86 protein-coding genes and 1 riboswitch are annotated in these 99,936 nt (G+C 43.1%); of the genes, 36 read left to right on the top strand and 50 right to left on the bottom strand.

Annotated features, from left to right (window positions below; translation table 11 throughout):
* Positions 1–77: 77 nt before the first annotated feature.
* The 4 genes from GMES_RS13660 (at position 78) to GMES_RS13675 (ending at position 4,624) form a co-directional block, all read left to right on the top strand.
* Positions 78–1,385, top strand: coding sequence for a DEAD/DEAH box helicase (locus GMES_RS13660; RefSeq protein ID WP_006993302.1), 1,308 nt, complete (start codon positions 78–80; stop codon positions 1,383–1,385).
* Between the two features lie 132 nt (positions 1,386–1,517).
* A complete protein-coding gene (locus tag GMES_RS13665; protein WP_006993303.1) occupies positions 1,518–4,109 on the top strand; it encodes an intermembrane phospholipid transport YdbH family protein in 2,592 nt (863 codons plus the stop codon).
* Between the two features lie 2 nt (positions 4,110–4,111).
* Complete coding sequence (locus GMES_RS22285; RefSeq protein ID WP_011574942.1) at positions 4,112–4,285, top strand: YnbE family lipoprotein; 174 nt, start codon at positions 4,112–4,114, stop codon at positions 4,283–4,285.
* Positions 4,286–4,294: 9 nt separating this feature from the next.
* On the top strand, positions 4,295–4,624 hold the full coding sequence (locus tag GMES_RS13675; RefSeq protein WP_006993305.1) for a YdbL family probable chaperone protein: 330 nt from the start codon (positions 4,295–4,297) through the stop codon (positions 4,622–4,624).
* A 107-nt stretch (positions 4,625–4,731) separates the two neighbouring features.
* On the opposite strand, the gene GMES_RS13680 is transcribed toward GMES_RS13675, so the two are convergent.
* The 3 genes from GMES_RS13680 to GMES_RS13690 all read right to left on the bottom strand — a co-directional run bounded on the left by GMES_RS13680 (position 4,732) and on the right by GMES_RS13690 (position 8,252).
* Positions 4,732–5,496, bottom strand: coding sequence for an SDR family oxidoreductase (locus GMES_RS13680; protein WP_006993306.1), 765 nt, complete (start codon positions 5,494–5,496; stop codon positions 4,732–4,734).
* A gap of 27 nt (positions 5,497–5,523) precedes the next feature.
* On the bottom strand, positions 5,524–6,288 hold the full coding sequence (locus GMES_RS13685; protein ID WP_006993307.1) for an SDR family NAD(P)-dependent oxidoreductase: 765 nt from the start codon (positions 6,286–6,288) through the stop codon (positions 5,524–5,526).
* A gap of 158 nt (positions 6,289–6,446) precedes the next feature.
* Positions 6,447–8,252, bottom strand: coding sequence for an acyl-CoA dehydrogenase (locus GMES_RS13690; protein WP_033187365.1), 1,806 nt, complete (start codon positions 8,250–8,252; stop codon positions 6,447–6,449).
* Between the two features lie 225 nt (positions 8,253–8,477).
* Here GMES_RS13690 and GMES_RS13695 point away from each other — a divergent pair, with 225 nt between their 5' ends.
* Both GMES_RS13695 and GMES_RS13700 read left to right on the top strand, forming a co-directional pair.
* Positions 8,478–9,452, top strand: coding sequence for a GlxA family transcriptional regulator (locus GMES_RS13695; protein WP_006993309.1), 975 nt, complete (start codon positions 8,478–8,480; stop codon positions 9,450–9,452).
* Positions 9,453–10,056: 604 nt separating this feature from the next.
* Positions 10,057–10,365, top strand: a complete 309-nt coding sequence (locus GMES_RS13700) for an isoamylase early set domain-containing protein (RefSeq protein WP_006993310.1) — start codon at positions 10,057–10,059, stop codon at positions 10,363–10,365.
* A gap of 59 nt (positions 10,366–10,424) precedes the next feature.
* On the opposite strand, the gene GMES_RS13705 is transcribed toward GMES_RS13700, so the two are convergent.
* From GMES_RS13705 to GMES_RS13715, 3 genes are all read right to left on the bottom strand, one after another.
* Positions 10,425–12,383 carry a beta-galactosidase gene (locus tag GMES_RS13705; RefSeq protein ID WP_006993311.1) on the bottom strand — a complete coding sequence of 653 codons (1,959 nt, stop codon included), beginning with the start codon at positions 12,381–12,383 and terminating at the stop codon, positions 10,425–10,427.
* A gap of 343 nt (positions 12,384–12,726) precedes the next feature.
* Positions 12,727–13,653: an electron transfer flavoprotein subunit alpha/FixB family protein gene (locus tag GMES_RS13710; RefSeq protein WP_006993313.1), complete on the bottom strand. Its 927-nt coding sequence runs from the start codon at positions 13,651–13,653 to the stop codon at positions 12,727–12,729.
* On the bottom strand, positions 13,653–14,402 hold the full coding sequence (locus GMES_RS13715; RefSeq protein WP_033187364.1) for an electron transfer flavoprotein subunit beta/FixA family protein: 750 nt from the start codon (positions 14,400–14,402) through the stop codon (positions 13,653–13,655). Before GMES_RS13715 ends, GMES_RS13710 begins: the two co-directional genes overlap by 1 nt.
* A 443-nt stretch (positions 14,403–14,845) precedes the next feature.
* Between GMES_RS13715 and GMES_RS13720 the strand changes: the two genes are divergently transcribed.
* From GMES_RS13720 to fur, 6 genes are all read left to right on the top strand, one after another.
* Entirely contained in the window at positions 14,846–16,480 is a 1,635-nt protein-coding gene (locus tag GMES_RS13720; RefSeq protein ID WP_083879616.1) for an electron transfer flavoprotein-ubiquinone oxidoreductase, read from the top strand.
* Between the two features lie 181 nt (positions 16,481–16,661).
* On the top strand, positions 16,662–17,063 hold the full coding sequence (locus GMES_RS13725; protein WP_006993316.1) for an H-NS histone family protein: 402 nt from the start codon (positions 16,662–16,664) through the stop codon (positions 17,061–17,063).
* A 140-nt stretch (positions 17,064–17,203) separates the two neighbouring features.
* Complete coding sequence (locus tag GMES_RS13730) at positions 17,204–17,932, top strand: alpha/beta fold hydrolase (RefSeq protein WP_264368706.1); 729 nt, start codon at positions 17,204–17,206, stop codon at positions 17,930–17,932.
* A gap of 61 nt (positions 17,933–17,993) precedes the next feature.
* A complete protein-coding gene (locus GMES_RS13735) occupies positions 17,994–18,206 on the top strand; it encodes a DUF2788 domain-containing protein (RefSeq protein WP_006993318.1) in 213 nt (70 codons plus the stop codon).
* Positions 18,207–18,260: 54 nt separating this feature from the next.
* The gene (gene fldA, locus GMES_RS13740; protein WP_006993319.1) at positions 18,261–18,785 is read left to right on the top strand and encodes a flavodoxin FldA; all 525 of its coding nucleotides are present in this window, start codon (positions 18,261–18,263) and stop codon (positions 18,783–18,785) included.
* A 222-nt stretch (positions 18,786–19,007) separates the two neighbouring features.
* Positions 19,008–19,430, top strand: coding sequence for a ferric iron uptake transcriptional regulator (gene fur, locus GMES_RS13745; RefSeq protein ID WP_006993320.1), 423 nt, complete (start codon positions 19,008–19,010; stop codon positions 19,428–19,430).
* Positions 19,431–19,741: 311 nt separating this feature from the next.
* Here the strand turns inward: fur and modB are convergent, their stop codons facing one another.
* From modB to moaA, 8 genes are all read right to left on the bottom strand, one after another.
* Positions 19,742–20,434 carry a molybdate ABC transporter permease subunit gene (gene modB / locus GMES_RS13750; RefSeq protein WP_006993321.1) on the bottom strand — a complete coding sequence of 231 codons (693 nt, stop codon included), beginning with the start codon at positions 20,432–20,434 and terminating at the stop codon, positions 19,742–19,744.
* On the bottom strand, positions 20,424–21,218 hold the full coding sequence (gene modA, locus GMES_RS13755) for a molybdate ABC transporter substrate-binding protein (protein ID WP_226990303.1): 795 nt from the start codon (positions 21,216–21,218) through the stop codon (positions 20,424–20,426). Before modA ends, modB begins: the two co-directional genes overlap by 11 nt.
* Positions 21,211–21,675 carry a molybdopterin synthase catalytic subunit MoaE gene (moaE, locus tag GMES_RS13760; RefSeq protein ID WP_006993323.1) on the bottom strand — a complete coding sequence of 155 codons (465 nt, stop codon included), beginning with the start codon at positions 21,673–21,675 and terminating at the stop codon, positions 21,211–21,213. Before moaE ends, modA begins: the two co-directional genes overlap by 8 nt.
* Before the next feature lie 3 nt (positions 21,676–21,678).
* Complete coding sequence (gene moaD, locus GMES_RS13765; protein ID WP_006993324.1) at positions 21,679–21,924, bottom strand: molybdopterin converting factor subunit 1; 246 nt, start codon at positions 21,922–21,924, stop codon at positions 21,679–21,681.
* Positions 21,921–22,421, bottom strand: coding sequence for a cyclic pyranopterin monophosphate synthase MoaC (moaC, locus tag GMES_RS13770; RefSeq protein ID WP_006993325.1), 501 nt, complete (start codon positions 22,419–22,421; stop codon positions 21,921–21,923). The genes moaD and moaC overlap by 4 nt, the downstream gene beginning before the upstream one ends.
* A gap of 3 nt (positions 22,422–22,424) precedes the next feature.
* Positions 22,425–22,970 carry a molybdenum cofactor biosynthesis protein B gene (gene moaB / locus GMES_RS13775; protein WP_006993326.1) on the bottom strand — a complete coding sequence of 182 codons (546 nt, stop codon included), beginning with the start codon at positions 22,968–22,970 and terminating at the stop codon, positions 22,425–22,427.
* A gap of 114 nt (positions 22,971–23,084) precedes the next feature.
* Positions 23,085–23,753 (bottom strand): molybdenum cofactor guanylyltransferase, encoded by a 669-nt coding sequence (locus GMES_RS13780; protein WP_226990304.1) that lies wholly within the window; start codon positions 23,751–23,753, stop codon positions 23,085–23,087.
* Positions 23,754–23,796: 43 nt separating this feature from the next.
* On the bottom strand, positions 23,797–24,765 hold the full coding sequence (gene moaA, locus GMES_RS13785; RefSeq protein ID WP_006993328.1) for a GTP 3',8-cyclase MoaA: 969 nt from the start codon (positions 24,763–24,765) through the stop codon (positions 23,797–23,799).
* Positions 24,759–24,941: riboswitch (molybdenum cofactor riboswitch) on the bottom strand. It overlaps the preceding gene by 7 nt.
* A gap of 368 nt (positions 24,942–25,309) precedes the next feature.
* On the opposite strand from moaA, the gene GMES_RS13790 reads away from it, so the two are divergent.
* From GMES_RS13790 to GMES_RS13815, 6 genes are all read left to right on the top strand, one after another.
* Positions 25,310–26,200 (top strand): P-loop NTPase fold protein, encoded by an 891-nt coding sequence (locus GMES_RS13790; RefSeq protein ID WP_006993329.1) that lies wholly within the window; start codon positions 25,310–25,312, stop codon positions 26,198–26,200.
* Positions 26,193–27,017, top strand: a complete 825-nt coding sequence (locus tag GMES_RS13795) for an HAD-IIB family hydrolase (protein ID WP_006993330.1) — start codon at positions 26,193–26,195, stop codon at positions 27,015–27,017. Before GMES_RS13790 ends, GMES_RS13795 begins: the two co-directional genes overlap by 8 nt.
* Before the next feature lie 74 nt (positions 27,018–27,091).
* A complete protein-coding gene (locus GMES_RS13800; RefSeq protein WP_006993331.1) occupies positions 27,092–28,321 on the top strand; it encodes a glycosyltransferase family protein in 1,230 nt (409 codons plus the stop codon).
* Positions 28,322–28,346: 25 nt separating this feature from the next.
* On the top strand, positions 28,347–30,107 hold the full coding sequence (locus GMES_RS13805; RefSeq protein WP_226990305.1) for a sugar phosphorylase: 1,761 nt from the start codon (positions 28,347–28,349) through the stop codon (positions 30,105–30,107).
* 436 nt (positions 30,108–30,543) lie between these two features.
* Complete coding sequence (locus GMES_RS13810; RefSeq protein ID WP_006993333.1) at positions 30,544–30,750, top strand: EF-hand domain-containing protein; 207 nt, start codon at positions 30,544–30,546, stop codon at positions 30,748–30,750.
* Positions 30,751–30,879: 129 nt separating this feature from the next.
* On the top strand, positions 30,880–31,098 hold the full coding sequence (locus tag GMES_RS13815) for an EF-hand domain-containing protein (protein WP_006993334.1): 219 nt from the start codon (positions 30,880–30,882) through the stop codon (positions 31,096–31,098).
* A gap of 200 nt (positions 31,099–31,298) precedes the next feature.
* Here GMES_RS13815 and GMES_RS13820 read toward each other — a convergent pair whose 3' ends face one another.
* The gene (locus GMES_RS13820) at positions 31,299–32,282 is read right to left on the bottom strand and encodes an NAD(P)H-quinone oxidoreductase (protein WP_006993335.1); all 984 of its coding nucleotides are present in this window, start codon (positions 32,280–32,282) and stop codon (positions 31,299–31,301) included.
* Between the two features lie 99 nt (positions 32,283–32,381).
* Between GMES_RS13820 and GMES_RS13825 the strand changes: the two genes are divergently transcribed.
* Positions 32,382–33,569: a class I SAM-dependent rRNA methyltransferase gene (locus GMES_RS13825; RefSeq protein WP_006993336.1), complete on the top strand. Its 1,188-nt coding sequence runs from the start codon at positions 32,382–32,384 to the stop codon at positions 33,567–33,569.
* Positions 33,570–33,702: 133 nt separating this feature from the next.
* Here the strand turns inward: GMES_RS13825 and GMES_RS13830 are convergent, their stop codons facing one another.
* The 3 genes from GMES_RS13830 to GMES_RS13840 all read right to left on the bottom strand — a co-directional run bounded on the left by GMES_RS13830 (position 33,703) and on the right by GMES_RS13840 (position 38,562).
* A complete protein-coding gene (locus tag GMES_RS13830; RefSeq protein WP_006993337.1) occupies positions 33,703–34,005 on the bottom strand; it encodes a PilZ domain-containing protein in 303 nt (100 codons plus the stop codon).
* A gap of 115 nt (positions 34,006–34,120) precedes the next feature.
* Positions 34,121–38,044 carry an ATP-dependent RNA helicase HrpA gene (hrpA, locus tag GMES_RS13835; protein WP_006993338.1) on the bottom strand — a complete coding sequence of 1,308 codons (3,924 nt, stop codon included), beginning with the start codon at positions 38,042–38,044 and terminating at the stop codon, positions 34,121–34,123.
* 98 nt (positions 38,045–38,142) lie between these two features.
* The gene (locus GMES_RS13840) at positions 38,143–38,562 is read right to left on the bottom strand and encodes a CBS domain-containing protein (protein WP_006993339.1); all 420 of its coding nucleotides are present in this window, start codon (positions 38,560–38,562) and stop codon (positions 38,143–38,145) included.
* Positions 38,563–38,794: 232 nt separating this feature from the next.
* On the opposite strand from GMES_RS13840, the gene sbcB reads away from it, so the two are divergent.
* On the top strand, positions 38,795–40,225 hold the full coding sequence (gene sbcB, locus GMES_RS13845) for an exodeoxyribonuclease I (protein WP_006993340.1): 1,431 nt from the start codon (positions 38,795–38,797) through the stop codon (positions 40,223–40,225).
* A gap of 150 nt (positions 40,226–40,375) precedes the next feature.
* Positions 40,376–42,034, top strand: a complete 1,659-nt coding sequence (locus tag GMES_RS13850) for a flagellar assembly protein A (RefSeq protein WP_006993341.1) — start codon at positions 40,376–40,378, stop codon at positions 42,032–42,034.
* Positions 42,035–42,128: 94 nt separating this feature from the next.
* On the opposite strand, the gene GMES_RS13855 is transcribed toward GMES_RS13850, so the two are convergent.
* Positions 42,129–42,395, bottom strand: a complete 267-nt coding sequence (locus GMES_RS13855; RefSeq protein WP_006993342.1) for a hypothetical protein — start codon at positions 42,393–42,395, stop codon at positions 42,129–42,131.
* 121 nt (positions 42,396–42,516) lie between these two features.
* Positions 42,517–43,389 (bottom strand): NAD(P)-dependent oxidoreductase, encoded by an 873-nt coding sequence (locus GMES_RS13860; protein ID WP_006993343.1) that lies wholly within the window; start codon positions 43,387–43,389, stop codon positions 42,517–42,519.
* 76 nt (positions 43,390–43,465) lie between these two features.
* On the opposite strand from GMES_RS13860, the gene GMES_RS13865 reads away from it, so the two are divergent.
* Positions 43,466–43,951 carry a glutathione peroxidase gene (locus GMES_RS13865; protein WP_006993344.1) on the top strand — a complete coding sequence of 162 codons (486 nt, stop codon included), beginning with the start codon at positions 43,466–43,468 and terminating at the stop codon, positions 43,949–43,951.
* Positions 43,952–43,977: 26 nt separating this feature from the next.
* Here GMES_RS13865 and GMES_RS13870 read toward each other — a convergent pair whose 3' ends face one another.
* From GMES_RS13870 to GMES_RS13895, 6 genes are all read right to left on the bottom strand, one after another.
* Positions 43,978–44,736, bottom strand: a complete 759-nt coding sequence (locus GMES_RS13870; RefSeq protein WP_006993345.1) for a methyltransferase domain-containing protein — start codon at positions 44,734–44,736, stop codon at positions 43,978–43,980.
* A 37-nt stretch (positions 44,737–44,773) separates the two neighbouring features.
* Entirely contained in the window at positions 44,774–45,535 is a 762-nt protein-coding gene (locus GMES_RS13875; RefSeq protein ID WP_006993346.1) for a Nif3-like dinuclear metal center hexameric protein, read from the bottom strand.
* Between the two features lie 153 nt (positions 45,536–45,688).
* On the bottom strand, positions 45,689–47,134 hold the full coding sequence (locus tag GMES_RS13880) for a cryptochrome/photolyase family protein (RefSeq protein ID WP_006993347.1): 1,446 nt from the start codon (positions 47,132–47,134) through the stop codon (positions 45,689–45,691).
* 224 nt (positions 47,135–47,358) lie between these two features.
* Positions 47,359–49,968 carry a TonB-dependent receptor plug domain-containing protein gene (locus GMES_RS13885; protein WP_006993348.1) on the bottom strand — a complete coding sequence of 870 codons (2,610 nt, stop codon included), beginning with the start codon at positions 49,966–49,968 and terminating at the stop codon, positions 47,359–47,361.
* A gap of 364 nt (positions 49,969–50,332) precedes the next feature.
* Complete coding sequence (sohB, locus tag GMES_RS13890; protein WP_006993349.1) at positions 50,333–51,367, bottom strand: protease SohB; 1,035 nt, start codon at positions 51,365–51,367, stop codon at positions 50,333–50,335.
* A gap of 96 nt (positions 51,368–51,463) precedes the next feature.
* Positions 51,464–54,082, bottom strand: coding sequence for a VolA/Pla-1 family phospholipase (locus tag GMES_RS13895; protein WP_006993350.1), 2,619 nt, complete (start codon positions 54,080–54,082; stop codon positions 51,464–51,466).
* 258 nt (positions 54,083–54,340) lie between these two features.
* On the opposite strand from GMES_RS13895, the gene GMES_RS13900 reads away from it, so the two are divergent.
* Positions 54,341–55,084 (top strand): YciK family oxidoreductase, encoded by a 744-nt coding sequence (locus GMES_RS13900; protein WP_006993351.1) that lies wholly within the window; start codon positions 54,341–54,343, stop codon positions 55,082–55,084.
* 346 nt (positions 55,085–55,430) lie between these two features.
* Here GMES_RS13900 and glnS read toward each other — a convergent pair whose 3' ends face one another.
* Positions 55,431–57,107, bottom strand: a complete 1,677-nt coding sequence (glnS, locus tag GMES_RS13905; protein ID WP_006993352.1) for a glutamine--tRNA ligase — start codon at positions 57,105–57,107, stop codon at positions 55,431–55,433.
* Between the two features lie 286 nt (positions 57,108–57,393).
* On the opposite strand from glnS, the gene GMES_RS13910 reads away from it, so the two are divergent.
* A complete protein-coding gene (locus GMES_RS13910; protein WP_006993353.1) occupies positions 57,394–58,413 on the top strand; it encodes a LacI family DNA-binding transcriptional regulator in 1,020 nt (339 codons plus the stop codon).
* Between the two features lie 44 nt (positions 58,414–58,457).
* Here the strand turns inward: GMES_RS13910 and GMES_RS13915 are convergent, their stop codons facing one another.
* The 5 genes from GMES_RS13915 to GMES_RS13935 form a co-directional block, all read right to left on the bottom strand.
* Entirely contained in the window at positions 58,458–60,188 is a 1,731-nt protein-coding gene (locus GMES_RS13915) for an alpha-amylase family glycosyl hydrolase (protein WP_006993354.1), read from the bottom strand.
* Between the two features lie 22 nt (positions 60,189–60,210).
* Complete coding sequence (locus GMES_RS13920) at positions 60,211–61,719, bottom strand: MFS transporter (RefSeq protein WP_006993355.1); 1,509 nt, start codon at positions 61,717–61,719, stop codon at positions 60,211–60,213.
* A 352-nt stretch (positions 61,720–62,071) separates the two neighbouring features.
* The gene (locus GMES_RS13925; protein WP_006993356.1) at positions 62,072–63,160 is read right to left on the bottom strand and encodes a GGDEF domain-containing protein; all 1,089 of its coding nucleotides are present in this window, start codon (positions 63,158–63,160) and stop codon (positions 62,072–62,074) included.
* A 210-nt stretch (positions 63,161–63,370) separates the two neighbouring features.
* The gene (locus GMES_RS13930; RefSeq protein ID WP_006993357.1) at positions 63,371–63,817 is read right to left on the bottom strand and encodes an acyl-CoA thioesterase; all 447 of its coding nucleotides are present in this window, start codon (positions 63,815–63,817) and stop codon (positions 63,371–63,373) included.
* A gap of 205 nt (positions 63,818–64,022) precedes the next feature.
* Positions 64,023–64,793, bottom strand: coding sequence for a rhomboid family intramembrane serine protease (locus GMES_RS13935; RefSeq protein WP_033185316.1), 771 nt, complete (start codon positions 64,791–64,793; stop codon positions 64,023–64,025).
* 229 nt (positions 64,794–65,022) lie between these two features.
* On the opposite strand from GMES_RS13935, the gene GMES_RS13940 reads away from it, so the two are divergent.
* From GMES_RS13940 to GMES_RS22290, 4 genes are read left to right on the top strand one after another with little or no spacing between them, the layout of a single operon-like run.
* Positions 65,023–65,367: an ArsC family reductase gene (locus tag GMES_RS13940; RefSeq protein ID WP_006993359.1), complete on the top strand. Its 345-nt coding sequence runs from the start codon at positions 65,023–65,025 to the stop codon at positions 65,365–65,367.
* A complete protein-coding gene (gene dapE, locus GMES_RS13945) occupies positions 65,364–66,494 on the top strand; it encodes a succinyl-diaminopimelate desuccinylase (protein ID WP_006993360.1) in 1,131 nt (376 codons plus the stop codon). The genes GMES_RS13940 and dapE overlap by 4 nt, the downstream gene beginning before the upstream one ends.
* Positions 66,491–67,192, top strand: a complete 702-nt coding sequence (locus tag GMES_RS13950; protein WP_006993361.1) for a M15 family metallopeptidase — start codon at positions 66,491–66,493, stop codon at positions 67,190–67,192. The genes dapE and GMES_RS13950 overlap by 4 nt, the downstream gene beginning before the upstream one ends.
* Positions 67,189–67,350 carry a DUF2897 family protein gene (locus GMES_RS22290; RefSeq protein ID WP_006993362.1) on the top strand — a complete coding sequence of 54 codons (162 nt, stop codon included), beginning with the start codon at positions 67,189–67,191 and terminating at the stop codon, positions 67,348–67,350. The genes GMES_RS13950 and GMES_RS22290 overlap by 4 nt, the downstream gene beginning before the upstream one ends.
* Positions 67,351–67,458: 108 nt before the next feature.
* Here GMES_RS22290 and GMES_RS13955 read toward each other — a convergent pair whose 3' ends face one another.
* From GMES_RS13955 to GMES_RS14000, 10 genes are all read right to left on the bottom strand, one after another.
* Positions 67,459–67,785: a heavy metal-binding domain-containing protein gene (locus GMES_RS13955; RefSeq protein ID WP_006993363.1), complete on the bottom strand. Its 327-nt coding sequence runs from the start codon at positions 67,783–67,785 to the stop codon at positions 67,459–67,461.
* 112 nt (positions 67,786–67,897) lie between these two features.
* A complete protein-coding gene (gene astE, locus GMES_RS13960) occupies positions 67,898–68,950 on the bottom strand; it encodes a succinylglutamate desuccinylase (RefSeq protein ID WP_006993365.1) in 1,053 nt (350 codons plus the stop codon).
* A 104-nt stretch (positions 68,951–69,054) separates the two neighbouring features.
* The gene (locus GMES_RS13965; RefSeq protein WP_033185286.1) at positions 69,055–70,377 is read right to left on the bottom strand and encodes a putative bifunctional diguanylate cyclase/phosphodiesterase; all 1,323 of its coding nucleotides are present in this window, start codon (positions 70,375–70,377) and stop codon (positions 69,055–69,057) included.
* Between the two features lie 162 nt (positions 70,378–70,539).
* On the bottom strand, positions 70,540–73,035 hold the full coding sequence (locus GMES_RS13970) for a glycogen/starch/alpha-glucan phosphorylase (RefSeq protein WP_006993367.1): 2,496 nt from the start codon (positions 73,033–73,035) through the stop codon (positions 70,540–70,542).
* Positions 73,036–73,288: 253 nt separating this feature from the next.
* Positions 73,289–74,938: a phosphoglucomutase (alpha-D-glucose-1,6-bisphosphate-dependent) gene (gene pgm / locus GMES_RS13975; protein ID WP_006993368.1), complete on the bottom strand. Its 1,650-nt coding sequence runs from the start codon at positions 74,936–74,938 to the stop codon at positions 73,289–73,291.
* A gap of 13 nt (positions 74,939–74,951) precedes the next feature.
* Positions 74,952–75,476 (bottom strand): negative modulator of initiation of replication, encoded by a 525-nt coding sequence (locus GMES_RS13980; protein ID WP_006993369.1) that lies wholly within the window; start codon positions 75,474–75,476, stop codon positions 74,952–74,954.
* Between the two features lie 163 nt (positions 75,477–75,639).
* On the bottom strand, positions 75,640–76,710 hold the full coding sequence (rlmM, locus tag GMES_RS13985; RefSeq protein ID WP_006993370.1) for a 23S rRNA (cytidine(2498)-2'-O)-methyltransferase RlmM: 1,071 nt from the start codon (positions 76,708–76,710) through the stop codon (positions 75,640–75,642).
* Between the two features lie 3 nt (positions 76,711–76,713).
* Positions 76,714–77,085, bottom strand: coding sequence for a DUF423 domain-containing protein (locus tag GMES_RS13990; protein ID WP_006993371.1), 372 nt, complete (start codon positions 77,083–77,085; stop codon positions 76,714–76,716).
* A 100-nt stretch (positions 77,086–77,185) separates the two neighbouring features.
* Positions 77,186–77,809: an alpha/beta family hydrolase gene (locus tag GMES_RS13995; RefSeq protein WP_006993372.1), complete on the bottom strand. Its 624-nt coding sequence runs from the start codon at positions 77,807–77,809 to the stop codon at positions 77,186–77,188.
* Positions 77,793–78,704: a transcriptional regulator GcvA gene (locus GMES_RS14000; protein WP_006993373.1), complete on the bottom strand. Its 912-nt coding sequence runs from the start codon at positions 78,702–78,704 to the stop codon at positions 77,793–77,795. Before GMES_RS14000 ends, GMES_RS13995 begins: the two co-directional genes overlap by 17 nt.
* Positions 78,705–78,923: 219 nt before the next feature.
* Here GMES_RS14000 and GMES_RS14005 point away from each other — a divergent pair, with 219 nt between their 5' ends.
* Positions 78,924–79,208, top strand: a complete 285-nt coding sequence (locus GMES_RS14005) for a hypothetical protein (RefSeq protein ID WP_006993374.1) — start codon at positions 78,924–78,926, stop codon at positions 79,206–79,208.
* A gap of 140 nt (positions 79,209–79,348) precedes the next feature.
* Here GMES_RS14005 and kdsA read toward each other — a convergent pair whose 3' ends face one another.
* On the bottom strand, positions 79,349–80,200 hold the full coding sequence (gene kdsA, locus GMES_RS14010) for a 3-deoxy-8-phosphooctulonate synthase (RefSeq protein WP_006993375.1): 852 nt from the start codon (positions 80,198–80,200) through the stop codon (positions 79,349–79,351).
* 432 nt (positions 80,201–80,632) lie between these two features.
* On the opposite strand from kdsA, the gene miaB reads away from it, so the two are divergent.
* Genes miaB through lnt form a run of 5 tightly spaced genes read left to right on the top strand, consistent with a single transcriptional unit; the run spans position 80,633 to position 85,989 of the window.
* A complete protein-coding gene (gene miaB / locus GMES_RS14015; RefSeq protein WP_006993376.1) occupies positions 80,633–82,066 on the top strand; it encodes a tRNA (N6-isopentenyl adenosine(37)-C2)-methylthiotransferase MiaB in 1,434 nt (477 codons plus the stop codon).
* A 28-nt stretch (positions 82,067–82,094) separates the two neighbouring features.
* Positions 82,095–83,132: a PhoH family protein gene (locus GMES_RS14020; protein ID WP_006993377.1), complete on the top strand. Its 1,038-nt coding sequence runs from the start codon at positions 82,095–82,097 to the stop codon at positions 83,130–83,132.
* Positions 83,129–83,587, top strand: coding sequence for an rRNA maturation RNase YbeY (gene ybeY / locus GMES_RS14025; RefSeq protein WP_006993378.1), 459 nt, complete (start codon positions 83,129–83,131; stop codon positions 83,585–83,587). The genes GMES_RS14020 and ybeY overlap by 4 nt, the downstream gene beginning before the upstream one ends.
* A 33-nt stretch (positions 83,588–83,620) precedes the next feature.
* Positions 83,621–84,481, top strand: coding sequence for a CNNM family magnesium/cobalt transport protein CorC (corC, locus tag GMES_RS14030; protein ID WP_006993379.1), 861 nt, complete (start codon positions 83,621–83,623; stop codon positions 84,479–84,481).
* Between the two features lie 14 nt (positions 84,482–84,495).
* The gene (lnt, locus tag GMES_RS14035; RefSeq protein ID WP_006993380.1) at positions 84,496–85,989 is read left to right on the top strand and encodes an apolipoprotein N-acyltransferase; all 1,494 of its coding nucleotides are present in this window, start codon (positions 84,496–84,498) and stop codon (positions 85,987–85,989) included.
* Positions 85,990–86,096: 107 nt separating this feature from the next.
* Here lnt and GMES_RS14040 read toward each other — a convergent pair whose 3' ends face one another.
* The gene (locus GMES_RS14040; RefSeq protein ID WP_006993381.1) at positions 86,097–86,990 is read right to left on the bottom strand and encodes a DMT family transporter; all 894 of its coding nucleotides are present in this window, start codon (positions 86,988–86,990) and stop codon (positions 86,097–86,099) included.
* Positions 86,991–87,541: 551 nt separating this feature from the next.
* On the opposite strand from GMES_RS14040, the gene GMES_RS14045 reads away from it, so the two are divergent.
* Complete coding sequence (locus tag GMES_RS14045; protein ID WP_006993382.1) at positions 87,542–88,102, top strand: protease; 561 nt, start codon at positions 87,542–87,544, stop codon at positions 88,100–88,102.
* Between the two features lie 169 nt (positions 88,103–88,271).
* Here the strand turns inward: GMES_RS14045 and greA are convergent, their stop codons facing one another.
* The 6 genes from greA to putA form a co-directional block, all read right to left on the bottom strand.
* Positions 88,272–88,748: a transcription elongation factor GreA gene (greA, locus tag GMES_RS14050; RefSeq protein WP_006993383.1), complete on the bottom strand. Its 477-nt coding sequence runs from the start codon at positions 88,746–88,748 to the stop codon at positions 88,272–88,274.
* Positions 88,749–88,847: 99 nt separating this feature from the next.
* Positions 88,848–92,066: a carbamoyl-phosphate synthase large subunit gene (gene carB / locus GMES_RS14055; RefSeq protein WP_006993384.1), complete on the bottom strand. Its 3,219-nt coding sequence runs from the start codon at positions 92,064–92,066 to the stop codon at positions 88,848–88,850.
* A 38-nt stretch (positions 92,067–92,104) separates the two neighbouring features.
* On the bottom strand, positions 92,105–93,250 hold the full coding sequence (gene carA / locus GMES_RS14060) for a glutamine-hydrolyzing carbamoyl-phosphate synthase small subunit (RefSeq protein WP_006993385.1): 1,146 nt from the start codon (positions 93,248–93,250) through the stop codon (positions 92,105–92,107).
* A 290-nt stretch (positions 93,251–93,540) separates the two neighbouring features.
* Entirely contained in the window at positions 93,541–94,344 is an 804-nt protein-coding gene (gene dapB, locus GMES_RS14065; RefSeq protein ID WP_006993386.1) for a 4-hydroxy-tetrahydrodipicolinate reductase, read from the bottom strand.
* Between the two features lie 89 nt (positions 94,345–94,433).
* On the bottom strand, positions 94,434–94,907 hold the full coding sequence (locus GMES_RS14070; RefSeq protein WP_006993387.1) for an Lrp/AsnC ligand binding domain-containing protein: 474 nt from the start codon (positions 94,905–94,907) through the stop codon (positions 94,434–94,436).
* A gap of 176 nt (positions 94,908–95,083) precedes the next feature.
* Positions 95,084–98,866, bottom strand: coding sequence for a bifunctional proline dehydrogenase/L-glutamate gamma-semialdehyde dehydrogenase PutA (gene putA / locus GMES_RS14075; RefSeq protein ID WP_006993388.1), 3,783 nt, complete (start codon positions 98,864–98,866; stop codon positions 95,084–95,086).
* Positions 98,867–99,282: 416 nt separating this feature from the next.
* On the opposite strand from putA, the gene GMES_RS14080 reads away from it, so the two are divergent.
* Positions 99,283–99,936 (top strand): cytochrome b/b6 domain-containing protein (locus tag GMES_RS14080; RefSeq protein ID WP_039987477.1); only part of this gene is annotated, 654 nt, incomplete at its 3' end.

The following is a 99,936-nucleotide window of genomic DNA, read 5'->3' on the forward strand; positions in this document are numbered from 1 at the left end:
TATCCTCGCGCCCTCTCTATGATGCTTGAAAAAGCAGCATAGAATTTGACAATTAATTCACGACCAGCGAGTAAAATATGAGTTTTGCCGATTTAGGCTTATCCCCCGCAATTTTGTCTGCCGTTACGGCGAAAGGCTACACAGACCCATCTCCAATTCAAGCGCAAGCCATACCTGCCATATTAGAAGGCAAGGACATCATGGCAGCAGCACAAACCGGTACAGGTAAAACAGCGGGCTTTACTCTGCCTTTACTCGAATTGCTGAATCGTGGAACACATGCGCGTGGAAACCAAGCTCGCGCATTAGTGTTAACCCCTACTCGAGAACTTGCAGCCCAAGTGGCCGCAAGTGTGGTTGACTATGGTAAGGATCTGCCATTGCGCTCAGCTGTTGTTTTCGGTGGTGTTGGCATCAATCCGCAAATGATTAAATTGCGCAAAGGCGTCGATATTTTAGTGGCCACTCCGGGGCGCTTGCTTGACCTGTATAATCAGAATGCGGTTAGATTTGACGACTTAGAAATTTTGGTGCTGGATGAAGCGGATCGTATGCTAGATATGGGCTTTATTCACGACATCAAAAAAGTGTTGAAACTGCTTCCAACGAAACGTCAGAATTTGCTCTTTTCAGCCACCTTTTCAGATGATATACGTGCATTAGCCAAAGGACTTGTCAATAACCCGGTCGAAGTATCTGTTTCCCCGCCTAATACAACAGTAGAAGCCGTAGAACAGTTTGTGTGTCCCGTTGATAAAAATCAAAAGACACCTGCTTTGATTCGCATGATTAAAGACAATGATTGGCAGCAAGTGTTGGTATTTAGCCGCACTAAACATGGTGCAAATCGGATCGCCAAGCAGCTTGAAGCGCGTGGAATTACCTCCGCGGCTATTCACGGTAACAAAAGCCAAGGCGCACGCACAAAAGCGTTAGCTGAGTTCAAAAGCGGTAAAGTGCGCGCACTAGTGGCGACTGATATTGCCGCCCGTGGTTTAGATATCAGTCAATTACCCCAGGTAGTAAACTATGACCTACCGAATGTAGCAGAAGATTATGTTCACCGTATCGGCCGCACCGGTCGTGCCGGTGCGAGTGGCCAAGCTATTTCACTTGTGACTGCGGATGAGTTTCCTTTACTGGCTGATATTGAACGTTTTACTAAACAAATCATTCCACGCAAAGGTATTGAAGGGTTTGAGCCTGTTCATGCATTACCTGAATCAAGATTAGATTCGCGCCCCATTAAACCTAAAAAGCCTAAGAAACCTCGGGTACAACACCGAGATGGTCAACGTTCTGGTGATAATGCTCGTGGCCACCACTCTGGTAACCGCCGAGGTAATGGACCTAAAAATGCCAGCCCTCGCCGTTCAGCGTCTTAATCGTTAAATAAAGTATCTATCCCTCTGCGTTTTATCGTGTTTCGGGTAAAGCGCAGAAATTTTTCTTAGATTAATATCTGCATTTTTTGTTACTGTATCAGCCTTGATTCGCTTCTTGCTAGGCTGTTCTCAGTGGGTAAACTGTTTTCTCAAAAGCGCTACGCTATTTCGCTCCTTTCTTTTGTTATATTGTTCATCATTGCCGCTACAACATATTTATTCAGAAACGCAATTGGTATTTTTTTAATAGACCACTACGCTCGTGATCAACACGTATCTGTGAACTGCCTATCGTTTGATATTGATACACAATTGAACATCGAACTAAAAGAGGTGTGCTTACAAGCACCGGGGATAAGAGCTAAAATTGAGGACGCGCTATTCTCTTACCAAAAAAATGCACTTTATGCTTCATCGCTGATTGTTCATCACACTTTGAGCAAGAACACTGATAAAGCCTCATCTAGTATCGCCCCAATAGACATAACCAGCTGGAAACTACCGGTTAACTTACCTAAAGTAACCATTGATGAAGTAACGATTAACAGCGATGTACTAAGAGAGTCACTGAACTTTAGCCTTATTCAGCCAACACCCGATTCTTTGAAATTCGAAGGTGACATTCAGGCAACGCTTTCTTTAACAACGACTGATGATGGGAGTGAGCAAAGTGCTATTACGGCTGATATCAAATGGGTGCTATCTGAAGTAATCGGTTTCGTTAGCCTCAATGAATCTCAACTAGCGAGTCTTAACCCCTTGCTAAATCAAACTTCTTTTATGAATACTCAAATCATTACTAACCTAAGATTTGATGGTAACCAACTTTCCTCAAAACATAGTCTTAATACCTCTTTTCATTACAATCACAATTCATGTTCAATACAACCTAAAATCGATGGATTAGTGGTTGCCAATTTTTCGTTGTTAACACAACAACTCAGTTTAGATATTTCCGCTTTAGACACCCGTATTTTACTCGGTGACGACTGTCTGGCGCTGTTGCCTCAGGTGCCGATTGAGTTACCTAACGTGTTTTCACTCACATCACCAACACCTATGTTAGTCACACTCAATGGTGCAGTGATCCCTTCGTTGTCATTCACTGATGAAAACAAAGCATTAGCGCTAACGCTAATTGATTTGGGCATTTCGTTTCCAAAGGAAAAATCGCCCATTCATATTGAAACTAAGCTTGAGCTAGATGGGGAACTGAATTTAAACAAACCAGCTAAACCAAGTGAACGTTTAGCGAGGCAATCACCTCTATCGTCATTAACGCTCTCTCACAGTGGCTATGTAGAGGCAGATGGCCAAGATTGGTCAGTGAGTCAAATTGATGGGGTTATTAACGTACAAAATTTTACACAGGCAGGTTTAACCAACAAAACGTTATCGATGAACGCTAGCGGCTCTATATCTTCCCAGACGGGAATTACAATGCAATTAACAGTCGATGCAAATGGTTTACGTTATTTGAGTCCAGAGGATGCGAGTGTCCCTATCACGATAAAATCAGTTCAGGCCGCCCTCACCCTATCTGGAAAAAATATAAATGAAATTTCTGTGATATCGGATTCCACTTGGTCGCAAATCAAACGAGATACTGTATTAGTAAACAAACTATCAAATCGCCTTAAGGGTAATGTATCAAATTTTAATCATCTTCACTTTAGCGGCGACTCGACACTCAGTGGCATCGCAATTAATGTACCTGTGAAGCAATATTTAACGTTTTCAACCATTGATGTACGACATGACATTACCGCACAACGCACTTCAAGCACATTGAAAAGTCAGCATGATGTGTCAGTAGAAAAGTCCTTGCAGTTTACAGTCGGGCAATCTGGGCAGCAGATTAATCTTATGATGCACCAGCAATCTATAGACAGCCTGCAAGCAGTGGCTACTCGTTTTTTGCCCGAGCTCATATTGCAAGATGGCACATTGAATATTGATGCTCAGATGAAGTCAAATGGCCAAGATTTACTGGCATCTATTGAACTTGTAAATGCAGGAGTAAAATATGCAGACTTCAGTGCCAGCGGTATTGCAACCCACGCTAATGTATATTCTGATTCAGCGGGCCTTCAGCTTGATAACGCTAGGTTAACTATACTGAATGCAGATACAGGGGTGCCTATCAGTAATATTGCTTTGGCTTACTCAATTAAGAACAACAGTCTTAAAGTCGACAAAGCGACTGGCAATGTATTAGGTGGTAACTTCATTTTAAGCGGTTTCTGGCTGGATAATCGCAACCAAAACGCTCAACTCACCATGAACAATATTGACTTAGCCAAAATCGTTGAATTACAGCAACAAAGTGGTATTGATGTGACTGGCTCTGTTAGTGGGACATTGCCTTTGACAATAAAAGACGGCAAAGTGAATATCGATAAAGGTTTATTAAAAAGTGATAGTGCTGGTGCTCTTAAAATTGATGGCAACCCGGCATTTGATTCCATTGCCCAACAACAAACCGAGTTAAATTATTTAAAAGATCTAGAGTATGAAAAACTAAGCAGTAAAGTGAAATTGAATACCGACGGATTATTGTTTTTGGACTTTTCGATATTAGGAAAAAACCCGACACAAGAACAAGCAGTTAATTTTAATTACCACCATGAGGAAAATATTCTAACCTTGATGCGTTCCCTAAGATTGACTGATTCAGTACAGAATCAAATTGAACATAAAATTAAAAAAGGTGGTGAAGAGTGAAAATGTATTGGCTAATGGCGGCCTTGTTACCGCTGAGCGCTTGTACCCATAAAGTACAAGTAGAAACGAAGGAACCAATAACTATCAACATTAATGTAAAAATAGATCACGAAATACGCGTGAAAGTTGATAAAGAATTAGATGACTTATTCAGTGACGACAGCGAATTATTTTAAGGAATAAACATGAAAACGACCCTATTACCTACATTGCTAGCAGCATCGTCCTTACTCTTCGCCAGTATGAGCTTTGCAATAGAATTAGATGACGCTAAAGCACAAGGTTTCGTTGGCGAGCAAACAGATGGTTATCTTGGTGCAGTGGTGAGTAAACCTGACGTAATTGCTTTGATCAAAGAAGTAAATGACAAACGAAAGCAAAAGTACGCGCAATTAGCCAGTAAGAATAACCTTACCCTTGAGCAAGTTGAAAAGTTAGCTGCGAAGAAAGCCTATGAAAAAACCGACACTGGGCATTTTGTGTTGGTCAATGGTGCATGGGTTAAAAAACCGTAAAATTTAGATGTTATTGATTCATGACACAAAAGCCGCCAGTGTAATCGTTACGCTGACGGCTTTATTTCTATGTATGGCCAACCATGGGCAACACGCTTTTAATTAGGTTAGGCTAAATATCCTCCATCCACAGTGACTGTTGTGCCTGTCGTGTATGAAGAAGCATCAGATACCAGATACAATACGGTTCCAGCCATTTCGTCAGGCTGAGCTACACGACCTAATGGGATCGTCATCAACGCTTGTTTAAGAATCTTGTCATTGGATGTCAAAGCCGATGCGAACTTAGTTTCCGTTAAACCGGGCAGCAAAGCATTCACTCGAATGTTTAGCGAGCCGCACTCTTTTGCGAACGCCTTAGTCATGCTAATCACCGCAGCTTTCGTTACAGAGTAAATTCCCTGCATATTACCTGGAGAAATGCCATTGATAGATGCTGTGTTGAGGATAACCCCTCCACCCTGCTCTTTCATCATGTTTCCAGCGGCGATAGACATAAAGAAATAGCCTCTAATGTTTACATCTACCGTCTTTTCATACGCTGCTAAATCAGTGTCTAAAATATGTCCGAAATATGGATTTGCTGCAGCGTTGTTCACTAATATATCCAATTGGCCGAAGTCTTTTTTAATAGCGTCGAACGTCGCGTCTATTTGCGCCATTTCACCAACATGACATGCCATTGCAGTAGCTTTACCACCTGAATCACGAATGCTTTTAGCAACCGCTTCACAACCGTTTAACTTGCGGCTCGACACAATCACATGTGCGCCATAAGTGGCAAGTAATCTAGCAATGGACTCACCAATACCGCGGCTTGCACCAGTTACCAGTGCCACTTTACCCGTTAGATCAAATAATTCTGTTTTCATTTATTGTCCCTTAACATTAATAACATATTACGCAGTCATACCGCCGTCTAGGACGACGGTATGACCGGTCATAAAACTTGATTCCGCTGTACATAACCAGGCTATCGCCCCAGCCACTTCTTGTGGCTCTCCAAGGCGTTTCATTGGATTAGCCTTGAGGAGAGCTTTTTGCCCACGTTCATCTAATTTAGACAGAACATTTTCCACCATAGGTGTGCGAATGAAGCTGGGACAGACAGCATTAAAACGTATATTGTGTCTGGCGTATTCCACCGCCGCTGACTTGGTTAAACCAACCACTGCATGTTTCGCTGCGCTATACGCTGACAACGTGGGAGCGGCTCGAATACCAGCCACCGATGAGATATTGATCACATGGCCACCGCCATTTTGCATCATATGAGCCAGTGCTTGTTTCATGCAATACCAAACACCATTCACGTTCACCGCAATATTTTTGTGAAAGGTTGCATCGTCTATTTCCAGCATAAATTTAGGGTCATGATCGATGCCAGCATTGTTTATCAACACATCGATATTACCTAATTCATTAATAGCCGAATCAAAAAGTGCCGCCACGGATGCACTATCGCTGACATCTACTTTAACGAAACGCGCTTGACCGCCCTCATCATTGATACGTTGAGCGAGAGCAATACCATCGACTTCGTTTAGATCTGCCAGTGTGATACTGGCTCCTCGTTTACTTAGTAACAAAGCAGACTCAGCCCCGATCCCTGAGGCGCCACCTGTAACTAATATATGTTTTCCAGCAACACTGTTGTCACTCATTAGCTGTATTCCACCTTAATGCTCAAATTCGATTGTACCTCTGCCATTATTAACATTCGCAAGTCAGAAAAAGGGATAGGTATTTGTATCAGCCCTTTGTTAATTAATGGGCTCATACTTCATATTAAACTTTTTTACCTATCCCAAATTAATATGATTTAAAACCAATTTTCTTGCATCGCACTACAACTGTCACTCATGCTGCTTAACACTTTAAAATCCCGATCCGTAAGGGGTAATTCCCAATCAAGGAAATACTTCGCAGCTTGTAATTTACCGCGATAAAATGCTTCATCGTCTTGTGATACGACATTGTCGTTAAGCGCTTCTTCCGACGTAATTGCCTGCCTGATCCACATCCAACTCATCACTACTTGGCCAAATATCGTTAAGAAGCAACTCGCATTAGCGAGCAGTGCATTTTGGTTTTCACCTGCTAATTCTGCGCCTATCACCGGAATGAGTTTTTGCAGTTTTAATAAGTAAGGTTGAAGTTCAGCGATAAGCTGCTTGCTCACTGGGTGTTGAGCTTTAGCGAAGTCTTCGCCCATGACTTTTTGTAATTGCACTAAACCCGCGCCGTTTGCCTGCCACAATTTACGTGTCATCAGATCTAACGCTTGAATACCGTTAGTTCCCTCATGAATCGGGTTTAAACGGTTATCGCGCCAGCACTGCTCTACTGGATACTCCCGGGTATAGCCTGAGCCGCCAAGAATTTGAATTGCTAAATCATTGGCTTTCGGGCCGAATTCGCTGGGCCATGCCTTCACCACAGGGGTCAATAAATCAAGCAACTCAGCCGTTCTTTGTTTCGCCTCTGGTGTTTGTGCTGTATGCAGTTCGTCGACTAATCTGGCAGCATAAAAACACAATGACATAGCACCTTCGACATAAGACTTTTGCGCTAATAGCATGCGCTTTACATCACCATGTTGAATGATAGTGGCTGGTTTGTCGGTCGGTTTATTGTTGGGCGCAACACGTCCCTGGGTTCTTTCTTTAGCGTAACCCAACGAGTAACGATAACCTGAGTAGCCAAGCATAGCGGCGCCAAAACCGACACCAATACGCGCTTCATTCATCATCAAGAACATATACTTAAGGCCTTGATGCGCTTCACCCACTAGGTAGCCGTGACAATCGTCTTTTTCGCCGAACGATAAGACGGTAGAAGTAGTGCCTCGATACCCCATTTTATGAATAAGGCCTGCGAGTGAGACATCATTACGCTGTGCTGGCTCGCCGTTTTCATCGAGGCGAAATTTTGGCACTACAAAAAGTGAAATACCTTTAACACCTGCAGGAGCACCTTGAATTTTTGCCAGCACCAAATGCACAATATTGTCAGATAATTCATGATCACCCGCCGAAATGAACATCTTACTGCCCTTAATACGGTAAGTTCCGTCATCAGCAGGCTTTGCATTTGTAGTTATATCAGCAAGTGAAGAGCCAGCATGTGGCTCAGTTAACGCCATGGTGCCAGTAAACTCACCAGTGAGCATCCGTGGCATAAATTTGTCTTTAATACTCTGCTCAGCGAAGTTCTTAATCACGTTGGCTGCGGCAACCGTTAAAAAGGAGTAAGCTGTGCTGGAGGGGTTCGACGCAGTAAAGTAACTCGAACAAGCCATCATAATAGTTTCAGGCAGTTGCATGCCGCCATCATCAAAATCGAAACGCCCGGCAATTAACCCTGATTCCGCGTACGTATCAAACGCCTCTTTTACTTCAGGGATCATGTGAACTTTTTCACCATCAAAGGTCGGCTCATTGAGATCGGCTTTTCGGTTATGCGGCGCAAATTTTTCCCGTGCGATTTTCTCCGCGGTATCCATCACTGCATCAAACGTATCTTTGTTGTGTTCACTGAATCGCTCTTTGTCACATAATGACTCGGTATCGAGCAGTTCGTACAATTGAAATGCTAGTTCTTTACGACTGACTAATTCTTCACTCATTTTACCCACACCTTCTTTGATTAACGTGCCGCTCATGCCAAACATATAACTATCTGTTGATATGTTTCGACACTTAGAAAGGCAACATTCTTTAAACAGTGCCTAGCTTCGCAGATATAACTAAAGCGATTAATTGTCATATATGACATAATGATGGTCATATATGACAGATATAACGTTCCGTGATACGCGCTAAAAACATGGGTTTATAGAGGGGGCTAATTTGTGTACAAAGTGACTATTCTAGGATTCGACCAGGCCTATGCGAGTGCTATTACTGGGGTACTCGATATATTTGGTTTAGCAGGTATAACTTGGCAGCGCATGCAAGGATTACCCATTAAACCACTGTTTGATGTTCAAATTGCGTCGTTAAACCAAAGACACGTTAAGTGTATTAATCAGCTTGAATTGAACGCCCATGTGTCCATAGAAAGTGTAGATAAAACGGACCTTCTTCTTATTCCTACCATTGGTGGCGACCCCATTGAAGTCCTTAAAAACAATGTCGAACTGTTAGCCCATATAAGAAAACACTACTCCCTAGGAGCGGACATTGCCAGTAACTGCAGTGGCGCTTTTTTCTTAGCTCAAGCAGGAATACTCGATAAGCGCATGGCAACAACACATTGGGGCTACGCAGACTTATTCAGGCAGCTTTATCCCAACGTTAATTTGCACATCGATAGAATGATCACCGAGCAAGACAACATTTTTTGTTCCGGAGGGGGAATGGCGTGGTTTGATTTAGCACTTTTATTAATAGAGCGTTACGCTGGCCATGACATCGCGACCACAACAGCCAAGGCACACGTAATAGATTTATCTCGTGGGGACCAATCTGCTTATGCTTCTTTGCGCACTAAAAAGTACCATCAGGATGTAGAAATACTCGCCGTTCAACAGTGGCTCGAGGAGCATTTCGCGCAAAAAGTCGTAGTAGACACCTTGTGCGAAAAGGTAAATTTAACCTCTCGTACTTTTGTACGCCGCTTTAAACGCGCGACGGAACAATCTCCCCTAGCCTATTTGCAAGGTGTCAGAGTTGAAGCCGCAAAAAAACATTTAGAGGCATCCACTCATAGCGTGGAGCGCATTGTGAATCTCGTGGGCTACGATGATTTGAGCTCATTCACCCGACTGTTTAAAAAACACACTGGTTTATCTCCCAGTCAATATGGCAAAAAATTTAGACGCTGAGACTGTACATTTTTTCAACTGATAATTAACATAAGATGTGTCACGTCACGGAACTGAGCAAAGATGAACTAACTACCCTAAGTCATATTGAGCACAGTTTATGCTTAGTAATAAGTTAACTGACCGAGTGTAAATAATTATATTCGCCTGATTTGCCAAGTAATACGCTGTTAAATGAAATAATGTAATGGGAATCAGATAGTTACTAAGAGATAGTTACTAAGATAATGTTGCTCTTTGTCTTCCACACCACTGTCGGGGAAAAACAATAAAAACAAATGATATGCATCAATTTAGGGCAAGTTTTCTGCGATATGCTGGAGCAGCATATATTTAACATACACGTTTTAGTCTACAGAACATATTTTCATTGCGAGCTGAGTTTGCATGCCTAATGGCCGGAGTCAAAGCGCGTGTTGATAGGTGAAACGCTAACGCACTAATGTAAAAATGCGCGAGGAAGTTCAATAGTTTAGGCAATCTCTATGAAAGGTTAGGATTTCTAAAATTATTCCGTAGTTTTATTACAAATAATTATAAAAATACGGTTTATTGGTGTATAAATGCACAAAATCTGTTCTTTAATTACGTTTGAGAGGAAATTATGGCTTTTAAGAAACAATATTTAAAATCGAAACCTGTTTGTAAGGTCACATTTAAAATCAGCAAGGAAGAAGCTAAAGCAGCAGGTTCTGTCAGTATCGTGGGTGACTTCAACAACTGGGACAAAAAAGCACTTGTCATGAAGAAGCTCAAAAATGGCAGTTTCTCGGCCGCCATGGACCTACCCGTAGAGAAAGATTACCAGTTCCGTTATTTGTTAGACGGTAAAGCGTACGAGAATGACTGGCAGGCTGATGCTTATGCTATGTCTCCGATGTCTAACGAAGAAAACTCGGTTATTAAGCTTTAAACCGAGCATGGTGTTCTGCGTGGTAAATGCTTTGCAGAACACCAAATTTTACCGAAGACTTAGTTCAGTGTTGAAAAAGATACACCTGGGTAAGTTGTGCCCTCCCATTCGACATCGTGCAGATTAAAGTTCAGCACTAGGGTAATATCACCCCGTCGACTCAATCTCATGCCTTTGGGTAATGTGAAGGTTTCAATACCTACATCACCTAATGCCGCCTTTAAAATACTCTTTATTAAAGACCCTGACAAAGCACCAATAACGCTGACGTTACCTTTGTTGGTCACTGCCGCAACGCCTGCCATGGGCCCGTTTAAATAGGTGTGTGTGGCATTCGCACCAGTTAATTCATAGCTCTCACACCAAAGCTTTGCAGAGAATTCAGTGCTCGTTTCCGTTTGCTCAACTGATTGGGACAGAGTTGGGCGCAATGAATCAAAATTAGCTAATTTGATCCCTACTAAATCCTCTATTAATTGAAATTGTCCTTTATCTGCTACTCGGCCTGAATCATTACGAAATGCGGTACGCGGCCCAAATATGATAGGGCAATTCTTAGCACATTGAGTTAAATAAGATGCTATCTCTGGTGTCATGACAGTCAGCGCTGGCGCGACAACCAGAGCATACTCTTTGTCTGCAAGTTGCTCAGGATGAATAATGTCTACGTCTACTCCTAACTCGCGAAGAGCGCTGTAAAACATCATAAACTGATGCCAATAATTTAGATCTTTATTGTGCGGCTGAAGGTTGTAAGCCCACAGGCTGTTATAATCATGAAGCAAAGCAACTCGAGCGTTAACTTTCTCTAGTACAAACTGAGAAGTATCAAAGTCTTTAACTTCTTGATACCCCCGGTCAGCCCGTCCATCTTGTTGTAATAAACCCGAATGCATAATTTCTTGTGCCATATGGCTTGCGCGCCATCTAAAATAGGTCACTGAACTCGCACCATGGGCCCAAGCTTGGGCTGTCCAGAGCTGCACTGCGCCTTTAGCCGGTAATGGATTATACTGCGCCCAGTTTGCATGACCGCACTGTTGCTCCATTATCCAGAAATCCTTACCGCCTTTAATTCCGCGATATAGGTCATGATTAAAACTCACAAGATCAGGGTGACCAGTGCGGGCAAACTCCGACTTTGTTTGCTCACTTTCCCACGAGGCAAAAAACTCTAGCATGCCAATTGGGTAACTATCCCAAGCGACAAAATCCAAATTTTTCGCAACTTTATATAAATCGAATTCTTGAGCGAAAATGACAAAATTGTGAGTTAAAAAGCGATTGGGAGAAAGCGCTCTAAGTACATCGATTTGAACTTGTTGAAACTCTTCAATCATATCAGAGCAAAAACGTTGATAATCCAGCGCTTGAGACGGATTTGGTTGACGTACAGCAGTCAAATTAGGAGGACAAATTTGTTGCCACTGTGAGTAATCTTGGCTCCAAAAGGCACAACCCCATGCCTCATTCAATGTCTCTAGGGTTTCATATCGCGCTTCAAGCCATTTTGGAAAACGCTCAGCACTTGCGCCACCGTAGGACACAGCTGTCCCTTCGTGGCCAAGTTCATTGTCTGTTTGCCAACCAATCACATCTGCATGCTGGCCATACCGTTGAGCCATTAGGGTTGTAATACGTTTACATTCTTGGCGATAAATATCACTGGCATGGTCATAATGGCGACGTGAGCCAAACTTCATGGTTTGACCTTGCGCATCAACGGCCAGAATTTCCGGATACTTATGTATTAACCATGCGGGGGGGGTCGCAGTTGGCGTGCACATGACAATTTTCAGGCCCTGTGCAACATACGTAGCAATCGCATCATCAAGCCATTGCCAATCGTATATACCGTCACTGGGTTCAATTTTAGCCCACGAAAACTCGGCTAAACGAACATATTGCAAGCCCAGAGTCTTTTGTTGTTCTGCATGGGTTTTCCATTCACTAGCCGGAACATGTTCCGGGTAGTCGCACACCCCTAATGCAAGAACGTTATTTGATGTTGCGACCATAGTGTCGCCTCCAGTAATTTATTTGTATGATAAATATGATGCGAGGAAATTAACCATTTATCATACTTAACGCAAAGATTTTTTTGTGTTGTATCTTTGTTCGATGATTAATTGACCTGATACCTAAATGTTTAAGCATATTTAGGACAAATCCAAGTAATTAACAAATATATGCGTGAAAGCGAGCTTAGTATTGATTAATAAGAACGAAGTTTAGCGGTTGATCTAAGTATGTTGGATCGGAGCGACGTTAAGGAGGATGGATAGTAGGGATAAAAAGCAAGACGACACAGACAAAAATGCCGCTTATATAAAGCGGCATTCGAATGATAAAGAACTTAGGCTACAAAGCAGCTTCGAGTTCAGGAAGAACGTCAAATAAGTCCCCCACCAAACCGTAATCAGCTACCTGAAATATAGGTGCCTCTTCGTCTTTATTGATAGCAACGATGACTTTAGAGTCTTTCATCCCCGCTAAATGTTGAATTGCACCGGATATACCTACAGCGATATAAAGCTGGGGCGCGACAATTTTACCTGTTTGGCCAACCTGCATATCATTTGGTACAAACCCAGCGTCAACCGCAGCTCGTGATGCTCCCATAGCCGCACCAAGTTTATCTGCTATACCGTCGAGTAACTTAAAGTTATCACCATTTTGCATTCCGCGGCCACCAGAAATCACTACCTCAGCAGCTGTGAGCTCAGGACGCTCAGATTTGGTTAATTCAGCACTGACAAACGAAGATATGCTCGATGACTTTACCAAGTCTATTGCTTCTACCGGTGCTGAGTTATCCGTACCATTTGCATCAAATGTTGAAGTACGCACTGTCAGCACTTTAATGCTATCACTTGATTGCACAGTGGCGATGGCATTACCCGCATAGATAGGACGAACAAACGTATCGCTACTTTGTACGCCAATAACATCCGACAATTGGGCAACATCAAGTAACGCTGCAACACGAGGCATAAAGTTTTTGCCCGTTGTGGTCGCTGCGCAAACAATGTGGCTATAATCTTTACCTATTTCGGCAACCAACTCAGCGACGTTTTCTGCTAGTTGATGTTCATAAGCGGTGTTGTCTGCTACCAATACCTTGGTGACACCGTCTACTTTACTCGCTTGATTAGCGACGGCTGCACAGTCAGATCCAACAACCAAAAGGTGAAGGTCGTCTCCCATTTTGCTGGCAGCATTAGCAAGTTTGAGTGTTTCGGACTTCAATTGGCTGTTGTCGTGCTCAGCATAAATTAGAATTGCCATTAGATCACCTTCGCTTCGTTTTTCAATTTATCAACTAATTCAGCTACATCAGCCACTTTTACGCCACCAGAACGTTGTGCAGGTGGCTCTACTTTAAGCACCTTGACATTCGAGCCTAATTCAACGCCAAAATCGGCTGCTGCTTTTACTTCAAGGGGTTTACGCTTGGCTTTCATAATATTAGGCAAAGACGCATAGCGCGGTTCATTTAATCGTAAGTCAGTGGTCACAACCGCCGGTAAGCTTAGCTCTACAGTCTGTAAACCGCCGTCTATTTCGCGGGTTACTTTAACTTTACCTGCATCGATATTCACTTCTGACGCAAACGTGCCCTGAGGCATACCCGTTAGCGCAGCTAACATCTGGCCAGTTTGATTATTATCTGAGTCAATAGACTGTTTACCTAAAATAACTAAATCAGGGCTTTCGTCTTCAACTACTTTTTTAAGTAACTTAGCAATTTGTAGTGAATCCAAAGACTCATTGGTGTCAATCTGCAGACCGCGATCGGCGCCAAGCGCAAGAGCAGTTCTAATTTGCTCTTGGCAAGACTTATCACCGATGGAAACAACCACTATTTCAGTTGCGACACCTTTTTCTTTAAGTCTAACTGCTTCTTCAACCGCGATTTCACAAAATGGATTAATGGACATTTTGACGTTGGTTAAATCAACTGCACTGTGATCGGCTTTAACTCGCACTTTCACGTTGTAATCGATTGCGCGTTTTACCGGCACTAATATTTTCATTTTCACCTCATTTGACAGGCGTTTAAGCAACAAAAATGTAATTAACATTACATTTACGGAATACATTCAATTTACGTTCTGTTGACGTACACGTCAACCCGCCCCTTTGCAGAACAAATGATCTAAAGCAATATCTGCATCAATCAAAGGGCAATAAAGATGATTTGGCGAGCACTTAGATTGTAATATAGGCAGCTGCAAGATTGGTATAGAAGTAAAAGTGTCTCTGTGGCAATAAGTATTAGTAGCTCGGGACCTAAGCCGTAAGGCCGTATAAACGTGGCTTATAGAAAATATATATACAAATAAGTTGCGCTTTGTCGGCGCTATACGTAAAACATCTGCCAACTAAATTGTAAAATTTGTGTGACGAGTAAACACAAACGCATTTTTTTAATTAATACATATTTATAAAGAAGGAGATACTGGTGGAACGAGAATCGATGGAGTTTGATGTTGTGATAGTCGGTGCTGGTCCAGCTGGGCTCTCTACCGCATGTAGATTGATGCAATTGGCACAGGAAAAAGACCAAGAACTTATGGTCTGTGTCGTTGAAAAAGGCTCTGAAGTTGGCGCGCACATATTATCTGGTGCTGTATTCGAACCACGTGCGATGGATGAGTTATTTCCAGATTGGCAGTCAATGGGGGCACCTCTTACGACCCAAGTGAAAGAAGATCATATCTACTATCTACGTAGCGAGGAAAAGGCCACTAAATTACCCAATGCCATGACGCCGAAAACCATGCATAACAAAGGCAATTATATTGTTAGTATGGGGAACGTCACGCGCTGGTTAGCTGAGCAAGCAGAGTCTCTGGGTGTTGAAGTGTTTCCGGGATTCGCAGCAGCAGAAGTTATCTATAATGATGATGGCAGCGTTGGCGGTGTGCTGACCGGTGATATGGGCATAGGGCATAATGGTGAGCATAAAGATGGTTATATGCCTGGAATGGAACTACGTGCTAAATACACAGTGTTCGCAGAAGGCTGTCGTGGTCACCTAGGAAAAGAACTCATCGCGAAATTTGAACTGGATAAAGGAAAGTCTCCACAGCATTATGCTATTGGTTTTAAGGAAATTTGGGATATTGATCCAAGTAAACATCAAGAAGGCTTAGTTGTTCACAGTGCAGGTTGGCCGCTAACCGAAGCGTCAGGCGGTTCCTACTTATATCATGCAGAGAACAACCAAGTATTTGTCGGATTAATTGTTGACCTCAACTATAGCAATACGCACTTAAGCCCTTTCGATGAATTCCAGCGCATGAAACACCATCCTGTATTTAAGCAATATTTAGAAGGTGGCAAACGTGTGAGCTATGGCGCAAGGGCCATTGCTAAAGGTGGTTATAATTCATTACCTAAAATGACCTTGCCTGGCGCCATACTGGTTGGTTGTGATGCTGGAACATTGAACTTTGCAAAGATTAAAGGCAATCACACGGCAATGAAATCTGGCATGTTGGCGGCTGAAACATTAATTCACGCCTTAGGAGCTGAAGAAGCTGGCGGTAAGGATCTCGTGGATTACACTCAGCGTTTCGAGAACTCTTGGGTGTACGATGAGCTATTCAGATCGCGTAATTTTGGTGCTGCACTACATAAATTTGGCACTTTTGGCGGCGGTGCATATAACACCCTCGAGCAGAATATCTTTAATGGCAACATGTTCCTTAATTTATCTGACGATGATAAAGATCATGAGCAACTTAAGCAGGCCAAAGATTGCCAGAAAATAGACTATCCAAAATATGACGGTGTGCTGAGTTTTGATAAATTATCCTCTGTGTTTTTGTCAAACACCAATCATGAAGAGGATCAACCATGTCATCTTAAATTAAACGATAATGCTGTACCTATTACGGTTAATTTACCCTTATATGATGAACCCGCTCAGCGCTACTGTCCGGCAGGGGTATATGAAATAATAGATAATGATCAAGGTGAAAAGGCATTGCAGATTAATGCCCAGAACTGCGTGCATTGTAAAACCTGTGATATAAAAGACCCTACACAGAATATCCAATGGGTAGTACCAGAGGGCGCAGGTGGCCCTAATTATCCAAATATGTAATTAGTTTTTAATCATTCTAAAAGGCGAATTTTATTTCGCCTTTTTTATTTCAATTTTAAAAACATTCAAATATTTAAGTTTTAAAACTATGAAAAATCATAAATTCCGATAAACTAATTGCTAACTATCACGTAAAAATATATGTTCATACAAAATATACATTTAAATGAAAAGGGTAATTATGAGTGATTTTATTAGCATTTTGACTCATGGACGTCGATTACAAGGAGCGGTAAAGGAATTATCGGTAGAAGAATTAGAAACTGTCGCAGATAAACTTAATTCGATTATTGATAATCGTAAAGCGAAAGAATTAGAGCAACAAGAAGCGGCCAAAGAGAAAAACGAAAAGCTAAATGAGATCCTAGCGCAATTGGAAGCAGCAGGACTTGATGTCAATGATTTGCAAAAAGCTGAACCCGCAAAAAAATCAACTAAAGTGGGCAAAAAACGTCCAGTGAAATATATTTTAAAAGACAGCGCAGGGAATGAGCACAAGTGGACCGGTATTGGTCGTATGCCTAAAGTTTTCAAAGCTGAGCTTGATAGCGGTAAATCATTAGATTCTTATCTAATAGACTAAGTGAATAAGTGGTCATTGAATAATGGCCGCCTCCCCTCTCCTTTTCGCACTACCATTAACCTTATTGATTAATAGGGGTCACTATTTCTATTTTAAATATCAACTACAGAATCGACCATGGCGAAAAAAACCAGCCTTGGTTGATATTAATACATGGTCTATTCGGCAGTTTAGATAACCTCGCCATGTTGCGCCGTAAGTTAAACCAAGATTTTAATATTCTATCCATTGATTTACCGGATCATGGAAAGTCAGAGCACTCTGCGCGGTTTAGTTTTACTGATTACGCGGAATCTATTATTGCTCTTTTGGCTCAGCTAAACATTTCACGTGTAAATGTAGTGGCCCATTCTTTAGGTGGAAAAGTCGCTATGCAAATGGCGCTGACTCACCCAGAAATTGTTTCGACATTGACTGTGCTCGATATAGCACCCGTCGCCTATGAGCCAAGACACAGTAATGTGTTTAAATCTTTGCTAAACGTAAAGCTTGAAAGCATTCAAGACCGCAAAGATGCTGATAAAATGATGAGCGAATTCGTCAAAGAGTCGTCTGTTCGGCAGTTTTTATTAAAAAGTTTATACCAAGATACCGACACGCATCTTTGGCATTGGCGCTTTAACTTACCTCTGCTGTACAGAGACTACCCACTGTTATCGCAAGCGATCAGCAGTGACAGTCAATACCCCAAGCCCGTTTTATTTCTCAAAGGTGAACTGTCTGATTACTTAATCGCAGATTACACCAAGCAAACGACGGATTTATTTCCAAAGAGCCGCGTTAAAGTCATTTCAGGAGTAGGTCATTGGTTGCATGCTGAAAAACCAACAGAGTGCGCGAATCATATACTCACATTTTTACGAAATTAGTTTTTTTCAAGCCTGCCTCAATATGCTAAAGTAGCGCCGCAATGAAATGTAGCGAGTTCCCATGTTAAGCGAAAATTATGAACAAATTGAAGCCATCGCCTTAGACTTGGCGTTGGTTGGTTTATTCTTACTCATGGGCTTTGCGGTACATGATGTTTTGAAGAAGAATAACGTACCTATGATAGGTAGAGTTGTTGTTTATTTAGTCTTGTTTTTAGGTGCCGCAGGCTTTTTGTTTAAGGGCGTGGTGCAATTTTTCTGGCAAGCGAATTAATGGCTCTGGTGAATGACCAGACATGTATAACTAGATTTTGAGGTATTCAATACGATGGCGAGCGTAGGCCTATTTTTTGGTAGTGACACAGGTAACACTGAACATATTGCCAAGATGATTCAAAAAGAATTAGGCAAAGGCCTAATCGACGTACACGATATTGCCAAAAGCAGTAAAGAAGATATTGCCGAGTTTGATTTACTCATGTTTGGTATTCCTACTTGGTACTATGGCGAAGCACAATGCGATTGGGATGACTTCTTCCCGGAATTAGAAGAAATCGATTTCGCCGATAAACTTGTTGCAATTTTTGGTTGTGGCGACCAGGAGGACTACGCTGAGTACTTCTTAGACGCTATGGGCATGGTCAGAGATATCGTCGAAGCTAAAGGCGCGATTTTGATTGGTCAGTGGTCTACCGATGGATACGATTTTGAAGCATCAAAAGGCATGGCTGATGATGATCATTTCGTCGGGCTTGGTATTGATGAAGACAGACAACCTGAACTGACCGAAAGTCGTGTAAAGGCCTGGTGCAAACAAATACACGAAGAAATGTGTTTAGCTGAACTACAATAAATTCGCTAGTAACACCCTTCGTTATTAAAGGAGCGTGAGCTCCTTTTTTATGATTAAAAAATAAATCAAACGTATTTCTGGGTCAGTTTTCAATCTTAAATTACGTAAAACGCCCTTTAATTAAACTGTTGAATTCGTAAGCGATGATATGACTGGATAACCGACGCTATAATCGGTACAGTTTATGATTACATTGTTTACATCAAATGCTAAGTTGGATCTATGGACCAAAATAAAGAACTCAAAAAAGCGGGATTAAAAGTCACATTACCTCGTTTGAAAATCCTCGAAATACTACAAGATCCGAACAATCAACATATCAGTGCTGAAGATGTTTACAAGATCCTAATCGAACAAGACGAAGAAATCGGTTTAGCCACGGTATATCGTGTTTTAAACCAATTTGATGATGCTGGCATTCTAAACCGTCACCATTTTGAAGGCGGTAAATCTGTTTTTGAAATCAGTCATAAGAAACACCATGACCATCTCGTATGCTTGAATTGCGGTAAGGTCATTGAGTTCGAAGATGAAGTAATTGAGAAGCGTCAAGAAGAAGTTGCTAAACGCCATAAAATGACGCTTATTCATCACAGCCTTTACCTTTACGGTGAGTGTCAAGATGACTGTGGCAACGACGAGTAAATAGTCTTCACATAATTTACCCGTTGATACGCTAATTTAATATAGATGCGTAGAACATTGACCAAGATAGATACCACTCAAAAAGTATATTCTATCTTGGTTTTTTATCACTCGGTTTTCTTGTTTATTCGTTTTCTTCGCCGACAATACATAACATTACGCCGCTACACATATGCGTTTTAACTTGATGATTTGATTTGTGCTGGCGAGCAACTAACTAGTCCCTAGTATGAAAACTCTTCTAGCCATGTTGTACCTCACCCTTTGAGGTTGAATGAAGCACTGTGTCTGGTAACTAATTTATAGCGTTATCATAAAATTGTATATTTTCCCCTGCGCCTCATCATACTTAAAGACAACAACACCACAAAGGCAAAGCCAACCAACACTAAAGCCACATTATTCGCGGCCTCCATTTGATTCGTTTCAATTAAATCGTAAAGCAGGATAGATAAAACACGCGTTTCACTTTCTATATTACCGCCAATAAGCAGTACCACACCAAACTCACCAACCGTATGGGCGAACGCTAAAATGCAACCTGTGGTAATACCATGTTTGCTTAAAGGTAATATGATACGCCAGAACGTAATAGCTTTACTCGCCCCTAGGGTATGGCTGGCGTCTAATAGGTCGCGATCAACTTTTAAAAATGCGTCTCTTATTGGTTGCACCATAAACGGCAAACTATACACAATAGAGCCTAAAAGTAAGCCGTAAAAAGAGAAAACCAACGTTGTGTCAAATGCCGTGGCCCATGCGCCTCCTAGAAGATGTTGTGGAGAAAACAACACAAGAAGGTAAAAACCCAGCACAGTAGGCGGCAAAATTAACGGCAAAGTTACGCATGCTTCAATAATGGGTTTAATGCGGTTTTTTGATTGGCTTAACCACCATCCTAAAGGAATTGAAATAACCAGTAGTACCAAGGTCGTTGCACCCGCGAGCTTCAACGTTAGTAACGTGGCAAGCCATATCTCACCGCTTACAAAATTACTGAGCATCTGGCTTCACTCGCGGTATAGTTTGCATCTCACTACTTTGATAACCACTTTTTACTATTAGCCCCTGCCCTTTTGTACCGAGAATAAACTGGTACAGTGCGAGGGTCTCTTTTGTTTCTTGTTCGCTACGGCCCTTTTGTTTGATAACGGCCATTTGCTGATTTATCGGTGAGTAAAGGTGACTAGGCAATAACCAATATTCTTTGGCGTCACTTGTGATACTCAGTACTTGACTGAGCGCGACAAATCCGGCTTGTGCAGCTCCTGTTTGTATATAATGTGCCGTTTGGGCAACATTATTGCCCATCACTATCCTAGGCTTCAACTGCTCATATTTTTCGAGTTTTTGTAACGTTTGCTCAGCGGCTAGACCAAAAGGTGCAAGCTTAGGGTTCGCAATAGCAAGCCTACCCGTGAATGTATCTAATGAGCTAGCCGCAACATCTGATTGGCCCTTAATCCATAGTACAAGCTGACCTAGCGCATAATTTTTACGAGTATTTTTCTCCACTAACGATTTTTGCTCAAGTCGCCTCGGTCGCTCGCTATCAGCGGATAAAAATAGGTCAAAGGGCGCGCCTCTTTCTATTTGGGCGTATAAAACCCCAGTGGAAGCGCTCGAAATACTGACATGTGTATTTGGGTGCTCTAACATAAATTGTTCAACGAGCAACGTTAGGGTCGGCTTGAAATTCGCTGCAACAGCGACTTTTACATCCGCAACGGCGCTCATACTCATACAAGCTGTCATTATAAACACCAATACGCAGCTGAATTTACTCATCGCCAGTCCATCGCTGACGTGCAGTGGTATCACTGACATTTGCCTGAACCCATTTGTCCCCTAGCTCAGTTGATTCCTTTTTCCAAAAGGGAGCCTCTGTTTTCAAATAATCCATTATGAATTGTGCACCTTCAAAGGCAGCTTTACGGTGCATCGACGTCACACCCACGAAAACAATTTGGTCTCCCTGTGCCAAATGCCCAACGCGGTGGATAAGAATGATTTTACCAAGACCCCATCGAGCGCGAGCTTGCGCCACAATCTGCTGTAAACTGATTTGGGTCATCGCCGGATAGTGCTCTAAAAACAAGTCCCCCACCGCCAGCCCCTGATTGAAATCTCGCACTAAACCGCTAAAGGTCACTATAGCGCCATTGCTGAGACTGTCTTGTCTAAGGGCGTTGTAAAGTGCACTATGATCGAAATCTTCTGTTTGAACCGCTATGACATCACTCACTTTCTATCCCCCCGTTACAGGCGGAAAGAACGCAACTTCATCCCCATCAGTCAGTAATGTATTTTCATTACCAATAGTCTGGTTAACAGCAACCAAAGTAGAATCGGCAGATAAATACTCTGACCATTGAGGATGATATAACACCAAGGTTTTCTTCAGGTTAGCGACATCCTCCACTGACTGGGCGACCTCTATTGACCCCGTTTGCACTTGATCTTTTAATTGACCGAAAAAAAGAACCTTGATCATGATGTTACGACCTCTTTTCGTTGCCAATGCTCGCTTTTGCCCCCTTGCTTTTCGAGCACTTTAATTCCGTCGATGATCATTGAAGGGTCCACCGCTTTGCACATATCAAACAAGGTCAACGCAGCGACAGAGACCGCGGTAAGAGCTTCCATTTCCACCCCAGTTTGACCCGCTAGCTTGCACATAGCCGTAATTTCGATACCACTATTATCTTCTAGGGTTGTAAAGTCTATTTGCACTTTGGTTAGCATGAGCGGATGGCACAATGGAATTAAATCACTGCACTTTTTAGCCCCCTGAATGCCAGCGATACGCGCAACAGCAAAGACGTCTCCTTTCGCGTGTTGCTTGTTATAAATGAGAGACAATGTTTGTGGCGACATCAATACTTTGCCATGTGCATAAGCAACGCGCTGGGTCACTGACTTATCAGTGACATCTACCATGTTCGCTTCGCCTTTGTGATTAACGTGGGACAACATCTTATCTTGCGACATCACTTATCCCCGAGTTTCACAAGGTGCGGTATTAACGTCTTTCAAATGTACGATGAAATTGCAAGGCCGGTGAGTTGAGTTAAGTTGTTGCTGCAATATGCCGGTCCACGCGGTGCGACATGCACCAGTAGAGCCAGGCATGCAAAATATTGCTGTACCATTGGCCATGCCGCCTAAAGCGCGAGATTGCACTGTCGAGGTACCAATCTCCGTATAGGATATATGTCTGAACAATTCACCAAACCCTTCAATTTCTTTATCGAATAATACCGATATCGCTTCTGGTGTTGTATCCCGAGCCGTAAAGCCTGTCCCCCCCGTAACCAGTATTACTTGTACATCAGTCGAGGCGATCCAGTTAGATACTGTCGCTCTGAGCTGGTACTTATCATCTTTCACAATACGCTTATCGACTAAATTATGCCCCTCGGTTTCCAATGCACTCACTAAGTAAGCACCGGAGGTATCGGTATCTTCATCTCGCGTATCTGACACAGTCAGTACCGCTATATTGAGTGAGATAACATCTGAATTGTTCGTGTGTCCCATAAATATCCTAGATTTTCGGAGTACGTTTTTAGTAACGTACAAAATTGTTTAGAAGCGAGTAGTCCGCAACGATTAATACACCACTAATTCTCACTAAGCACTGAGTCACGATATTTAGCCCTTTATAAGACCTTGATTTAATTCAAGCCATTGCTCTGGCGAGTTAATATTATCAAACTCGTTTGGGGGGATATCAGCAGGTACAGCTATTGCGTTGGCTTGATTTTTCACAAACATATTAAACAAAGACAATGATTTATCTTCGCGCAATACACATTCTATATAGGTAAATAAGTTAGCTTTATATGGGATGAAAACAGGTAAATTAAACCCTGTAAAATGCACGATTGCATCACCTTGCGTAGCCTGAGATATCAACAATTTCAATGTGCTTGGAGTGATATTTGGCATATCAACCGGCAACACTAATAATCCACTGAACTGCTGCGTATCATCACCACTGCGTTCAGTATCTTGCCCAGTGTGTTGCTCAACGAGATAGCTCAGAGCTGCATGGATCCCGGCTAAAGGGCCACTGTCTGGGTAAATATCATGGATCTGCTCAGGCTTTTTGCCACTTACTAATACTGTCCCTACTCCGGCAGAGGTTAATAGACCTCGTGCGTGACTGAGTAAGGTTTGATTTGTGTCCGTAAGCCGCAGCAGGCTTTTATCTTGCCCCATGCGCGTTGACAAACCACCGGACAATACCAAGCCAATGACATTAAAGCTGTTGCTGTCCGGCAACATTGAAGGTGAAGAAATTTCGCGAATACCTGTCATCGTGTTGTCTTGATCAAAATACATGGAATGAGCGCATAAAGTGTTAGCCGCCTAACATCGCCAGGTGCTTAGTGGCGCCAGTATAACCATCATGCAGGAAGTGAGTGGATTTTTTATCTCCAAGAAGTGTAGTCAACTCTTCTTGTAAACGCTGGGTATCATCGTCAGTAATATACTCACGTATATCAAGCCCTTGCTCACTGAACAAACACAAGTGAAGTTTGCCCAAGGCCGAAATGCGCAGACGGTTACAGCTAGCACAGAAGTCTTTGCTGTAGGGCATGATAAGACCGATACGTCCTTTAAAATCAGGGTGAGAAAACTCTTGCGCTGGCCCGGCGGTTTTATCGCGAATAATTTGCTGCCATCCCTCACTGATAAGTTGCTCTTTGATGGGCAATCCAGAAGCGTGATTCTTATCAAAAAACAATTGATTATCGCCAGTTTGCATTAATTCTATAAAGCGCAATGTAATAGAGGTTGTTTTGATCCACTGTAAGAACGAGGATAACTCATGCTGATTAAAGTGGCGCATAAGCACAGCATTTACTTTAACTGTTACGCCAAGCTCTATGGCTCTATCAATTCCGCGCAGAATAACATCAAGTTTATCGTGGCCAGTAATAGACGCGAACATACGCGGATCTAAGCTGTCAATACTGACATTCATTTGCGTTAGACCGGCTTCTACCCAGCTATCGATATGATCTGGTAATTTATAACCATTAGTCGTGATCGCGACCTGCTTGATGCCCGGGGTGTTTGCGCAGGCACGAATGGCCTCTGGCAAATCTTTTCGCAGCGATGGCTCGCCACCCGTTATGCGAATTTTACTGGTGCCAAGTTTAGCAAAGGCACTTGCAATGCGTTTAATTTCAATCAGAGACAGGAAATCCCTGTCCGAATCGCACTGATACCCATCAGGTAAACAGTACTCACAACTAAAATTACATACATCAGTAATGGACAGCCGCAGGTAATGAAACCTACGACCAAATTTATCTTGCAACATATTCACTAACACCTTTCCAAATTGAAGTTGCCGGGCCTTATCGCCTTGACACTTACGGGGAGGCTGTTTGATTTCTCTTACAACCCTGGCGAAGGACGCATTTTTACGAATGCACTTCGCGGCCAACATACCTTGTCTTGTGATTTAGGTATGGAGGCTCGGAGTTAAACCACCTGTATATCTACCACATTATTTTCAAAACACTATTTTTACCACACTTAGGGCGCTTAAAGCTATTACCGCTGAGCTTAAGCAGCCTAAGAGTTGTGTATAAATATGTATATGACACGAGTTCCGCCGGCGCAAAGGCTAAGTTTTTTTAGCGAGTGAGTTTTTAGCACTATATCTATACCTCACTATATTAATGCAATAAATTCCCACCGCGTATTTCGTGTCTTAACATTAACAAGCACCACAAAATAACAGTCAAGCACACTAACTGATAGTGATTGGCATGTATGTTGATTGCTTAGTAATGTCATGGCACATTGAATATGACTAACGGGCAGCAATAATGGTGCATAATAAGGGAGGCAGCGTAAATATGTTAACCGAATTTACTGATAAACATCAGTTAAGTAAGGACTTTTTACACGATGCAAGAAAATGGTACATACCACTTGCTAAAAACATCGCCAAGCACCAATCTGGTGCAGGTGCGCCCTATTTTTTAGGCATCAATGGATGCCAAGGGTCTGGCAAATCAACATTATCTGAGTTTCTGGCCAGCTACCTTTCACAAGAACATGGTTTAAAAGTGGTCGTTATGTCACTCGACGATTTCTATTTAGATCAATCCCAGCGCAATGCCATTGCCATCAAGGTGCACCCACTTTTTAAAACACGCGGTGTGCCAGGTACACACGATATGGCGTTAGCTTCACAGGTGCTTTCATCTCTGCGCAGCGGCGCGCCCACGTTAATCCCTCGTTTTAATAAAGCCAGCGATAATCCAGCTCCAGTTAGTCAATGGCAAAAGATAAACGAACATGTAGATGTGGTTATTTTTGAAGGTTGGTGTTGGGGCGTTGAAGCACAAAATGACGCAAAACTTGTTGATCCTATTAATGCCCTAGAAGAAGAACAAGATGAGACGGGGGTGTGGCGTCGGTTTGTTAACAAACAATTATCGCAAAACTACGCGCCACTTTATGAAAATATGGATTACTGGGTAATGCTCAAGGCGCCTTCTTTTGAATGCGTGTATGCGTGGAGGTTAGAACAAGAGCATAAATTGCGTGCTTCACTCTCAGCTGCAGATTCCAGCGCTGGAAGCAAAGTAATGAGTGATGAGCAAGTATTAGCCTTCATACAATATTACCAACGCTTAACTGAACACGGTTTATCAACGCTGCCACAGAAATGTGAACTCGTATTTAGCTTAAATACAGCGCGCAGAATCACTGCACTTACAGAAGGAGGTGTTCATGCTTAAACAGTTACTCGTATTTAGCGATATGGATGGCACGTTGTTGGATCATGACACTTATAGTTATGCACCAGCATTGAATATGCTTGATATCCTTAGAAGCAAACACATTCCAGTCATCCCTACGACAAGCAAAACTAAAGCAGAATTAGACTCTCTTATGGCAGAGCTAAAACTAAATGGTCCACTTATCGTAGAGAATGGCGCTGCGGTTTTTATCCCTCAGCATTTAATGAAGGCACAGCCCGAAGGTACAACGGACAAAAAAGGCTTTTGGGTCAAAGAATTTGCTCAACCTCGTTCGCATTGGCTGGAATTAATTGCCAGTATTGAAAGTGACTTTTCAGGAGAGTTTTTGCAGTTTTCAACTATGGCTGAACAACAAATCATAGAGTACACCGGACTAAATGCTAAAAATGCAAAGCTCGCTGATACCCGCATGTACAGTGAGCCCGTTAAATGGCTCGGGTCGCCTGAAAGAAAACTCGAGTTTGTCACTCAGTTGCAGCAACTGGGCGCTACCGTATTGCAAGGCGGTCGCTTCCTTGGCGTGTCAGGACTATGCAATAAAGGAATCGCCTTGCAATGGTTAGTCACCGCATTCCAACGTCATATTGGGCACAGTGCAACCCTGAGTGTCGCGTTAGGCGACAGCAATAATGATGCTGCTATGCTGGAGGCCAGTGACATTGCAGTGCGTATTAAATCACCCACTCACTCGTTTCCATCACTTGAGAGAACAACAGGTGTCTACGATAGTACATTAGAGGGACCTTCAGGCTGGACTGAATGTTTATCCAAAATTCTGATCAATGAAAGTTAGTTTAAAGCTTTAGTTTAAAATTCAACTTTTGTTAATTTACTTATTATTTTTATCCTAGAACCAAAGGAATCATCATGGCTGACTTTTATCAAAACGGCATTGTTACCACATTACATAACTTATCTGAGCGACCGGTTGAAGATCTAGAAAAAGAACTCGTGAGTTTTGCTCGGAGGCGCCCAATGGCGCTGATATTACCTTCATTATTTTCTGAGCTAGAAGGCGAAGCGTTGCCGCATATTGTTTCAGAGATTTCTAAAGTCCCCTACCTTTCTCAAGTAGTAATCGGCTTAGACCGTGCAGATAAAGAACAATACAAGCATGCACTGGGCTTTTTCGACAAACTTGGACAGAACCACCGTATCTTGTGGAATGACGGGCCTCGTCTTAAAGCACTGGATGAAGAGTTAGCGCAAATGGGCCTGGCCCCAAAAGAGTTGGGAAAGGGCCGTAATGTTTGGTACTGCATGGGTTACATTCTAGCCACAGGCACTGCTGAATCAGTCGCGTTGCACGATTGCGATATATTAACCTATGATAGAAGCTTGCTAGCTCGATTGATATATCCAGTAGCAAACCCGCAATTTAACTATGAGTTTTGCAAAGGCTATTATGCTCGTGTTGCTAACGGCAAAATTAACGGTCGTGTATCACGTTTGCTTGTCACGCCTATGCTTAGAGCCTTAAAGCGCGTGATCGGTAACACTGATTATCTCGATTTTATGGACAGTTTCCGTTACCCCCTAGCTGGCGAATTTTCCTTTAGGCGCGACGTTTTAAATGACATTCGTATTCCTAGCGACTGGGGCCTTGAGATCGGTGTTCTATCAGAAATGCACAGAAACTATTCGAGCAATCGTTTGTGCCAAGCTGATATTGCGAAAACGTACGACCATAAGCACCAAGACCTTTCAGCTGACAACGACGCAGGCGGTTTGTCAAAAATGTCTATCGACATTACCAAGGCAATGTTTAGGAAGCTCGCTACTCAGGGCGAGACGTTTAACATGGAAACGTTCCGTTCTATCAAAGCGACGTATTATCGCATCGCCTTGGATTTCGTCGAAACCTATCATAACGATGCCATCATGAATGGTTTATCACTGGATATTCACAACGAAGAAAAAGCGGTTGAATTGTTCGCCCAGAACATTATGAAAGCAGGCGAAAGCTTCTTAGATAATCCAATGGAAACCCCTTTCATCCCGAGTTGGAACCGTGTTGTAAGTGCTATGCCTAACGTTTTGGAGCGCTTAAAAGACGCTGTTGAACAAGATTATAACGAGTGTAAAGAATCACTTTAGAACAACAATAATGAATGGTGAAGCAATGCAAAGTACTTATGACCAATTAACTGAGTTAGTCGAACATCATTTGGCTGTTATTTATAACGAGGTTGAGCTGAGTGTTACCTATCAAACATTCGCTCAAGATCTGTTGACTACGATGGGGTTTAAGAAGGACGTATTAATAACACCTCCTTTACGCCATCACAATAATTGGACGCAAGAAGATGCTGTACTGATCACTTATGGCGATTCTATCGAATCGCCTGGGGAGAAGCCATTAACGACCCTTTACACCTTTTTAAACGAAAGCTGTGCGAAGAACTTGAACAGCGTGCATATATTACCGTTTTTTCCTTACAGTTCAGATGATGGCTTTTCTGTAATTGATTATTCTAGTGTGAACGAAGCATTAGGCGATTGGGAAGATATTAAGCGGATCGCGACGGACTTTAGGTTAATGTCAGATGTAGTTATTAACCATTGTTCTTCACGAAGTGCTTGGTTTGATAACTTCATTAAAGGTGAAGGTCCGGGCAGCGATTTTTTTTATACGGCAAGTCCAGATGAAGACTTATCGAATGTGGTCAGGCCTCGCACGTCTCCTCTATTGCGGGAAACAGAAACAGCGAAAGGTATCGAGCATGTTTGGTGCACATTCAGTCACGATCAAGTTGATTTTGATTTTCGTAATCCCAAGGTGTTAGAAACCTTTGTTTCAATCATTCGTCAATATTTGGACAATGGTGTCAGGTTATTTAGGCTCGATGCAGTTGCTTTTTTATGGAAAAAACTTGGCACACCCTGTATCAATTTGGAACAAACTCATGAAGTGGTTAGGTTGCTGCGTACGCTCATTGAACATGCTCAGCCAGATGTGATTATCATCACAGAAACGAATATACCGAATCGAGAAAACTTAGCTTACTTAGGCAACGCGAATGAAGCTCATGCTATCTATAATTTCTCATTGCCACCATTGTTGGTAAACACCCTCATTACTGGCGATTGTCACTACTTGAAGTCATGGTTAATGAGTATGCCTCCCGCGCAAAACGGTACAACTTACTTTAACTTTATTGCATCCCATGATGGCATTGGTCTGCGCCCAGCTGAAGGCTTGTTAGAAGACGAGGAGCTCACTGTACTTGTAAACACCATGCAGAATTTTGGTGGCAGAATATCGTGGCGTGCGTCTGAGCATGGCCAGCAAAAAGCGTATGAAATTAATATCGCTTTGTATGATGCACTTCAAGGTACAACGAAGGGAACCGATAAATGGGGCTTCCAGCGTTTTATGTGCGCCCATGCGATTATGCTTGGCTTGGAAGGTATACCTGGGATCTATATTCATAGTTTGTTGGCTACAGGTAATGATTATGAACGGGTTAAGAATACCAGCCATAACCGTGCAATAAATCGTCATAAGTGGCAATACGCTGAATTACAGAAGCAATTAGCATCGCCCTACTCTCAACATCAACGAGTGTTGAAAGCTATGGGTGAGCTACTAACAATACGCCGCCAGCAAGTCGCATTTCACCCCAACGCTACGCAATTTACCTTGCAGTTAGGAAGCAAAGTATTTGGTTTCTGGCGTCAGAGTATCGATAGAAGACAAAGCATATTCTGTATCAGCAATATTTGTGATGAAATACAAGAAATTCACTTAAGTGATATTAACTTAGTAGGCACCGACGAGTGGATAGACTTAATGACGCAGCAACCCATTTACGCCGCAGACAGTTTCATTGAACTGGCACCATACCAAACTATGTGGATCAGCAATTTACCTAAGCGTTAAATATACCGCCCCTTCTTAACTTTGGCGGCAAAATAAATGAGACAATGCAAACAATATGTCTCTTTTATTTTGTTGCTTTTTCGCTACGCGTAACCAATTTGTATCCATGTAACTTATTGTTATTAATAAGCTTTTAACTCAACGCTGGATATGTGTAACTGTTTTAGCACTATAAACTTAGATAATCACTGTCCGCTGTGCACCTAAAGAGCTCCCCCACTTATAACTCTTTGATAATTAATCACTATTCTTAGTTGGCATGAAGCGTGTAGTAGTTTTTGCTGAGTTTAGGGTCGAGTTCGGCATTTTAATAAACGCTACGACCCGATATATACCGCCGAGCAAGACTGCTCTTCAAATTTGTTAGCCGGATTTTTAAGAATAAGGCATAGCAACGAAAACCTAGCTAAATATTTAGCCATAAGGAATCGATAAGATGAAAAAGTTAATTGTTATTACTAGCCTACTTTTCGCCTCAAGCAGTGTATTGGCACAAGACGATATAATGGACGCGTTAGACGCGGATAATGACGGTCGTATTAGCCTAGAAGAAGCCTCCTCAGACGCAGCCCTGTCCTCTGTTTTTACTGAGTTAGACGTAAACAAGGATGGTTACCTTAGCGCTAGTGAGTTAGAGAGCTAGACTTCTATAGCCTTTATAGCCTTTATAGCCTTGAGCTCAAGATTGAAGATTATTCAAATCAACATAAAGTTAAAACAATCCTAGCGCTTTACAGACCAAACGACATTCTTAAATAACGTGGAGAAACGTATGAAAAAAATTATTATAGCGGGTGTTATCGCCCTAACGTCAGGGGGCGCATTTGCCGCAACGGATATTTTTGCCGCTTTAGATGTAAATGAAGACAATATGTTAAGTGCAAAAGAAGCCAGTATCGATACTACTTTGGCGACTATATTCAACGAATTAGACAGCAACAAAGATGGGTTTGTGTCTAAAGAAGAGTTCAGTGTACTTCAACAGCAATAGTTATTATTTAATTGCTACTTTATAAAGTGAGGTTAGAGGTAATTTATTATCTCTAACCTTTCATTTCTGGGTCTATACTTCCCAACAATCGCGCACAAATTCAATTACCTACCTCCCTGCCGGTTAACCACTCGACCCGCGCCACACCTCTTTAAATACTTCTAACAACAGGCCAATTTAACAACGATGTGGCGGATAGATTAATCCCAACAAACAACCAATTTACCCATAGTGTCATTTCGTTCAAGGCGTTCGTGGGTCAACGCAATATCTTTTACGTTATATTGAGTGTCAATAACAGGTCTTAAATCACCATTATCAAAATGTATTAAAAATCTGCGGCAAAAGTCACTTATTAAAGCGCTTTTGTATTCGTCGCTTCGGCTTCGCAGCGTAGAGCCTGTGATGGTGGCACGTTTAGCAAGCATCAGTGCCATGTCTAATTTGTCAGCATATCGACCAGCCAACATGGCTAAGTACACTATTGTTCCATCAGCGTTGAGAATTTTTAAGTTTCTGTTGAGATAATCCCCTGCAACAAAATCGATGATAACGTCGACTCCACCCTGCTCGAAACATTCAGCAAAATTTTGAGTTTTGTAATTTATCAGTCGATCGGCACCATACTTTTCGCATACCGCAAGTTTTTTCTCATTTGATGCGGTGACACTGACATGACAACCATCCGCTTTTGCTAATTGAATTGCGGCAAGACCCACAGCACTCGCACCAGCATGTATCAGTACCCGCTGACCAGGTTTTAACCCACCTACTTGGAACAAACTTTGGTAAGCTGTTAAGAAAACCTCGGCAATACCGGCGGCACTCGGCATATCAACATTTTTTGGTTTATGCATTATGTGTTCTGAATTGACCGCCACATACTCTGCATAACCGCCGCCAGCCACAAGTGCGAATACTTCATCGCCTATTTGCCAACGAGAAGACTCGGTATCAGCAGACATTCCAAGACTGGCAATTTCACCTGATACCTCAAGACCAAGAATCGGGCTTTCCCCTTTAGGTGCTGGGTATTTACCTTGGCGCTGTAATGTATCAGCGCGGTTAATACCAAAGCTGTGTACCTTAACTAACACTTGCCCCTGTTTGAGGGTAGGTTTTGTAGTATCATTAACAAAAAGCGTGTCCGTTGCCGTACCTTCTTCATAATCGATAAATTGCATGAATTCTCCATTGAATTTTTGTTTTAATTTGAACTTTTGACGATGTAATTTGCGCCACGCTCATCTACTTTCAATTTGTATGCTGGAAACCAACACACTATGTCATCACGCGTTACACTTCACCCCGGTCGAGAAAAGTCTTTATTACGTCGTCACCCTTGGATATTTGCCAGTGCAATTGAAAGCACTAAAGGCCGAATGAATCTCGGCGATACCGTCGATGTTTATAGTCACGAAGACGTATGGCTAGGCCGCGGAGCCTATTCACCACATTCTCAGATACAAGTTAGAATATGGACGTTTACGCAAAATGAAAGTGTCGACAACGGTTTTTTTCAACGTCGTATCGCTAGAGCCCAACAATCTAGAGAAGAGCTAATTGAGCGACATGGTTTAACCGGATACCGTTTAATTGCCGCTGAATCAGATGGCCTACCAGGGGTGACCATCGATGTTTACGCCAATGTTATTGTCTGCCAACTACTCTCAGCAGGGGCTGATAAACATAGAGAAAAAATAATATGGGCGCTAAAAGCACAATTTCCTGAGCATGGAATTTATGAGCGAAGTGATGTAGCAGTGCGCAAAAAAGAGGGGTTAGAAGAAATCACCCAAGTGCTTGCTGGCGACATACCAGATGAAGTCATCATTGAAGAAAATGGTGTAAAAATCATCGTTAATGTGAAACAAGGTCATAAAACGGGTTTCTATTTAGATCAACGCGATAATCGGGCTATCGCCGCTGAATATGCCAAAGATCGTGACGTATTAAACTGCTTTTGCTACACAGGCACATTCGGTAGCTATGCACTTGCTGCCGGTGCGCGTAGCGTTACTAGCTTAGATGTATCTGACCTTGCCCTTGAAACGGCTAAACGCAACGTGGATATTAACCAGCTTGATAGTTCAAAATGTGAGTTTATTAATCATGATGTTTTTCAAGCATTACGTGATTACAAAGCGCAGTCTAAACAGTTTTCTCAAATTATACTCGACCCACCCAAATTCGTAGACTCTAAGGCTTCGCTTAATAGAGCGTGTCGTGGATACAAAGATATTAACATGCTGGCAATGCAGATCATGGCGCCTGGTGGCATTCTGGCAACATTTAGCTGTTCCGGTTTAATGCCATTCGATTTGTTTCAAAAAGTCGTAGCAGATGCGGCATTAGATGCCGGCCGAGAAGTACAAATAATCCAGCGCTTATCACAAGCGCCTGATCATCCGGTCTCAACAAACTACCCTGAGGGATTTTACTTGAAGGGGCTAATCTGCAAAGTGCTGTAAGGTAGTATTGTGAGTTGTTATAGATAAACCTAACAAGCGCGCCTTTTAAGTTTAGCGCTTGTTTATTTCTCTACACCATGCTTTGCTTCTTAGCACGTTTACCAATGATATAAACAGCCTGTTAGTTCAAAGGCTAATTCATCTCGGTAATTTCAACGCCAATCACGCAGGTACTGTCTTCATTGCACTCAGAGCGCACCACGCGTGCTTTGGCTGATAAGGAAGGGATTTGGCTGTTTGTTGATTCAATATAAACGTCAACAGCGGTACCGATTTCTACGGATTGCTCTTCCACTTCAAATGACATGCCTGTAGCACTTATATCCTTACATACTGCGTGCAACGTACGACTCGACTCATCGTCGTTAACCACTATCTCGCACGCTGAATTGACCATCATGCGAAAAAAATTACGTTTGTCATTGTAGCCTAACATCAAAAATTCCGTCCTAGTTTATTGCCTACTGTGTGTTTATAGGGTGCGGATTAAGCAATGTCAACGGACTTTGCGTAATCCACTCAGTTAAATATAAAAATCGCCACTAATCGAGCTAATTAGCTTCTAATTGGCTGATAATCCGTTTAGTAGATATCGGCATAGCTGTGCCCAATTGCTGGGCAAAGAATGACACCCTAAGCTCTTCCATCATCCAGCGAACTTCTTTTAATTCGTCAGGTACAGGTAAGCCAGCAGGGATTTTCTGCAACCGCTTTGTATACTCACCCTGCACTTTTTCTACATTCAATTGATGCAAACGGTCTTTTGTTGGGTCGATAGGTAGTTTTTCGATTCGCCTGGCGATCCCTTCAATATAGCGTTGCCAATCGCTCAAACGTCGAGCGCCGATATCACTCACAAATCCATTAAAAACTAAACTGTCTAAATGCTGCTTTATGTCCCCATAGGCATTGATCATCGCCATCGGAACATTGCCCTTCATTTTCTTCTTGATTTGATGCGCTTTGGTTAAGCCGATTTCAACTTTCTGGGCGATAGTTAATACGCTATCGTTTATTTCACTGCGAACATGCTCGCTACAGGCTTGAAAGGCTTCTGGCGTGCGAATGTCACCGTGAAGCTCACGGTAGCTTTCTATCAGCTCGTCTGTTGCGGCCGCGATCACATCATCAATCAAGGCAGCAACCTTCCCGAATGGGTTAAAGTACAAACCGAGCTTTGCCTTATTAGGCAGTTTTTCATGCAGATATTTAATAGGTGACGGAATCGATAATAAAATTAACTGTCGTAAACCTAGTTGATGCGCTTGCTGTGCCATATGCGGCTTATCAAATAGTTTTATCGCTACCGCATTTTTTTCAGACACCAATGCGGGGTACGCTTTTACATTAAATCCACTTTGCTTACTAACATATTCGGTGGGTAACTGCTCAAAATCCCACTGAGTTATGCCTGACCTTTCTAACCCAGGTTTCGCCATTTTGCTCAGACTCTGCTTTACTTTTCCCTGTAACTGGTGCTGTAACGCTTGCAGATCCCGACCTTGTTGCACGACCTTGTTATAATCATCTAGCACTTTAAAATTAAAGCGTAGATGAGAAGGTAGGCTATCTATCTGCCATTCTTCTAATTCCACTTCTACCCCGGTCATGCGCTTTAACTTTTGGCTGATAGCACCTAGAAAAGCAATAGGTTGGCCTTTCTTATCTAATGGAGTGATATCGGACAAACAAGCATCCGCGTAGTTAGGCGCAGGCACAAAGTTTCGCCTGAGCCGTTTTGGTAACAATTTAATAAGTGTGACGATAAGCTCGTGACGCAGCCCAGGCACTAACCAATCAAACCCCACAACAGTCAACTGATTTAATAAGGAAAGCGGTACCAACAAATTGACCCCATCATCTATATCTGTGGGGTTGAAGTGATAATCTAAACGAAGGGTTAAATTGCCTTGTTGCCACGTTTCAGGGAAATCATATGCATGTGACTTTGTCGGCGAGCTCTTAAGCAGCATTTGCTTTGAATAGGTTAGCAAGTCGGGCTGGACGTTTTTAGTTTTACCCCACCATTTCTTAAAACTGGCCTCGCTACATACATGTGCAGGAATAAGCTGAGCATAAAAATCAACCAATGCCTCTTCATCCACCAACAAGTCGCGGCGGCGTGTCTTGTCCTCTAACCCTTTAATTTCATCCACTTCTAATTGGTTTTCAGTTAAAAAATCGTCATTTAACTTAGTATCTTGATTAACCAACGCCTCTCGTATGAAAATCTCGCGACTAACAACTGGGTCTATTTGGCTGTAAACAACGCGACGTTTAGTTACTAACGGTAAGCCGTACATAGTCACACTTTCAAATGCTTGGACAACTCCTTGCTTCTTCGACCAATGTGGCTCGCTGTAATTACGTTTGATTAAATGAGGCGCTAATGACTCCAACCATTGAGGTTCAATTTTTGCCCCCATTCGACCAAATAGTCTGGATGTATCCACAAGCTCAGCAACCATTACCCATTTAGGACTCGCTTTGGCAATTCCTGACCCAGGGAATAACATGAACCGGCCGTTACGTGCCCCAAGGTATTCCTTGTCTTTATCTTTATTCCCGACATGAGATAGTAAACCAGCAGCCATCGCTTGGTGAATTGCTTCATAATCCGCTTCTGCCTGGCTGATACTAAAGCCGAGCTCTGCGATAGATTTTTTCAACTGGCTTACGATATCTTGCCACTCTCGCATACGTAAATAGTTAATGAAGTTTTGCTTACACCACTTGCGTAATTGATTGTTAGTCAGCTCGACTTGTTTTGCTTTAAATTCTAACCAAAGCATTAATAAGGATAAAAAGTCAGAATCTTTATTGGCAAATGCTTGGTGTTTCTCATCAGCCGCTTGCCGTTTATCTTGAGGGCGCTCTCGTGGGTCTTGAATGCTCAAACCAGCAGTAATAATAGATACGTCTCGCATACTATTGCGTTTTTCTGCTTCGACAATCATCCTCGCATAGCGGGGATCGATGGGTAAGCGCGCCATTTGACGGCCAATGGTAGTTAAGTTTAACCGCCCAGTATTTTTCTCGACTCCACCAAGCTCTTCGAGCAGATTAAAGCCGTCATTGATACTGCGTGAGTCTGGCATTTGCACAAAGGGGAACTCGTCAATTTTGCCAAGGCCTAACGCCATCATCTGCAAGATGACTGAGGCTAAATTCGTTCTTAGAATTTCGGGATCAGTAAACTCATCGCGATTGTTATAGTCATCTTCACTGTACAAACGTATACAGATACCATCTGATACGCGCCCACAACGCCCTGCCCTCTGATTGGCGGAAGCTTGGGAAATAGGCTCAATGGGTAAACGCTGTACTTTACTGCGTACACTGTACCGTGAGATACGTGCCGTACCTGGGTCAATAACGTATTTGATCCCCGGCACTGTTAACGATGTTTCAGCGACGTTGGTGGCAAGTACGATGCGTCTACCTGAGTGTGATTGAAATATCTTGTTTTGTTCTGCTGCAGACAACCTAGCGTAAAGCGGTACGACTTCGGTGTGTCTGAATTGTTGTCGTGTCAGTGCATCTGCCATATCGCGAATGTCTCTCTCACCGCTCAAAAAGACCAGAATGTCCCCTTGGCTATGATTTCCTAGTTCGTTTACGGCATCAATTATCGCTTGCGCTTGGTCCCTGTCGTTCTCACCATCGTCATCAAGTAATGGTCTGTAACGCATTTCGACCGGGAAGGTTCGGCCGCTCACTTGAATAATAGGAGCATCATCGAAATGCTTTGAGAACCGCTCAGGATCGATCGTCGCTGAGGTGATGATTAACTTTAAATCTGGTCTTTTAGGCAGTAATTGCTTTAGTATACCGAGGATAAAATCAATATTGAGGCTTCGCTCGTGCGCCTCATCAATAATAATGGTGTCATACTGATTTAAAAATCTATCTTGTTGAATTTCTGCGAGCAAAATACCGTCTGTCATTAACTTTACATAGGTACGGTCACTCACTTGATCTGAGAAACGAATTTTAAACCCGACTTCATTTCCGATTTCACTATGTAGCTCTTCTGTGATGCGGTTGGCGACGCTTCTAGCGGCAAGTCTTCGTGGTTGAGTATGGCCGATTAAACCACTTACACCTCGCCCTAACTCTAAACAAATTTTCGGAATTTGAGTTGTTTTCCCCGAACCCGTTTCACCTGCAATAATCACCACTTGATGATCACGGATCGCATCTGAAATTTTCTGTTTTTGTTCAGTAACGGGTAAGTCTGGGTATTCTACTTTGGGAAGATTGGCTTGCCTTTGCTCTTTTAATAACACCGACCTATCGATATCTTTACTCAACTTGGCGAGGGCTTCGTTTTTCTTTTTGCTGTCGAATCGTTGAATCTGTTTAAAGCGGCGTTGAAAACGAAACCGATCTGACGTCATACACACTGACGTCAGTTCGTTTAATTGGGAATAAGTTAACGCAGCGCTTTGCGTTTCTGATAAATGTGAAGACAATAAAATTTGCTCATACTAGGGACAACCACAATGGGTGTTGATCCTAGAAGAATGAGAATTTAAATACTAGTACCGATTGGGTAAAACCCTAAAAAAGCCTAACCGGCTATACGGTATCCGTCTCTTAGCTGCATATCTATTGCATTCAACAGCTGAGAACGATTGATTGTGCCTAACAAATAACCGTCATCGTCAACGATCGGGTATACCTTAGGTTTAGCGACTAACATTTTCTGCGCTTGTTCAATCACAGAAACGTAAGGACGAATTGAAATAACCTCCGTTTGCATAATATCTTTTACTCGACAAACTTGCTCTCGGTAATAACTTGATTCGATCATTCTTACTAAACAATCTTGCTCCGACAGGAAGCCAACGACTTTATTTTTATCATCGACAACCGGCCCCCCCGTTTGTCCACTTTGTAATAAACGTTCGACGGCTTCGGCTACAGACATTTCTAAGGAAAAGGTGACAGGGCGACAATTCATATAATCGCTAACTCGTAATGATTGCATAAATACTCCAAAGGTGAGCTACCATTTGAACAACAAATTGTTAACACAACTAGAGTTAAGCACAAACTGTCGGTTTTAATAGGTTTTATAAGTAGAACTTTAGTATGTTGAAGATAAATAAATATAATGTTCATTTAAATTACATAGTTATGAACAAAAAACTGGGTTTAATTTGAGTTTGCAACGTAATTCTGTTGAGATCCCCCTGAGAATGAAAATCATAAGGAATACTGTGTCTACACCCTCGATATATTGGCACGATTACGAAACGTGGGGCGTTAATCCTCAAAAAGATCCTGCTTGTCAGTTTGCTGGTATTCGAACCGATTTGGACCTGAATATCATTACCCAGCCGTTGATGATTTTTAATCAAATCCCCAATGATTATTTACCTCACCCTGAAGCATGTTTGATTACAGGTATTACGCCACAACATAGTTTGCGTGATGGCATGATTGAGCCCGACTTTATTCAAAAGATTCATAAAGAATTTTCGACGCCTGAAACCTGTGTCGCTGGTTACAACAATATCCGGTTTGATGATGAAGTGACACGATACACTTTGTATCGAAATTTTTATGACCCATACGGACGTGAATGGCGCAATGGCAATAGCCGCTGGGATATTATCGATGTAGTTCGAGCCTGTTACGCACTTCGTCCTGAGGGCATAGAGTGGCCATTAAAAGGAGATGGTACTCCTAGTTTTAAATTAGAAGATTTAAGCAAAGCGAATAATATTGAGCATGCCGCAGCCCATGATGCCATGTCTGATGTGCATGCCACGATCGCTATGGCAAAGCTGGTCAAAACGGCGCAGCCTAAATTATATGATTATTTGTTTAATTTACGGTTTAAGAAAAACGTTATTGCCCTTCTCGATATCACTGCCCATACACCATTGGTACATATATCCTCTAAGCTACCAGCCTTAAACGGGTGCTGTACGTGGATAGCCCCTGTCGCCCAGCATCCCACCAATAAAAATGCCTTTATAGTGGTAAATCTGGCGTTAGACATTCAGCCATTAATTGATTTGTCGGTGGAAGAGATAATTCATAAGCTCTATACCCCATCCAATATGCTTGAAGAAGGTGAACAACGTTTACCGATAAAATTGATACATATAAACAAAAGCCCGGTAATTGCTCCCGCTAAGACATTAGATGAAGCAAACGCGGTTAGACTCGGTATTGATAGAGAAGCGTGCCTAAGAAATTTAAAGGTACTTAAACAACACCCTGAATTGGTTGATAAACTGATTGCGGTTCACAGCACGAGTAGAGAAAAAATAGAGCAGGACGCTGACCATGCCCTTTATAGCGGAGCTTTCTTTAGTCCAAAAGATCGCGCTTTAATGGACCAAGTGTTGCAAAGCAGTCCTGAACAATTAGTTGACCTAACACTACCCTTTGAAGATCCTAGATTAGACAATCTACTGTTTTATTATAAAGCACGAAATTTCCCAACATCATTAAATGAACAAGAACTACAACGCTGGCAAAACCACCGTAAGTTCCGCTTATTGGATGACACCTCACCATCGAGTATTACGATGACGGATTACGTACAAACCTTAGAGTTGCTCAGCGAGCAATATCAATCTAATAACGACAAATTAGCCATACTTAAAGCTTTATATACATACGCTGAACAACTTTAAGCAAGGTATTAATCACTGTATATTCTTAAATAATCATGCATTGTTGTTTATGACCGATAATAGTTACAGTGATGTCGACTTTATCTAGATATTCAAGATTGTTGTTTGTAGTGATGAAGTGTTTCAATATTTATAATGCAGGTGATTAGAATGGATGGAATAACCCTAACGGTTGATGAAACGAATACGCACCTTAGTGCGCACATTAACCCACAAGAATTGAACGGTAAAATTGATTTTAAAGTCGTGTTGAAAGTTATTAAGGAAAGTGAATACGCCGATTTTTATCTAAATGATGACGCTATCCAAACTTTATTGGCCAACACGCAAACAGCGATTAAAACCGAAGCGAGCGGCACCCTCGTAGAGCGCTTAGGAGAGCGCCGGGATAACGAGATTAAATGTAAGGTAGAAGAAGGCCAATTAAGCGCTAGTATGACGATCAAAAAAGGCTATGGTGCACCTATTTTAACCCTATCTGATTTAGTCACCCTCGCAAACAAAAGTAATATCGTACGAGGATTGAGCACTAAACGTCTGCAGGCATTGCATCAATCTTATCTCTCATCAGCCTCGGGAGAAACCGTCAACGCCACCATAGCGAAAGGATTGCCTCCTAAAACAGGCCGTTCATCTAAGCTCAAACCGCTAGTACAAAATGCATTAGATCGCATATTGCGCCCTCAATCATCTCAACACGGTCGTGTTGATATGCGCAATTTAGGCGACATTATATGTGTGAAGGTCGGTACCGAATTACTGCGCAGAATGCCTCCGTCCCACGGACGTTCAGGATATACCGTCACGGGGGAAACTATCCGCCCTAAAGCGGGAGAATGGATAACACTACGGCCAGGTGATGGCACTGCGATAAGTGAAAAAGATGAGAATCTACTTATCGCTGAAATTTCAGGCATGCCTAAATTTAAAGATCAAAAGATGTGGGTAGACGATACTTATATCTGTAAAGGCGTCAACGTCGGTACAGGCAATGTCAACTATGACGGTGCGGTCTTGGTCAACGGTGATATCACAGAAAAAATGGAAATTATCGCAACCGGCGATGTAACCGTTAACGGTTTTGTCGAGTCAGCCACTATTCGTGCTGGTGGCGATATCATAATTACCGAAGGGGCAATGGGCAAAGTGAATGATGCTGGAACCGAGTACAGCACGACGTTACGCGCAAAAGGCAGTATTCATATTCAACATGGTCAAGGGCTAGATATAAAATGTGACGGCGGTGTGACCATTGGTCGTCAGTTAGCCTTCAGTAAAGTAGTATGTCGTCAGGAAATGTTCGTTGGTCCGATTGATAAACCTAATGGAAATTTATTTGCGTGTTCTATCTTCAGTCAGAACCGTGTTCAAGCAGGTACGTTTGGCGCCGTTTCTGGTAGTAACTTAACGTTAGATTTCAGCGATGGGTTTAATTCACTGTTAGCACGTAAAGACTCACTGGATGAATTGGTTAGGCAAATTCGCCAAAACTGTAGTCGACACGAAGATCGCATGAAGCTTATCCGCAGTAAATTTATTCCTGATGACCTGCGGGATAAAGTCAGTGCAGCTCAAGAACTATTCGACAATGAACACCAATTAATGCAGTGGCTTGAACGTAAGGCCGTTGAGCTTGCAGCAAATAAAGACGACTACCAGCAACGGATCATGGTATCGGCAAATAAACGTATTTATCCTGGTGTCGTAGTTAAACTAAACAATCGTACTTGGCGCGCAGATAGAGAGTACGCAAAAGCAAATGTAAGTTTTCACGGCCACCAGTGGCATTGCGAATCGGTCACTACTTAGTGAGGGAAGAGTTTCATCAGTGCCACCTAATACGGTTAACGAAAAACGGCGCTAAACGCGCCGTTTTAGTGTAATAGTCATGGCTAAAAATACGTTACTGGGGCTGCTTCTTAGCATTCTTGATTGAGCGCTTGATAGATTCAACCTGTGCCACACATTCGCGTTTCTTGTCACCTGACATATCCGCGCACTTTTGGCCCTCTTTGGGTTTTGTTTTTATTACCCCTGAATAAATAGCAGAAATCGCACATCCCGGTGCACCATCGCATGTATCCGGTGCCGGGTCGTGATAGCCATAGGGATATGAACAAGCGGATAACCCGCTAATGGTCAAAAGCAATACTCTCTTTCTTAGTTTCATAACGACTCCTTGTATTTTATTGGGTTTCCTAACCTTCGATAAGCTTGTTTATTGACCAGAGAGGGGCACCCAAAAAAATCAAATAAGGGATAAAAATAACACGCCCTAGCATTGTAGCGTATCAATGGCTTTTCAAACGAGTAAGCAAACTCGAAGTATCAAACCGATTGCCACCTTCACGTTGCACGTCAGCATAAAACTGGTCAACTAATGCGGTCAGTGGCAGCGTACTTCCATTTTTCCTAGCTTCATCAAGGGCAATACCTAGATCTTTACGCATCCAATCTACCGCGAAACCAAAGTCATACTTCCCCGCTAACATTGTGTTTGAGCGATTCTCCATCTGCCATGATTGAGCTGCGCCCTGAGAAATAACGTCGATGACAGACTCACAATCAAGCCCGGCGTTTAGACCAAAGTGAAGCGCTTCAGCCAAACCTTGTACCACGCCAGCGATACAAATTTGGTTCATCATTTTTGCTAACTGACCACTGCCGATTGGACCAAGTAATCGACTGAATTTAGCATACGATGCAATGATAGGTTCAATTTGGGTAAAACTCGAAGCATCACCGCCTAACATGATTGTTAATTGGCCGTTTTCAGCCCCTGCTTGTCCGCCAGAAACGGGGGCATCTAAAAAAGCGACTCCTTGCTGTGCCGATACCGTTGAAAGTTCACGAGCCACATCTGCTGATGCCGTTGTATGATCTACGATAATAGCGCCCTCTTTTGCGGTTGCTAAAATCCCACTTTCTCCACAAACCACCGAACGTAAATCATCGTCGTTACCAACACATATAAATATGATGTCAGCATCGTTCGCCGCTTTTGCAGGGGTATTTTTTGATAAACCGTCAAAACGCGCCGACCACTCCTGTGCTTTTGACTGAGTACGATTGTATACCGTGACCTTATGACCGGCTTTGGCAAGATGCCCAGCCATCGGAAAGCCCATTACACCGAGTCCAATAAACGCTATTTTTGTTGTCATAATGATGCTTTAAATCCTTGATAGTTTTCGTAAAAATGCCACTATATTACATCGCTTTGAAAACCGGAATGAAACCGTGAATAACATTTACCAATTTGCTGCAAAACACAATAATGGCCACGCCCTTTCAATGGATATTTACCACGGCAAGGTGTTGTTGATTGTGAATACAGCAAGTAAGTGTGGATTTACGCCGCAATATAATGGATTGCAAGCATTACAGGATACCTATGCCACACAGGGCTTCGAAGTATTGGGTTTCCCGTGTGATCAATTTGGCCATCAAGAGCCAGGTAATGATAAGGAAATTGAACAATTTTGCACAACCCGGTTTTCTGTTTCTTTTCCGCTATTTGCCAAGGTAGAAGTGAACGGGATCAATGCACACCCCTTATTCATGTACTTAAAGAAACATGCTCCAGGTATCTTTGGATCTACCCGTATCAAATGGAATTTCACCAAATTTTTAGTTGATTCACACGGTAACGTGGTTAAGCGCTATTCGCCTAAAACCAAGCCGGAGCAGATTAAAAAGGACATTGAAGCGCTATTAAGCGCATAATATTAACTTACTAATTTAAACGTTCATTAGGCGTCTCTGCGCATAAGAATGTGGAAATATTTGCCTAACCACATATAGGGCTCTTTATCACCGAATGCTATCTCGGCTTCTTTGAGTTGTTCATAATGACTTTGTTGCATTGTCGGATCTTTTAAGTAATCGTGAAAACAGCGGATCCCCGCCATAGATGTAATCGAGACGGGTTGTGCCAGCAAAAAATCAATTACTGCTTTGGGTTGCAGCGGTTTATTCGGGCTCAGGCGTACCTGATTCTTCACCTTCATGCCCTGCTTAACGTAGTCAAAGTTTCCATAAAGTAAGTTGCCGAGCACTTGCGCATCTTTGTTAAAAAATGTTAGCGAAAAATAGCCACCAATTTTAGTCATTGAAATGAGTTTTCGAACATTAACATAAGGATCATTTAACCATTCGAGTACAGCGTGGCAAATGACTAAGTCATATTCACAATCAGGTAAGCCCAAGATATCGCTATGGATCACTGAAAGCGCACTAGACTCAGCGCATTTTTGCTTGGCGATGGTTAATGTCTCATTTGAAATATCACTTAAGGTTACACTCACCCCTGATTGAAGGAGTACCCGGGACATTTCACCCGTGCCGCCGCCTGCGTCAAGTGCGGTACTTAATGTTGAAAAATCAATACTCTTGCTTAAATGATAATGAAGTAGCTCGTGGCGCAAGCGCCCTTTGCTTGTTCCATAAATATTCTTTTCAAACTTATCTGCAATGGCGTCGAAATTTTGATCACGCTTTTCGCTGTGCATCCGGTTTCTCGTTAAAATGTGGTCGATCTATTGGGTGTTAAGCGGGATTGGGTATATCAATAAACTCTGCGTTTAGCTCTGTATTGGCGTTGAGATACTCAGCCATCGCCTTTGCGCCATAACGTTCAGTAGCATGGTGTCCAGCAGCATAAAAATGAATATTCATTTCTCTGGCCGTATGGATAGTTTGTTCAGATACTTCACCGGTAACAAATGCATCCATGCCCGCATGGGCCGCCGCTTCAATATACCCTTGCCCACCACCCGTACACCAAGCCACGCGGTTAATCAGGTCAGAGTCAGCGCCTTCATGCAGCGGTTCACGCCCTAACACACTGCCCAACTTTTCGGCTAAGGCTCGCGCCGTCATAGCCGGTACAATTCGTCCCTGCATAACGATCCCCTCAGGAGACTCAGACGGCAACGGGCTGATATCCGAAATATTCAACAATTTTCCTAATTGAGCGTTATTTCCTAGGCCGGCATGAATATCTAAGGGCAAATGATAGGCATAGAGGTTAATGTCGTACTTCAGTAACGCTGCTATGCGCTTTTTCTTCATACCGCAGATATTTGCCGTTTCTCCTTTCCAAAAGAAACCGTGATGTACAAAAATGGCGTCAGCATTTTCCAGAATGGCTTTATCGATAAGGGCTTGTGAAGCGGTCACGCCACATACTATTTTCTGTACGTGCGTTTTACCTTCGACTTGTAATCCGTTAGGACAAAAATCTTGCACTCTTTCGGGCTTCAAAAGTTCATTCAAGTAGCTAAGTAAAGCCACGTTAGTCATGCTCATATATTACAAACCTTTACACGATAGTGGTCGACTGTGACCACACGCAGTGAATCACTGAGTGTGGTGCGAATGCGGCGCATTATAGGGTAATTTTCCCTAAGAAACAGTAACCCTGGTAGGCTTGAAATACGAAACAATATAAAATATATAAATTTACTTAAGCGCTGCTAAAAAACCTTTAAATTGCTCCTTGGTGCGCATAACAGATGCTTTGTGCTCTACAATAGGTAATACATAGCCTATTCGTTGAACGTCACAGTGTTTACTGGGTTCATGTATTTGCTTAGCACTCAGATGTTCCAGTTGAGGGAGCCACGTTTTAATAAACTCGCCTTTAGGGTCAAATCGTTCACTTTGCGTCGTTGGGTTGAAAATTCGAAAATAAGGCGCTGCGTCAGTGCCTACAGATGCACTCCACTGCCAGCCGCCATTATTCGAGGCGTAATCCCCGTCAATCAACTGGCTCATAAAGTAATCTTCCGCCCACTGCCAAGGTAACAAAAGGTGCTTACAGTAAAAGCTCGCTACTATCATCCGCAATCGATTATGCATCCAACCAGTTTCTCGCAAAGCGTTCATTGCTGCATCGACTATCGGGTACCCTGTTTTGCCTGCTTTCCATGCATCGAAGTGGTGTTGGTTACTTTCCCATTTAAAGTGTTGATAATGCTTTTGAAAAGGTAACCCACGGCTGACATGGGGGAAGTGATACATTACGTAGCGATAGAAATCCCGCCAAGCAATTTCTTTTACCCAAGTGTAGGCGCCATGATCTGGTGACAACGCATCATCTCCGTACTCTTGTAATACATGGAATAAACATTGCGCTGGACTCAGGGCCCCAATAGAAAGATAAGGGGATACCTTACTGGTACCCTCTACTGACGGAATATCTCGATTTTTCGGGTAAGCTGGGGCAAATTCGATGATAAATGCATTCATCTTTTTGGTTATTTGAGCCGCGGTGGTTGGCCAATTGGTTGAAAACTGCTCACTGATTTCCATCTCGTCTGTTTTCAATAATGAATCTATTGGGATACTGTCGTTTGCTGATTTTCTCAGGCCAGTATCACTGGCTTTATGATTATCCGGCACACCAGGTAATTGCTGTAAGGTCTTGTCTAACCAACGCTTAAAATATGGCGTGAAAACTTTATACGGCTCATTTTTAAGGTTCATTATTTCAGTAGGCTTCACTAAACAAGTATCGTGAAACATGGCGAGTGGGATATTAATCTCTTTAAGAATATTCTTAACCGCCAAGTCACGCTGGCGTTCATCCCATTCATATTCGGCATTGCAATACACATGAGTGACGCCATTAGTAGTGCAAATGTCCTTAAGGCGCTCGGGAAGCGCTTGGTAAAGACTCCCCTCAATGATCTGCAATTCTATGTTCCGTTCGGCCAACTCCTTTTGCAGATTCGCTAAACGCTGATATATGAGGGCTACCTTACAGCTGGACAGATTATAAGTGTCCCATTGCTCCTTGGTGATAAAATAAACCGCCGTCACGCTATCGTGGTTTACGACAGCATAATCTATCGCGCTATTCCACTTACTTCTTAAATCAGTTCTTAACCAAACTAGTGCGCTCACGTACGTCCCTTTTTAATTCAAATGTAAACATGTGTCTGGCGAATATACGAAACTTGACTAAAACACGATCACTTGAAATAGCAGAATTCTGCTAATGTAACCAAATCACTATATTTTCCGTCACATCATCCAAACGATTTGAGTGAAATATGCTCGCAAAAAAGTGCAAAAAAAAACCTTGTTACGAATTATCGTAACAAGGTTTTTAAAGGTCACCGATTATTTTAGAAGTTGTACTTCGCTTTAACGTAGTAGAAACCGCCATTGTAATCGAATGGACCATTTTCATAAAAACGGCCGCCAACTGCTGCAAATGAGCTTGCAGGCAATTCTTGGGCTTCAGTATCAAACAAATTACTCGCCCCTGCAGACAAGGTGATTTGGTCAGTTACAAAGTAGCTTACTTCAGCATCTACTGTAGCACTGCTGCCAGCGTCTTCATTCCAACCACCTGGTTCAGCATCATCAGCGTGTACCGCGAAGTATTCACCGAAGTAGTTGACCCGAATAAAGGCGCTAACAGTATCCCAGCTTTGCGATACGGTGAATGTCGCTCTGTGATGAGGAATGCCCTCTTCAAGCAGTTTAACCTTACCTGCACTTGTGGTATCTGGATTGAATTTCTCTACTTCAGTTTCATTCCAGTTGTAGGCTAATGAAAACTTGGTATCGCCTGATTCGAAGATAGGATGCGTATAGTTAGCCACTAAATCTAACCCTTGGGTTTTAGTATCAAAATCATTGGCGAAATACGTAACAGCAGAAATAAGCTCAGGATTTTGTACACCTAGTGTTCTCAGTTCTTCGTAGTCATCTGGGTTTACGTCAATTTGGCTAGATTGGGCAATACGATCATCAACCGTGATGCTGTACAAATCCGCACTGATAAAGAAGTCGCCACTTTGATAAACCGCACCGATAGCGAAGCTTTGTGAGTCTTCTGGTGTTAACTCTTTACCGCCATAAAACGCTGATAATGTATCAGTCGGTGGCGCCAAGAAGCTTTGAATCAAATCACCGCCAACGATAGACGTTTGTGTATTGACCACATTCGCTTGGCCTACAGTAGGAGCCCGAAAACCAGTGCTGGTTGAAGCACGCAAAGAAAGCTCATCAGTGACGGAATACTGCGCCGTCAACTTATAGTTAGTGGTATCGCCAAAGGTCGTAAAGTCCTCATAACGAACCGCCGCGCCGAGCAATAAGTCTTCGGTAATATACGCTTCAACATCTACATACGCTGCTACACTGCGACGGGTATTAGTGCCTTGAGATTCGGGACCGAAACCTTTGAAGCCATGTGAGCCAATATTGAATCCTTGTGATGCATAATCACCAGCTTTCCAAGAGGCCTCTTCACCCGCAACAATTTCAAATGACTCTTCACGCCATTCAAGACCACCTGCAACGTTTAACGAATCAATACCGTCTACGTCAACTTGCTTCGACAAGTCAAGGTTAAACATTTTCTCTAACTGAATGTACTTACCGGTATCAAATTCCGTTGGGGTGTCTAATCCCAATGAAGGATTAAGTGTGTTTGTCAGGTTAAACGATGATTCACTTCGACCGACAGAGCCACTTAAATCGAAGAGCGCGCCTGATAAGAAACCACTTTTCAATTCGCCTTCAACGCCAATAACCAATGAGGTATCAGTGATGTTTCCGCCAAACGCGGGTGTATACCCGCCAGGAAAAATTTGATTCATTGAGAAACAATTAGGATCGGCAGCCATCTGTTGATATGCCGCAGTATCTAACACATTTCCGTCAACAACCGTTCCGTCAGCTAGCGTCACTTTAGGAATAGCAACTGTTGCACAAGAGCGCTCTTCCCCTGCGGCCTCGCCAACATCACCTACTAATAGCGTTTCCCCACCATCATTTGAATAGACTTGACCACGGTTATGGGGGTTTCGGTAGTAAAAACCGCCGATGATATCGCGCTCGGAATAGTTACCGAACATGTAGAATTTCTTGTCATCGCCAAGATCAAGCCCTACGTTACCAAATAGGCTAATGTCGTCGTTGATCTCTGGGTTACCCCAAATTTGTGCAGGATCACCAACAGCAGTATTACCTTGAGCAATTAGATTAGCCGCATCGGGGCGCTGTACGCTACGACTGGTTGCGTCGGCATTTTTAAGCTGAAAACTTAGGTTAGCGTAACCATCTTTAGTGAACGGTAAACCAACATTACCTTCTACAGTGGTTGTTGCACCGTCACCTTCATAATACTCGCCGCGTTTAACGGATAAAGAACCGCCGTCAGCGTCATCCTTTAAAACAAAGTTCATTACACCCGCTATCGCATCAGAGCCATACTGAGCAGCTGCGCCGTCGCGTAATACTTCGACTTGTTTTAACGCTGAACTAGGAATAACCGAAATATCTGGACCTTGAGCACCATCATTGATGCCACCGCCTTGAAAAGCGATAACCGAAGCACGGTGACGGCGCTTACCGTTAACCAATACGAGGGTACTGTCTGAAGACAGACCACGTAAGTTAACTGGGCGAATGAGGGTCGCAGCATCAGAAATGGGTTGAGCGCGAGCAGTAAACGACGGAACCGTACTTACTAGCATATCTAGCATATCTGTGGATGCTGATTTACCGAGCTCATCCCCGCCTATGATATCGATAGGCACTGGAGAATCTGCAACTGAACGAGGGGCTGAGCGGCTTCCTACCACCGCTATTTTTTCTACATCCGCACTATCGTCTTTTACTTGTTGAGCGTATACAGGACTTATTGCGGTGACCGCAACCGCCGTCGATGTAGCAATAACGTAGCGAATACTTTTCGTTAATTTGTTTAATGACGTGTTCATTTAATTTCCAACTTTATTTGTTTTTTAATTATGCATGCACGTTTTTATTGTTATTTTTCAGTGTGAACTGATTTGCGTTGCACGGTTGATAACTCAGTAGAAACTGTCCGGTTTGTATTGAATTACTTATTATTTATAACGATAAAAAGTTGAACTTACAAACAGATTAAATGGTCGAATAGAGTTAGCTGTCACTAACAGTGATATACACTGTTAAATTATATTTAACAGCCCAGTAAAGCGGTTATTTTGATTTAAACGATATATTATATAGATAAAAATTGCACAGTTAGTTTTTTCAGACAAAAAAATACCGGCATTAAACCGGTATCTTTAAGCAAAAATTAATCGTAAGTCTAATTGCCTATTTGGCAATAACTTGGGTTTTACTCCATACCTTAATCAACGACTGCACCACGCCTTTGGTTACAGATATGCCAAATTTTTCAGCGAGATTCTTTTTGACAGAATATTTGACTGAATAAATTTTCTTATCGTTATTCGCGTTGAGTAAAAAGTCATCAGATGTTTGTATTGTATCAACCAATCCAAGGTCTAAGGCTTTACTGCCGTACCAATATTCACCCGTAGCGACCTTATCAATAGCTAACGCTGGTCTGTGCTCTTGCACAAAGCCTTTGAACATTTGATGTACGTCTTCCAATTCATCGCGGAACTTTTCACGTCCTTCATCATTGTTTTCGCCAAACATGGTCAACGTGCGCTTAAATTGCCCGGCTGTATGTTGCTCAAACTCAATATCGTTTTTCTTCAATAATTTATTAAAGTTGGGGATTTGTGCAATAACACCAATAGAGCCGATAATGGCAAATTTTGCGGCCAATACATTATCTGCAACACAGGCCATCATATAACCACCACTTGCCGCGACTTTATCAACCGCAACCGTCAAGGGGATGTCCTTGTCTTTTAGGCGTTGTAACTGCGATGCTGCAAGTCCATAGCCATGCACAACCCCACCACCGCTTTCAAGTCGAACGAGCACCTCATCTTTAGGCTTGGCAATGCAAATGATGGCGGTTACTTCTTCCCTTAAGTTATCGACTTCGTGGGCATCCATAGAGCCATTAAAGTCAATCACATAAAGATTACCTTTTTCATCGTTGTCGCCTTTGTGCTTTGCCTCTTTCTTAGCGGCCTTGTCCGCTTTTTTCTGCTCTTTGTTTTTCTTCTTTAACTCGTCTTTACTGCAAATTAAATGATTAACATTATCTTTGATGTCATCTAAGCGCTCTGAAATCGAGTCTATTTCAAGGTTTCCCTTAGGTTGTTTCTGTTTACTGATCAACCCTACTACGCCTCCAACGACGAGTAATATAGCGATTACAATGGTCACTGCTTTGGCTATAAATAAGCCGTACTCATACAAAAATTCCAATTCTGTTTACTCCTTAATAACTGACTTAAGCGATATTGGGACTAAATCGCAAAAAAAAAGCTAGGCGAGGCCTAGCTTTTATCTTTAAGTAAAGAATTAGTTCGCCACAACAGACTCATCTGAAATAACAATATCTGTTCCTTCAGAAGTGAAGTAATTGACTGCTTGATTCTGCATCTCTGCTGTAGCAGCAACACTCGGTGTTGGCACAAACAAAGATTGGTGAGCCCCAGCTGAGAAATACACTACGCCGTTTTGTGTTGCATCACCTTGTATTGTAGCCGACACCTGCTCCAATCCCATCACTTGAGACAATGGAATACCACCAGATAATGGCAACGAAGTTACGACAGGGTTAACCTGATCTGTTAACGCCGTTGTACCGTCATCATTCACTCCACCACCGACAACGAGTTGCATTAACGTAGGTGTATTGCCCGCCATTTGTTGTGCATAATTAATCGGGTCGCCTGCATCTAATATTGTCTGCGCCGCAAACACAAACTGACTGAAAGTAGCATCAATCTCTGCTTTAGGTGCATCTTCTAATGCACCATAAAATGCGCTAAAGGCAGGGCGAATAGCCGCTTCTGCGGTAAGTCCGTTGGCAGCCGCATATTGGCCTAAAAAGGCGACAAAGTCCTCTGATGAAGCAGCTAATAAAGAGCCTTTAATCAGTGGCCCAAAGTCAGGTGATTCGAATAAAAAGTTTGCCACCCCGCCTGATGGCACGTTCAACACGGCGGTATCGACATTGTACATATCGCTAAAGGGAGCGAAATCACCCTCGAACGGCGTATTCGCGTTAGCGAGTGTGTTCATACCCGAAATTGAACCTAAGCTTTGTGAGATGAAATGAACTTTAGATGTATCAACATCCACCATCCCTGACGCATCATTTATGGCATTTAACGCTAGCCGTAAACCTAAGGTATCAGTCCCGCTTTGACGTAAATTATCACGAGCAGTAATTAAACTCGCAAGGTTCATGTAATCCGTAGGCGAATTGGTAGACGCATTTACGTTCGTTCCATCGGCTAAGGAAAAACCACGTGCACCGTGTAATGGGTGATCAATAGCAACTGTTGCAAAGCCTGCAAGTGAAAACGCGGCTGCTACGACCAAGGCATTCTCTTTTTGACCGGTAATACCGTGCTGAACGATAATGACGGGCCAACCATCTTCGGGTTTCGTCGGTACTTCAATAACACCACCGGTTGCCGCCGAAAGCATGGCAATCACTGATTCATCAGGTACGGTAAACTGCACGCCTAGCGTCTCAGTACCCGCTTCGTTAAATGGTGTTGACTCATCATCTTCGTTCGTTCCTTGTGCCATAGGCAAAGGATTGAACTTGGTCAGATTGCGTGGGTCGTCTATACCTAAAGACGATAAATCCAAATCACGCAGTTGTCCTTGGGATGCAACTTGGCACAGCTCATCATTTGGTCCAACGGCCCCTGCTTGAATTAAAGAGGTAACAGTTTCTGCGCCCATTAATTGCAATGTAGCGCCACTGGTACACATTGCACGCCACCAGTCACCTAACGGATTAGTGGTGCTCAAATAATAAGGTAATTTCACCTCGCCTTCGATGCGCGTGGCTGCACAGAAAGGGCCGGCTGTTGCAAATGTTTTCGTGGCCACCTCGTTTAAAGCAGAGCTGGTATCCATAATATTCGTTACAAGACCTGCGCAGGTGTTTAAACCAACAGCTGTCAGTTGCGCTAACTCGGCTTCAGAAAGCAATGCTGGAGCCAAGACGTCAAATGCTTTTGTAATGCCTTCAGCCGATACATTTAATTGAGGTAAATAATCACGAGCAACCGTTGCGGCAGTAGCGACATCGCCGCCTGTCGCGGCCATAGTCGCGCCAAATGCAGTAGCATAACCGGCAATTTGCAGGTTTTTAATAGAATCCATCACGGTGCCAGCAGAGACTGTTGAAAAATACGCCGCATAAGAAATCGCTTCGCGTTCTATGCCTGAGGGGATCACCACATCCACTAAACTATTAACTAAAGTTTGCAATTGCAGCTGTTCTTCGGTGGCAAGGGGCAAAGTATTGATGTCTTGACGAGCGAGCTCCCACGAACTTGACCCTTTAACGCTCTTTCCATCGGTATCAAGCAAAGCATCAGTTACCACTAGCATATGGCCTTGACTAGACGCCAATGGCTTAAGAGGTATAACAGCAATTGAACCTGAGCCTTCATTCGTATAAGAAGCAATAAAGTCTACTCCGTACACAAGCTCTTCACCGAGTTCACATGGCACACCCGGCGCTGCAGCTACTGCGGCAATGGCCTGACACGTTGCCGAAGTGCCTTCTAAGGCTTGGGTGGCTTTGAAGAGTTTTATGGATGCGCCGTTAACGCTGCTTGCGTCTATATCAAGTCCTGTAGGTAGGGTTACTCTGATTGAGAATGGATTTTGAGTTGACCATCCATCTAACGCGCTTAATGCGTGCTCTGGGTTGCCCCCATCAAATACAGCATCACCTTCAGTATTTAATGTAAAGTCGAAAAAGTTACCACTTGGCAACATTAACAAATCGTTGGGTAAATTGAGATCGCTGTTGGCGGGGTCAAACACCACCCTAGCGAATGGTTTTTCAACAGGGGTATTGGTCTCTATATCTGCTACGGAGTCTCCATTACAGCCTGTAAGTCCCAGCACAGCTGCGATACTCGCACTAAGCAAAAGTTTATTCATTGTATTTCCCTACCTCTTTATTATTCAATTGGCTTTGCATGTTCTAGGAATCAATTAGACCTATGCCCATCTATCAACAGTATAAATAACACGTTAGACCAGTTGCTCCCTGGCCCATCTTATGTAGTTTGGTATTGATTTGCAAAGGTTTGTTAATCACTTGTAACGTAAAACAATCTAGTCTTCCAAGACTAATTCGGTAGGATATTTTCACATCTAAATGATAAAATCAGCAAAATTTACTTGAATTAGACATATATGTTCGATTTTCAACCAATATCAGGTTTATTAGCCTCAAAAACCATTCTCGTGACGGGTGCTGGCGACGGCATAGGTAAAGAAGCAGCCCTACAATTCGCAAAGTACGGCGCTACTGTAATCCTGTTAGGCAAAACAGTCAGTAAGCTCGAAGCGGTATACGATAAAATAGTCAAAAATGGAGGCCCGGAGCCGGCCATTATTCCTCTGGATTTACAGGGTGCAACAGCGCAACATTATCGCGATATGGCTAACACCATTGATACTCAGTTTCCTAGCCTGGACGGCGTTTTACATAATGCTAGCTTGCTGGGACACTTAGAGCCTTTGCAGCAGATAAGTGAAGAAGACTGGAATAAAGTCATGCAGGTGAATGTGAATAGCCAGTTTTTTATGACACAGGCATTGATTCCAGTCTTAAAAAAATCAAACAATGCTTCGATCGTTTTTACCACCTCAAGTGTCGGGCTCAAAGGCCGTGCTTACTGGGGCAGCTACTCCATTTCTAAATTTGCGACCCAAGGGATGATGGAAGTCATTGCCGATGAAAATGAGAACACATCAATACGCGCCAATTGCATTAATCCCGGCGGAACGCGCACCAATATGCGTGCTCAGGCCTTTCCTGGCGAAGATCCAGAAACCTTAAAAACTCCGGCGGACATCATGCCGCTGTATTTGTATTTAATGAGTGATGAAAGCAAGCACGAGACTGGAAAAACCTTCCACGCACAGCCTAAATAAGCTGAATACTGGATAAGCCGAGCCTCTGGATAACGCTCTTTTTGTGCCTAGCTGCGTTGGATTGTCTAGCAATAACACGTTATTACGTACGCCAATCCGCCTTGCTATACTCGAAAAATCTCGTCACCGAGTAAGCTTTAGAGTAAAACAACTTGGGTATAAATGCGTAAGCCATTAGTTATAGCTTTAAATCTCTTTGGAGCGACACTTCTTATCCACGACACAGGTTAAATAGCTCACTTTATTTTACTAGAGCTATCTCAGCAATCACAAAAAAGCCCCTGTTAAAAATCATTAACGGGGGCTTATTTATTTCGCTCAGGTAAAAAGCGTCTTGGTTGGCTAATTAGTCACCTATTTTAGCCCATGTGTCTCGCAAACCGACGGTGCGATTAAAGACCAACTTGCTTGTTGTGCTGTCTTTATCGAAACAAAAGTACCCAGTGCGCTCAAACTGAAAGGCTTGAATATTTGCTTCATCAAAATTAACTTTGGCTAGACTGGGTTCAACCCAACCTTGTTTGATTGTTAATGATTCAGGATTAATACACGCTATAAAATCGTCTTGGGCTGCTGGGTTAGCCACAGTGAAAAGACTGTCATACAAACGAATTTCAGCGGCAACCGCATGAGCCGCTGACACCCAGTGGATAACTCCTTTTACTTTGCGGCCATCAGCCGGATCTTTTCCTAATGTGTCGGCATCGTATTCACAAAATATTGTGATCACGTTCCCCTGCCCGTCTTTTTCAACACGCTGCGCTTTGATTACATAGGCATTGCGCAAACGCACCTCCTTACCTAGTACTAAGCGTTTAAATTTCTTGTTGGCTTCTTCTCTAAAGTCTTCAGCTTCAATGTAAATTTCCCGTGCGAAGGGCACTTCGCGACTGCCCATTTCGGGGCGATTGGGATGATTTGGCGCCTCAAGTAGTTCAACACTCTCTTGTGGATAGTTTTCTATCACAATTTTAACTGGCTCAAGCACGGCCATAGCACGCGGAGCATTTTCATTCAGTTCGTCCCGCAGTGGCGCTTCTAACATGCTCATTTCAACCATGTTATCCATTTTGGTCACGCCAATACGTTTGCAAAACTCACGAATTGAAGCCGCAGTAAAGCCTCGGCGGCGAAGACCAGCAATAGTAGGCATGCGCGGGTCATCCCAACCACTTACAAATTTTTCGTCCACTAATTGAATGAGCTTTCGCTTACTAAGCACAGTGTATTCAAGATTAAGCCGAGAAAATTCATATTGACGTGGCACCACATCAATAGTGATGTTCTCTAACACCCAGTCATACAATCGACGATTATCTTGAAATTCCAAGGTACACAATGAATGGGTTATGCCTTCAATCGCATCAGAAATACAATGGGTAAAATCGTACATAGGATAGATGCACCACTTATCGCCAGTCTGGTGGTGATGCGCAAACTTAACGCGATACAAAGCTGGGTCACGCATACACATGAATGGCGATGACATATCGATTTTAGCCCGCAGCAAACACTCGCCTTCTTTGTACTCTCCGTTGCGCATTTTCGCGAACTGAGCGAGATTTTCCTCGATTGAAGTATCGCGAAAGGGGCTATTGGTTCCAGGGCTCGTCAAAGTGCCACGCATTTCTCGCACTTGTTCTTGATTCGAAAAGTCCACATAGGCTAAGCCTTTCTCTATTAACTCAACGGCAAAGGCGTGCAGTTGATCAAAGTAGTTAGACGAATATCGTGCTTCACCCTGCCATTCAAAACCAAGCCAAGTTACATCACTCTTAATCGCATTAACGTAATCAATGTCTTCTTTATCAGGGTTAGTGTCATCAAACCGTAAGTTGCACTGGCCTTGATAATCCTGCGCAATCCCAAAGTTCAAGCAGATAGACTTAGCATGACCTATGTGCAAATAACCATTTGGCTCAGGTGGGAAACGCGTATGAACCTGATTATGCAAACCTGATTGCAGATCTTTATCAATAATTTGACGAATGAAATTGGTCGGACGACTCTCGGTCTCGGCCATTAATACTTACCCCTAACACTTATACGTAGAAAACAGCGGATATTATACCAGTATTCAGCCCCCGAAAAGTTCTTTTATTGCCAATTTAAGCGATCTATCCGTCTTATTACTTCCGAGATTTGTGCTTTTTAAATACAGCAAATCAGTTACTTAAGTTTCAGTAGCTTTGAGCAGGGAGAAACGTGACATCTTTTGATAAAATTAGGGATTTCAATGGCGGGCTAGTGTATAAACCTTATTAACAAAGGGTCTATCGTGCTAATTTTGTAGAATAAGGTTTGAAGTAATGAAAGAAAAAGCAACATCGTTTGATATCGCTCATCAAGCTGGTGTATCGCAATCGACCGTTTCCCGTGCGCTTCGTGATAGTCCGTTGGTTAATAAAGAAACCCGTGAAAAAGTGCAAGCTATCGCCCGAGAGCTTAATTATAAAGTCGATAAAAATGCCAGTAATTTAAGGCGCCAACACAGTAAAACCCTTGCGTTGTTATTGTTTGAAGACCCGACTTCTGATAACTCGCTGATAAACCCATTTTTCTTATCCATGCTTGGCAGCATCACACGCGCATCGGCAAAAGCCGGTTATGACTTACTTATTTCATTTCAAAACCTAAGTGATGATTGGCACGCGGAATATGAAGACTCAAATAAAGCTGATGGCATCATTTTACTTGGCTACGGTGACTACACCGAATACCGTACAAAGCTGAGCCAGTTAGAGGCACAAAACACACACTTTGTGCGTTGGGGAGCATTAGACGATCAGCATCCTGGCGTATCCATTGGCTGTGACAATTTTCAAGGTGGATTTGATGTAACTCAACATTTGCTCGGCCTGGGTCGTCGTGAATTCGCTTTTATCGGCGGAGCCGACACCCGTGCTCCTGAGTTTTTTGCGCGCTACCAAGGCTATCACAAGGCGCTGACATTAGCAGAGGTCGCTCAAAGCGCAGTACAACAAGACGCTATTTCAACTGAAGATTCGGGCTACAGCGCGACACTTAAACTGCTCAAACAGCATCCTCATATCGACGCGATTGTATGTGCTAGCGATCTTATTGCTATTGGGGTGCTAAGGGCATTACGAGATAGCAATATACCTATCCCTCAGCAAATTGCCGTAGTAGGTTTTGACAATGTCCCTGTGGCCGGTTTTGCGACACCAGCCTTGACTACCGTCAAGCAAGACACCATTTTAGCTGGCGAGATATTAGTCGACAGTTTACTTAAATTAATCGAAGGTGAAAAAGTTGAGCATTACCTAATGCCCGTTGACTTAGTCATTCGCCAGTCGAGCGGTGCCTAGCAAGCCATAAGTGCCAGCGCCGTTTAAATGGACGTTAATAGGGATCATTTAAACGCCATTAATCGCGCTAATTCGGCTTTAAGCGACTCGTTAATTACTTTTTCGTCTCTTACCCACACATGAACACTGTGGCCTGGTACTTGAGCGATTAACGATTCTCCTTGCTCGATAACTTGCGTATCTTGTTTAAAGCGCATTTCAGTCCACGTGCCTGCATCCAAAAATTTAGAAATATTAAAACGATGTGTCTTAGCGCTCTTGTTTAACAATACAAGCGCCGTTTGAGCAATATCACCTTTTTGAATAACCCGATAAAACGACGCGAAATCACCTTTGAATTCAAGGTTGACCTGTAAACCATTTTGTAGCGCAGGTGAGCTTTTGCGCACATTGGCAATTCCTGCGAGGGCATCATGGATTGGATGAGTTTTGGCCAATTCAACGTTGGCTTGGCCAAGGTAATTTCGGTTACCTTGATGCTCCGCCTTACCTCGCATAAAGCCAATTTCAGACCCTTGATAAACGACTGGGATCCCACGACTGGTAAATAACCAATTATTCGCGTCAATAAAACCCGTATCGCTAGCGTTCATTCTTGGCATATCGTGATTATCGTAAAATGTAGTTAACTCGTAGGGGTTCGCATATGGACCATGTGTTAAATGTAGATAAGGCAACAAGTCTGAAAAATCACTGCTTGATGATTCAAAAACATCTGTAATGGCTTTTTGGCCCGGAAAGTCTAAAACACTTATTCCGCCGTTTTTAGCCAAGGTATGTTGAGCAATAAAGTTGGCGTTGTAATCGTAACTTTCAGCAAACATAAAGAAATTTGGGTGCAATGCCCTAACCCGTGCCGCCATTTCCTGCCAAAAGTGATGGGGCACATGTTTTATCGTATCGATTCTAAATGCATCAGCCCCCTGTTCTATCCAATATAAATAGGAGTTGATTAAGTAGTCACGTAACTGTGCATTATCTTCATCCAAGTTAGATAGCTGCATAATATCTGCAGTGGTATGATAAAACTGATGCAAAGGATTATTTGGGTCGAGCTTCTCAGGCGGTTTGTTCTGATGATCCGCCACAAGTTGGTCGTTTTCATCATACAGTTCACCAAATTTTTCTTGCTCAACCGGCATGGTAAATGAAGGCGAGCCATGATTGGCCACCACATCAAACACCGTTTTTAAACCGTGTTGATCACGCATGCTGCTGGTGTATTTTTTATAATCAAGATCGCTCGAAGGGTAATGTTCGTCGATTTTATAAAAATTTGACGCCCAATAGCCATGATAAGCCGATTTACCGCCGTCCTTAAATGCGCCACCAAACCCTATGGCTTCGCCGCCTGAAAATTGCTGGTCAGGGTTATCCACTACAGGTGTTAACCAAACCGCGGTAAACCCCATATCGCTAATATATTGTCCGTTATTAAGCACACCGCGTAAGTCCCCGCCCAGGTAACCCACATTAGCAGTTTCACCGTTATCACCGTATAGAGGCAAATCGAAACTAGGCAGATTTCCACCTTGTTCAGGATAGTTATTTGTCTTATCGCCATCCACAAACCTGTCTGTCATGACAAAATACACCGCTTCTTTTACAAACGGATTATCTGTGCCATAAAACTGCTGCGTTGTGTGGTTAGATGACTCTGCGACCCGACTGTGATTGGAAGGGGCACATCCCGCTAAAGCAAGCACAACAGATATGGTGAGTGTACGCATGCGATATTGCGCATTATTGGATGAAGACGAACGTGTAATTTTCATAAATAAAATGATCTCGTATTGCTTATTGAGGAATTTTCACACGTAACGTCATTACGCCCGCTATCAACATGCTACAACCGCCTATTACAAGCGCGAATATAGGCTGATTATCGAACACCTTAGTGATCAAAAAACCTAAGATACTGGCAGCAAGGATTTGTGGAATAACAATAAAGAAATTAAAAATCCCCATGTACACCCCCATTTTATTGCTGGGTAACACATTGGCTAAAATGGCGTAAGGTACTGAAAGAATGGACGCCCAAGCAAAACCAACCCCGACCATCGCTAAAACAAGCCAAGCTGGGTCTCGAATAAACCAAAACGAAATAAAACCAATGCCCCCCAGGGATAAATTGATTAAATGTGCATATTGCAAATTGAGTTTACGAACGACAAAAGGAATGACAATGGCAGCAAAAATAGACACGCCATTATAGGTCGCCATCAGAATGGACACCCAATCGGCACCTTCATTGTACGCAATGGAACTGGTATCACGACTGGCATAATGATGAGATGTGACGGCTGAATTAGTATAAATCCACATCGCGAATAAAGGAAACCATGAGAAAAACTGCACTACTGCTAACTGACGCATGGCTTGAGGCATAGCAAAAAGATCGCCAAGGACTTGCGCGAAACCATTTTCGGTGCGTTTTTGGCGCACCATAAAGGCCCCAACTAACTGACAGATACCAAAAACAATCAGTCCCCCGGCCAAAATATATAAATTTTTATCAAGTTGGTCGATGTTGAGGTAAATCAGTACAAGTAAGGATAGCCCGATAACACAAAAAAGACTGCCTCCCTTAGTGTACTGCCCTGCTGTTCTAGTGTGCGTAATAGTGAGAGATTGTTTGTCTTTCTCCGCTTGAGCAGCATCAAACGCAGCCAGTTGCTCTGGGGAGTACTCTTTGGTTGAAATGACCGTCCATAAAACTGCAAATAGGAAAATACTGCCGCCAGCATAAAACGAAAATTTAACAGAATCGGCGACTGAGCCTGGTGCAGCAATATTCGAAACGTCAAACCAGTTCGTCATCAACCAAGGTAAAGCGGAGGCCACCACAGCGCCAACACCAATGAAGAAAGTCTGCATGGCATACCCACTGGCACGTTGTTTTGGCGGCAACATATCACCCACGAAAGCCCGAAAAGGTTCCATTGAAACGTTAATGGACGCGTCCATAATCCACAGCATACCAGCTGCAAACCACAAAGTAGGTGAGTTTGGCATTATGAACAACGCACCACTTGCGGCAATTGCGCCCCAAAGAAAATACGGTCGCCTTCTGCCTAAACGATTCCAAGTATTGTCACTTAAGTAGCCAATAATCGGCTGGACCACTAAACCAGTTATAGGCGCTGCTACCCACAAGACAGCCAAATTACTGTAATCAGCACCAAGGGACTCGAATATTCGACTGACGTTAGAATTTTGCAGGGCAAAACCAAATTGAATACCGAGGAAGCCAAAGCACATGTTCCAGATCTGCCAAAAGCTTAGTTGTGGTTTAGTTTGCTGCATGAAAGGGTCTCTTATTTATTATTGTGTATCGACAAAATGCTCACGTGGGCACAGCTACTGATGAAATCGATTGCTGTAGCATCTTGTATATTAACATCAGGTAGCCACGAATTTGGCTTAATGGCGTATGTAAACAAATGCGTCAATTTTATGATTAGTTAGATTATCCTTTGTAACATTATCTAAACAAGTGCTTGCATACGTATTCAGTTGGTACAAGAGTCGATGGAAGATTTAAAAACGAAATTAAAGAGAGAATGGCACTTGGTGAAGCGCAGTATGAGAGGTGATAACGTAGGTAACCGAGGACTGTTTATGAACAGTCCTTAACAACACACGATGCTAGTACAGCTCAGAGTACTATCTTGTAACCCGCTTCTTTTTTAGCAAGATACATTTTTTGATCCGCTAAATGGATCAACTGTTTAACACTTACAAATTCAGATGCCCCTGTTTCCGCGATCCCCATACTAAACGAATATGTAGGGTAACGAGATTGAAAAGTAGCAATCAGCTTCTCGCATACTTTCTGAGCTTCAAGGGCATTACACTCCAATAGCACGACACAAAACTCATCACCACCGTAACGGCATGCTATGTCTGTTTGGCGCACGCACTGGCGCAGTGTTTGACCAATTTCTTGAAGCACTTCATCTCCTTTTAAGTGCCCTTCTGTGTCATTTATCCGCTTGAAGTGGTCAACATCAAAATACACTAACGACAACTTAGTGTGCCGACGCTTTGCTAATGCAAGCTCTTTATCTAGCATTTCTTGCATCGCACTGATGTTGTATATTTTGGTGAGCGGGTCCAATCGCACCTGCTCCATTAAATCTTTAGTGCGCTGGGCGATTGTCGCTTCAATATTTTTGCGTAATGCGTTGTGCTCTTTTCGCAGCGCTTCGATATCAGCGTGAAAATGCGCCACGTTAATGTCAACACACAACTCAAGGTCGAACTGCAGTAACTGGCGAATGGCCGAGCTAATTGACTCTTTTACCGGACTTAAGGCTGGTATCTTTTCAATATATTGAAGTAATACATGGCGCAAAGTATCGATAAACTGAACAAAGGTTAAAGTTGGTACATCAATATTTTTATAATGCACAATTAACGCGATGCGGTTGCTAACGTACTGCTCGTTATACTCATTATTGACCAACAATTCTTTGATATAGGATTTAAGAAGCTGTAGTAAATCTGTTGAGAGATTGAACTCATTGGTCTGCAGAGCCACATCTGCCATCTCTGGATGTGACGCATGTATTTGATCAATAATCGCAGGAAGTTGCTTTTCAAGAGTGGGAAGGCATTGATCCAACACCTCAAGATTAACGCTGGATTGGCTTAATAAAGCGGACAAACGTTCCACTGATACATTTGATCGAATGCGCAAAGCGTCAAACAACGCAGTGTCACTTTTTCTATTCTGAGGCACCATTATAAACCCTTTATTATGATTATTATTTTTAGGTTATGTATTGTTATAACGCCATAGCGCATTCTTTATTCCGGGTTAAAATTCAGCCTAACCAAGAACTTACCAGCCCGTTTAATTGTGCGTAATAGCAGCTGATGTAGTAATACTATAAAAGTATATCGGCTAACTGAGTACCCTACTAAAGTATAATGCGAGTGAAAAAGAGCGAGACTACACTCCTTCAATCTCACCTGCGTGGTTAATAGCTGGCAATTGTTTGTGATCTAATAGCCCATTGCGTAAGCATTGCGGAACTGCCTTTTTAGTAAACATAGTCGCATCAACGCAAACATAGGTGATCTCTGCATTGGCGATTGCCCTACCACTATCATGGTGCACTAGGTTTACCGCACAGGTAAAAGACGTATTCCCGACCTTTTTCACACTCACAGATGCAGCAATAACATCATCAAAGCGCGCTGAAGACTGCCAACTAATATTGAGATTTACCACTTGAGTTTCGTATCCTTGGCTTAACAAATTGTCAAAACCACCATAAAATGCTCGAAAAAATTCGGTCATTGTGATGTCTACATAGTCTGCGTAGCGAGCGTTAAACACCACGCTTTGTGCATCACACTCACCGTAACGGACGCGAAAGTAGTATTTAAAATCCATATTTGGTCTTCTCATTTGTTTGGCGTAACCTGCCATTTGTATAGACTTTTTATCTTACGTGCTTCAAGAAAAGACCACGAATTAAACCAATGAGTAACTAACTATTTAGCTGATTGATTGGAATAACATTTACGTTGAACTTGATGCTTAAAATAGCGCACCAATAGTTACGTATAACCGCCACAGCCCTATACTAAGTAATGAGTTAATCTTTACGCGCAATAACGATTGAATGGGATGAAGTGTTCTGATCTGCAATGGTTTCACCTTCATCTAACGCTGTTTTCAGGTCATTCTTTTTTAAGTTATTAGGTACTTCACTTGAATCGCTTGAATTAACCACAACACGCCATTCATCTTTAATGATAGGGTCTTCTTCATCGTTGGTTCGCTCCCATGGATAACGCTTTACGGCAGGTTTTGGGTCTAGTCTATGCCAAAGTAATCCTGAAAAAGCGCCGGCTATTCCTCCGAACAAATGATACTCAAATGAGATGTCAGGCTCTCGGGGGAAGATACTCATCGTCATTCCACCGTACATAAAAAACGCGATCATCATAATACCAATCGATGACTTATCACGACGTAAAATTCCCACCACTAAAAGATAAAAGAATATGCCGTGGGTGACCCCGCTTGCACCTAAATGATAAGCATCACGCGCAAAGAGCCATACACCAACGCCTGACAGCAGCCACACGCTGATAAGCACCCGTATGCGTGTTTTAGGGTAACCGTAAAAAAGTGCCGTAAGTAGCACTAATAAAGGTAGGCTGTTGCTAAAAATATGCTCCAAGGAGCCGTGAATAAAGGGCGCCGTAATGATGCCAACACTTCCGTTTAGAGTCTGGGGATAAACTGCAAACATATGCATATCAATCGTGAATAGTATTTCAGCTGATTTGATACACCACAGTATCAACACAAATACAGTGCTGGCTAAAATGCTATTGGACAAGCGCTTTGAAAAGTTCATCGCTTTAATGTGTGGTACAAAACTAAGATTAAAAGGCCCGTCCATACTTATATTATGAATTATTTGTCTAAACAGCTTGCGCTAAGACATCTCAAAACAAACTGAAAGTAAGCGCGCTGCTAGCTATCATTAATCAATTCACGCCAATTGTCTGTTTCCTCTTTACCCTACCCGCACAGTCTCGCTATAGTGAGCGGCTAGTTAATTAATGCGGGTAATGAGTAATTTAATGACGAAAATGTACGGTATCAAGAACTGCGACACGATAAAAAAAGCACGTAAATGGCTAACTGCGAATGAAATAGAATATACATTTCATGATTATCGAATAGACGGTATCGATCCAGAATGGCTTGAAGAAGTTGAAGCCATTGTCGGCTGGGAGACGCTATTAAACAAACGTGGTACAACGTTTCGCCAATTGACTGACGAACAAAAAGAGAGTCTAAATCGAGAAACCGCTTTAGCGTTAATGCACGAAGCGCCGGCCATGATAAAGCGCCCGTTACTCATTCATCAAGATCACCATATAGTCGGATTTAAAGACGCCCAATACCTAGAGATATTCAAATGAGTTGTGAAGTATTAGCCTTAACAGAAGAATTAATTAATCGCCAATCAGTTACACCTGAAGACGCTGGTTGCCAGCAATTAATGGCTGAGTATTTAGCCCCATTAGGGTTTGATATCGAATCAATGGTGTTTGACGATACAACCAATATGTGGGCCCGAAAAGGCGCAAGCGGCCCAGTATTTTGTTTTGCTGGGCACACAGATGTTGTGCCAAGTGGCCCTGCTGAAAAATGGACGTTTCCACCATTTACCGCCACCCAACATGAAGGTCAGTTGTATGGACGTGGCGCTGCCGACATGAAAGGCAGCCTAGCAGCGATGCTTGTGGCCACCAAAGCATTCGTAACTAAGCATCCAGAGCATACAGGTTCGATTGCTTTTTTAATTACCAGCGATGAAGAGGGTCCATTTATTAACGGCACTACTCGCGTGATTGACACCCTAGAAGCCCGCAATGAAAAAATGACATGGTGCTTAGTCGGCGAGCCTTCAAGTACTACGCTGATTGGTGATGTCGTTAAAAATGGTCGCCGAGGTTCACTCACCGGTGATATCACAGTTAAAGGGGTGCAGGGTCATGTTGCCTACCCTCATTTGGCCAAAAACCCAATTCACTTGTCAGCCCCCGCTTTTGCTGAGTTAGTGCAAACCCATTGGGATAACGGGAATGCCTCTTTCCCTCCGACTAGCTTCCAGGTCTCTAACATCAATTCGGGCACAGGCGCAGGTAATGTTATCCCTGGTGATTTATCAGCATGTTTTAACTTTCGCTTTTCAACAGAAGTCACCGACAAGCAACTTATTGAGCGCGTCACCTCGATACTCGATAAGTACGATTTCGACTACCACATCGGCTGGACATTCAATGGGCAACCTTTTTTGACCGATTCTGGAAAATTAGTAGAAGCCACACAGGGCGCGATAAAGGACGTAACGGGCCGAGAAACCGAGCTCTCAACCGCCGGCGGGACATCTGATGGGCGCTTTATCGCTCCCACTGGTGCACAAGTCATTGAGTTGGGGCCCGTCAACGCGACCATTCATAAAATTGATGAAAACGTGAATATCAAAGATCTAGCTGAACTTGCGAAAATATATGAAGGGATTTTGCAAAGGCTACTGGCTTGATCAATGTTGAACATGCCTTAGGTATTGATGCCTCACACTTATGTGAGGCACAAGACGGCCATCGCCTTGAAATTCGAACCTACTCTGCCTTTAGCGCCATGCAGCGAAGTGCAGCAAAAGACAACATTCACATCAATATTGCCAGTGGCTATCGCGACTTTGCGCGGCAAAAATTCATTTGGGATAATAAATGGCAAGGGCTACGTCCCCTGTATTCCCAGACCGGCGAGCCATTAGACGCAGCCATATTAACCTCTGAACAAAAGCTACACGCCATTCTAACTTGGTCAGCATTGCCTGGAGCAAGTCGTCATCATTGGGGCACTGATCTCGATGTATACGACAAGCTCGCTATGGCACAAGCCGGTCAGACCTTACAACTTATACCACAAGAATACAGCGAGAAAGGCCCCTGTTCAGCGATGCATAAATGGTTAGTAAGGCATGCCGCTGATTTTGATTTTTACATGCCATATCAAGATTTTACCGGCGGGGTATCCGTGGAGCCTTGGCATTTAAGCTACCGTCCTGTGGCCGAAAAAATGTTGAGCTTACTGACATTACCTGCTCTTCAAGCACTGCTCACTAAACAGAACATCCAAGGCAAAGCTGAGGTGTTAAAACGATTGCCGATGATCTATCACAGGTACATACTGAATGAAGGAATATCAGATCGCGAGCATCAGGAGTTTAAATGAATATTTGGATAGTCGTTGCCATCATAGTAGTCGTATTGGGTTTTATCATTGGCAATATATTGCTGCTACAACAAAGTGCGAATGAGAAACTGCCTAAACCAACGAAAGACAATAATAAAAATTTTGATGACGAAGACGATGATTGGGGTAAGAAGTGATGGAATGGGTTGATGGTTCAAAAAGAGTCAGCCGTCATCATGTTTTTAAGCAACTTCAATCATCGAAGTTGCTTACACGCCAAATCTTAGCTAAGTAAACGAAGGGCACTAAAGATCGGAACAGCTCACTGCCGTACCGCTGATGCTGACCATCAACATGCTGCCGCCTTTTCCTACTACCTCGTAATCAATATCGATGCCTACCACCGCATTAGCGCCCATGGAGCGCGCCTCAGCTTCTAGCTCACGAAAACCTATTTGTCGAGCGTTGGTTAGTTCATCTTCATAAGCACCTGAGCGCCCGCCAACAACGTCACGAATGGCGGCGAATATATCGCGAAAGACATTGGCCCCCATCACGGCTTCCCCTACAACTATTCCGCAATAACGTTCGATTTTTTTGCCTTCAATACTGGGTGTGGTAGTCATGATCATGTTTTTATCCTTGTTAAATCAAATTGACCTGTCAACGTTAGCAAAAAATGCATCGGCAACGTACCGCATCCGTGCATCTATTTGTAACAAAACGCCTGTTAACTATTCTGAGTTAGTCCAACGTTGTGGGGATAACAGTTAAAATAGCACGCTGACCAATCGCCACGTTTGCGTTGGGGAAGACAACCGCTTCACCATCAAACTCAGCGCGGTATTCATTGCCTGTTTCATGAGCCAGTAAAGTGCCCTTGGAAAAATCACTAAAGTTGGGCAGATCGTCTGAAAAGTCCAAAACAAAATCATCTTCATGCTTATTGATCACCTGGTTTACTTGGTAAATCAACACATCTTGATGATTAAACGATTTCAGATTCAATGGCTGACCGCAAATAAGGCGTTTCAAGGTGTCATTAACTTGGGTGAAACGAGACATATCATTTTGGCCGAACGCTTCTACCTTACCCAGTTCCACCGTAAAGGCATGGGCCCCAAATTGACGACTGGAATAATAACTGAAAGTGGTTGTAGGGCTACCAGAGAGTAGAAAAGTATCGATTCCGCAAGCAAGCAAGAAGCTAATTTGATCTTTGCTATGCTTTTCGCCATGTAAAAATGGATACACAGCAAACTTTTCATTCTTCGATGGGCGGATTGCCGTATGAAGATCGTAGTGATAACGCGATTCATCACTGTGCCCTGCCTCGTAAAACTGAGCGACCGCCTTTTCTATTTCTTTCGCACGAGCGCATTCGTAGCTGTTTTGATCAACCGACTCATTTGCATGAGCATGGCTGAACAAGCGGTTTAGGTTTTCATCAACAAAGCGCGTGGCTTTATCCATTGCTGGCAAATTGCCAAAAATAAACAAAACGCGATGAGCAACACGTATTTTACCCGTCAAAATATCTACTACATATTGGTCACATATTTCAATAGGGGCTGTTTCATTACCGTGGATCCCGCTCGATAGCACAATGGCTTTGACACTTTTTATCTTGGGTGTAAACGAAATAATACCAGGGGAGATAATGCTGACCTGAGTGTGCTCATCAAGTGTGAAAGAAATAGGCTTTTGTACTAATTCGACAGAGCGACGCGAGAGCGTTAAAAACTGCCCCTGCTGTTGTAAATCACTAATGAGTTTATGCGTATTAACTGTGTGCATACCTTACCTTTACGCTTTAATAATGAGTGGCCGAAAAATGACATTTACAGTGTAAAAACATTCATTCGAAATCCAAAGAAGAGTGTTATCGATAGTGCCAATGGCTACGCACTGTCAAGTCGGCTTACCCGAGCATGGGAATCGCCTACGATGAAGTCTTGTTGAGTTAATCCGATGAAATCCTGCAATGGCACTGCTCGTGAAAATAGAAAGCCCTGCCCTTCAGCCACACCTATTTCACGCAACACATGTAGCTGGTGAATATTTTCAATCCCCTCTGCGACTAATTCACAATTGGCTGCGGTTGCGATTAATTTAGAGGCTTCTATAACCGCGCGATTAATGGGGTTTTCAGCTAATTCCATCACAAACGTTTTATCGACTTTAATAGTATCAAGTTCAATATTGCGCATATAGGCTAAATTCGAATAGCCCTTGCCAAAATCATCAATCGCTACTGACACACCTAGTGCTCGAATACGCGTTAGCTGAGACGTTACAACAAACGAATTTGATAATGCTACGTCTTCGGTTAGCTCAATCTCAATCTGACTTAAGTCAACCGCGTATATCAGCGCGAAGTCAGCGAGTTGGTCAACGAAGTTTGGATCATACAACTGGGTTGGTGACATATTCACCGAAAGCTTAAGATGTATATTGGCCTTACTCAGTTCTTTTGCCCCTTTAAAGGCGGCTTCTAAAACCCAGTAGCCCATCTCGTTCATCATATTATATGACTCAGCGGCTTCGATTAACGCGCCGGGAAACAGCACACCATCAAGCGGATGATTCCAGCGTAACAAGCATTCAGCGCCAACAATTTGTAACGTGCGCAGGTTCACCTTAGGCTGATAATAGATCTCAAGTTCATCTCTTGACAATGCGCGTTTTAAATCAGCTTTTAATGTTATCGAACGGCTATTGTTTGGCTTATCGGTAAGACTCATGTAACAAAAATTATCGTAACGATTTTGTTTAGCTTGCTTAAGCGCTGCTTCGACTCGAGTGAAAAACTGACTAGCCGCGATGGCCGATTCTTCGTTAGAAACCGCGCCCACGTTAAAATCGGCAATAAATGAATGGTCACCTACCCCAATCGGGGTTTTGAAATGTTCAATTAGGTGAATATAGAAACGTTGAAGTTGGACTTGGCTGAATTTACCTGGGATGACTAAACCGAAAATGTCGCCACTGATACGCCCTAAGTGAGCACCGTGGCCATCAAACAAATAGCAAATTCTATTGGCAATATTGAGCAACAACTCATCACCTAATTCATAACCAAAGCTGCTACTAACATCTGAAAAACGTACCACATCAATCAAAAGCATCGAATGATGAGGATGGCTTTTTAGCATATCGTCTATTTGTCCTAAGAAGACATGACGATTCGGTATTGTTCGCAATGAATCATGAACAGGCTTCATGCAAATAGATAAACCCCAAATACTTCTGACACTGAGTGTCTATTTTGATTAGGAAAAACAAGGCTCTAACTACAGTTAGAGCCTTACATATAGCCTAATAGTTTACAGGAAAATGGCTGGGGTGAAAGCCATTAGACTGCTAAAGGTAAGAAAGCCTGAATACTAGTCGACTTTGCAGGGATCAAGCTTCCAAATGCGCTCAACATAGTCTTTGATTGAGCGATCAGAAGTGAATTTCCCCATGTGCGCCGTATTCAGTATCGCCATCTTGGCCCATCTTTCTGGCTCTTTGTACGCTTTATCAGCAAGTGATTGTGCTTCGCAGTAGGACGTGAAATCAGCAAGCACCTTATAGTGGTCCCCCCCTTCCAACATACTGCGCTTTAACGAAGAAAGCGCTCCGGGCTTACCTGGCGTGAAGTAATCGCTGTCTAACCAATCAAGTACTGCTTTTAACTCACGATTGTTATCGTAATAATCAAATGGGTTATAGCCCTTCTTATCTAAAGCTTCTACTTCGGCTACGGTCAGGCCAAATATAAAGATATTTTCATCTCCGACTTCTTCGGCGATTTCAATGTTTGCCCCATCTAATGTCCCTACAGTGAGGGCACCATTTAGTGACAACTTCATGTTACCCGTGCCCGATGCTTCCTTGCCAGCAGTAGAAATTTGTTCTGAAATATCTGCTGCAGGGATCATCTTCTCAGCCAAGCTCACGCGGTAGTTAGGCAAAAATACCACTTTAAGTTTGTGATTAACCCGTGCGTCATTGTTGATTTTTTCTGCGACTTTATTAATAGCGAAAATAATGTCTTTAGCAAGCTTGTAACCAGGAGCCGCTTTGGCCCCGAACAAGAAAACGCGAGGATGCATATCGTAGTCAGGGTTCTCTAACAAACGACGATATAACGCCATAATATACAATAGGTTTAGGTGCTGACGCTTATACTCGTGAAGACGTTTAATCTGTACATCGAATATTGCATTCGGGTCTATCTCAACGTCTGTCAATGCCATCACCTCTTTCGCTAATTGTACCTTATTATCACGCTTGATTTTCATGAACTGCTTTTGAAACTTAGCGTCTTCGGCAAATTCGGCTAAACCTTTCAGTTTGTCTAAATTTAAGGGCCAATCTTGGCCAATCTTACCGTCAATTAACTGTGACAACGCCGGATTACACGCCTTCAACCAACGACGCGGAGTGATGCCGTTTGTCACATTGGTGAGTTTACTCGGCCACATGTGATTAAATTCAGGGAATAAATCTTTCTTAACTAGCGCAGAGTGAATTTCTGCTACGCCATTAACCGCAAAAGAGCCAATGACCGACAAATTCCCCATGCGTACCATTTTGTCAGGACCCTCTTCAATAATAGACAGCTTACGCTTGATCTCATTATTACCTGGCCAAACCGCTTCCACCTCATCCATGAAGCGACGGTTAATCTCATAAATAATTTCCAAATGGCGAGGTAATATTCTTTCAAACATACGTGCTGGCCACTTTTCTAATGCTTCAGGCAACAAGGTATGGTTAGTGTAGGCAAACGTTTTGCTGCAGATACTCCATGCATAGTCCCAATCAAGTTCAGCGCGGTCGATTAGTATTCTCATCAACTCGGGGATGGCAACCGCCGGATGGGTATCGTTCAATTGAATAACCACTTGCTCAGAAAAACGGCTCCAGTCATCGCCATGAGCCCGTTTATATCTGCGGATAATGTCTTTTAGGGAGCAAGCGCTAAAAAAGTATTGCTGAATAAGGCGCAAATCTTTGCCCGCTTGGGTTTCGTCATTCGGATAAAGCACTTTTGAAATGGTTTCCGCTTGTACATTTTCTGTTTGTGCATCCACGTAACCACCGGCATTGAACACATCCCAGTTGAAGTAGTCAGAGGATTGGCTTTGCCACAAGCGCAGAACGTTGACGGTTTTACCACCGTAACCGACCACTGGAATATCCCAAGGTAGACCTTTAACGATATGACCAGGATGCCACTCTTTATTAATACGGCCATTCTCACCGTATTTGGTTTCCACGTAGCCAAATAATGGAATATCTTGTATCGATTCAGGTCGGCAAATCTCCCACGGATTGCCATAATCTCGCCAACTGTCTGGGCGTTCAATCTGCTCACCATTTTGGATCTCTTGACGAAAAAGTCCGTGTTCATAATGTAAGCCGTAACCCACAGCTGGTAAGTCTAATGTTGCCAGAGAGTCTATAAAACAGGCAGCAAGGCGACCTAGACCGCCATTGCCCAAAGCCATATCGGGCTCTTCTTCCATAATATCGGTTAAATTGACGCCTAATTCGTTTAGCGCTTTTTCAGTCTGTTCGAACAAACCTAAATTGTGTAAGTTGTTAGACATTAAACGACCCATTAAAAACTCTGCCGAAAAGTAATGTACGGCGCGGGTATCGTTCAAATAATGCGATTTTTGGGTTTTACGCAGCCCTTCTAAAACGTGTTCTTGCACAGAGGCACAGGTCGCCTTCCACCAAGCGTGATTGTTTGCTTTATTTTCATCTGTACCTAAAGAGCAGTGTAAGTGTTTTACAATTGACGCCTTGAGTTCAGCTTTATTCATCATCGTCTTGCTTGATGAGGCAACCTTCTTGGTCGCTCGTTTGGTGGTTTTGGTGGTCATGTCTCTACCTCAATAGTATTTGTTAAAATACAGTTAACATCCAACGGATATAAACCGTAATTAAATTACAAAAATAAACTGAGAGTAGTTTTAGCAGGAATACTCAATTAAATCTGTTAAAAATAGGTTAACAAGACAAAAAAGGCGGTTGAATACGTATTCAACCGCCTTAACTTATAATCAATTAATACATTAAGTACGCTTTCTATTTACATTTGCATTACAATTTTCTGCAGAAATGAAATAAATCTAGCTACTTCACGCTCTCAAATATACGCGCCACCAGATTTTGTGCTTCTTTGATCAAAAGCTGTAAATGTTTTTCACCATTAAAGCTTTCTGCATAAATTTTATAAATTTCCTCAGTGCCTGAAGGTCGTGCAGCAAACCAACCGTTTTCAGTAGCCACTTTCACCCCGCCGATGGCGGCATTATTCCCTGATGCGTGGGTTTGAATAGACACTATTGTCTCACCTGCCAATTCAGTAGAGGTAATTGCGTTTTTGTCCGCTTTGCTTAACGCTTGTTTCTGAGCGTGAGTCGCAGCAACATCAATGCGCGTATATAAAGGTGCACCGAATTTTTTGGTGAAAGCGTGGTAATGTTCACTTGGGTCTTTACCCGTAACAGCAAGGATTTCTGCCGCCAATAAGCACAAAATGATGCCGTCTTTGTCTGTTGCCCATGGTTTACCGTTACGGCGTAAAAAGATACCGCCGGCACTTTCTTCGCCAGCAAAACCAATTTCACTATTCAGCAGACCTTGAACAAACCACTTAAAGCCGACCGGCATTTCTGCCACGGTGAGATTGGCATCATGAGCAACGCGGTCAATCATACTGCTTGAAACTAAGGTCTTACCAACTTTTAATCCTGTGGGCCAATCCGGCCGATGAGAATATAGATACTCAATGGCAACAGCCAGATAATGATTGGGGTTCATCAAGCCATTGGTTTTAGTCACTATACCGTGTCGGTCGAAATCGGGATCGTTACCAAACGCTAAATCAAAACGATCTTTAAGATCAATTAAGCCGGCCATGGCATAAGGTGAAGAGCAATCCATGCGTATCTTGCCGTCTTTATCTCTGCGCATAAAACCAAATTGGTGATCGACTTTTCGATTTACCACCTCAATGCTCAAGTTGTATCGTTTGGCTATCTTATCCCAGTAATGTAAACCAGCGCCGCCCAGCGGATCTGTACCCAAGGTTAACCCTGCTTGGGCAATAGCTTTCATATCGATGACCTGATCTAACTGCTCGATGTAATTGTCAGAGAAATCGACTTCTTCAACTAGGCCGGTGTCAAAAGCAGCCTGATAAGATGTACGCTTAACATCGTGCAGATCGTTGTGGATGAGTTCATTAGCGCGGGCTTGAATTTGATTGGTCACATCACTGTCAGCAGGGCCACCATGAGGTGGGTTATATTTGAATCCACCGTCTTCAGGAGGGTTATGGGAAGGTGTAATGACAACACCATCACTTAAACCGGACTCTTTGCCCTCATTGTAATCAAGAATTGCATGGCTAATCACAGGCGTTGGCGTGTAGCCTCGGTCTTGTTGAACTACCAGTTTGACTCCATTTGCTGCGAGTACTTCTATTGCCGTAGTAAAAGCAGCTTCAGAAAGTGCATGTGTGTCCATGCCCACATACATAGGGCCCGTAATACTATTGGCTTGTCGGTATTCTGCTAATGCCTGACTAATCGCTGCAATGTGGGTATCAGTGAAGGTGTTTTTAAAAGCACTTCCGCGGTGCCCTGATGTACCAAAAGTAACACCTTGACTGACGTCACTTTTATCAGGTTTATTGCTGTAATAGGCACTAATTAAATGCGCAACGTTAACAAGTTGCGCTTGTGACGCTGGTTTACCTGCTTCTGAGTGAATAGCCATGTAGATCCTTTAGTTAGTCTTCATATAATTCCGGGGCAAATAATGCGGCAAGACGTTGTCCATCGTTCGCGTTGTAGCCTAAAACTTCTGCTACTTCCTTAATTAATGACGCTTTCTTAGCCGTATTATTGTTGGTCATAACCCAAAACGTAGATTCACCGATCTGTTTTGGGTTTGTCACACTACTGGCTTGCAACAACGTCTCTTTGTCTTTAGCAAAGTACACGCGATTTCTGCCACTGAGTGTGAGTACTTCATCGAACTGAGCACCGTGCATGCTCTCAAGTACCGATAAAATCTTTAAGAATCGCTCAACCATTTTGGGGTATTCACTTAATTCGTCAGTAGTTATCTGACTAAAAACATCACCTGCTGGTTTTTTGGTTGTTGGGCTTTGTTTAGCAGCGACAACGGTTTTCACTACTGTATTTTCTGGCATAACCAAACGACGTAGAATATCTGAGGCCGTCTCACCAATGTGTTGTGTCTGCGACGCTATATATGCGTACAAGTCATCTTCTATTTCTATGTTCTTCATTTAATGTCACTACTGTCTATGTTCTGTTCATTATTATACTGATCGCTTACACCTTCGCACGGTTTAATTTATATAAACGAATATATAATCGCTTTGTGCACTTCTCATAAGCTTTTGTTTTTTATTGCTTTAATGTTACTAAGCAATATATGCTCACGACCTATTATGTGTTTAATCGCATGTGAACAGTTACCTCTTCACGATCATGATAAAGGTGTTTAACTTTCAGATCATACGGCCCTGCGCGATGTTGATCAATACACTGATCGATGATTTCCAGCGCTTCTTTAACGGATTCATAACGTTTTTTCATCGGCAATTTGAGGTTAAACACGGTTTCTTGGCAACGCTTGGTGGCAATCCAAGTGGCCATCAGTTTCGCCACGCGCTGAGGTTGCTCAATCATGTCACACACCAACCAATACACATTGTTTTTTCGTGGCTGAAACTTGAAACCGTCTTCTGGGCAATAGCGTACCTGACCTGTGGCCATTAGTGCTTCGTCCATCGCGCCGTTATCCACTGCCTCAACGAACATGCCGCGTTTCACCAGTTGGTAAGTCCAGCCGCCCGGACACGCACCTAAGTCAACGGCATGTAAACCGCCAGATAAACGTTTTGCATGTTCTTTTTTGGGAATAAATAATTGAAATGCTTCGTCCAGTTTCAATGTGGAGCGACTCGGCGCCTCGTTGGGAAACTTCAAGCGTAAAATGCCTAACGGATAAGGCGAGTTATTAGTAGGGTAAGAATAACCCACAATAGCGGTGGTGCTATCTTCAAAATACACATGACAGACAGGTAAATTACTGCGCTCCAGCGGCGTTAAAATCCGTTTTCCCCTGAGCGCTTGGCGCAGTGGTACACTTATTTTCCGGCAAAATTTTGAAATCTCACGGCCATCTGTGCTGTCTGCATGTTCAACGCGTAATTCACCACATTCAGGAAATTCGATACAACCATTTAGGATTGGGCCGATCCTATCGCTGGTATCGAGTTGCTCACATCGTTCGCTAAAAGCAAAGAGCTGACGGGCGAATATCAATGTCGTTAAAGGTAACGTTTTGGCTAATCTGTCTGCATCTTCTGCTTGATAGCAATGGAACAATACCAAGCCACTATTAGTTTTTAGCTCTGGATAGCCGTACACATTAAGCTCAGCAAATTTTTCAATCACTTCATTGGCTAAGTCTTTTTCAAAGCCAGTACGACAATATAATGCTAATCCTGCCATTATCTATTTTAACCCTTTAACTGCTGCATAAATGAATAACGCCCACGCGATAATAAAGCATAGACCACCTAACGGTGTGACCGGTCCGAACCATTTAATCCCTGTGATGGCCAATAAATATAAACTACCACTGAACAACACTATGCCTGCGCTCATAAAACCTGCTGACCACGTTAGCTGAGGACTCGGCATAAACTGTGCTGTAAGTACCAATAGAATTAGCCCTAGGCTATGGTACATCTGATATTGAACACCCGTTTGAAAGACCCCTATCAGGCTCTCAGATAGCTGATTTTTCAACCCGTGAGCGGCGAATGCCCCCAGTATAACCGCAAGCATCGCACTCACGGTGCCTACGATGAGATAAATCTTCATTTTATGTTCCTTACATTGGCGTCGAGGTCATATAGCACCGGTTCGTGTAAATTTCTCCGATGATAACCCATTATGTTTCTTATTGACTTTATCCGAGATCTCATTCACTGCTTACAAGCTGGCGAATAAATTCAACGCCAGCGTCGACGCCAGCAATAATATGCGCCTCTTCGGTATAACCCGAACGTTTGCGTGGTTTCAAACTGTGATCGCCATCAGGCAAAAAATACGTCCGAATGGCGCTAGGCAAATCATAGGTTGCCACTTCTTCTTCGGTGCCAAATGTATCGCGACTTCCCTGTACCACCAACAGTGGCTTGTTTAATATTGTTAAGTGCTCTGTTCTTAGTTTGTCCACCTTACCTGGCGGATGAAATGGGTAACCAAAACATACCCCTCCCACAGCATCTGATTCATCTAACAACATGCTCGCCACACGTCCTCCCATTGACTTGCCACCAATAAAAAGAGGTAGGCTAGCGTCTAATTCGGCAATAATGAGGCTAAAGTAAGCCTGAAGCTTAGGGATTCTATCTGGTGGCTGTCTGCGGTTTAACGCACCTGCTTTTTGCATATACTCGAAATCGAATCGAGTTACCGTGATGCCTCGCTGGGCGAAAAATTCAGCAACTCGCACCATAAACTCACTGTGCATACCCGCCCCCGCACCATGAGCAAGGATTAAATGCGCAATCGGATCTTGTGCTTTATTGGTTAAAATCATCATCTTCCTGTTCGTCTTCTACTTGGCTTTGCAGCCACTGTAAGAATGCGACTATCTTGCCAAGCTCAGCTTGAGACTGATGGCATACCGCATAATACGCATTGGTGGCGATGAGTCTTTCATCAAAAGGACAAACTAATCGACCAGATTCAATCTCAGGCCGTGCTAAAACACTATGCCCTAATGCAATACCTTGCCCCAATGCAGCGGCTTGCAGCACTAACATAGAGTGACTGAATATGGCCCCTTGGTTTACATTAATACCTGGGATGCGAAAGTGCTTGATCCAGTTTTTCCACGCTTCTCTTGATGAGTCATGTAGCAATAGGTGATGTTTCAAATCTTCTAATTTTTCAAGCGGTTTTTGGCCTTGGAACAACAGCGGTGAACACACAGGGGTTAAATACTCAGTGTGCAGTTTCTGGGCGTATACATTCGGCCATTTGCCGCGACCGTAGTAAATGGCGACATCCACATCGTCTGTTAAAAAACCCTCATCAAAATCTACCGCTTTGATCCTAATATCTATATCAGGGTTGGATTGACTAAATTGATTAAGACGAGGAACAAGCCACTGAATAGCGAAACTTGGAGGCAGAGCGACCGTGATCGCGCCTTTTTCACCTCGGGCGAGTAGCCGCTGGGTCGCTTCTTGTAGCGCCTGAAAAATATCTTTGAGATCTAAGTAATAGCTCTGACCTTCCTCTGTGAGTAACAAAGAGCGGTTTTTACGCATAAAGAGTTTCATCGATAGAAACTCTTCAAGGGATTTAATCTGATGACTGACCGCCGCTTGTGTAACAAAGAGTTCATCAGCAGCGCGGGTAAAGCTCAAATGACGCGCTGCAGCTTCGAAGGCTTTTAGGGCGTTAAGTGGGGGCAATCTGCGGTTCATAACATCAACAAGAATAAGATTTGCGCAAAGTTTACCATCATTAGTTTTTCTAATCCATCGCCATACTTATTGTCGTTTTTATAAACAACCTAAATTGTATATTATTCGAACCGTCAAAGATAAAAGCCCTTTCAAAACAAGGGTTAACATAATGCGTATTTATTTAACAATTAGGTAAATATGTTTACATTAAACATTAATATACTTTAGGTGATAATGATGAAAAATCGTAAAAATATAATTTTAAGCAGTTTATTTGCATTAGTATTCAGTCAGCAATCTTTCGCTCAAGAATTTGATCTAACGTCTATGTACGTAACAGAGCAAATCGAAGCTAACTTACAATCCATGTTAGCTGATATGAGTAACGACGACAGTTCACCAGCATTACAGGTTATCCTTGCTGGCCTTGAAAAAAGTCTCAGCAATAGCCAACAAGACGTTGTTCTTACAAATGACAAACGTGGCGGAAATGCCCCTCAAGCAGCTACATTGTCCGAATAGTAAAGCGTTATCCATTTAAAGCATTAACGCATTTTTATCTAGACGTTCTGGGCATACAGGTTACTCTGTGTGCCCAAAACCTCTCAGCTATCTTGTATTGTGTCAGTCTTATGTTGTGTAAGTAAAACGTTATGCAGGTCTTAGTTTGCGCTGGTGTCTAATGGTGCAAAACCTTTAACCAACTCATCTAACGCTAACATTTGCTGTAAATACGGTTCCAGTTTGTCTAATGACAATGCGCATGGACCATCACATTTCGCTTCATTCGGGTTCGGGTGTGCTTCTATAAACAACCCTGCTAATCCTAACGCCATGCCACTTCTTGCTAACTGTGCTGCTTGTGCACGTCGACCGTCAGCGGAATCCGTTCTACCCCCTGGCTTTTGCAATGCGTGTGTGGCATCAAAAATGACAGGAGCATACTGCTTCATTTCATCCATACCTAGCATATCCACAACCAGGTTGTTGTAACCGAAACTAGAGCCTCGTTCGCACAAAATTATTTTGTCATTTCCTGCTTCCATAAATTTTGTAATGATGTGACGCATTTCATGTGGGGCTAAAAACTGTGGCTTTTTCACGTTGATGATGGCGTTCGTTTTAGCCATAGCGACAACCAAGTCTGTTTGACGCGCCAAGAATGCGGGTAGTTGAATAACGTCAACCACCTCAGCAACGGGGGCGGCCTGAGCAGGTTCATGTACATCGGTAATTAATGGCACATCAAAGGTCGCTTTGATTTCTGCAAAAATTTCTAGTCCCTTATCCATACCCGGCCCACGATATGAATTCACCGATGAACGGTTGGCTTTATCAAATGAGGCTTTGAAAACGTATGGGATCCCAAGTCTGCTGGTGATTTCTTTGTAGTGTTCAGCAATCCGCATGGCCATATCTCGGGATTCCAGAACATTCATACCGCCAAACAGTACGAAAGGTTTGTCGTTGGCAACCTGAATGTCACCAACAGCAATATTGTGTAAATTGTTCATAAATTACGCCTTTGAAATATTCTAGGGCGCAAGAATAGCAAGGCCGCATGCGCTTGGATAGAGCGCAAGTAGGGACAACGACTCCTAATTGATATTGATACAAGTAGAATTCTTATTGCTGCTAACAGCGTCATTAGCTCAAAGTAAATGCATAATTATGCACTGATATATCGGCTTTGTTTTTTCGCCGGTGACCGCTAAACCACTCAGTACGTAGCAATTCGTTTACAAGGCCTTAAATTCTGCAGAATTTTGTGTCATTCCAACAGGATAAAACTAGCCTAGCGCCACAATAACCCGTAAAATACGCGGTTCGATTTTGCTCCATTTTTTCGACTAACCTCTTTAGGTTGTTCCCAATTAAGAGCATTAACAGATTGCATTGCTTTTCCATGAGCAAAGATTTCACATCAAAGGTAAGTACACGGCGTTATGACTAAAAAACTTTTTATTAAAACTTGGGGCTGTCAGATGAACGAGTATGACTCGCAGAAGATGGCTGATTTATTGGATTCGACCCATGGATATCAAGTTGCTGACACCGCGGAAGAAGCCGACATCATTCTACTCAATACGTGTTCTATCCGCGAAAAAGCCCAAGAGAAAGTGTTTCATCAATTGGGGCGCTGGAAAAACCTCAAACAAGATAAGCCTGAATTAATTATTGGTGTTGGTGGCTGCGTGGCATCGCAAGAAGGCCAGGTGATTCGTCAGCGCGCGCCATTTGTAGATTTAGTCTTTGGACCGCAAACGCTGCACCGTTTGCCAGAAATGATTAATCAGATCAAAGGCGGTAGTTCCTCCGTTATTGATATTAGCTTCCCTGAAATAGAAAAGTTTGATCGCTTACCAGAACCAAAAGCGGAAGGCCCAACTGCGTTTGTTTCAATTATGGAAGGTTGCTCAAAATACTGTACTTTCTGCGTGGTACCTTATACCCGCGGTGAAGAAGTCAGTCGTCCAGTTGATGACGTACTGCTTGAAGTCGCTCAGCTAGCTGAACAAGGTGTACGTGAAGTCAATTTGTTAGGTCAAAACGTGAATGCGTTTCGTGGCCCACATCATGATGGCGCGATTTGTACTTTTGCTGAGTTACTAGAAATGGTTGCCTCTATCGATGGTATTGACCGTATTCGTTACACTACATCACATCCCGTTGAGTTCACTGACGATATCATTGATGCTTACGCGACTATCCCTGAATTAGTTGATCATTTACACCTACCCGTACAGTCAGGCTCAGATCGCGTCTTGAATTTAATGAAGCGAGGCCATACTGCAATAGAATACAAGTCGAAGATTCGTAAGCTTAGGAAGATTCGTCCTAACTTAAGTATGTCTTCAGACTTCATCATCGGTTTTCCAGGTGAAACTGACGCTGATTTTGAAGCGACAATGGATTTGATCCAAGCCATGGATTTCGATTTGAGCTTTAGCTTTATTTACAGTGCACGTCCGGGTACGCCGGCAGCGGATTTACCCGACGATGTGTCCGAAACAACGAAAAAAGAGCGTTTACATTTGTTGCAAAATCGAATCACCCAGCAAGCGTTGCGTATTGCCCGGAATATGATCGACAGCGAACAACGAGTATTAGTAGAAGGCCCGTCTAAAAAGAACCCGATGGAGCTTTCTGGACGTACTGAAAATAACCGAGTGGTTAACTTTGAAGGCACACCGGATATGATTGGCGGTTTTGTAGATGTAAAAATCACAGATGTGTTTGCCAACTCATTACGCGGAGATGTGCTACGCAAAGAAGCCGATATGAATTTACGCATCAATGTGGCACCTCAGGCCATATTGGCCAAGCAAACGAATAAAACCGATGCCTTAGGCGTCGCGCAGTTTGTACCAGCACATTGATAAACATTAAATAACCGAGAGATACCGATTGAGCAAACTTACCAGTAATGAAATTGTGTTAGAGCCATCTGACTTAAAACGTTTGGCCAGTTTATGTGGACCGTTTGATGACAATATCAAACAAATTGAGCGCCGCCTTGGGGTAGAAATTACCTATCGCAGCAATGAATTTAAAGTGACAGGCCAACCACTGCAATCAAGTGGTGCGGCCCAGTTACTTAAGTTGTTGTATATTGAAACCCAACCAGTGCGCGGCGAAATCCCTGATTTAGAATCTGATCAGGTTCATCTTGCGATCCAAGAGGCTAAATGTCTTGAGCGCGCTGAAGCAGGCCATTACGGTAAAGAAGTGCATATCAAAACCAAACGGGGTGTCGTAAAACCGCGCAACCCAAATCAGTCAAAATATGTATCGGATATCTTAACCCACGATATCAGCTTTGGTATTGGGCCAGCTGGTACCGGTAAAACCTATCTTGCGGTTGCCGCAGCGGTCGATGCTTTAGAGCGTCAAGAGATCCGCCGTATTCTGCTCACTCGTCCTGCAGTAGAAGCTGGCGAGAAGTTAGGCTTTTTACCTGGTGATTTATCCCAAAAAGTCGACCCTTATCTGCGCCCTCTTTATGATGCATTGTTCGAAATGCTTGGTTTTGAAAAAGTCGAAAAATTGATTGAACGCAATGTTATTGAGGTAGCCCCATTAGCTTATATGCGCGGGCGCACACTTAATGATGCTTTTATTATTCTCGATGAAAGCCAAAACACAACAGTAGAACAAATGAAGATGTTTTTGACGCGTATCGGTTTTAATTCCAAAGCGGTGATCACAGGGGACATTACCCAAGTTGATTTACCACGAGGAACGCGATCGGGTCTTCGTCACGCCATTGAAGTATTAAAGGATGTTAACGATATTTCATTTAACTTCTTTAACGCCAACGACGTGGTGCGCCATCCTGTGGTTGCTCGAATCGTTATGGCCTACGAAGACTACGAAACCCAGCAAGAACGTATCCGTATTCAAAAGAAAGCTGAACATACTCAGCAACAAAGCGACAACTTATGAGTGCAATTGTTGATCTGCAAGTTGCTAGTGATGCCGCCAATTTACCCAGCGCTGATGATTTTCAGCGTTGGTTAGACGCGGTCCTTGCACATCAGCAGCTGCCAGAGCATGAACTTACCGTACGGATTGTGGATTCACAAGAAAGCCAAGAGCTGAATCATACCTACAGAGGAAAAGACAAACCGACTAATGTGTTGTCTTTTCCTTTTGAAGCCCCACCGGGTTTAAGCTTGAACTTATTGGGTGATTTGGTCGTTTGCGCCGACGTTGTAGCCCACGAAGCCCAAGAACAACATAAAAAATTACACCATCATTGGGCACATATGATCGTTCACGGAGCCTTGCATTTACTTGGCTTTGACCACATTAACGATGACGAAGCACATGAGATGGAAGCGTTAGAGGTTGATATACTTAAACAGTTTTCGATTGACGACCCTTACCAAGATCAATGATGATAGCCACTCAAACCATAATTTAACGAGATCATGAGCGAAGATAACCCCCCCTCTACTAGCGGTTCTGCCAACAAAGGTTGGTTGGATAAAATAGTCCAATCATTCACGGGAGAACCGAAAAGCAAAGACGAACTCTTCTCTGTCATCACTGATGCAGAACAACGAGAAGTCATCAACCAAGAAACTCGCGAGATGATCGAAGGGGTCATGGAAGTCAGTGAGATGCGTGTTAGAGAAATCATGATCCCTCGCGCTCAAATGACCACCATTGACATTACCGAGACCGTAGATAAATTTTTACCGATCATGTTGGACTCAGCGCACTCTCGTTTTCCTGTCATCAGTGAAGATAAAGATCATATAGAAGGGATTATCCTCGCTAAAGATTTACTAAAGTACGCATTTCTTCCGGGCAAAGAGTTTGAGCTCAAGCAGGTGCTTCGCCCGGCGGTGATTGTGCCTGAAAGTAAACGGGTTGATGTACTGCTTAAAGAGTTCCAACAAAAGCGCTTTCATATGGCCATTGTGGTGGATGAATACGGCGGTGTTTCTGGCTTAGTGACTATCGAGGATATTCTCGAGCTGATCGTCGGTGAAATTGAAGATGAGCATGACGCTGAAGAAACCAATACCGATAATATACGTGCCTTAAATAAACATACTTATTCAGTCAAAGCGCTAACAGAATTAGAGGATTTCAACGAGTTCTTTAAAACTGATTTTGACGAAGAAGAAGCCGATACCATAGGTGGGATTGTGCTAAAAGCGTTTGGACATATGCCCATGCGCGATGAGAAAGTCAGTATAAATGGTTTCGTTTTTACGGTTACTAACTCTGATGCCAGACGCCTTATTCAATTAAAGGTTACCCTTCCCCACAGCGAAGATTAGGTGCCATAACGCACATGTTATATATTTTATCATTGTTATTTGGAGCGAGCTTAACCCTAAGCTACGCTCCTTTTTCGTATTGGGCAGTGATGCCCATCGCTCTCACGGCTTACTTATGTGTCTTATACAAAGCCCGCCCAGAGCAAGCCGCTAAATTAGGCTTTAGTTTTGGTTTAGGCTGGTTTGGAGCGGGTATCAGTTGGGTGCATGTGAGCATCGCCGATTTCGGTGGCTTGCCTCTGGCAGGTTCAATTGGCCTAATGGTATTACTGTGCAGTTATTTAGCCCTGTATCCCATGCTATTCAGCAAATTAGCCAAGCGATATTTTACGCCTGCAGTATGGGGCCTTGCACTGCCTTTCGTTTGGTTGCTGTGCGAATGGGCAAGAGGCATATTTTTAACTGGTTTTCCGTGGCTTTCCATTGGCTATAGCCAGATATCAAGTCCTGTGGCAGGTTGGATCCCTGTAATAGGCGAGTTTGGTGTTGCCGCGTTACTCATGGCGCTTTGTGCTTCATCTGCTGTGTGGTTTATGAATAAGCGTTATATGGCGCCTATCGTGTTGGCGATGTTCGTTTACCTCAGTGGCTGGACCTTGAACCAGTACAATTGGGTCTCCTCTGTTGATAAGCCGGTTAAAATAGCCATGGTGCAAGGTAACATAGCCCAAGACATACGCTGGGCGCCTGAGCAAGACTGGCCCACCATGCAGAAATATCTTGAGCTAACAGAAGCACATTGGGAAAACCAAGTCATTATTTGGCCTGAAGCCGCGATACCGCAACTTGAGCCGATAGCCGTAGATTACTTGATGCAACTTGATCAAGAGGCCGCAGAGCACGGCGTAGGTTTACTGACCGGCATAGTTAACTACAATTTTGAAACGCGTCAAGCGTACAACAGCATTATTGGTGTTGGCCTTAAAGAGGCTACGGATAGCGAGGGGCACTATCATTATCCGCAAGCTAATCGTTTCGATAAACACCATTTATTGCCAGTCGGTGAGTTCATTCCGATGGAAGATTGGTTACGAGGGTTAGCGCCCATATTTGATTTACCAATGTCGTCATTCACCCGAGGCGATTACCAACAGGCAAATTTAGTGGCGAATGGCTATCATTTTGCGCCTGCCCTGTGTTTTGAAATCGCGTTTCCTGGGCAAATCCGACAAAACCTGTACGCCGATACTGACTTTATTATTACTGTGAGTAACGACGCATGGTTCGGCCATTCACATGGCCCTGCACAACATTTAGAGATTGCACAGGTACGTGCAAAGGAATTCGGGCTACCAGTGCTACGTTCAACGAACAACGGCATTACTGCATTTATCGACGCAAACGGCGAAGTACAAAGCCGGTTGCCTCAGTTCGAGACTGGCGTTTTAAATGATGAAATACAAAAAGTCACTGGAATTACGCCCTATCGTTATTTAGGCGACCTTGGGGCATGGCTGTTAAGTCTGCTAGGCCTTTTGATTGCAATTCGATTTAATCACACAGCTTAATAAAGTACTCAAGCCGCATTAGATTTTTCAGACATGTAGCGCGTTTTTTTAACGCGCTATCGCTAGGGACTTTTTTGAATTGTGATGAACAACTATCTCCCACTCACCTACCCTAACCAGTTTCTAATCTTTGCGACTGGCGTAAGCACAATGGCGTTTCCTGCTAATACCAATACAAATCCAAACACCGTGTTGGCGTGCCATAGGAATCCTTCAAAAATGGTGCTCAAGATCACAGCCACAATTGGGAATAATACAATCGAATAACTGGCTTTTTCAGGGCCAATATCTCGCAATAATAAAAAGTAACACGCAAACGCAATCACTGTGCCGAACAACGACAGATAAAGCAAAGAGATAACGTAACTAGGCTCAGTAGAAAAGGTAAATTGCGCATCACTGAGTAACACCACACCAACAAGGGCTAACGTGCCATACAGCATCCCCCATGCGTTACCTTGCATAACACCCACGTGATTGGATGAATTGCGTACGCTCGCCATGTTGCCCAATGACGCTAAAAAGGTACCGCCAAGGGCAAGGCCCAAACCAAGCATGGCATCACTGGAAAAATCGAGATCTTTTATGTCAGGCCAAAACAGAGCGACTAAACCAACTACCCCAAGCAAGGCACCAATATAAATACGATTAGCGATACGTCGTCCAAAGAACAAACGTGTGTTGACTATGTTCATTAACAGTAGGGTTGAAAACGCAATAGAAGACATAGCAGAGGTGAGGTAATTTTGTGCCCAATATAAGATTAAATAATTTAGGCCAAAATTGCACAAGGCCAGTACCATAAAGAAGCCATGATCTGTCATTGAAAACCGCATGTTCACACCTTTAAACATGCAGTAGCACCACATAACAAAGGCGGCTATAGCGAATCGATAGACCAACGAAACCTGCGCAGGCACATCCCCAAGCTGAAACTCAATCGCCAACCACGTCGAGCCCCAAATAAGAACTGTCACAATATACAAAATAACGCTTTTCAAAGTGGCTAGTCCTCAAAATGGTGTCAGAAAATATCTGCGCGCAGGGTATCACGGTCAACTAGCTTGTACATGATAGCGTAGGTGGTATTAGTGCCTGTCGATTTTTTGGTTCAGGGCCATGCGCTCGGTGCAATCCAGACCCTTTCGGGTAAAAAACCTGTACATTTGATATAGATAACGTCAGCTTTGTTAACAATAAGCTGTATTAACCCGTTAAAGGGGTAAATTAAACATCCTAAAATAAGCATTATGGTAAATATACCTACCGTAAGTGCTTTTTTGCTGTAAATCTTTGTGACATAAAAGCCAATATTCTGCGACTAAATTTACATAACTTTCTACTATTATGACTAAACTAACAGCGAAGTATTCAGTCTAATTTTCTACTATTAGCAATTTTCCATTATAAATCAATGGTTAAAATATAGTGCTGCTAGGCCACTAATGCCGATTTATTTGGTTTGATTATTGCTTAATAACGCTAAATGCATTTTTGCTACTTTTAACCAGTAAGGGATAAAAGTACATATGCAGCAAAGAAGGAGCAACGGATGTTGACGACGCTAACAGATAAAAAAACTGCAGCCATACTTGCCAAGGATGGCTTTGAACAATGTGAATTAGTAGAAACCCGTGACGCCCTTACTGAGGCAGGGGTTGATGTGCACATTATCTCACTTGAGCCTGGGACTATAATCGGCTGGAACGGCAGCAAATGGGGTATAGAGGTGGATGTCGATAAGGTCGTGTCAAAAGTCTCAGCTGATGATTATGACGCACTTATTTTACCCGGCGGCTTGTTCAACCCAGATGCGCTGTTGCAAGACAGAGACGCGGTAGATTTTGTAAAGGCATTCTTTGTGGATGCTAAGCTCAAGCCCGTGGTTGCCATCAATCAAGGTACGTGGATGTTGCTTGAAGCAGACGTTTTGAGAAACAGACTTGTCGCGTCATTTCCAACTGTTCTCAATCGCTTGCGAAACGCCGGTGCTAAGGTTGTTGACCGGGATCTCGTCGTCGACCAAGGTTTATATACCAGCCGAAGCTCCCACAATCTGGCCGCGCTGAACCAACAAGTTATTCAGCAGCTTACTAAACCACGGGTTCACTAGTGCAATAAACTTGATGATGCTCCACGGCGAGGGCTAGTTCGAGTGTCATATTCATGAATCTCGCAACTTTTCATTAGACAATAAAAAAGCGTACTGAAAGCACGCTTTTTATTTTTGACGATAAGGGGTAAAAATTACCTCATGCATCATGCATCATGCAAGTAAATGGTTAGACGTACTCTACTTCAATGATTTCAAATTCAATCGCGCCCTTAGGCGTTTGAATGGTAACCACATCGTCTAACTGCTTACCGACTAACCCACGGGCGATGGGCGAGCTGACTGAAATAAGGTTATTCTTAATGTCTGCTTCATCATCACCCACAATCTTGTAAGTAATTTCGTCGTCAGTTTGCAAATTTAAAATGGTAACTGTCGTGCCAAAAATAACCTTTCCAGTGTTGGTCATTTTGGTGACATCGATAATTTGTATATTTGATAACTTACCTTCGATGTCTTGAATACGCCCTTCACAGAAGCTTTGCTGCTCACGCGCTGCATGATATTCAGCGTTTTCTTTTAAATCTCCGTGTTCACGGGCTTCCGCAATCGATTTAATAATTTCTGGACGTTTTACCGACTTTAAATGTTGTAGCTCTTCACGCAGCATTTCTGCGCCTTTGGCCGTCATAGGGTATTGAGTCATTGATCAATAGCTCGCTTTATTTTTGTTTGTTGTTGTACATAAATAATAAATAAGTGCTGAGCGCAATAAATCAACGCCCAGCACCGAATTAATAAACGATTAAACTAAGCGCTTATGTAATTCTTGTACTGAATGCACTCTGGCACGATCGTCTGCTTTATTTGCATTAACCGTGGCAAATGCCGCATTCATAGTGGTGGTATAAGGAATTTTATTAAGCAAAGCTTCTCGACGAATATACACAGAATCATCGATTGCCTGGCGTCCTTCAGTGGTATTGATAATATAACAATATTCACCGTTTTTAATCGCATCTACGATGTTAGGACGACCTTCAGATAGCTTGTTCACAATCGAGCAAGGCACATCGGCTTTATTCAATACTTCAGCCGTTCCGCGAGTTGCTTCAAGGTTAAATCCTTTTGCGACCATGGCTCGGCCTAATTCGATAATACGATTTTTATCGTTAAGGCGAACAGAAAGCAATGCTTTCCCTCCTGCTGGAATGGGCTCACCCGCACCTAAATTTGCTTTGGCGTAAGCTTCTACGAAGGTATCACCTACTCCCATCACTTCGCCGGTAGAGCGCATTTCGGGGCCAAGCAAGGGGTCAACGCCTTGGAATTTAGCAAAAGGCAACACCACTTCTTTAACGCTGTAAAAAGGAGGAATGACTTCTTTGCTTAGACCTTGCGAAGCAAGAGACTGGCCAGCCATGGCGCGAGCACCAATTTTGGCGATGGGTAAACCTGTCGCTTTAGACACAAACGGAACAGTACGAGCAGCACGAGGGTTTACTTCAATTAAGTATACCTCGCCGTCTTTTACTGCGAATTGGGTGTTCATTAAGCCGACAACACCTAATTCCAAAGCCATCGCTTTTACTTGTTCACGCATGACGTTTTGAATGTCATTGCTAAGTGAATAAGGCGGAAGCGAACATGCCGAGTCACCTGAGTGCACACCTGCTTGTTCGATGTGCTCCATAATACCGCCAATCATGACTTCTTTACCGTCACAAATAGCGTCCACATCCACTTCAATCGCGTCATCTAAGAAACGGTCGAGCAATACAGGTGAGTCATTAGAGACCTTAACCGCATTGTTTAAATAACGTTTCAAGTCTTTTAAGTCATACACGATTTCCATCGCGCGCCCGCCAAGTACATAAGAAGGACGAACAACCAATGGGAAACCAATTTTCTCAGCCGCTAGCAACGCTTCTTCAAGATTGCTTACCGTCGCATTCGCTGGTTGCTTAAGATTTAACTTGTTGACCATTTTCTGGAAACGTTCACGATCTTCTGCTTTATCAATCGCATCAGGTGAAGTACCAATGATTGGTACGCCAGCAGCTTCTAAATCACGCGCTAACTTAAGCGGGGTTTGACCACCGTATTGCACAATAACGCCAACGGGTTTCTCGATACGTACAATTTCAAGTACGTCTTCTAAGGTCACTGATTCAAAGTACAAACGGTCTGATGTATCATAATCGGTAGAAACCGTCTCAGGGTTACAGTTGACCATGATAGTTTCGTAGCCATCTTCACGCATTGCTAAGGCAGCATGAACACAACAATAATCAAATTCAATACCTTGACCAATACGGTTGGGGCCGCCACCGATAACCATAATTTTATCTTTATCAGTCGGATTTGCTTCGCATTCTTCATCGTAGGTTGAGTACATATACGCAGTGCTAGAGGCAAACTCAGCGGCACAAGTATCAACACGCTTGTAGACAGGATGAATATCAAAGCCACGGCGTATTTCGCGCACATCACCTTGGTCGACACCGGTCAAATCCGCAATACGCGCATCAGAGAACCCTTTACGCTTCAATCTGTTCATTAATGTGGCATCTATACCAGATAAACCGATGTTCGCGACATTTTGTTCTTCTTTGACCAGATCTTCTATTTGCACCAAGAACCAACGATCAACATTCGTTAAGGCAAAAATCTCTTCGATATCCATGCCCATACGCATAGCATCTGCTATGTACCAAATGCGCTCTGCGCCTGGCTCGCGTAGTTCGCGAATGATGGTCGCTTTGTTCTCTGGGTCGGTGTAATCGATAATAGAATCAAATCCGTTTACGCCAACTTCTAGTCCCCGTAGTGCTTTTTGTAATGATTCTTGTTGGTTACGGCCAATAGACATGACCTCACCTACTGACTTCATTTGAGTCGTTAGTCGATCATTTGCACCAGCAAATTTTTCAAAGTTAAAACGAGGGATTTTTGTCACAACATAGTCGATGGCCGGCTCAAACGAAGCAGGTGTTAAACCACCTGTAATATCGTTGGCAAGTTCATCCAAGGTGTAACCAATGGCGAGCTTCGCCGCTACTTTTGCAATGGGGAAGCCCGTCGCTTTGGATGCCAAAGCAGATGAACGAGATACACGGGGGTTCATTTCGATAATAACTAAACGACCAGTTTGTGGGTCAACACCAAATTGAACATTTGAACCCCCCGTTTCAACGCCAATCTCACGCAATACGGCCATAGCGGCATTACGCATGATTTGAAATTCTTTATCGGTAAGTGTCTGCGCTGGCGCAACCGTAATCGAATCACCGGTATGAACACCCATGGCGTCAAAGTTTTCGATAGTACAAACGATAATACAGTTATCTGCTTTATCCCGTACTACCTCCATTTCATACTCTTTCCAACCAATCAATGATTCATCAATCAACAGTTCAGACGTAGGTGACAAATCAAGACCACGACGACAGATTTCTTCAAACTCTTCGACGTTATAAGCAATACCACCACCGCTGCCACCCATGGTGAAAGACGGGCGAATAATACAGGGGAAACCAATACGCGTAGATACATCAAATGCTTCATCTAAGCTATGAGCAATTTCAGCGCGTGGACATTCAAGACCAATAGATTTCATTGCTTTATCAAAACGTTCGCGATCTTCCGCTTTATCAATGGCATCTGCTGTAGCGCCAATCATTTCAACACCGAATTCGGTGAGTACGCCGTGTTTATCCAAATCTAACGCACAGTTAAGTGCGGTTTGTCCGCCCATGGTTGGCAAAATGGCATCAGGACGTTCTTTTTCTATAATTTTTCTAACCACTTCCCAATGGATAGGTTCGATGTAGGTAGCATCGGCCATTTCAGGGTCGGTCATTATGGTTGCAGGGTTAGAGTTAACTAAAATAACTCGATAACCTTCTTCACGCAGTGCTTTACACGCCTGCGCACCTGAATAGTCGAATTCACAGGCCTGGCCGATGACGATCGGTCCAGCACCAATAATTAAGATACTTTTTATGTCGGTACGTTTTGGCATTGTGCTTGTTACTCTAAATTTGGGGCTTAAGGGTCGTCTTAGCGTGTTGCTTGCATCAATTCAATGAAGTGATCAAACAAGGGTGCCGCGTCATGAGGGCCTGGGCTCGCTTCAGGGTGTCCCTGGAAGCTAAACGCGGGCTTATCATTACGATGTATACCTTGTAATGACTGGTCAAACAGTGACACATGGGTAACATCTAAATTGTCCGGCATCGATTGTTCATCAACAGCAAAACCGTGGTTTTGGCTGGTGATCATGACGCGCTGACCAAGAATGTCTTTCACTGGGTGGTTAGCACCATGATGACCGAATTTCATTTTTACGGTTTTTGCACCACTGGCTAACGCCAGTAACTGATGCCCTAAACAGATACCAAAAATAGGCAGGTTTTTATCGAGCAGGGTCTTAATGGCTTCGATTGCATAAACGCACGGCTCAGGATCACCAGGGCCGTTGGATAAAAACACGCCATCTGGGTTTAACGCCAGTACATCCTCTGCGGTAGTTTTAGCAGGTACCACCGTTAATCGACAGCCTCTGTCTACTAACATACGTAAAATGTTGTGTTTGGCACCAAAATCGTAGGCAACGACGTGAAACGCTAAATCAGTTTGCTTTTCGTTAAAGCCTTGGCCGAGTGTCCATGAACCGTCAGTCCAACTGTAAACTTCGTCAGTGGTCACTTCTTTGGCAAGATCCAAACCTTTCAAACCAGAGAATGCTTTTGCTTTCTCAAGGGCCAATTCTTTATCAAGGCTAATGTCAGAGCTTGAATCAACCGCAATAATGCAGCCATTTTGCGCGCCTTTATCACGTAAAATACGCGTTAAACGGCGGGTGTCGATATCTGCGATACCAAGAATGTTATTTACGCGAAGATATTCAGACAACGATTGTTCATTACGGAAATTACTCGCTAGCAGCGGTAAATCTCTAATAATGAGGCCTTTAGCCCACACTTTTGTTGATTCACAATCTTCGCTATTGGTACCGGTGTTACCAATATGGGGATAGGTTAAAGTTACGATTTGTTCTGCGTAAGAGGGATCAGTAAGAATTTCCTGATAACCTGTCATTGAGGTGTTAAACACCACTTCACCAACAGACATACCAGTCGCTCCGATAGCCGTGCCATTGAAAACAGACCCATCTTCTAGCACTAAAAGGGCGGAATTAGCCAAGTCAACCTCCGAATATAGTTAACCTAAGGTGTTTACACGGGCAATGTGCAAAAACCTATAAAAAACGGGCTGTAACTAGTTGAATTACATCCCGCTTTACCGTATTTGCAGCTATTAATTCCGTGGATTTATTAAAAACCCACTAAAATTTGGCAAATTCGCAATAATATACATGAAAGCCTGATTAAGGTCTATTCCCAATTAGAAAAATTGTCAAAACAGTGCTTTCAACCACATTTACTACACTAAGGGTTAAAAACCTAAGTTATGCTCACTCAATGCTGGACGTATCAGGCTAGGCCCAATACATCTTGCATATCATAGAGCCCTGCGGGTTTATTCTTGAGCCAAACAGCGGCTTTAACAGCACCATTAGCAAAGGTCAGCCGGCTTGACGCTTTATGGGTCAATTCAATTCGCTCACCAATATCTGCAAACAGTGCAGTGTGCTCGCCCACTATATCCCCTGCCCTAATAGTAGCGAAGCCAATCGTTTTATGGTCACGCTCTCCCGTGTCACCTTCACGGCCATATACGGCACAGGTCGATAGGTCACGGCCAAGCTCATCAGCGATAACTTCACCTATGGCGACAGCGGTGCCAGATGGCGCATCTTTTTTAAATCTGTGATGGCCTTCTATAATTTCGATGTCTGCCGTATCCCCCATAACGCGCGCAGTTTGACGAGCTAAATTGAGTAATAGATTAACCCCAATACTGTAATTAGCAGCAAAAACAATAGGAATATGCTGGCTCGCCCGTTGCAGAGCGTCTTTTTGCTGTTGGTTTAAACCTGTCGTGCCGATGACGACTGGCTTTTTTTGCTGGACACACAGGGCTAAATTGGCTTCGAGCGCTTCTGGGAGGGTGAAATCGATAACAATGTCAATTTGCGAAAAGTCAGCGGAATTGGCGTCAGTGACAGTGAGTCCACGCTGTCCTATGCCCGCTAGTTCACCAACATCGACACCCATCATAGAAGAGCTTGCTCTGACAAATGCCGCGTTTAATGTTGCATTCTGCGATTGATCTATCGCTTCAATTAATACGCGACCCATTCGGCCGTTGGCCCCAAATATTGCAATTTTATTCATGCTGCTTGTACGTCAAAGTAATCTGTGACGACATTGTGCCTGATTTACATCAGGCTTTCAGCCACACAAACAGGTCAATCTATCATTTCTTATAATTGAATGAGATGAGTTGACTTAACTTCTTCCATTACGACGTAGGTATGAGTTTGAGTCACGCCTTTTATGGAGGCTAATTTTGAACCCAAAAATTTACAGTACTCATCCATGTTTTCAATACGGATTTTAATCAGGTAATCAAACTGTCCTGCGACCATAGCGCATTCAACAATTTCATCAATTTCGCTGACTTGTTGATTAAATTCTTTTACTGACTCAGTACTGGTACTGGCAAGTGAAAGCTGTACATAGGCCGTCAAATTAGCTTTCAACTTTTTAGGGTTTAAATGAGCAACGTATTTTTCTATATAGCCGTTTTTCTCTAAACGACGAACACGCTCTAAGCACGGTGTGGGGCTTAAATGTATTTGGTTGGCTAATTCTACGTTAGATATACGACACTCTCTTTGCAGTATATCGAGTATTTTAAGGTCAGTGCGGTCTAAGGTGTCTTGGCCTTTTTTCATTGTATTTGCCTTGTAGTAACACGATTTTATCGTTTTTAGTTTTGTTCATGCTAATCATAGACAGAATTAGTGTTAGGTAAATTACCCAAAAGGCTTAATTTAAGCAGCATTAACACTAATCATCCAGTGATAAGTGCTGCTTAAATCAACAACAACGGATAATATCAACCTTAAGTTTACTCTTTAAGATTTAGCAGCATCGCATTACCGCCTGTGGCAACGACGTTATCCGTCTTGGTTTTTTCTGTGGCAAAACGCAGCAAACTATAATCTGCTGACATACTTCCCACAAATGGGATGATTGCCCCCTTTCGCGCACCCAAAGTGCTAATAAGACCAGGGCTATTACTTCCTGCTACGCCTGCAATACCGTCGTTCAATAACAACGCCATTAGCTCTTTTTGCAAATCAGCACATTGCACGTTCGCCATCGGCACAAAACTTTCTAACGCTTTGTAAACCGAGCTGGCACTGGCTGGCGTTTTCCCCAAATGAATAAGTACAATACTATTGCCTGCTAACAAAGCTCCCATTGCTTGCACTAGGTTGGTAATTTCATCACCTTCTTGGAGCACAACTAAAAAGACACCGCGACCGTGCAACGATAGTTCGTTCGTTTCACCTGTTGGCCCTGGTAACGTTATTGGCTCACCAAAATTGTGCCGCGCTTGTGCAAACATACGTGCAGCTTGCTTTTGGCTCTCCGCTGGCATCGCTGAAAATGCCGGTAGATGTTGAGCGCCCACGAAAGCATTCTCAATCAACTTAATGCGCTCGGTGATGGGCAAACTTTGCCAAGTACTTTGCCCGGCTTTGGCCACGCGAAGACTCATTTGGGTGTCTTTACTTAAGGTTGACGTCTCTGATATTTCGCTAGGTACTTCATCAACAACCGTCTCAGCAGCCCATAAATTAGTAAAACGTAATAAGTAGTGCGGACCACCGGCTTTGAAACCAGTACCTGATAAACCATGGCCCCCAAACGGGTTTACCCCAACGACCGCCCCGACCATATTCCGATTGATATAGGTATTACCGACATGTGTTTCAGCGTAAACCTTATCAGCGAATTCTTTGAGGCGACTATGCACACCCAGAGTTAAGCCATAACCTGTATCATTAATGTCTTTAAGAACACGGTCTAAGTCTTTGGCGTTATAGCGAACAATATGTAAGATTGGCCCAAAGACTTCGCGCTCTAATACATTAATGTGTTCAATTTCAAATACGTGGGGGCGAATATAAAAGCCTTTAACGTCTCTTGGTTCATTTGCTTTGGCAACAAGTTTGGCTTCTTTGGACATTTTTTCACAATGTTCTTGCAATGTAGTGAGTGCATTTGCATCAATAACAGGTCCAAGGTCTGTACTCAGTTTCCAAGGTTGACCTATTTGTAGGGTATCGAGCGCACCTTTTAGCATGTCAATCAAGTTATCTGCGATATCATTTTGTACATACAATACACGCAGCGCAGAACAACGCTGCCCAGCGCTTAAGAATGCAGATTGAATGACATCATCAACGACCTGCTCTGGTAGTGCTGTTGAATCCACCAACATGACATTTTGTCCGCCCGTTTCAGCTATAAAAGGCGGCAAGGTGGTTCCACGTTTGATCAGCTCTTTTTGAATACTTTGCGCTGTACCGGTAGAGCCAGTAAATGCGACCCCTGCAACCCTCTCATCAGCCATCAATATTGGGCCAAGTTCGCGTCCAGAACCAGTTAGTAAGTGCAATACATCAGTAGGCACCCCTGCGTTGTGCATCAGCTGAATAGCTTGAGTCGCAATCAACGGCGATTGTTCTGCAGGTTTGGCCAAGACTGTATTACCTGCCACTAACGCGGCTGCAATTTGCCCAACAAAAATAGCTAACGGGAAGTTCCACGGGCTAATGCACACGAAAACACCTTGGCCTTGTTTTAACTTTGGTTGGGTCGGGCTATCGGATACCAAATGACGTACTTGTAACGCGTAATAGCGACAAAAATCAACAGCCTCACGCACTTCTGATATACCGTCGTTTAAGGTACGCCCAGCTTCAAAACTGATCAGTGCCGTCAGCTCTTCTGTCTGCGCTTCTAATAAATCAGCGACTTTTTCCATGATCTGCGCACGCTGATTAACCGGCGTTGATTGCCAAGCTGGTTGCGCTGCAGACGCCGCATTCATTGCTATATCTACATCCTTTGCGGAGGCATCAGTGCAGTACCCTATCACACTGTCAGTAGCGGCTGGTGAATACAGAGGGTAAGCATTGTCAGTGCTCATCACGCCATTGATGATCGGTCCTGCCTGCCACTTTTTATCGGAAAAAGCACTTACTTGTTGGGCAACCGTATCAAACGCAAGCGGATCATCTAAATCAATACCCCGAGAATTATCACGCTTTTCACCGAAGGCGTTGAAGATATCCTGAGCTAGGGGAATCTGAGTATTTCGTTTGCCCTGGGCTTTGCCAATGGTTGTTTCAACACTCTGCACCAGGTTCGAAGCGGCGATTTTGCCATCTAAGAATTGATTAACAAACGAACCGTTTGCCCCGTTCTCGAGTAATCGGCGCACTAAGTAAGGTAGTAAATCTTTGTGTACACCTACTGGGGCGTAAACTCTTAGAGGTAACTCACGCCCAGTTGTTTCTCTGATTTGGCCATAAAGTAAATCCCCCATACCGTGTAGACGCTGAAACTCAAAACTACTGGTGTCGTCTCCCGCCATTTCCAAAATTAGCGCTACGGTGTAGGCGTTGTGCGTTGCAAATTGTGGGTAGATGCAATCCCGGTTATCGAGCAATTTTCCAGCACAAACTTGATAACTCAAATCAGTGTGAACTTTTCGAGTAAAAACCGGAAATTCACTTAGCCCCATTTCTTGAGCATGTTTAATCTCTGCATCCCAATATGCGCCTTTTACTAAACGAACCATCAATGTGCGTTCACTGGCTTTCGCTAATTCGACCAACCAGTCCACTACAAAAAGTGCTCGTTTCTGATACGCTTGCAGCACAAAACCCAATCCGTTCCAGTTCGCTAACTCGGGTGCAAATGCCAATGCTTGGAACACATCAAGTTCAATGTCCAAGCGAGCTGCTTCTTCTGCATCAATGGTAAAACCGATATTGAATTTTTTAGCTTCAAGCGCCAGAGACAATACACTAGGCAGTAATTCGTCGATGACCAATTGGTGATGACTGAATTCATAACGTGGGTGCAATGCACTGAGCTTAACCGAGATCCCGTCCGCTAGATTGACATCGCTCTCATCGTTGCTGTGCCCAATGGAACGAATAGCTGATAAGTAGGCTTCGTAATATTTTTTGGCATCTTTGTAGGTTCTCGCCCCTTCCCCTAACATATCAAAAGAGAAGCGAGTACCTTCGACATTGCCTTTTCTACCACGCTTTGCTGCTTCTTTAATGTCCCGACCCAATACGTATTGCTGGCCCATAAATTTCATGGCCTGCAATGTCGCCCCGCGCACAACAGGCTCACCCACACGCTGAATGAGCTTACGAAACCAGCTGCTTGGCTCTTCATTGATACCCGGCTCTTTACCCAGTATTTTACTGGTAAGCGATAAGCCGACGCTTGCAGCATTCACCAGTAACTCTTCAGAGTTACCTATGTGCTCACCCCACTGGCCAAGGTGGATTTTTTCAGCAATAAGCCGGTCCACAGTATAGCTATCAGGCACCCGCAATAGTGCTTCTGCCAAACACATCAACACGACACCTTCATGACTCGATAAACTGTATTCTTGTAGGAAGGCGTCAAATAAACCCTGCTTATCGGGGTTCGCTCGACACTGCTCTACGAATGATAACGCCGTTGCATGTACGTTATTGCGTGCCTCTTCACTCAATGGATTGGTATTGAGCATATATTCAACACTTTCCCCCTCATTGAGGTAAGTATTAGTGCGAATAGTTTGGCGTATTGATGGTAAGTTTGCCTGCAACATAGGAAATCTCAGTCGTGTTTATAAGGTGATAAATTGGCCACAGCGGCAATCCTCTGGATTATGTGCTGTACCTTGTTGTTTGACCCCAATTTATTTAAAGAAAAGTCATAGTAGTTTTGCGCGCATTTTATGCTTGAAAATAGAGAATATGCTACTTTATTTTTAGTAAAAACAGCCAAATATCAGCGTGAAATATCCATTTAGTGGACTATTAGACTGGTAAGAGGTGTTTACCATGGTGAAATTGACTAATTGTCGCACAACTGTTCAGGCATTTACTCCTAGCAACGCAGGGAATAACGATGAAAATTCGACAATAAGAAGACAAATACTTAATTCCTCTTGAGTTGTGCTTAATCGCCAGTAACAATATTCTGTATATTTCCATTTCTAGTATTCATTATTCGAGCCAAAATATGACACACAACAAAACACTGGTCTGGGATCTTCCCTTACGCATTTTTCATTGGGCCCTTGTACTGCTGATTTTTGCACAATGGCTAACGGCTGACGTATTAGATGGCTACATAGATTTACACGCTAAATTTGGTTACGGTTTACTTGGCTTGGTGATATTTCGAATAATTTGGGGATTTGTTGGGCCAAAACATGCGCGGTTTAGTTCATTTTTACGCGGACCCAGTGCAATTTTTCATTACAGCCGTACCTTAATAACTCGCCATCCATCTACCTACACTGGCCACAATCCACTCGGCGCCTTAATGGTGCCCGCTATTTTGATTGTGGTTGGCACTCAGGCAATTAGTGGTCTGTTCGTCACCGATGATGTGTTATTCACTGGGCCTTATTACTCCAGCGTATCTGATGAAACACAAGGTACCATGCAGTGGCTGCATCACACCTTGTTCGATGTATTGTTGGTGATTATTGGTTTACACATTAGTGCTATTTTAAGTTACGAACTATTGCTTAAGAAGCCCTTAATTGGTGCGATGCTTCATGGGCAGAAAAATGTGCAAGCGAAAAGCGGGATTAATCATTCAAGACTGATATTAGCTTTATTACTGGCGCTCGTTATTTGTGCCTTCATATATTGGTTGGTTGTTGTT

This window comes from Paraglaciecola mesophila KMM 241, from assembly GCF_000315015.1.
Lineage (GTDB): Bacteria > Pseudomonadota > Gammaproteobacteria > Enterobacterales > Alteromonadaceae > Paraglaciecola > Paraglaciecola mesophila.

Coding starts and splice junctions, on each gene's coding strand:
- corC (WP_006993379.1), top strand. CDS start 83,621: ATGAGCGAAGATAACCCCCCCTCTACTAGCGGTTCTGCCAACAAAGGT.
- lnt (WP_006993380.1), top strand. CDS start 84,496: ATGTTATATATTTTATCATTGTTATTTGGAGCGAGCTTAACCCTAAGC.
- GMES_RS13700 (WP_006993310.1), top strand. CDS start 10,057: ATGGCTTTTAAGAAACAATATTTAAAATCGAAACCTGTTTGTAAGGTC.
- GMES_RS13680 (WP_006993306.1), bottom strand. CDS start 5,496: ATGAAAACAGAATTATTTGATCTAACGGGTAAAGTGGCACTGGTAACT.
- GMES_RS13915 (WP_006993354.1), bottom strand. CDS start 60,188: ATGAAAATTACACGTTCGTCTTCATCCAATAATGCGCAATATCGCATG.
- GMES_RS13855 (WP_006993342.1), bottom strand. CDS start 42,395: ATGAAACTAAGAAAGAGAGTATTGCTTTTGACCATTAGCGGGTTATCC.
- GMES_RS13840 (WP_006993339.1), bottom strand. CDS start 38,562: ATGCAATCATTACGAGTTAGCGATTATATGAATTGTCGCCCTGTCACC.
- GMES_RS13970 (WP_006993367.1), bottom strand. CDS start 73,035: ATGACCACCAAAACCACCAAACGAGCGACCAAGAAGGTTGCCTCATCA.
- pgm (WP_006993368.1), bottom strand. CDS start 74,938: ATGGCTATTCACTCAGAAGCAGGTAAACCAGCGTCACAAGCGCAACTT.
- modB (WP_006993321.1), bottom strand. CDS start 20,434: ATGCTCAGTAATTTTGTAAGCGGTGAGATATGGCTTGCCACGTTACTA.
- GMES_RS13705 (WP_006993311.1), bottom strand. CDS start 12,383: ATGGTCGCAACATCAAATAACGTTCTTGCATTAGGGGTGTGCGACTAC.
- GMES_RS13790 (WP_006993329.1), top strand. CDS start 25,310: ATGTTAACCGAATTTACTGATAAACATCAGTTAAGTAAGGACTTTTTA.
- GMES_RS13735 (WP_006993318.1), top strand. CDS start 17,994: ATGTTAAGCGAAAATTATGAACAAATTGAAGCCATCGCCTTAGACTTG.
- GMES_RS13720 (WP_083879616.1), top strand. CDS start 14,846: ATGGAGTTTGATGTTGTGATAGTCGGTGCTGGTCCAGCTGGGCTCTCT.
- GMES_RS13815 (WP_006993334.1), top strand. CDS start 30,880: ATGAAAAAAATTATTATAGCGGGTGTTATCGCCCTAACGTCAGGGGGC.
- dapE (WP_006993360.1), top strand. CDS start 65,364: ATGAGTTGTGAAGTATTAGCCTTAACAGAAGAATTAATTAATCGCCAA.
- GMES_RS22285 (WP_011574942.1), top strand. CDS start 4,112: ATGTATTGGCTAATGGCGGCCTTGTTACCGCTGAGCGCTTGTACCCAT.
- GMES_RS22290 (WP_006993362.1), top strand. CDS start 67,189: ATGAATATTTGGATAGTCGTTGCCATCATAGTAGTCGTATTGGGTTTT.
- fur (WP_006993320.1), top strand. CDS start 19,008: ATGGACCAAAATAAAGAACTCAAAAAAGCGGGATTAAAAGTCACATTA.
- GMES_RS13900 (WP_006993351.1), top strand. CDS start 54,341: ATGTTCGATTTTCAACCAATATCAGGTTTATTAGCCTCAAAAACCATT.
- astE (WP_006993365.1), bottom strand. CDS start 68,950: ATGCACACAGTTAATACGCATAAACTCATTAGTGATTTACAACAGCAG.
- GMES_RS13805 (WP_226990305.1), top strand. CDS start 28,347: ATGCAAAGTACTTATGACCAATTAACTGAGTTAGTCGAACATCATTTG.
- glnS (WP_006993352.1), bottom strand. CDS start 57,107: ATGGCCGAGACCGAGAGTCGTCCGACCAATTTCATTCGTCAAATTATT.
- kdsA (WP_006993375.1), bottom strand. CDS start 80,200: ATGAACAATTTACACAATATTGCTGTTGGTGACATTCAGGTTGCCAAC.
- GMES_RS13825 (WP_006993336.1), top strand. CDS start 32,382: ATGTCATCACGCGTTACACTTCACCCCGGTCGAGAAAAGTCTTTATTA.
- GMES_RS13870 (WP_006993345.1), bottom strand. CDS start 44,736: ATGCACAGCGAAAAGCGTGATCAAAATTTCGACGCCATTGCAGATAAG.
- GMES_RS13830 (WP_006993337.1), bottom strand. CDS start 34,005: ATGTTAGGCTACAATGACAAACGTAATTTTTTTCGCATGATGGTCAAT.
- ybeY (WP_006993378.1), top strand. CDS start 83,129: ATGAGTGCAATTGTTGATCTGCAAGTTGCTAGTGATGCCGCCAATTTA.
- GMES_RS13995 (WP_006993372.1), bottom strand. CDS start 77,809: ATGATTTTAACCAATAAAGCACAAGATCCGATTGCGCATTTAATCCTT.
- GMES_RS14005 (WP_006993374.1), top strand. CDS start 78,924: ATGAAAAATCGTAAAAATATAATTTTAAGCAGTTTATTTGCATTAGTA.
- GMES_RS13990 (WP_006993371.1), bottom strand. CDS start 77,085: ATGAAGATTTATCTCATCGTAGGCACCGTGAGTGCGATGCTTGCGGTT.
- GMES_RS13820 (WP_006993335.1), bottom strand. CDS start 32,282: ATGCAATTTATCGATTATGAAGAAGGTACGGCAACGGACACGCTTTTT.
- GMES_RS13685 (WP_006993307.1), bottom strand. CDS start 6,288: ATGAGTGACAACAGTGTTGCTGGAAAACATATATTAGTTACAGGTGGC.
- GMES_RS13910 (WP_006993353.1), top strand. CDS start 57,394: ATGAAAGAAAAAGCAACATCGTTTGATATCGCTCATCAAGCTGGTGTA.
- moaA (WP_006993328.1), bottom strand. CDS start 24,765: ATGTTGCAAGATAAATTTGGTCGTAGGTTTCATTACCTGCGGCTGTCC.
- dapB (WP_006993386.1), bottom strand. CDS start 94,344: ATGAATAAAATTGCAATATTTGGGGCCAACGGCCGAATGGGTCGCGTA.
- GMES_RS13810 (WP_006993333.1), top strand. CDS start 30,544: ATGAAAAAGTTAATTGTTATTACTAGCCTACTTTTCGCCTCAAGCAGT.
- moaB (WP_006993326.1), bottom strand. CDS start 22,970: ATGGGACACACGAACAATTCAGATGTTATCTCACTCAATATAGCGGTA.
- GMES_RS13715 (WP_033187364.1), bottom strand. CDS start 14,402: ATGAAAATATTAGTGCCGGTAAAACGCGCAATCGATTACAACGTGAAA.
- GMES_RS13965 (WP_033185286.1), bottom strand. CDS start 70,377: ATGAAGCCTGTTCATGATTCATTGCGAACAATACCGAATCGTCATGTC.
- putA (WP_006993388.1), bottom strand. CDS start 98,866: ATGTTGCAGGCAAACTTACCATCAATACGCCAAACTATTCGCACTAAT.
- GMES_RS13930 (WP_006993357.1), bottom strand. CDS start 63,817: ATGGATTTTAAATACTACTTTCGCGTCCGTTACGGTGAGTGTGATGCA.
- GMES_RS13800 (WP_006993331.1), top strand. CDS start 27,092: ATGGCTGACTTTTATCAAAACGGCATTGTTACCACATTACATAACTTA.
- carB (WP_006993384.1), bottom strand. CDS start 92,066: ATGCCAAAACGTACCGACATAAAAAGTATCTTAATTATTGGTGCTGGA.
- rlmM (WP_006993370.1), bottom strand. CDS start 76,710: ATGGCAGGATTAGCATTATATTGTCGTACTGGCTTTGAAAAAGACTTA.
- GMES_RS14045 (WP_006993382.1), top strand. CDS start 87,542: ATGTTGACGACGCTAACAGATAAAAAAACTGCAGCCATACTTGCCAAG.
- GMES_RS13875 (WP_006993346.1), bottom strand. CDS start 45,535: ATGAGCATGACTAACGTGGCTTTACTTAGCTACTTGAATGAACTTTTG.
- moaD (WP_006993324.1), bottom strand. CDS start 21,924: ATGATCAAGGTTCTTTTTTTCGGTCAATTAAAAGATCAAGTGCAAACG.
- modA (WP_226990303.1), bottom strand. CDS start 21,218: ATGAGTAAATTCAGCTGCGTATTGGTGTTTATAATGACAGCTTGTATG.
- moaC (WP_006993325.1), bottom strand. CDS start 22,421: ATGTCGCAAGATAAGATGTTGTCCCACGTTAATCACAAAGGCGAAGCG.
- GMES_RS13980 (WP_006993369.1), bottom strand. CDS start 75,476: ATGAAGAACATAGAAATAGAAGATGACTTGTACGCATATATAGCGTCG.
- GMES_RS13955 (WP_006993363.1), bottom strand. CDS start 67,785: ATGATCATGACTACCACACCCAGTATTGAAGGCAAAAAAATCGAACGT.
- GMES_RS13795 (WP_006993330.1), top strand. CDS start 26,193: ATGCTTAAACAGTTACTCGTATTTAGCGATATGGATGGCACGTTGTTG.
- GMES_RS13780 (WP_226990304.1), bottom strand. CDS start 23,753: ATGACAGGTATTCGCGAAATTTCTTCACCTTCAATGTTGCCGGACAGC.
- GMES_RS13940 (WP_006993359.1), top strand. CDS start 65,023: ATGACGAAAATGTACGGTATCAAGAACTGCGACACGATAAAAAAAGCA.
- GMES_RS13660 (WP_006993302.1), top strand. CDS start 78: ATGAGTTTTGCCGATTTAGGCTTATCCCCCGCAATTTTGTCTGCCGTT.
- GMES_RS13935 (WP_033185316.1), bottom strand. CDS start 64,793: ATGAACTTTTCAAAGCGCTTGTCCAATAGCATTTTAGCCAGCACTGTA.
- GMES_RS13860 (WP_006993343.1), bottom strand. CDS start 43,389: ATGACAACAAAAATAGCGTTTATTGGACTCGGTGTAATGGGCTTTCCG.
- GMES_RS13850 (WP_006993341.1), top strand. CDS start 40,376: ATGGATGGAATAACCCTAACGGTTGATGAAACGAATACGCACCTTAGT.
- GMES_RS13925 (WP_006993356.1), bottom strand. CDS start 63,160: ATGGTGCCTCAGAATAGAAAAAGTGACACTGCGTTGTTTGACGCTTTG.
- greA (WP_006993383.1), bottom strand. CDS start 88,748: ATGACTCAATACCCTATGACGGCCAAAGGCGCAGAAATGCTGCGTGAA.
- GMES_RS14070 (WP_006993387.1), bottom strand. CDS start 94,907: ATGAAAAAAGGCCAAGACACCTTAGACCGCACTGACCTTAAAATACTC.
- GMES_RS13895 (WP_006993350.1), bottom strand. CDS start 54,082: ATGAATAAACTTTTGCTTAGTGCGAGTATCGCAGCTGTGCTGGGACTT.
- GMES_RS13725 (WP_006993316.1), top strand. CDS start 16,662: ATGAGTGATTTTATTAGCATTTTGACTCATGGACGTCGATTACAAGGA.
- GMES_RS13885 (WP_006993348.1), bottom strand. CDS start 49,968: ATGAACACGTCATTAAACAAATTAACGAAAAGTATTCGCTACGTTATT.
- GMES_RS13675 (WP_006993305.1), top strand. CDS start 4,295: ATGAAAACGACCCTATTACCTACATTGCTAGCAGCATCGTCCTTACTC.
- GMES_RS13920 (WP_006993355.1), bottom strand. CDS start 61,719: ATGCAGCAAACTAAACCACAACTAAGCTTTTGGCAGATCTGGAACATG.
- GMES_RS14000 (WP_006993373.1), bottom strand. CDS start 78,704: ATGAACCGCAGATTGCCCCCACTTAACGCCCTAAAAGCCTTCGAAGCT.
- miaB (WP_006993376.1), top strand. CDS start 80,633: ATGACTAAAAAACTTTTTATTAAAACTTGGGGCTGTCAGATGAACGAG.
- fldA (WP_006993319.1), top strand. CDS start 18,261: ATGGCGAGCGTAGGCCTATTTTTTGGTAGTGACACAGGTAACACTGAA.
- GMES_RS13710 (WP_006993313.1), bottom strand. CDS start 13,653: ATGGCAATTCTAATTTATGCTGAGCACGACAACAGCCAATTGAAGTCC.
- GMES_RS13690 (WP_033187365.1), bottom strand. CDS start 8,252: ATGAGTGAAGAATTAGTCAGTCGTAAAGAACTAGCATTTCAATTGTAC.